Origin of the sequence: Schaalia sp. JY-X169 (assembly GCF_014069575.1) — a bacterium.
GTDB lineage: Bacteria > Actinomycetota > Actinomycetes > Actinomycetales > Actinomycetaceae > Scrofimicrobium.
In genome coordinates this window covers 1,092,022-1,207,364 of the sequence record NZ_CP059675.1, presented here as the reverse complement: position 1 = coordinate 1,207,364, position 115,343 = coordinate 1,092,022, and the positions used below count along the sequence as shown (strand labels likewise).

Below are 115,343 nucleotides of genomic sequence, written 5' to 3'. Positions count from 1 at the left end.
AGAATGCCCGTAACAAGTCCGGCGGCCAGCCCGGCAACAAACGACGAAGCAATCGCCAGAACCGGGTTCGTTCCACTGAGGATTAGTGTCGCCGATACGGCAGCTCCGGTTGCGAAGCTGCCGTCGACCGTCAGGTCGGGAAACTCAAGGACTCGGAAGGTGAGGTAGACGCCGAGAGCCATAATGGCATATATCAGGCCCAACTCAACAGCGGTTATCACTGGCTTCAGCCACCTCTCAAATTGACGCCCAGCTTGCTGGCGTCTATTCGGTTATGTTCGCGGGATCTGCTTCTTCAACAATATTCACCGGAATCTCCACACCCATACGCTGTGCTGCCCCCAGGTTGAGGTATAGAGCCGGCTCCGCCGAGGTCGCGACTGCAATCTCTTCAGGGCTCTTCCCATCCTTGAGAATCTGCACAGCCATCTGACCTGTCTGGTAGCCCAGTTGGTAGTAGTCGAGGCCGTATGTGGCAATCGCGCCACGCGCTACAGTGTCGCCCTCGGCACCAAAGACGGGGATCTTCTTGGCTTCGCCAACCTGCAACACGGTTTCAAAAGACGTGACAACTACGTTGTCAGTGGGCACATAGATCGCGTCAACATCGCCAAGAGATTCGGTAGCCTGCAGCACATCCTGGGAGCTCATGGCTGGTGCCTCCACTATCTCCAGTCCCAGTTCACCGGCTGCTTCCTTGGCCCAGCCAACCTGGACAAGAGAGTTGGCCTCCCCCGGGGAATAGACAACTCCAACTGTCTTCACTCCGGGAACGATCTCTTCGATGAGCTCCAGCTGCTCCTTCACGGGGTTGGCATCAGAGGTCCCGGTAACGTTGCCCCCTGGAGCTTCCCAGCTATCCACCAAGCCTGCGTCGACAGGGTCAGTCACTGCGGTGAACAAGACCGGTGTGTCTGTGATAGCCTGCGCGGCTGCCTGAGCCGTGGGTGTTGCAATGGCGAGGACGAGGTCGACATTCGAAGACTTGAATGATCCTGCAATCGAGGCCGCCGTTGATTGGTCACCGTTCGCATTCTGCTCATCGAACGTCACGTTGAGCCCCGATTCCTCGAGTGCTGCTTTGAACCCGTCCGCTGCTGCTGTGAGAGAAGGGTGATCCATCAGTTGGCTGATGCCGATCACGTACGTCGTGTCATCGGCCGCCTCGTTCCCGGCCTCACCAGTAGATTCGCCGGATTCGGGCGCGGCCGAGTTGGTGCTACACGCACCCAGTGCAAGCATGCCTGCGATACCTAAGACCGCTAGCGAAGAGAGCTTTTTCAAAATCCTACCTCCAGGTCACCTGAATCGAACTTGGCTGCGGCCTAGCGGCTACAACGACGCGGAACAACTTAGCGATCATAAGGGTCTCATCGCCGCCGCCCTCGGGACCGTCCAGTGAGTGAACTACCCTGGAGCTTACGAAGGGAGCCGACATGACAGACCTTGCACTAACACACGCCCAGGACAAGATGGCTGCGGCGGGCGTTGCGCCGGGCGCAATCAGAGTATTTTCCCACTACTTCCAGCAGCTGCAATCCGGCGATCTGGGATTGATCAGCGAAGAGGAGATTGAGCCGTTTCTAGACCCAGTTGTGGCAAACACTCTCGACTTCACGGCGGACGCGCAACGTGATGCCATGCGTAAGACCGCGTTGCTACGTCTCAATGGGGGCCTGGGAACCTCAATGGGGTTAGAGCGAGCCAAGACGCTGATTCCGGTCCGTGATGGGAAGAACTTCCTGGAGATCATTGCCTGCCAGACCCGGCACGCAAGACGCAGGTACTCGGCGACGCTACCGCTTATCTTCATGAACTCCTACAGGACGAATACGGATACCTTGGAATGCCTGTCCCAGTTCACAGATCTCCCGGTGGAAGGTCTGCCACTGAGTTTTCTCCAGAGCAAAGAACCCCGCCTCGATGCCGAGAGTTTGCTACCCATCAGCGTGCCGGAGAGTCCCGATGACGAGTGGTGTCCTCCGGGCCACGGTGATCTCTTCGTCTCGCTGGAATCGTCCGGCATCCTCGACCTCCTAATCAACCAGGGGTTCGAGTTCGCACAGGTCTCAAACGGTGACAACCTAGGAGCGCTCCCGGATGGCAACATTGCGGCGTGGTTCGCATCGACGGCAGCAACATTCGCAATGGAGGTGTGCACGAGGACGTCCAATGATCGCAAGGGCGGTCATCTAGCGCGACGGCGGGGAGACGGCGCACTTATCCTCCGCGAGTCCGCCCAGACCGCCGACGGAGATCGGGCGGCGTTCGAAGATATCGACCTGCACCCATATTTCAACACGAACACCCTGTGGCTCAATCTGCCCCGCCTCCGGGATGCCCTCACCAGTCGCGACTCGATCCTCGGTCTCCCCCTGATAAGAAACATCAAGAACGTTGACCAGGGCGAGGATGAAACGCTGACGGTGGTACAGCTTGAAACAGCGATGGGCTCAGCAATAGAAGTGTTCGAGGACGCGCAAGCAATTCTTGTTCCCCGCAGCCGCTTCCTCCCAGTCAAGACAACCAATGAGCTCCTTCTGCTCCGTTCGAACCTCTATGAGATGGGGGACGACTGCGGTCTTGAATTGACTACGGAAACCACGCCACGAGTCGATTTGGAAGCCACCTACTACGCACATCTTGACCAGTACGAGAGTCGCATTCCGAAATCTCCGTCAATGCGCCGCGCAACTTCTTTGAGGGTCGAGGGCGACTGGTACTTTGTGCCCGGGTCCACTGTTGAAGGTGATGTTCTGCTCGGTAAAGAGGGCGGCATCTACCAATAGATTCAACCACCCTCACGTTTGGTCATTAGGATTGGTTGCAGACCGCATCCGCACGGAGTAGAAGAAGGAACTTGATGGCCACGGCTTCGAAAATCGGTTCAGATCGCCCTGTAACAACCGCAATCATTCTTGCAGCCGGGGGTGACGACGAATCACGGGAGTTGCTCCATGCGGAGCTCTCTGACTCGACGGTGGCCGCTCTGGCTGTGCAGAATCTTCGCCAAGTTCTCCCCGCTGAGAGAATCATTGTTGTCATCGCTCCCGAAGATCAGAGGATTCGCGAGGCCCTTGGAGAAGACCTTACCTATGTGGTCCAAGAAGAACCTTTGGGAACAGGCAACGCAGTCGCAGCCGCGCGGGGCGTGATTCCTGACGACACCGAGCAGCTCCTAGTTACCTACGCGGACACTCCACTTCTTCGTCCCGCATCCCTGCGGGGGCTTCTCAACCGGCACAACCTGAAAAAAGCAGGTTTCTCACTGCTCACAGCACGAATGGATCAGCCTCTCCCCTACGGCCGCATTGAGCGTGACTCCGACGGCAGAATCACTGCCATTGTTGAACCAGAGGACTTGACGTCAAAAGACGCGGGAATTGCGGAGGTCAATGTCGGGTCATACGTAGCAGCGCCGGATGTACTCCTTGAGAAGATTGACGACCTTGCCAGCCGTGGGGAGCATCGCCTCACCGAAGTTGCGCGTAGCTTCCTGGGTTCAGACCACGGGGTCGTTTCGTACCGCATCTATGACACCGACGAAGTACAGGGCATCAACACCGAGGAAGGTTTGGCGCAGGCCGCAGATATTGTCCTCAAACGCCTTTTTGTGCCCAAGAAGGACACGGATACCACCATCAAGTTTGGCACTGGTGGATGGCGAGCCATCATTGGTGAGGGATACACGCTTGGCAACCTGCGCAGATTGTGTCAGGCCATAGCTAATGAAGCCACGCGCCAGGGTATTGACCACATGGGTGTCGTTATCGGCGGGGACCGCAGGTTCCTCTCTCGGGAGTCAGCCGAAGCCGCGGCAGAGGTTTTCGCCGGCAACAATATCCCGGTTCGACTGCTGCCAGACGACGTACCAACCCCGCTGGTAACCTTCGCAGCGCCATACACTGAGTCCGCTTACGGCGTGATGATCACGTCCTCGCACAACCCGCCGAACTGGAACGGAGTGAAAGTTTTCCGCGCTGATGGTTCGCTTCCATTGGATGCCGAGACCGACCGCTACCAGGATGAGGCGAACTCGTTACGCGTTGAGGATGTTGTCACGCTCGACCTCGACCTTGCGAGAGCCGCGGGAGTTATCGATGAGACCCCTCTGACCGACCCCTATATTGACGCAATCGAGCAGATCATTGACTGGGAGCTGCTGCGTGGATCAGACCTTCGGGTTGCAGTTGATCCAATGTACGGCACCAGCCAATTGACTCTGGGGACCATTCTTTCCGATATGCGCGTCCAGGCAGAGTTCATTCACGCGGCCCACAACCCTCTCTTCGGCGGTATAGCACCGGCCCCTGATTCCGAACGTCTCGATACCCTGAAGAAGATGATCAGGTCCGGGGGTGGAAAGTACGACCTCGGTATGGCTACCGATGGGGACTCCGACAGGATTGGCATCGTTGATGAGAATGGCGAGTACGTCACCTCAAATGAGCTGTTGCTTCTGATCTACTGGTACCTGCACGAGTACAAGGGTGAGAAAGGCGGGGTTGTCCGCAACGTAGCAACCACGCACCTACTGGACCGCCTAGCCGACCACTTCGGAGAAGAACACCGGGAATGCAAGGTCGGGTTCAAGCACGTCACTGCTGGTATGCAAGAAATCGACGCTGTTTTGGGCGGTGAGTCCTCAGGTGGACTCACCGTGCGGGGCTGGATCCTCGGCAAGGACGGCATTTTCGCCTGTGCATTGGTCGCCGAAATTCTGGCGCGCACCGGCAAGAGCATGTCGGAATTACTTGAGATGATCTATGGGATCACGGGGCGCCTTTACTCGATGGAAGAGAGCATCCCAGCAACGCCTGAGATGCGTCTAGAGGTTCCTCGTCGGCTTGAGTCTGAACCACTGACTCACATCGGTGAATACAAGATTGTGGATATTGTCCACACCGATGGAACGAAGATTCTCTTGGAAAACGACAACTGGGCTCTGCTCCGGTTCTCTGGTACGGAACCGGTGTTGCGCCTGTTTGTAGAAGCGGATACCCGGGTGAAAGCCGAGGAGCTGCTGAGTTGGCTACGGGGGTTTGTCACCGCGTAGGCACGGGGGTGGTTTGTGAAGTGTTGGGTTAGTAAGAAGTGAGAATAATTCCGTAATAGATAATAAGGGAGACGGGTTCAATGGCGAACACACGTATAGAAGTGGACCTACTTGGTCCAAAAGAAGTACCCGAGAATGCATACTGGGGTGTGCACACGCAACGCGCTGTGGAAAATTTCCCCATCAGCGGGCGCGTGGTAGGTGACTACCCGGGTTTCATGAAGGGCATGGCCGAAGTCAAGAAGGCTGAAGCTCTGGCCAACAGGGAGGCTCGTGTCATCCCCAAGAAGGTTGCTAAAGCAATCACCGCGGCCTGCGACATGATCATGTATGAGCAGGTCGCTAGGGATCAGTTCCCAGTTGACCTGTTCCAAGGTGGCGCCGGAACCTCTGTCAACATGAATGCAAATGAGGTGATAGCCAACCTGGCACTAGAGACCTTGGGGCTACCGAAAGGCAGCTACGACGTAATCAATCCCAATGACCACGTCAACAAGTCTCAGTCGACCAATGATGCATATCCAACAGGACTTCGGCTGGCTATCTACCATATGGTTCACGATCTAAGTATCGAGTTAGGAGAGCTCTCTGACGCCCTGGATCGCAAGGGCGATGAGTTCGCTCGGGTCATCAAAATGGGGCGAACGCAGCTTCAAGATGCTGTGCCAATGTCTCTTGGCCAGGAGTTCCACGGTTTTGCTGCCACCATTAGGGCAGAGACCGACTACCTGACCAGCCAGGCCGAACTAATGCTGACGGTTAATCTAGGGGCGACGGCCATTGGTACCGGCGTCAACACGCCGCCAGAGTTCCAGAGCATAGTGGTCGACAAGCTCGCAGAGGTGACAGGGTTGCCGATCAAAGGTTCCACCAACTTAATCGCAGCCACATCAGATACCGGAGATTATGTCTCAGTCCACTCTGCCTTGAAGAGGACGGCAAGCAAGATCTCCATGGTTTGCAACGATCTTCGCCTTCTCTCTTCGGGTCCTAGGGCCGGTCTCAATGAGATCAATCTTCCTGAAATGCAGGCAGGGTCATCTATCATGCCCGCAAAGGTTAATCCGGTGATTCCCGAGGTCATGAACCAGATCTGCTTCAAGGTTTTCGGAAACGACGTTGCAGTAACCTTTGCATCAGAGGCCGGGCAGTTGGAGCTGAATGTGATGGAACCGGTCATTGCTCAGTGTCTGTTCGAGTCGACTGAGTTGCTGCAGACAGGATCCGCCGTACTTCGCACCAAGTGCATCGATGGGATCACTGCCAACGAAGAGGTTTGCAAGAGTTACGTAGACAACTCAATCGGCATTGTTACTTACCTCAACGACATCATTGGCCATCACAATGGCGATGAGATCGGTAGAGAGTGCGCCCTCACCGGGAAGACGGTACGCGAGGTTGTCCTCGAACGCGGACTCATGACGCCTGAGGAGCTCGACGAAGTGCTGTCTATCGATAACCTCTTGAAGCCGCAGTATTTCGGCGAATACTTTCACGGCGACGACTAACGATCTAACGAAACTCGAAAGGATCAACAATGATCTGGGTACAGTTTGCAGTGGTTCTAATCTTCATCTTCCTGGGTGCCAGGATGGGGAGCATTGGGATTGGTTTCGCGGGTGGCGCGGGCGTAATCGTCCTCGGCCTGCTCGGTTTGGAAGTGGATCCGATGACGGGGATCCCCTGGGATGTCATCGGTATCATCATGTCCGTTATCTCAGCCATCGCCGCAATGCAGGTTGCAGGTGGGCTGGACTATCTGGTCAAGGTCACAGAGAAGGTTCTGCGCAGTAATCCGAAGCGCATCACCTACTACGCACCAATCGTCACCTTCTTCATGACGGTGTTTACGGGAACCGGTCACGTCACATATTCGGCTATCCCTGTTATTGTCGAGGTCGCAAAAGAATCGAACACGAGGCCGTCCCGCCCCTTGTCGATTGCAGTTGTGGCCTCACAGGTGGCCATCGTGGCTTCCCCAATCTCAGCAGCAGTGGTGTTGATGGCAACTGAGATGGAACAGTTCGGTGTCGAGTACATGCAGATTCTCGCGATCATGATCCCCGTTACGTTTGTCGGGGTGCTGGTCGGGGCGTTTGTGGCCTCAAAGATGGGCAAAGACCTTGTCGACGATCCGGTCTACCAGGAGCGTTTGGCTCAGGGGCTGATTCAACGACGCGACCTCAAAGAGATTGAGATCAAGCCTCACGCCACCCGCGCCCTGTGGATCTTTGGCATTGGGGTACTGGTGGTTATGGCTTACGCCATGGCAGTTTCTGACTCCATTGCTCTGATTGAGAACCCAACGGTTCCTCGCAACGCGGCAATCATGATCATCATGCTTGCGGTGGCAATGCTTATCGGCCTCACCTGCAAGATCAGCGTTGATGAAGTGTCATCCCAGTCCACATTCAAGGGCGGCATGAGCGCCGCCATTTGTGTTCTTGGTGTCGCTTGGCTCGGGAACACCTTCGTCAACGGTCACTTGGAAGAGATCGCATCTGTCGGTGGCAGCGTCATCGAGTCGGCGCCATGGCTGTTGGCAGTGGTTCTCTTCTTCGCGTCAGCGCTGCTGTACTCACAGGGTGCGACGACCGCGGCCATGATGCCTGTCGCATCAGCCATCGGCGTTGCGCCCGCTGTAATGGTGGCATCGTTCCCGGCAGTTACGGGCCTGTTCGTTCTTCCCACCTACCCGACTGTGGTTGCCGCGGTGGAAATGGACGACACTGGCTCAACCAGGATTGGCAAGTTCGTGTTCAACCACCCCTTCTTCATCCCGGGTGTGGTCACAGTCGCTGTTGCAGTTGTGCTCGGTTTCGGCTTAGCACCGCTCGTGACGGGAGGTTTCTAGTCCCGGCGGCTATCCAAGAGGCGATCTAGTACCTGATACACGCCCAGTTCCTCATTCGACGCGGTGAGGAACTGGGCTTGGTCCTTAATCTCTTGGTCCGCATTGGCCACGGCGTAACTGTGCTCGACGGCAGCTAGCATTTCTAAGTCGTTGAGGGTGTCACCGAAAGCCATAAGGTGGTGGCGACCAAGGCCGAGATGCTCTGAAAGTACCCCGATGGCGCTGCCCTTCGACACCCCGGTGTTCATGATGTCCACCCACGGAGGTCCTCCCAGCGTCACCGTGAAACTATCTCCGAACGTTGGCTGGAAGTAGGTGTCAAGCGCACCTCGCGCGTCCTCGTGCGGAAAGTATGCCGAGTATTTGACGATCTCCTCTTCGATACCACCGAAGTCCGTCACGAAGACAAGATTCTTGTAATAGACGCGAAACTGATCAGCCAGAGGACGGGCAGCTACGGGTAGGTATGCGGCATTCATTCCACAGAGTGTTGGGTACCCGTCTGTCGAAGTAAGAGTGCCCTCAACCATTGACAAGTACTGCTCGGGAGAAATCACGCTCTGGTGCAGGATCTTTCCTCCCGATTCCACAACCGCACCGTTGTCACTAATGAATGCCAAGTCCATGTCGGGCCAGTCGAACATCTCTTTCAGAGTTGCAAGTGGGCGTCCGCTTGCAGGAACGAAGACAATCCCCTGTCCATTCAACCGTTGAACGTAATCTCGAAGGTCCGGCGGCATCTTCCCGCCCTCCAACAAAAGGGTGCGATCGAGGTCGGAGGCAACCAGCAAAATGTCATCCATGCCACGACTCTACAGGTCGCAATGGCTCTTGGGCCCGATCATCTTGGAGTACCGGGCGGTAATGTAGCACTCAGAATTGTGGGCTCAAACCTAGGCGGAAGGACAACGCCCGGATCCCCGCGTCGCGGAAGACTTCAGTAGGAATCTCACCGGACTCCACCGCGGAGACGATTGCATCTATGAGACTCTGCGCGTAGGTAGTGGCGGTCGGGCCGTCCTCGCCCCCAATCGATAAAACCAAAGTAGCCCCTGCCTTGATAGCACCGACTGCGTTGGCACCGGGATCAGCGAATGTCTCTTCCCCGGAGTTGGTGAGCATCGACATGTCATCCGTGATGATGACCCCGTCAAATCCGAGGTCGTCACGCAAGATTTCATACCATTTTGCCTGCAGGCTGGTCGGGCCTTGCGCAATCCAAGGGCAGGAAATGTGGCTCATCATCACCAGCGAAGTGCCAGAATTGATCCCTGCCTCAAAGGTAACGGCTGCCGTCTCAGCCCACTCTTCCTGAGTTATCTGCCCGCAGTCGGGAATGATTTGGTGAGAATCACCTGGGGTGAGGCCATGTCCCGGAAAATGCTTGATCGTTGAGTGAACCGTTCCCCCTCCCCCTTCTCTCTCCCCCTCCACGGCCGCTTGCACGGCTGCCGCTGCCGAGGACGGAGTAGTACCCAGCACCCGGTCATAAATGAAAGATGCTGAATCATCCGTGTAGTCGGCGACGATCCCGAAGTTCACATTCACTCCCAGCTGCGACAGATATTGACCGCGCTCTCGGAAGGCCTCCTCAACCGCAGCCGGATCGCCGTCACGCAGGTCCCCGGCCCCCACACTCGCGTCCCCCGCGAGGCGTTTGACAAGGCCGCCTTCCTGGTCGATCGAAATCACCAGCGGCGGTAGCCCTGCGGATTCTGCCGCCGCCTGCCATTGCATTGTCTGCTCTACAAGGGCGTCCTCGGGATCAGGAACGTTGTCACCCATCAAGATCAACCCTGCAGGAGCAACTGTTTCGATGAAGCTCTGCGTCGCCTGAGCATCGGATCCCGGATAGTGAAGAACAAGCAACGATGCAGCTTGAGCGCGCGTATCCCATGACTGCCACAGCTCTTCTGCTTCTGCTGCGGCCAACTGTTGCGGCGTCGGTGGCTCATCCATCTCTTCTTGCTCGTGGGCCGACTGTGCCACGTTTGCGGTGTCCCCCGCTCCACCGGCGTCGGGCGCGGCATCTGGCGACGTGCACGCGGTCAGTAGCAGTGCAACGGCAAAAGGAAGTGTCAAAGATAGGCGTGTGTTCACGGTTCCAAGTATGCACCGAAGTCAGTCGCTCACACGCGAAAGGAGCACTGTTCCGTCCGGAGTACTGATCGAGGCCTCTGAAGCAGAACACATGTAGCGCGCTTCGGAGTAGTCAACTGGTTCGGGGGGAATGACCATTTCCATACCCGCTGCACTCAACGCCATAACTGAACCCATGTTGTGCTCATGAATCGTCACCCGATCGTCGTTAACCGTGAAAGTGCCCTCATCGACTCCATTGCGGGTAATCACCGACTCTCCGCCCTCGACCACCATGGTTATCCTCCAGCCGCTGTACTCGGTCGTCACTGAGCCGTCCGCCGCAAAAGTAAGGTGCACCTCCCCGGTAACCGAGGTCGGCTCATCACCAAACTCCCGAAAACTCGCCAGGAAGAACTCGTTGTCAGCAAGCCAAGTCCCATTCAAACAAGCACGGGGATCTGTCGGTTCAGCGACCACGACTTCCTCGCCCTCGTCGCTCTCTTCAACAATCTCCGTCGCCTGTTCTGCACGCGGCACGCTCGAGGCCGCATCCGACTGCTAGCCTTAGGGTGTTGCGGAACACCCAGACAGGGTGATGCCAAGCATCAAAGTGCTGGCAAACGCCAAGTAGCAAGTTGCGGTCTTTCTCATTGTCCTATCTCCTCTGTTTCAGTCGAAGTCATACCGATCTGCACAAATCAACTCCCCGTCGTCGTAGTCGATAACGACCGCCTCACCGTCGACAAGTAGTGCTTCCAAGGCTAAACATGGAGTTTGACTGGTGGGATCTTCCACAGACCCATCCATGCGGACGCGGAGGGTCTCCCCCGACCACTCCGCTTTTGCGTTGGCTTTGGAGAATGTGCTTTCGATGACCTGCAGGACCACATCATCCGAGGTCCCGAACACTCTTTCATCCTTACCTTCTGGACCTGCAAGAGCATCGTTGAGCACGTCCAGTGTCTCCTGTGAGGCGTCTTCGGAGGAACCGCATAGGTGCTCTTCTTGAGCTGGGAGAGATTCGTTCCCTTGATATTGAGCTTCTTGAGGATCGCGTGGATGCTGCGGGCCTGCACGGCGTCCCCTATACGAACCCCGCACTCTGGTTCCGTTGTCTGCGACTGATTCTTGACGGAGATGTGACGCTTGCAGAACAACACGCGCAGGCAATGTACGAGCAGTCTCCCCAGGAGGGTACGGTCGCTCAGGCGCTGTACACAAGTCAGTTGGGGCTCATTCGATGGATGCAGGGTCGCGTAGATGAACTTGAGGAAGGCTTCTTAGCCTCACGACGCAACTACCCCGACCAGCCCCTTTGAAGCGGTCCAGGTTTTGTTCCGCTGTTTATGCTAGGGCTTTTGCTCTGGCATTGGTGTTATGGTGGTTTGCTTCGTATTCGGTTGGGGTCAGGTAATCTAAGGCTTCGTGGAGACGGTCGTGATTCCACCAGTGAACCCATTTCAGCGTCTCGAATTCGACCTCGGTTACGGAGGGCCAGGGCCGGCGGGCGTGGATGAGTTCGGCTTCGTAAAGGCCATTGACGGTCTCGGCCAGCGCATTGTCATAGGAATCTCCGCGTGACCCAACCGATGGGGTAATGCCGGCTTCTTCCATACGCTCGGAATAACGAATCGACACGTATTGAGATCCGCGATCTGAATGATGTACTAAACCAGTTAGGGCCTGTTTTTTGCACTGTTCAGTGCGTGTTCCAACGCCTCCAAAGGCAGGTCTTCGGTTCGCATCGTCGAGCGGGTGGACCATCCCACGATCTTGCGGGAGAACACGTCGGTGACAAAGGCGGTGTAACAAAACCCGGACGTAGTTCTCACATACGTGTAGGGTCGGTCAGCAGCGCCCTGCCAGTCTTTGAACTGGTGGGTTTCTGCTGGCCGCCCTCCGAACCGGACGTGCCCATTCCTGAGCATCCGGCTCTCCATGTGGTCACGCCGGAGCAGTCGTCCATGGTGTGGGGATGCGGGTTCCTCGATACCTGTAGCGGGCCACTGTGACCTGCTGGCAACGGAAGAACTCGATTCCTTGGTCGCGGATCTGCCAGCCGGGCAGATGACGACGTACCAGGGTGCGCATATTCAGTTTCGGGTGTCGCTTCTTCAACCAACCGACGATCCGCCAGAAGGCGAAATGATCGATATAGCTGAAGAGGTGTTTCACGACGCCGTGCTGAAAATATGTGCACCAGCCCCGCAGCGCCGGGTTCAACCGGCGCAGCAGGTCTGCGAGCGTTCGATGAGATGCCCGGCGGGTAAGCAATCGCACTTTGTCCTTGATCGAAGCCAAAGACTTCCGTGAAGGATAGGTGTAGATCGCTGTCTTCCCGCCATGACCTCTGATCCGGCGGCGCTGGATGTGCCACCCGAGGAAGTCGAACCCGGTGTCTATGTGCGTGACCGTCGTCTTCTCGACCGAGAGGCGTAAACCCATCGGCGCGAGCACGTCGGCGACTTCGTCCCAAAGCGCTTCGGCATCAGCTTGGGTGCCGCGGACGAGAACGACGAAGTCGTCCGCATAACGGACCATCTTCATCGTCGCGCCCCCAGCGCGTTGATGCTTCGTGCGCGACCATTGCGGTCCGAGCGCGTCCCACTTGCGTTGGAAGTGCTCGTCCACTACGGACAGGGCGATATTCGCCAGCAACGGCGACAGAATCCCGCCTTGCGGGGTGCCGGTGAAGGTGTCCCTGTTCACGCCGTCCTCACTGAGGACACCCGCTTTCAGAAAACCGCGGATCAGACGCAACACGCGCTTGTCGGTGATGCGACTGCGGACACGCTGCATGAGCGCGTCGTGGTCGATCTCGTCGAAACACGCGGTGATGTCCGCTTCGAATACCTGCACGTAACCACGTGAGGCATAGAAGTGGATCTCCGCGATCGCGTCCTGCGCCCGACGGCGCGGCCGGAACCCATACGAGGACGGCATGAAATCCGCCTCGAAGATCGGTTCCAGCACCAGTTTCAGTGAGGCCTGAACGATCCGGTCCGTCATCGTCGGAATCCCCAAGCTACGGACCTTGCCGTTCGCTTTCGGGATCGACTTCTGACGCACCCGTTCCGGGACGAACTCGCCGTTCTTGACACTTTCGCGCAGACCGGTGAGCATCCCCGCCACTCGGTCCGGGGTGACAGATCGCGGTGCGATCCCATCGACGCCGGCAGTGCGGCCTCCCTTGTTGCCCGACACCCGATTCCACGCCGCGGCGAGGAATGCGGGGTCATAGACCAGATTGAACACATCATCGAAACGACGAGCAGGATCGCCCGTCGCCCATCGGTGCAGTTTCGTCTGCATAGTCAGTACCCGCGCCCACGCCTCCGATGTGTCGGCAGGCCACGGAACACTCGTATTCACAAGCGTTTCTCCCTTTCTGTTTCCATCTACTGCGATCACACTGGACCCCTTCGCCATGTGACCGGCTTTCCCGGTCTCGGACTACTACGGGTCCTCCGCCCCACCCCGGCCCGATCAGCAGGCCGCGCGCTCAGCCGGACGCCGCGCCGCTGGCTGCGGCGGTCCTCCGGCGGAACCGAGATGGTTCCCACGTTCACTTCCGAACCCTTCGACGGGATCGGCACCCAGTTATGCCCCAGCATCCTCGCCACGGCTACGCCGCAGGCATTCACCGTGGCCTCCCGACCGGCGACATCACCCAGTCCAGGAGTTCCCCTCACCGCCGAAGCGACGAGGGTGCGCGATGCAACCCGACCCGAATCCGCCAGGTTAGAATCGGTGGTCTTGTATTGAGGGGCTTTCAGCCACTGGTTCCTATTCGTATGCCTCTCCGTCTCGCTAGCCGAGCCCGCACCATCTGGCAGTACTGATACGACTCGTCGTTGTCGAGGACTGCTCCACCCACCACGCTCACGCCAGCACGGCAGATCGTCCTCCAGCTATCACACGCCTGCTGCGACAGACGTCGAGCGGTGTCCTTTCACCACCGCAAGGTTCAAAAGCACCTCGTGGCGCTCAATGTCTGCCACCCATAGCTGGTTAGGAGCAGTGGCATCAAAGTTACGGTCCACTAGATCAGGGCGTTCATCAACAGTCCTAGAAGGGCAGGTGGTTACGGGTTTGCGGCCCCTGCGGATTCCGTGAAGGCCAGCCTTGCACATAAGACGCCCGGTTTGTTCACGCCCGATCATCCAACCCTGCCGGCGTAAGGCATGCCACATTTTGCGTTTGCCGTAAACCCCGTAATTATTGGCGTGAACCTCACGCAACACGGGTAACAACTGGCGATCACGTACTTCCCTGTGACAGACAGGACGCGTTTTAGCAGCCCTGTAGCCTCTGGAAGTGAGGAACCCGCTCTCTGTCGCACCTAAAGTGCGGCAGATCGGCACGGGCCCCGAAACGATGCTTGTACATGTCGATATACGCGATCATCTCACCGCGGGGCGGTCGAGCTCGGCTGCAAAAAACGCTGACGCAGTTTTCAAGATTTCATTAGCTCTTCTCAGTTCCGCGATTTCCCGCTTTAACCTGCGAACTTCAGCAGATTCCTCAGTCTAAACACCAGGGCGCCTGCCGGCATCAACATGTTCTTGATTGATCCATCTGCGCAGTGTCTCATTAGCGATCTCAAGGCGAGGCGCCGTCTCTTTGATCACTGCTGACTGCGACAGTGACCGATCATTTTCTAGCCGATCCAAAACCATACGAACCGCACGATCCCGAAACGACTTGTCATACTTTACTGGCATTGCTCCATCCTCTCAAAAAAGACGGAACTAAACCTGGACCGCTTCACACACCAAAAGAGCCCCAGATGGTCCAAGTCAGGTCTGCCGGTGCTCGGATGTGGTGGTGGAGCGCGGTGGTCGGCTCTGTGTCTAGCGTTTCCCGCGTGCGGTGCGGAGCCCGTTGAGGATCACCAGGACCTCGGCGATCTCGTGCACGAGGACCACGGCGGCGAGTCCGAGGATGCCGAAGAGGGCGAGCGGGAGCAGTGCGGTGATGATCAGCAGCGAGAGGATGATGTTCTGGTTGATGATGCGCCTGCCGCGGCGGGCGTGGGCGAACGCGCGTGGGAGCAACCGCAAGTCGTGGCCGGTGAAGGCGACGTCGGCGGATTCGATCGCGACGTCCGAGCCGGTCGCTCCCATGGCGATCCCGATGTCCGCGGCGGCCAGGGCCGGGGCGTCGTTGATGCCGTCGCCGATCATCGCGACCGAGCCGGTCCTGCCGAGTTCGGAGATCGCGGCGGATTTGTCCTCGGGGCGCAGCTCGGCGCGCACGTCCTCGATCCCGGCCTGCGCGGTCAGCGCGTGGGCGGTGCGGGTGTTGTCGCCGGTGAGCATGGTCACCCCGACGCCCTGAGCTGTGAGGGTGCGCACGACCTCGGGGACCTCGGGGCGCAGCTCGTCGCGAACCCCGATCGCGGCGACCGGCACGCCGTCGCGGTGCACGACAACGACCGTCATGCCTTGCTCCTCCAGGTCCGAGACCTGGTCGCGGAGCGTCCCGGGGTCGAGCCAGCGAGGGCTGCCGACGGTGATCTTCGTGCCGTTGAGATGGCCTTCGATGCCGTGCCCGGCCTGCTCGGTTACGTCCTCGGCCGCGGGTGCTTCTGGTGCTGCGGCGGTGATCGCTGCGGCCAGCGGGTGGGTGCTGTGCTGTTCCAGGGCCGCCGCCCAGTGAAGTGCCTGTGCTTCCGTCACGCCGTCCGCTGTGAGCACGGCCGTGACTGTCGGTTCGTTGCGGGTGAGCGTGCCGGTCTTGTCCACGGCGATGTGGTGGATGGTGCCGAAGCGTTCGAAGACGGCGCCGGATTTGATGATCACGCCGAACCGGCTGGCCGAGCCGATCGCGGCGACGACCGTGAGCGGCACGGAGATCGCCAGCGCGCATGGCGACGCGGCGACGAGCACGACGAGGGCGCGGGTGATCCACAGTTCCGGATCGCCGAGCAGCGAGCCGATGAGTGCGACGAGGGCGGCGAGCACGAGCACGCCGGGCACCAGCGGGCGGGCGATCCGGTCCGCGAGACGGGCGCGGTCGCCTTTCTCTGCCTGCGCCTGCTCGACGAGCTCGACGATCGTGGTGAGAGAGTTGTCGGTGCCTGCCGCGGTCGTCTCGATCTCCAAGGCTCCGGCGGCGTTGATCGCCCCGGCCGACACCGTGTCGCCGGGCTCGACTTCGACCGGGATCGACTCTCCGGTGATCGCCGAGGTGTCCAGGCTGGAGCGCCCGGACCGGACGATCCCGTCGGTCGCGATCCGTTCACCGGGGCGGACGAGCATGAGTTGCCCGACGGTGAGGTCTTTCGCCGGGATCTCGACCGAGGCGCCGTTACTGCGGACGGTCGCGGTCTCCGGGACGAGTTTGAGTAGCGCCCGCAGTCCGCCGCGGGCACGGTCCATCGCCTTGTCCTCCAGTGCCTCGGCGATCGAGTAGAGGAACGCCAGCGCGGCGGCCTCCTCGACGTAGCCGAGGATCACCGCGCCGACGGCGCTGATCGTCATCAGCAGGCCGATGCCGAGCTTGCGCTTCGTGACGAGGTTCCGGATCGCGCCGGGCGTGAACGTCGATGCGCCCAGCAGCAGGCCGATCCAGAACGCCACCACAGCCGCGATCTCTGCCCCGGCCCACTCCAGGACCAGTCCGGTGCCGAACGCGACGCCGGAGAAGACGGGCACCATGATCCCGCGGTCTCGCCACCACGGGCGCTCTACTTCCTCGGTTTCCGGGGTGGTGGTCGGCTCGTCGCAGCCGCACGCGGCGCTCACGCGCCCGCCCCGAAGCATCCCGGCACGGTGCAGGCCGAGTCCAGGCACGGGGCGCTCTCATCGACGGCCAACGTCACGTCGATGAGCGCTGTCAGCGCCGCGGTCAGGTGCGGGTCCGCGATCTCGTAGCGCGTCTGCCGGCCCTCGGGCTCGGCGACCACGATGCCGCAGTCGCGCAGACACGTCAGATGGTTCGAGACGTTCGAACGGGTCAGTTCCAGCCCGCGTGAGAGCACCGCCGGGTAGCTCGGGCCGTCCAGCAGGGTCATCAGGATCCGGGAGCGCGTCGGGTCCGCCATCGCCCGGCCGAGCCGGTTCATGACGTCGAGACGCGAAGTAATAGTCAGCATGCACTGACTATACAGTGGATGCTGACTCGTTGTCGATCTCTCCCGTGTGTGTCGGGGCGCGTTCGCCTGGGGTGGGTGGTTCGAGGATCGTGGCCGAGTAGCGCAGCGCGGTCTCGATGCCGATGCCGAAGAGGTCGCAGACGCGTCTGACGTCACCGCCGGTCTGTTCGACCTCGTAGAGAATCCGGTCGGTGCGCAGCGCCTGGGCAGTGACACCGGCTTTCCTCCAGGGGAAGTTCCGGCTGGGCGGTGAGAGACGGGGCGCGGTCTGGATGGTGACGAGCAGGTAGGGATTCTTCGTTTCCGACCAGCGTTTGGCTCGGTGGTCGAGCCAGGCAGTGAGGCGGACGCGGACCGGCTTCGCGAGCGGGATGGACCGGCCATCGGGCATCCGCAGTCGCCCGTCGATGATGTCGGTGAGCTGGACGTGCTGGACCTGCTGTATGGTCAGGGCGTGGAAGGCGATGAGTGAGACGGCCAGCGCGATCGCGGGGTCGGGGTTGGTGAGGGCGTCGCGGATCGCGGTGGGTTCCATCGGCAGCGGCATGTTGCGGTTGGGGCCGCGCAGCGGGATCGCTTTCGTCGGGTCGAGGAAGACCAGTTTGCGGCCGCGCAGGATCGTGAACAGGGTGCGGAAGCCGAGCATCATGGTGTGACGGCGCGAGGGATCGTCGGGGAGCATGGCGAGGATGTCCTCGGTGCTGATGCCGACGAGGCTGGTGCGCCCGTCTTCGACCCAGCGGGTGATCGCGGGGAGGATGCCATACATCTGACCCTTGACCGTCATCGTGTCGCGGGGCTGGCGGCGCGGCGGGGTCTTGGAGCCGTCGACCATGATGTCGCGCCAGAGCTCAAGCTGCGATCGCATCGGCTCGGGAAGGGCCTGGGTCTTGCGTGCGAAGAGCTTGGTGAAGGACGGCACCCTATCGTCGATGAGGAGACCTGCGTCTTCGAGGACTTCGATGGTGGAGCGGATGTTGCCATCGTCGTCGTAGGAGCGCATCGCGAGGATGTCGGAGGCGCGGAAGCGCAGATTCGCGCCGGGGAACACGAGCTGCAGGACTTTCAGGGTGCGCCGGACCTGGTTGGTCTGTCGCTTGCTTCATGCGTACTCGCCGGCTCGGGCGTAGAGGAAGTGATCAGTGCGGGAGGTGATGTCGCGCAGCCGGATCTCGTTGGAGCACTGCCGGAGCAGCTCGGGGTCAGGGTCAATGTGGAACAACACCGGCTGGTAGCTGGCCGCCACTGGCGGTGGCGTGTTGATGACGCGGATCGCTTCGCTGACACTCATCGCCATCGGCAGGTGGAGTTCCGCGGGCCTACGAGAGTCGTTCATTGAGGCGAGGAAGAGCTGCTGGCCGTAGGTGCGGGCCGCGTCGAGGTCGAGCGGCTGTCCGGGCGTCTAGTGGTAGCGGGCGGTTTCCAGGCACAACCGGCAGTAGCCTTGCTCGCCAAGGGTGACCTGCCGGTGACAGGAGACGCATTCGCCCTGCGGGTAGTGCGTAAACCACCAACGGCACTTCCAGCAGCGCCAGTTGCGCCCACGGTAGACGCCCCAGGCAAGGCAGTCGCGGCAGGAGCCGACGTAGCCGGGGCTGCCCGGGTGACAGTTGGCGCAGAGCCCCTGGGTGTAATACTCGCTCGAACCGCACTTGCTGCAGGGCGGCGGGGTGAACGGGCCACCGGGGATGCAGTCGTAGCAGAAGTCGATGCGGGGTGTGAGCCACGCGGCCGGCTTGACCCCGCAGCCCGTGCAGGGCAGCGGCGGACTCAGAGGCCCGTTCGGGCCGCGTGCGGGGCTCATAACGGCGGGGCGGGCCGGTCGTGCTTCGGACCGAACCGGGGCGCGATGAGATTCGTGCTCCCGTTGGCTTCTTCCGACCGCCGGGCGCCGGGTTTGCGTGCTTGGACTTTCTCGGGCTCAGGCACGAGGAGATCGGTCGGTGAGCAGTCGAGGACATGGCAGATGACGTCGAGGTCGTCCAGGCGGATCGTGGTCGGGGTCCCCGTCCACAGCCCGGACATCTTGCCGACGCTGATCTCCAGCCCGGCGTCGGAGAGCATCCGCCGCAGCTCCGCCGACTTCCAGATGCCGCGCTCGGCGGCCTGGACTCGCAGATTCCATTTCATTGCGTCACTGCATCCTTTCTAATCGGTGTTCCAGCCGCTGGTTCGCCTGCATCCACGAATCCTCGACGTGCTCGCCGGAGACGTGGATGTACTGCGTCGTGGTCGACAGCCACTGGTGGCCCAGCAGTTCCTGCAGGGCCTTCAAATCCATGCCCGCCAGATACAGCGACGACGCGCAATAGTGCCGGAGCACATGCGGCGTCATCCGACCATCGGCCCAGGCCGGCAGGAACCGTTCGGTCGCTTGCCGCAGACCTCGTCGGAGCACGTCGTCGCTGGCACGCCAGGAACGGCCGAGCTCGTGGTCGAACCGTTCGGACGGGATCATCGGGGCGTCCGGGTTGTCCCAATCAGGGCCGAAGCGGTGTCGCACATCGCCGAGCCACCAGTCGATGAGCTTGTCCGCGCCGTTGATCGCGGGCACCAGCCGTTGCTTCGACCCGCGTCCGCGAGAGCCTTTCCCGAACCGGACATGCACTTTGCCCAGCGCCCCAAGATCAGGTCGCCAATCTCGGAGGTCGAGCTTCGTGCTCTCGGTGATGCGCACCCCGATGCGTCGCCACAGCGACGCGGCGAAGTAGTTCCTCGCGGCGGGCAGATAGCGCCGCTCGTCTTGGAGAGAGGCGGCCCACCCGCCGAAGAGTCGATCGATCTCCGCATCCGATGGCGGCACTCTCACCTTGCCCAGCGAGGCGCCGGACTGCCGGTTGTACTCGTCGACGGGCTGCTCGATCACCCACTCGGTCAGCGCGTTGATGTCGCCCTGGTAGCGGGCGATGGCGAAGTCGTAGAACAGCGCAATTGCTCCGGCTTTGCCCGCTCGGGTCGTGACGGCAAGCCCTGCCCGGCGCAGCCCGGCCAGGAAAGCGTCCGCGTCGGAGGGCTTCGCCTGCCAGAGCGGAGCATCGAGATGGCGGCGGAACTCGAAGACGACCGTTCTGGACTGCGCGATGTAGCCGTCGCTGAGTCCCGCTGCGGCCATCGCGAGGGCGTACTGGTCGATGATCTCCTGCTCGAAGTCCGCAGCATCTTCCTCGGACCGCCAGCCCCTGGCAGTCCCGATACTTCGCACCACGGCGAGCTTCATCGCCCCGCAGCTTCACGAATCGTGACCATACATCAAGAATACCGCAGAACCCTCAGGAATCATGATTATCCATCAGGATTCCTGAACGTGGTCGAGGCCAGCTTGGAGGCTGGGGAGACGCACCTAAGCGGCATGAAGATCAGTCTGGAAGATGCGGGTCTAGAGACAAGCAATCCAAGCAGAACGCGAAGCTAGTTCGCGATTATCTGACTGGACATCAAAAACTCTGACGCGACACGCCGGGACTCATTCAAGAGAAAAAACTTCTTGTACCTACCAAGCCTGTGGATAACTCTCATCAAAGCCCGTGATCCTTGAACACTTTCTCCCCAGCCAGCAGGAATTTTCCGTTGATTGCAGGCGGAAAACTACACCGGTGTAACTACACCACATTGTTTTGTGGGAGCGAGCGATAAAATTAAAACTGGAACGCCAAACCCCCAGCGCAAATCGCGTTGAAAACGGGAAAGGCATCCGGGGGTCGCGTGATCAGATTGAAGCCCTAATCACTTTGACTCTACCGGAGGTTTTGACGATTCATTGCCAATGATTCTGACAAACATCCGGAGATGCCGGTGTTCCAGAAAGAAAAAACAATGGCATCGAAGCCTGTATTTCGGCCTGGGCAAGAGGCTCCACGTTCCGGACAGTGGGAACAGATTGGCCCACGCGGAGGCCGCACCGGCAACGAGCGGACAGTAACCCGCGGCGAGCCGCTCCCGCCGACGCCCCGCCCCGGGATGGGGTACATCCTTGTAGATCCAACCAAGCACGGCGGTCGTAGCAAGTAGTGTCTGAAGCTTGGGGGGTCCCACCTCACGTCGGGATCCCCCCAAGTGGGCCTTCTGCAGAGACTGGGTCAAAATTTCTCGGGCCTGAGTAGAGCACCTCTGAGGCATGAGCACTCAGAGTTATGATCTCCAGAACGCACAGCCTCCGCTAGTAAATCTCCCACTGGCGGTCATCACCGTTGGGGAAATGGGCGCGGTCAGCGCCACCCTTGACGGCATCGAGGCCCCACCTCCAATTCATGCCGAACGTTGGAGCCGAGCACAGTTCGGAGAGCTACTGGACGCACTCACTCAACAGCGCAGTCGCACGCTACGTCTTGAGGTGCGGGAAAGTTACGGAAGCGTTTTCACTGAGATCATTCATGCGAGGCGCGGCACCCCTGAGACAGCCGACGTGGCGGCACCGTCTGCACCAGAACCAGATTCTCGTCGGGCCCGGCGAGGCAAACCTCCCCGACTCATCGAAATCACTGGTGGCGGATTCATTCAGGGCGAGGACGTTCTTGTCGCGATTCCAGTGAGCACCGCAGAAGGTGACGATTCTGGAGTCGCACGAGCCGTGATCGACCTCGACCAGCTCACAAGCCAAGTGCGCAAAGTAGCACTCATTGGGTATGTGTCAGGTCGCATCGTGACTGAGCGGCTTCCATGAGTATCCAAGGGCGGCAGTCTGGTTCATTCGGAGACGAGATGACCAACATCCTGATCGCGGTGCTCATTGGGATCCTCGGACTCACTCTCGTGCTCCGCGCCTCCGGATCAGTCGCAGCATTTCTCACACGCGTGAGTCAACCCAGTGAGGGTATTGCGGGAGGCGTTGGGGTCCTGTTTGATCCGACGCACCCGGGCCGGGCGCTCGGCAGCGACACATTGAATCCGTTTGTGTACTGGTTGATTGTGGGCGTGATGCTCGCGGTTCTCGTCCTAGTACTCATGTGGGCCTGGACTCGTTGGAGACGGCACTCACGCAAGGTCGATACGGATCCGCGAAGGCTCCCTGGGACAGCCACCGCATACGAGGTGCAGGCCACCGCATCGTCCCGCGCGCTACTGCGCAGAGCAGCTACTCTCCGGCCATCGCTCGAGCGGCCGGAGCCTTCTGACGTTGGATACCGACTCGGGCAGTCCCGTGGGAAGGGCGTCTGGGCGAGCGTCGAAGATTCGATTCTGCTTATCGGTCCGCCTCGCTCAGGCAAGGGCCTACACATCGTGATTCCGGCGATCCTCGACGCACCAGGCGCGGTCGTGACGACCTCCACCCGTCCCGACAATCTGACTGCGACGCTTCGGGCTCGAATGCGAGTCGGCCCCGTGATGGTGTTCGACCCGCAACATCTGGCTGAAGGCGTACCCGCAGGATTGCGCTGGTCTCCGATTCGTGGGTGCGAGGATCCACTGACGGCAATGATTCGCGCAGCCGGGCTCGCCGCTGCCGACGCTGTCGCAATCTTGAATGCTTCACCGCGGGCGGCAACTGGTTGGTCCGAGGGCCTGGAAGCAATGATCGAGACCGATCCGCGCACCAGAGATTCGATCTGGCAGGGCGTCTCACTGGCTCTCGCCGCTCTCGCCGATCCTCGCGTGCTCGATGCGGTGAGTCCCGGCCCAGATGAAGCCTTCGACCCTGAAGCTTTCATCCGTGAGAAGGGCACCCTCTATTTGCTAGCAACCGGTGCGGGCGCAGGGAACAGTGCTGCGCTCGTTGCCGCGTTCGTTGAGGACCTCGTTGAAACCGCCCGCCGAATGGCAGCACGATCTCCCGGTGCGCGACTTGATCCGCCGTTGCTGCTCGCGCTCGACGAGATCGGAAACCTTGCACCTCTGCCATCGCTTCCCACGCTCATGGCGGAGGGCGGCGGTACTGGAATCACGACGATGCCTGTGCTGCAATCACTCGCTCAGGCCCGAGACAAATGGAGCGAGGATCAAGCCGCAGCAATCTGGGATTCGAGCATCGCGAAGATCATTCTCGGTGGCGCATCGAACTCGCGCGACTTGCAAGACCTCTCGACCTTGATCGGTGAACGCGACGAGTTCACCGATTCTGTCACGCTCGGTGACTACGGTTCACGAAGCAGTCAGCGATCAGTGCGCCGGGTGCCGATCATGCCGCCCGACCGCATCCGCACCATGCCATTCGGCACAGGAGTCCTACTGCTGCGCTCAGCTCCACCGATCATCGTCGACCTACTGCCCCGGCCGAAGCGCTCTGACGCAGCCTCTCTCAAACGCGAACGCAGTGAGATCGAAACACTGCTCGAAAACCGACCCATCAGCGAGTGACGAGCTACCGAGCTGGTTGCGCCTACGCACCTTCCTGATACGAGCGGCTGACGTGGCCGCTCCCAACCAGGCAGGAGGACGGTCCCATGACCATCCGCACACAGCAGTCGATCTCAGGTTTCATCGCCAGCGACCCTCAACTCACTCAGACGGACCGCGGCGACGCACGGTTCTACGCCCGCTTCGGCCAAGAGAACTTTCGCCGCGAAGACGATGGCACGTTTACGAAGCTCGAAACAACCTTCCACAACCTAGTGATGTATCGCGCCACCGCAGAGCGCGCGTACGAGCGCTTCTCGAAGGGCGACAGCTTCGTCGCCGAAGGCTACTTGCACGAGTACAGCTACGAGCGCGACGGCCAAGCCACAGACGGCGTGGAGTTTGTCGCCAAAAAGATCGGTCATGACACTGCTCGCACCCAGTACAGCGTGGAACGAAGCCAGCGCGCCACAGATCACGATGTACCGGCACGCGGTCAGAGCCGTGCGTTCGAATCCCCTCAGAAGCGACCGAGCACTGACGCTCCGACACTCGGTCGCTGAAACGGCAGGAGCGCAACGATGACTGACAACAATCGCACTGACGAAGTACTCGACGATTTGCCCGAACCAAGTTTCAGGCCTGAAGACGAGACAGCACCGCCGCGCCCGATCAACTGGAATCTACTCACCTCCCACGACCTTGAGCAAGAGCTGCTCGCACTCAACCGGCGGGTGAACTGGCTCAGGTTGGAATATGGGCTTCCGGCGTCAGAAGTGCCGCCGCTCTGGCACCGCCACCCAGAGCTTCTCTGGGAGCTGTCGGCGCTGCACCTACACTGGCTCAGCGCTTACGATGCGGAACAAGACGGCTCAGCCCCGTTCGGCTGGCATCGAGACTTCACAGATGCTCGCAACCGACTTCGTGACTGGGTTGCCGCTAGCGGCACTCGACGAGACCGCGATCGACCCACCAGACAGACACCCTGGCCAGGCGAAGAACACAATCAGGAGGTCGTAGAACAGGTCATCCAAGACCGCGAAGCAGCTGAAGACGCGTTCTACGCCAACATCGACTTCGCAACTGGGGAAATCGATTCCGGTGCCTGAGTGCATGACATCGCATCAGAAGTGTTCAGTGTTCGGCCAGCCATCGCAACCTCAGATCTTCGATTGTGCTGAGGGCCGCGCTGTGTTCGCGGGTATCCGTGCTCGCCGAGAGGTCGGCGGCAATAACCGCTAAACGAGGGGTGTAGACAGAACCTGTTTCATACTTCCTTCCCGAAGACGCGGTCGAGCATATCGGCGGTCGCCGGATTCACCATCTCGTTGCGGCGAATGTAGTGCTGCACCGTGATCGCCGGGTCCGTGTGCCCGAGTAGCTCGGCAGCAAGGTCGACACCAGCCTCATTGCTGATTGCGGTGGCAACCGTGCGACGAAACATGTGCGGTGTGACGCCCTCGATGCCCGCGAGGTCGAGCACGTGCCGAAGCTGCCTACGCACGTTGTTCGTTGTCAGCGGGCCACCGTCACGATTGCAGAACAACAGTGCATCCAGCGAGGCATCATCACGGCGGGCGAGCCTGAGCCGCACAGCCTCGGCAGCGAACGCGGGGAGTGCGACGGTGCGTCTGGACTTCGCGGTCTTGGGATGATCCTGCCGCTGGGTCGGTTCGCCACGGTGCGCGACGATGGTGCCGCTAATGCGAATCGATGGCGGGGCGCTCACGATGTCGATATCGCGGCGACGGATCGCGAGCACCTCACCGATGCGGGCCGACGTGCCGAGCATCACCTCGACGATCGCGCCGAGCTGCCCGTCCGGTTTCGGTCCGGAGGGTGAGAGCCCGGTCTCCCAGAACGCGATCGCGGTGCGGATGGCGTTTACCTCGGCGGGGGTGAGCGCGTTCGGTGTCGTCGGGGGTTTCCGGAGCCGTGAGACGTGATCCATCGGGTTGCGCGGTAGCACCTCGTGCCGCACCGCGAACCCGAGCGCGAGCCGCAATGCCACCCGGGCCTGCTTGGCACGGTTGTAGCTTTGCTTCGCAAGCTGCTTCAAGAAGTGGTCGCAGCGGGCGACACCGATTTCGCGCAGCGTGAGGTCTTTGAACGCGGGCAGTACGAGCGTACGCATGTTCCGTTCGTACAGCCGTCGGGTGGTGGTCGAGAGCCGGTCTTCAAGATCAAGATCTTCAAGCCAGTACGCCACCAGGTCAGGGAATGGACTATCGGCAGTCAGCCCGATGCCTGCGGGCTGGTAGAGCGTGCGCTCGGCAAGCTTCGCCTTCAACCTTTGTTCGGCGGCTCGCTTCGTGTCGCCGGTGGCTTGCACGAGCCGCGACTTTCCATCCCAGTCCCGATACCTCGCGCGGGCGGTGACGCGACCGTTCGACGCGGTCTGGTACCCGATCGTGCCGAACGTGCCGATGGTGAGGCGTGGGCGGCTCATCGTGTCACCTCCCGTCGAGTGGGGAGGCCTTGGCGCCGTCGCGTTGCTGCTCGATCCAGACACGCACGTCGGAGACGGCAAACTTCAGGTGTTTGCCGAAGCGGTACGCGGGCGGGCCGAGGCCGCGGGTGCGCCAGTCGTAGATCGTCGAAACGGGGATGCCCAAATACGTGGCCAGCTCGCCGACATCGATCAGTGGCTCCAGGCCCCGCGGGGTGGGTTGCGCTTCGGTGTCCATGACGAACAGGTGCACGGCGCACATCGCAGCTGACCGTACACAACCGGGGCGGTCGGGACCCTACCGGGCGACTGCCGCCCGAATGCCCCCTCGGCGTGTCAAAAAGATGGGTTTGTGATGACCAGATCAAATCTCACCTACGAAAAAATCGCGGAAACCCTTGAGTTTCCGCGATTTTTTGGTCGGGCTGACAGGATTTGAACCTGCGACCCCTTGACCCCCAGTCAAGTGCGCTACCAAGCTGCGCCACAGCCCGTTTCTTTCAACCACCCGATCTTACGGCAGGGCTACCGGCTGCCACAAATCGCACGCGCAGTTGCGAAGGAGCGATAGGTCATAGATGGCGTCCCCGTGATGGATCACGGGCCTAGTCGGTGATCCATCGCAGGAAAGTCCAGCCACTGACGCCCTCGGAATCCACCTGGCGCACCGCAATCGTGTGCCCCGAGATCTGTGGCGGGACAACCACGTCCTCACTGGGCAATTGGAACACGACATCGCTGCCAATCTGCCATACGAATCCGTCACTTGCGCCCTCGTCACTCACGTTCCCAATGGCATCCGAGGTCGCCTGCGATAAGTCGGCGCCTGCACCCCACGCCACCATGTCGCCGGAAACAGACAGGTTAGGAACCGCAACTTCCGACTTCGCGAGCCCAGCCACCCGCCCGGTCTCCATGTCCCAAGCAACCAGCCAAGCAGGTGGCCCATCGGAAGAAGACTGCTCCTCTCCGCGCACCACGGACATCTTTGTGAGTGCAACAACTAGATACCGTTGCGAAGCCTCAAGGTCACTGATTACCCAATCGTTTGCTGGTCCAAACCCCAATAGAGGTGAGATGACAGAGGCATTGCGCCACACGACCAAATCCGGAGCTTTAGATTCGTGCACCTGCTTGCCTGCGGCAACTTCTAACAGGTTCGAATAGTTAAATGATTCCAGGCCGGCAAGCGGGTCCCACTGGCCAGATTGAGCAGCGTTGTCGGTGCCGAGCCCAGAGCCGCTTTGGTTCTGTTCCAGGTCACCACTGAGTGTTCCGTCGTGAAGTGAGTCGATGTCGCTACTAGGGGCCGCAGCCCAGAACATCCCACTATCGATCACGGGGTCGGCTATCACTTGCGCAGATGGACCAACAAAAACGACGTCGCCGGGCGAATCCAACGGGACTCGAAAGACCGCCACCCCGTAGTCAGGACTTGATTCTCCGCTCACTTGGATCTCATGGAACCGCACTCCGGGCGTGGCGGCATCATAAACATTCTGTGGAATGGCGACCTCAAAGTATGCGTAGCCACCATTGACCTTGGGAGGCTCCAATCCGGGTACCATGCGCGCTGAGATTCCAGTGAAGCCAAGTGTCATAGATTCCGCTGTTGCCAACTCAGAAACCTGCCCCGTCTCAACGTTCCATCCGACGAGAGCCCATTGCTTCCCGCCGGTACCCACGGCAACCCAAACCACAACCTGTCCCCAAGATGACGCACCTGTTGCATTCAGTGATTGAAATGGAGCGTCGCCAGACAGGGTAGATCCGTCGCCCACGTTGGGAACCTCCTGCAGCGCAGTGAACTTGCCCTCTGTCCCGATCAAGCCAACGGTTTCGCGGGAAACCTGCGGGGAAGTGCCAGTGCCGAATGCGACTCCCCCGTCAATCAGTGTCAACACCTGGGCGTCCGTCTTCCCGCGAGTGGAGCCCAGGACGTGGAACTGTCGACCCTCTTTCGCCCTCGTCGGGCGATCTGCACCACCGATGACAAGGTCGTCTGGAATGCTCCCTTCGGAGACCCAGACGTCAAATGGCACATCAGCAATCGTCTTGGGGGCAAGGGGCAGTTCCGCGGCGCGCATGTCGTCGTAGTCGTCCCGATCAGACTGCTGTGATTGGGCGTCCTGAACGCCGTTGTCGTCGCCATGCAACGTGGCGTTACCTGTTGACGGGGAAACCGCGCACCCTCCCAAACACAGAGTGCTCACGCACACCATGGCAAGGAAGGTGCGTCCCGGCTTAGGCACGGCCGTGCACCCGGTCTTGTATCCAAACGCTCACTTGCAACAGTACGTCCTCGACGACCTCGTCAACGGACTTGCTCGACGAGTCAATAGTGATCACCCCCGGCGCAGCCTCTAGGAACGAAGACACTTTGGAGTCAGTCTTGTCGCGCCCACTCACCAGTTCACGTGTCTTCTCAAGTAGGTCGTCGGTTACGTGCCCGTAGGTTTCGAGGACGCGCCTGCGCAGCCGCGCCTCCGGGTCTGCAAGGAGGAGGATCCTTACATCTGCATCCGGGCAGACAACCGTAGTCACATCCCGACCTTCAGCAATCATTCCTCGGCCGTCTGCGCGAGCCTTATACATCTCTTCCCGTTGCGCGATAGCCATCCACTGCCGCACCGGAATATAGCCGGCAACCACCGACACGTTTGCCGCAACTTCCACAGAGCGCAAAGTATCCGTAACATCCCGCCCGCCAACGAGGAACTTTGGGTGCGCCACTGTACCGACCGATTCAAAGTCCAAATGGTCCGCTTCACGCAACACGGCAGAAGGGTTGTCCAAATCCACACCCGCAGCCATGCACTTCCAGGTCAAAGCCCTGTACATGGCCCCCGTTTCCAAGAATGCGAGGCCGAGCTCGGCGGCAACACGTTTGGAAACGGTGGATTTTCCTGACCCAGAGGGCCCATCGATCCCTATCAGAAGACCCTGTCCTGCAACAGCATTGCGCAACTGAAATGTCTCTTCGGTTCTGGTTGGCCCCAAAGAATCCTCAGTGCTGCGACTCCCCTGACTAGACATCCCCGCCCTCTTTCTGCCCGTTGCCAACACCATTAAGAACTAGCGCAAGCTCTTACTTGCAATACGCCAACCCCGAGCTTCCAACTCCACCTGTGTCTCTTCAACAACACCCGGTTCAATCATCAGTCGAGCCAAGCCGACGGGCTGTCCCGCGGAGTGTTCCAAGACCAAGTCCTCTATATTCACGCCTATTGAACCAAGTTCTGAGAACAATCGCCCCAACTCCCCTGGCTCATCCGGAACCAAGACCTCGACGTAGCCCCACCGCCTCGAAGAGTCACCGTGTTTACCAGGAATACGTTCAACGCCTTGATTGCCTGCGGTCATGACCTTCGCTATTGCCCCCGCGACACCCGGGGGGATAGCTCCGTCAGCCTGGACTCCCCCAGCCTGCAACCCGGAGATCAGTCCCACGAGGTCGTCACGGAGGTCAACGAGGATATCCGCCACCCTGTCGGCATTTCCCGCGATGATCGCCGTCCACAGACCCGGGTCGGAAGCAGCGATGCGCGTCGTGTCTCGCAACCCCTGCCCCGCCAGTCCGAGGGCGTCCGAAGACGCGGTTGCAAGGCGGGCGGCCAAAAGGCTAGACACCAGCTGGGGCACGTGGGACACGAGTGCTACGGCCTCGTCGTGCTCCACCGGACCAAGTTCCATGGGAACAGCTCCCACATCCACGGCTAGGTTACGAACTGTGGTGACCGCAGCTGGGGACGAGTGCTCAGTAGGAACGATGACCCAGGGTCGGCCGATGAACAGATCGCCGTCCGCATGGCTGGCACCTGAACGAGCACGTCCTGCCATCGGATGCGAACCGACGTAGCGCGCCAGGTCCGACCCGTTGAGCCCCAGATACTCTGTGGCAGCTGCTTCGCCCTCGTCCGCAGGATCGGTCGAGAACGCAAACACGTCCCCAACGACCGCTTCCTTTACGGAGGCAACGTCTGTAACAACTGCCCGCGGGAATGCCTTGAGGCAGGTCGCGACGATCCCTCCCGAGACGTCCGGAGGAGATGCGACAACCACCAGACCCGATCCGTCAGACACGTCTGCAAACGACTGAAATCCTCTGCTGAGCGGAGTGCCAGCTCCCATATCACCAGCAAGAGCAAGAGAGGTGGGTGACGCGTCCCAGAGGTAAACGGCCACACCACTTCCACGTAGAGCCAGGGCAATTGAAGTCCCAATCAACCCTGTTCCAATGATCAGCACAGGTCCGGCGGTTACGACCTCCGCCCTCTGGATGAGTGCCATTACAGCTGAACGGAATCGTACAGGCGGCGCAGCTCATCACCCTTGATACGGCGCATTCCGCGGGGCTGAAGTCGGTCCAAATGAATCGGCCCAAAGCCGATACGCACCAGTTCCCGCACGGGGAAACCAACAGCATCCATCATGCGGCGTACAACGCGGTTGCGACCTTCGTGGAGGGTAATTTCCACGGCCGAAATGTCGCCGAGGACGTCGCGAACACGGAACTTGTCGGCCTTGACCGGACCGTCCTCGAGCTCCACACCCCGAAGAAGTGTCCGCCTCACAAACGGCTTGACCTCCCCGTGGACTCTAGCCACATACGTCTTCTCGATTCCATAGGAAGGGTGCGTCAGGCGGTTGGCAAGCTCCCCATCATTGGTCAGCAGGAGGAGGCCCGATGTGTCCACATCCAGACGCCCAACGTGGTAAAGCCTTTCTGGATAGTCGGCCAGCAGGTCCGATAGGCAGGGACGCCCATCCGGATCATCCATAGTGGAAACCATGCCGACCGGCTTGTTGAGGGCCAAAACAATGTGGGCCTTCTCATCAATCTCAACCCGCTCCCCGTCCACCCGCACAACCTGCTTAGCGGGGTCTACGCGGGTACCGAGCTTGCGCACAACCTTTCCGTCGACACTGACTCTGCCCTGCAGAATCATGTCTTCTGCAGCCCTACGTGAAGCTAGACCGGCTTGAGAGATGATCTTTTGAAGTCGGATGCCATCCTCTTTGTGAGGGTCATTCGCCATGATTAGTGCCCCGTTCCGCGACTCCCGTCGCTTGTCGTTGTCTCTATGGTAGTTCGGCAAGCAGGTAATCGATATTCTCTGGTCCAGGCATGAAGGGTCCGAGGGGGACGAGGTCGTCCAGAGACGACATTCCCATGTACTCCAGGAAGCTCGACGTGGTGCGGAAGAGGTGAGCCCCGCTTGGGCTGGTACCGTCCTCGGCGATCAGGTCGCGAGCAGCGAGAGTTCGTAGCACGCTATCGACATTAACCCCACGGATACGTGCGATTTGACCGCGGGTTACCGGCTGCCGATAGGCAATGATGGCCAGTGTTTCCATTGCTGCCCGCGTCAGACTGGTGGACTCTGCTCCCGCGACAAACTGGCTGACCCAAGACGCCCACTTAGAACGCGAATAGAGCCGCCACTCCCCCTCGATTTCCCTTAGCTCAAAACCGCGCTCACGGCTTCCATCTCTTCCGTCATAGTCGGCGGCGAGCCCCCGTAGAGCCTCCTCAACCTGCTCCACAGGCATCTGGGTGGCGGCTGCAAGGTCCATAGGCGAAACGGGTACCAGAGCAACCATGAGGATAGCTTCGAGCGCCCCCCTGAGGTCGACACCCTCAAGGGAGAGAGAGTCCCCACCTCTTCCCGCTGTGTCGGCCACCGCGACATCTTCCCTGTCAATGCTCACAGCATCTTCCTTATCGCCGCTCACTGTGGGACCCCCTCGCTATCTCAACTTCGCCATTTTGCAGGGACGCCACCAACGCTGCGCCCGGGGTTGGCGGAACCCACTCAATCCGTAAGGTGGCCATGGGATCATCTTGGTGAAAGGCCAAGTTGCCCTGGCGGTACAACTGCAACAGAGCGAGGAACCTGGTCACCACCACTGCCGAGTTGGAAGCGTCTTGAACTAAGTCCGCAAAACTCGCGACAGAGCCTTCTTCAAGTCTTGCTCTTACGATTTCAAGTTGCTCATCGAACGAGGCCGCAGGTCGACCCACATGCTGAGCTTCATCCGGACGTGGCTTCTCAGCAAGTGCATTTGCTGCCAAAGACGCAAAGAACTCTGGTGATGCCGTCCACCGCAGCTCCGGCAAAAGTGACGCGTACGGTTCTTGAAGTGGCACTGAACGAGCCACCGTGCCCGCATGCTTGTCCCACTGTTTCACCAAGACCTCCGCTGCTTGCTGGAGGGCGCGGTACTGCAGGAGGCGGGCAAAAAGAAGATCTCGCGCCTCCAAGTCCTCGTCAAGAATGTCGTCCTCGACCGCGTTCTTAGGAAGCAACGCCGCGGCCTTCATATGGAGCAGTGTCGCTGCTACCACCAGAAAATCCGTTGCAGAAGAGAGGTCGGGCTGCTTACGAATGTAGGCCAAGAACTCGTCTGTAACCGCTGCCAACGCAATCTGCGTCAGATCCATTTGTCTGCGGGCAATCAGGCGCAACAGCAGATCGAACGGGCCCGTGAAATTCTCTAACGAAACATCAAACTCTCGCAACGACGGTGGACCATACGTCGATTCTGTTTCGAGCGGCTCGGAATCCCCGTTGTCGTCACCCCAAAGCTTCTGTGCCACGACTCTATGGTGCGTCGCCGCGGGCAATTACTTCCCGAGCAAGACGACGATACGCCTTCGAACCGGGGTGAGAGGGCGCAAATGACAGGATTGGTTCGGTAGCAACCGAGGCATCGGGGAACTTTACTGTCCGGCGAATCTCCGTCTCAAACACCAGGTCGCCAAACGCCTCGTTCAAACGTTCTAGGACCTCACGGGAGTGGAGCGTGCGCGGATCTACCATGGTTGGAAGAATGCCATCAATCTTCAGGCGTGGATTGATGCGGTCACGAACCGTCTCAATGGTTTCAACTAGCAGCGCTACCCCACGAAGGGCAAAGAACTCGGTCGCCACTGGGATCATCACGCCGTGCGCAGCGGTCAGTGCATTCACTGCCAGCAAACCCAAAGAAGGCTGGCAGTCAACGATGATTACGTCGTACTCGTCCTCGACACTGCGGAGCACACGGGTCAGAGCAGACTCCCGAGCGACCTCGTTCACCAACTGGAGTTCGGCTGCTGACAGGTCAATGTTGGCTGGGAGAACATCAACGTTCGGGACGGAAGTCTTGCAGATCGCATCACGCGTTGACAGGCGCGGGTTCAAAATGAGGTTGTAGATGGTGACATCCATGTCCAGGGCGTTAATCCCCATGCCCACCGTTGCTGCACCCTGTGGATCGAAATCAACCAGGAGCACCTTACGTCCGTACTCTCCCAAAGCCGCGGCCAGATTGATGCTGGTGGTCGTCTTTCCGACCCCGCCCTTTTGGTTGCACATTGCGATGATCCGTGCTGGGCCATGCTCAAACAGCGGTTCTGGCGTCGGAAAATCGTCTTCTTCTTCGACGCCCACTAGGGCCAACTGGAAATCCTCGCTCACAAGCCCAACTTTAGCGCCTCCAAGCAACTTCTGGGTCCTACGCGCGCGGATGGGTCGAACGGAAAACTTCCGTAAGCAAGGTCGGCGACATCTTCGTGTAGATCTGCGTCGTTGAAACACTGGCATGACCCAGAAGTTCCTGCACCTCACGCACCGAAGCACCGCCCTCCAGCAGGTGGGTTGCGAACGAGTGGCGCAAAGTGTGGGGCGAAATATCCTGGGTAATGCCGGCCGCCACCGCGGCATTCTGGATAATCTCCCACGCAGACTGCCGGGATAGCGCCCGCCCTCGCAAATTCAGAAAGAGCGCCGACGTCCCCGGTCCTTTCTGTGCCAATGCGGGACGGCCTCGAACAAGATATGCTTCCACGGCCGATACCGCGTACCCACCCAGAGGCACGAGGCGTTCCTTCCTTCCCTTGCCCCACAGTCTCACGACTGAAACCGCGTCTGCATCGTCCCCTTTGTCGAGGTCGAGGTCGTCCACGGCCAGCGAGATTGCTTCTGACACTCGGGCGCCAGTGCCATACAAGAGTTCTAAGAGCGCTCGGTCTCGCAGAGCGCGCGGCCCATCCCCTTTTCCAGCCGCATCCAACAGCGCTGTTACCTGGTGCACGGTGAGTGCCTTTGGAAGCGAGTCCGGTCCGTGGGGTGCCTGCACGTCAGCAGCGGGGTTTGCGGCGATGAGCTGCTCTTTGATAGCCCACTTGTAGAAAGATCGAACCGCTGAAAGAGCCCGGGCAATCGATGAGGGAGCTAGGCCCGAACCTCCGTCCTCACCTTCCGCGAGTGCCTTGGCAAAGGCTTCAACATTCTCGCGGGATGCATCAAGTACCTTCACCGGAGCGATCACCTCAATAAATCGCTTGAGGTCACGACGATAGTTACTGACCGTGTGGGGCGATGCCCCCTTCACAACAGTCATGTCATCAAGAAACCACTGCAGCTCATCATGGCTGGGATTTGCTACCTGTGGACTCACAGCTTGATTCTGTCATGCCCATACAGTCTGACACACCAAGCTAAGCTGGGTTGTGTTTGATGACTGAATCAAAGATGTATTCAACTACTCGAAGAAGGTGGTGTCACTGTGACGCTGAACTGGGACGAACGTGATGATAGGGCTGTGAAGCTGGCCAAAGCACTGGCTGGAGATGCCGTAGAGAATGCGGGTTCCGGACACCCGGGTACCCCAATCTCCCTCGCGGCAGCCGCTTACCTGATCTATCAGCGTCACCTTCGGTTTGATCCCCGTGATGCCCAGTGGGTTGGCCGCGACAGGTTCGTTCTTTCCGCGGGCCACGCCTCTCTCCTGCAGTACATCCAGCTGTACTATGCGGGAGTCGGCCTCGAAATGGAAGATCTGCAGGGCTTCCGCCACTTCGGTTCCAAGACCCCCGGTCACCCGGAACTGGGGCACACAGAAGGCATCGAGGTCACAACGGGCCCGCTGGGGTCAGGTTTTGCTGCCGCTGTGGGTATGGCGATGGCCGCCCGCCGCGAACACGGAATGTTCGATCCCAACACCGAACTCGGTAAGTCACCGTTCGATCACAACGTATACGTCATCGTTGGTGACGGGTGCCTCCAAGAGGGAATCGCGTCCGAGGCCGCATCGCTTGCGGGAACCCAGGAGCTTGGCAACCTCGTGGTGATCTATGACGATAACCGAATCAGCATCGAAGACGACACGTCAATTTCCTTTAATGAGGATGTCTTGGGGCGTTTTGAGGCCTACGGATGGCACACGCAGAAAGTGGCTTGGCGTCGGGACGGGGCGGAGTATGTCGAGGACGTCCATGGCCTGGATGAGGCTATCAACAATGCTCTTGCCGAAGACGCGAAGCCATCCCTAATCGCCTTGTCGACAATCATTGGGTGGCCGACCCCTGGCAAGCAGGACACCGGGGGAATCCACGGCTCCAAGTTGGGCGGCGAAGCTCTCACAGGTCTCAAGGAGGCGCTGGGGCTGGACCCAAGCGAGATGTTCCAGATGGACGAAGACATCATTGCCTACACCCGAGAGAATGCGCTCTCCCGCGCGGATGCAGCGATGCGGGAATGGGATGAGGCATTCCGCGTGTGGGCTGAAGGTAACCACGACAAGGTTGAACTGTTCAATCGGATCCGCTCCGGTGAACTACCGGCTGGCTTTGATGAGGCCTTCCCAGAATTTGAGGCCGGGACGGAAGTAGCTACGCGTGCGGCATCCGGCACGACGATCAATGCCATTGCGAAGATCATGCCTGAACTCTGGGGTGGATCAGCAGACCTGGCAGGATCGAACAACACTTTGATTGCGGGCGAACCTTCCTTCATTCCAGAGCGTCGCTCCTCAAAGGCATTCACCGGCAACGTGTTCGGACGGAACCTGCACTTCGGCGTTCGGGAGCACGCCATGGGCGGGGTCATGAACGGAATCGCAGCGGATGGACTCACCCGCGTCTATGGCGGAACCTTCTTCGTCTTTGCAGACTACATGCGCGGTGCGGTGCGGCTAGCCGCGCTCATGAACCTGCCCGTTACATACGTGTGGACACATGACTCCATCGGTGTTGGTGAGGACGGACCGACACATCAGCCGGTTGAGCACCTTGCCGCATACCGCGCAATTCCGAACCTGGCAATTGTGCGCCCAGCAGATGCGAATGAGACCGCGCAGGCTTGGAAGGGAGTCCTAGAGCGTCGCTCCCCCGCCGCCCTTATACTTTCCCGCCAGAACCTACCCGTCGTTCCCCGTGGTGGAGACAACGGAGTGGCTGAAGCCTCGGGGGTTCTTCGAGGTGCATACACTCTGGTTGATACAGAAAGTCGACCGGATGTCATCCTCATGGCATCCGGATCTGAAGTGTCGATTGCCCTTGAAGCCAGCGAGATTCTTGGTAGCGAAGGCATTGGCGCCCGCGTGGTTTCAGTGCCGTGCATGGAGTGGTTTGCGGACCAGGATGAGGACTACAGGGAGTCGGTCTTCCCCTCAGATGTTGCAGCGAGGGTTTCTGTGGAGGCAGGGATCGCGATGCCGTGGGCGAAGCTGGTTGGCCCGAATGGCCGTAGCGTTTCAATCGAGTCGTTTGGCGCTCCGGGCGCGGGAGACACCTTGTTTGAGCACTTTGGCCTAACGCCCGCGGCAGTGGTTGCGGCTGCGAAGGAGTCGGTCGCAGCCGTCAAGTAGGCGCAATTTGGTGGCTGTTCCTTCGAGGGGCTGTCGGCTCTTCCCTCAGGGGCAGCCACCGAATGCGCATCATCTCAAGCACTTCCCCACCGCACCTTCTCCGGCGCACCGCCGGCCGCACACCCTGCCCATCTCCGGGCGCGCACCTTCCGGCTCACCGCTGGGCACCCCCGACCACACACCGTCCCAAGCATTTCCGGGCTCGCACCTTCCGGCACATCTGAGATCGCGACCCCTCCCAAGCCCGCTCTCGTGAAATGTATACGTTGGGACGAAAAATGCGTCTGGGGTACATACCCCAGACGCACATTAGCCCCCAACATATACATTTGGAGGACGCGTCACTAAGGTTGCCGCTGTCAGCTTTGGTCGCCGGGGCCACGGCGCTATGGTTGCCGGTATCGCCTAAGGTTGCCGCGGACACATAAGGTTGCCTGCGTTTCATTCAGAATACGGCAACCTTAGGCGATACCGGCAACCATAGGGGGTCCGCTAATTCGGCTAGGGCTTGAATGATCGTGCTTGACGACCGGCCGACGCTATCAGCAACCGGGCGGCGCATTCGGCGACGGCGCCGCGACATATTCTGCTCCGAAGGCTTTGCTCGGAGTATCTTGCTTGGAATGCTCGGCTTGGAATGGTCCGCTTGGAGCAGTCCCATCTCCCCCGCAATGATCCCTAGGCGTAGAAGCGGACCAACAGGCCGTAGGCGATGATCGCAACGACCCAAACACACAGAACAGCTACCGTGATCCGGTTGAGGTTCTTTTCAGCGACGCCAGATGAGCCAGCAGTCGAAGAAATGCCACCCCCGAACATGTCGGAAAGCCCACCCCCGCGCCCCTTATGCATAAGTACCGTCAGAATGAGCAACAAGCTCGAAATGACGATTAGGACAACCATGGTGATTTGGACTACCTGCACGATCCCCACCCATCGGAGTTAGAAGATGTTCTCAGCTCGGCACGCCTTGCAAGCGCCGAGACAACTACCGACCCACTCTACCGGGAAATCCGCCGTCATATGAACACCGTGGTCGTGGACATCGACACGGTCGCCAAAGTCAACACCAACCCAAGCCAACGTCGCCGAAGTCAACACCAACCCAAGCCAACGTCGCCAAAGTCAACACCAACCCAAGCCAACGTCGCCGAAGTCAGCATAGGTCGCCGTCGTTTCTGAGAATTATCGGCGACCTATGCTGACTTCGGCGACCCACGGCGGGAATAGCACCATAGCGACCCACGGCGGGAATAGCACCACGGCGGGAATAGCACCACAGCATCCCACCGCTGGAACTGCGCCGAACCGTCGAGAACACATGCAGCGCCTTGCCCCAAAAAACAAGGGTGGCGGCCACCCCCCTTGCGAGAGCCGTACCGCCACCCTTGTCGTGGTCTAGAACTGCGTCCTAGTTGAGGAAGTCAGCAATCTTCGCGAACTCATCCGCATCCAACGAAGCGCCGCCAACAAGGGCGCCATCAACGTTTGGCTGTGACATCAGTTCCTTGATCGAGGATGACTTTACGGAACCACCGTAGAGAATGCGGATCGCATCCGCGGTCTCTTCGTTGTACATGGCCTTGAGCAGATCACGGATCGCCTTGCAAACCTCTTCGGCGTCTGCCGGAGTCGCGACCTCACCGGTCCCAATTGCCCACACGGGTTCGTAGGCGATGACAATCTTGGCAGCATCGTCAGCCGTGTAGCCTGCGAGGGCGCCTTCAATCTGGCTGACAACATGATCAACATGCTGGCCGGACTTGCGAACTTCAAGCACCTCACCGCAGCAGATGATCGGAATCATGTCGTGGGCTAGAACAGCCTTGCTCTTCTGCCCCACCAGATCATCTGTCTCCTGGTGGTACTCGCGACGTTCCGAGTGGCCAACAACCACGTACGAAACACCCAGCTTCTGCAGCATGGTCGCCGAGATCTCACCCGTGTAAGCGCCGCTCTCATAGACTGCAACATCCTGGGCGCCCAGCTTGATTTCCAGGTTATCCGCATCAATCACGGTCTGAACTGAACGCAGATCCGTGTATGGCGGAATAACGACGACGTCGGTCTGTGCGTAATCGAAACGACGATCATCAAGTTCGGTAGCCAACTTTTCGACGAGGGCGACTGCCTGAACATGATCCATGTTCATCTTCCAGTTGCCCGCGATTAGGGGAATACGTGCCATTTTCAGTCCTCCAGAACTGCGATACCGGGGAGCGTTTTCCCCTCTAGGAGTTCAAGCGAAGCGCCACCACCGGTGGAGATATGCGAGAACTTGTTTTCATCGAAACCAAGGATACGAACCGCAGCAGCGGAGTCGCCACCACCAACAACCGTGAACGCCTCCGTCTCTTCAAGCGCGCCCGCAACACCCTTTGTGCCACCGGCAAACGCCTCAAATTCGAAGACTCCCATGGGGCCGTTCCATGCCACCGTCTTGGCCTTGAGGATGTGGTCGGCAAACAGTGCCGCTGATTCCGGACCAATGTCCAAGCCCATTTGGTCGGCTGGGATCGCGGAAACAGGAACCACTGTCGCAGGTGCGTCGGCTGCAAACTCTGGCGCAACAACAACATCTACGGGCAGGACAATATCCACGCCGTTCTCTTTTGCCGTAGCAAGGTAACCCTTGACAGTGTCAATCTGATCGGCTTCGAGCAGGGACTTGCCCACCTCATAGCCTTCGGCCTTGAGGAAAGTGAAGGCCATGCCGCCACCGATGAGAAGCGCATCAGCCTTCGTGAGGAGGTTTGCGATGACACCGAGCTTGTCAGAGACCTTCGACCCACCAAGGATCACAACGTAGGGACGAGCAGGATTGTCGGTTGCTTTAGACAGAGAGTCAATCTCTTTGAACACCAACTCACCGGCTGCCGAAGGCAACAGTTCGGCGATGTCATACACGGACGCCTGCTTGCGGTGAACAACACCGAAACCATCCGAAACAAATGCGTCAGCCAAGGCTGCGTATTCTGCGGCCAACTCGTGACGTTCCGCGTCAACCTTAGAGGTTTCGCGCGCATCAAAACGGACATTCTCAAGCAGAGCTACCTGGCCCGGTTCAAGAGTTGCGGCAACTGCCTTCGCCGAGTCTCCAGTCACGTCCTCCGCGAGGATGACCGGCTGATCCAAAAGCTCCGAGAGTCGGGTCGCCACAGGCGCCAGCGAGTAGTCGGGGTTTACCTTGCCGCCGGGTCGTCCCAGGTGGGCTGCGACGATGACTGCCGCACCAGCGTCAAGTAGACGTTTGATTGTTGGAAGTGCGGCGCGGATTCGACCGTCATCGGTGATTACGCCGTCCTTGAGCGGAACGTTGAAGTCGGAACGGACGAGGACGGTCTTGCCGCTCAAGTCCCCCAGGGAATCAATGGTCCTCAGCACTGAGTGCCTCCTATTGAAAGTCTTAGTTTGGTTTTCTAGAGCCGAACACGAAGTGCCCGCGCATGCCTAGCGCATGCGCGGGCACTCCATGAATGAACCCGTTGCTTAGAGGCGGTCGCCCACGTAAGCGGTGAGGTCGACGAGGCGGTTCGAGTAGCCCCACTCATTGTCGTACCAGGAAACAACCTTGACTTCGTTGTCGATGACCTTGGTCAGGCCCGAGTCGAAGATCGAGGAGGCAGGATCGCCCTCGATGTCCTTGGACACCAGCGGCTCTTCGGAGTAAACCAAGATGCCCTTGAGCTCATCGGTCTCTGAAGCTGCCTTGACTGCTGCGTTGACTTCGTCAACGGTTACAGGCTTGGCAGAAACGAAGGACAGGTCGGTAACAGAGCCTGTGGGCACTGGAACACGCAGGGCGTAACCATCCATCTTGCCCGCCAGTTCCGGCAGAACCAGGGCGACAGCCTTGGCAGCACCGGTCGAGGTGGGAACGATGTTCAGCGCAGCTGCACGTGCACGACGCAGGTCCGAGTGAGGGGCGTCAAGCAGGCGCTGGTCGCCCGTGTAAGCGTGGATCGTGGTCATGAGGCCCCGCTCGATGCCGAAGGCATCGTTGAGTACCTTGGCCAACGGAGCCAGGCAGTTAGTGGTGCAGGACGCGTTGGAGATGATGTTGTCGGTCTCCGGGTTGTAATCCTTCTCATTCACACCCATGACGAACGTGCCGTCAACGTTCTTGCCGGGTGCGGAGATGATGACCTTCTTGGCGCCACCTTCAATGTGTGCCTTGGCCTTCTCTGCATCGGTGAAGAAGCCTGTGGACTCGATGACGATGTCAACATCGTTGTCGCCCCACGGGATGTTCTTAGGATCACGCTCTGCGTAAACCTTGATTGCGTGGTCGTCAACAACGATCGAATCATCGGTGTGTGAGACGGCTGCATCAAAGTTGCCCAGCACGGAGTCGTGCTTGAGCAAGTGTGCCAAGGTCTTGGGGTCAGTAAGGTCGTTTACCGCTACGACCTCGATGTCCGCACCCTGAACCTTGATTGCGCGGTAGAAGTTGCGTCCAATACGGCCAAAGCCGTTAATGCCAACGCGAATGGTCACTATGTCCTCCTGATGTGCCCGAAGACACCTCGGTTATACCTTCTGCCCACACGCCTAACGTATGGGACCACATTCAGCAGTGGTCAAGCACCTCTCAGCTTACTATTCCCCGCGGCGAAGCGCACACACCCTCGGACATTTACTCGTCAAGCATTTCCGGGGTAATGACTGCCTCGGTGGTTGGGATGCCACGTTCCTCTGCAACCTTGTCAGCAAGGGCGAGGAGGCGCCTAATACGCCCCGCAACTGCGTCTTTGGTCAGTGGTGGTTCCGCGTGCTGCCCTAGCTCTTCCAACGAAGCCTGCTTGTTCGCTACGCGCAATTCCCCCGCTTCCCGGAGGTGTTCTGGGACTTCGTCCCCAAGAATATCGAAGGCCCGCTGCACGCGCATGCTCGCAGCGACTGCAGCTCGTGCAGACCTACGCAGGTTTGCGTCATCGAAGTTGGCGAGCCGGTTGGCACTTCCCCGAGCTTCACGCTTCTCGCGTTGCTCCTGCCAAAGTGCAAACGTCTCCGGGACGTCAAGGACCTCCAACAGAGCGGCAACGGCTTCGGAGTCACGAATTGTCACACGATCTGCGCCGCGCACCTGACGAGTTCTCGCTGCGGAACCAAGACGTCTGGCACATCCGGCGAGGGCGAGGGCCGACTCAGGTCCGGGACACGTCACTTCTAACGCCCCGGAGCGGCCCGGCTCCACCAGCGAGCCCCGAGCCATTATGGCCCCACGCCATGCTGCTGCCGCCTCTTGGGGGCCTGCGCCGACAATGTCTGTTGGAAGCCCGCGGACGGGACGCCCTGCTCGATCAATCAGCCCCGTCACTCGCGCCAACTCATCGGCATCCTTCACAACGCGGATCACGTAGCGGTTGCCTTTTCGAAGTGCGCCACCCGTAACCATGATGACTTGCGATTCAGCCCTATACAGGCTCTGCAAGAATGCCCGTAATCTGGCTGCCACCTGCTCTGAGTCGACCTCCGCCTCGATGAGTACGCGTCCTCCGACAACGTGCAGCCCGCCGGCAAAACGTAGAAGTACGGCACATTCCGCACGCGCTGCGGAAACCGAGGCTGGTTTGTGCCGCGCCAACTCCGTCTTGAGCTCAGATGTCAGGGACAATCCGTCCTCCTTATTTCACCAAAGTCAGATGAGTTCTTGCTTGTGCTGAACCGGCCCTTCTGAGCTGCTGAGTGGCTGGCTGGCTCGCCTAGTCTAGCCAGGCTTCGGTAGTTCCGACTTCCCCCAGGAACCCGTCGAATGCATCACGTAGCGCGGATGCTAGGCGTAGCGGGTCATGTACGGCCCCGTCAGTGCCGGACCTCACCTGACGGAGGAGGACGCGTGCCCCCAGAGATGCACTTGCTTCCATCAGGTCGTCGATATCTTCAACCGTTGTTGGATCAGCGATCACAACGTCGATCTTCAAGTCCGGTGAAACCTTACTGATCTCCCGTACCAGGTCGGCCGATGACAGATGTGCGGTCTCCCCCGACTGGGGTGTCAGATTCAAAATGAGAGCCCGATGCGCTGGAGTCATGACAATTGCTTGATGAAGACGGTCCAGTAGTAGATGCGGAATCACAGATGTAAACCATGAGCCCGGCCCTAGAATCACCCATTCCGCATCCGCAACGGCTTCGAGAGTTTGGGGAGGTACCTGCGCATCTGCTGGTTCAACAGTCAGGTCCACCAGGTCAGCGCCCGCGACTGCCACGGTCGTCTGCCCGGAGATCCTTTTTGTGTGATCGCCCTCGCGAACGGTTGCTTCAATCCGCAGCGGGACGGAACTCATCGGCAGGACGCGACCGTGCGAGTCAAGAAGTCGCCCTATCCAGTCCAACCCGACAACAGGATCCTCGAACATTTGCCACAGTCCGACGATTAGAAGGTTGCCGAGGGCGTGGTCGTCAAGTGGACCGTCCGTGTCCAAACGGAGTTGCATGAGGTCGCGCCATGTAAGCGACCACTCAGAGTTGTCGCACAGACTCACCAGTGCCATTCGCAGATCACCGGGCGGCAACACCGGGGTTTCCTGGCGGATACGCCCCGAAGACCCCCCGTCATCAGCAACCGTGACAACCGCCGAAATTTGGTGGGTAATGTGGCGCAGTGCCCGCAGGGTCGCGGACAGGCCGTGGCCTCCACCGAAGGCAACCACCTTCGGACCCATTTCTACGTTGAGAAGCTTGGCCGCCTCCATGTGCGGGGACCCCCACACATCATCGGGCAAGAACGCCTTGGGACGCTGCATTCACTTTCTCCCCATGTCACGGTGCATGATCTGGGTTGGAACACCCCGTTCACGCAGGTTTTCTGCTATGTATTCACTAATTGCCACCGAGCGGTGACGACCACCTGTGCAACCGATTGCGACCGTCACGAATGGCTTGAGTTCGCGCTTGTAGCCTTCCAGAGTAGATGCAATCAACTCCGCGTAGGTGTCGGCGAGGTGGCGTACCCCAGGCTGGTCCAGTACATAGTCGGATACCGGCTGGTCCCGCCCTGTTAGCGACCTCAGTTCGTCAACCCAGTAGGGGTTTTGTAGGAAGCGCACATCCAACACCTGGTCGGCATCGAGAGGCAGGCCATTCTTGAAGCCAAACGACATCAGGGAAACCCGCGTGTCCTGATCTCCCTCATCTGCCACAACATTGCGCATGTAGCGCGCCAAGTCGTGAACAGAGAGGTCGGACGTGTCGATTATTTCATCCGCGCGTTCCCGAAGCGGAGCGAGAAGCTCGGATTCCGCTTTCAACCCGTCAAGTAGCGTTCCATCACCCTGGAGAGGATGAGGGCGACGGTTGGACTCATAGCGCCGAATCAGCACCTGGTCTGTGGCATCCATGTAAATAGTCCGGTAGGCAATGCCGTGGTGGCGCAGTTCGTCGAGGACGCCCTCAAGCGAAGTGAAGAACTCCCGGGAACGCACGTCCACCACCGCCGCCAACCTGTGGACGCCACCTCCATCAGGAGTGAGCATTCCAACCATCGGGAGCAGCAAAGTAGGAGGAAGGTTATCAATCACATACCAGTCAAGATCTTCGAGGGCGTTTGCCGCCCTCGACCTTCCTGCACCGGACCGCCCTGTCACAATCAGCACTTCGCTGCCACGCTGGAGTGGCGGGATCGCTTCTGCTTTTCTCTCCAAAGACGGGATTCCACCGGGCGCGGTGAGAGGATTCTTCGGATCCCTGGCCTCCGGCCGCACGTGCGCGGGAACGGAGAACTGGCTACCCGTCGCGGGTCTTTGTTGGGATGTCATTGTCCCAGTGTGCCACTTTCCTGCGCCAAGTGAGAGTGGACTGTTCGGGCAAGTGATGGCCCAAAGCCATCAACTGCTGAGATCTCCTCAATGGTGGCGCCCCGAAGCTTCTTCACCGATCCGAATGTCTTCAGCAGTACCTTCTGCCTGGCGGGCCCAAGCCCGGGAATTGCGTCCAGAATCGAGACAGTCGCCGCTTTACCGCGCTTCTTACGATGGCCCCTGATGGCGAAGCGGTGCGACTCATCACGTAGGTGTTGCAACAAATAGAGCGCCGGGGACGACCTCGGCAAAATCACCGGGTAGGGCTGATTGGGAAGCCAGACTTCCTCGAGACGCTTAGCCAACCCGATCACAGGAAGTGAAACACCCGCATCTGCGAGAGCGTTCCGTGCCGCGTTGACCTGGGGCAACCCGCCGTCGACAACAAGGAGGTCTGGCTTGTAGGCGAATCTGCGGGGTTTGCCCGTATCCGGATCGATCGCCCCGGACACCATCGCGCTTTCCTCAACCTCTTCCGTGGCACCAGCAGTGCTGACCCGAGCAAAACGTCGCTGCAACACCTCAGACATTGCGGCAGTGTCGTCTTGGGTCTGTGCCTCATCGCCGCGGATGTTGAACGTCCGGTATGCGCCCTTGCGCGGGATCCCGTCCTCGAACACCACCATTGACGCCACCCTATTGGTACCGCCGGTGTGGGAAATGTCGAAACACTCGATACGCAATGGAGCTCGCTCCAAGTCGAGGGCGTCCCTAAGTTGTTCGAGGGCGATCGCGCGCTGCGTCAGGTCACCTGTTCGGCGCGTCTTATGCAGTTTCAGTCCCTCACTGGCATTGCGCGTCACAGTTTCCATGAGTTCCCGCTTACGTCCACGCTGGGGAACTTTGATAGTCACTTTCGCGCCCCGCGCGCCCCGCAGTACTTCCTCGATACTGACCCGATCCGAGGGCGCGACGGAGACCAGAATCTGGGGCGGAATTGCGTCCACCGGGGTGTGGGCAACATCGTCTATCGACACGGGAGCGGTCCGCCCTCGGCGTGCGCTTCGCCCACCTCCCATCGGGGGGGTGCCTGCGGCTTCCCTCTGCGCCTCCGCAACTTTGGGGGCATAGACCTGCTCGAGCAGGTCCTGCATCAGCGCGGCCTCGTCCCTGTCGTCACCACGTTCCAGAACCCAACCGCGCGTCCCGCGGATCCGCCCTCCGCGTACAAAGAACGCCTGGACGGAAGCATCAAGGTCATCAACGACAAGGGAGTACATGTCGGCATCGACATCGGAGGGCAACGCCAGCGTGTTCTTCTCTTGGACCTTCACAAGTGCTTCAAGTTCGTCGCGCTTCCGTGCTGCCTTCTCGAAGTCAAGGTCGTCTGCCGCTTGCGCCATTTCGGCTCGAAGTCGCGCCATGCACTGTGCGGTCTCACCGTCCATGAACGCGCATAGCTCTTCTGCGAGAAGCCTGTGGTCCTCCGGCGATATCCGCCCCACGCACGGGGCTGAGCAGCGCCCGATGTATCCCAGAAGGCAGGGCCGATCTTGCGCCTGTGCCCGACGGAATACGCCCGGGGTACACGAGCGAACCGGAAAGGTGGGGAGAAGAAGATCAATGGTCTCGCGAATCGCCCACACCTTCGTGTATGGGCCAAAATACCGGGATTCGGCCCGATGCGCGTCCCGAGAGATCGCAACCCGGGGGAACTCCTCCCCCATCGACACCGACAGATAGGGGTAGGACTTATCGTCCTTATACATGACGTTGTAGCGTGGATCGAACTGCTTTATCCACTGGTACTCAAGGGTGAGCGCAGCAGCCTCGGTATCCACAACAGTCCACTGCACAGAGGATGCGTCCTGAACCATCCGTGCTGTGCGCGGGTGCAGAACTAGCGGATCCTGGAAATAGTTGGTGAGGCGGGCGCGAAGGTTCTTCGCCTTTCCAACGTAAATGACTCTTCCCTCGCCATCCCTGAACCTGTAGACGCCAGGTGACTTGGGGATCTCAGAGGTTTTTGGCCGCCAATAGGGGCCCGGATAGCGCTTCCTAGTGCTGTCCGAGGGCGTGCCTGGGTCCTCAAGTCCTGTCATCTCTTCGATACTGCACTCCCCACGCGTTCTGCGCAAATGTGAGACTGTTCCAACCCTGACGCCAAAGCCCCAAGCAAACTTCAAAGTTTGTAGAATACAGGTTCAGTCTTGCCAAGATACGATCGCGGAAACCGCAGCGTAGCTGTGCGCAGAAAGCGCTGAACTCGCGCGCAACAGACCGGAGGATACCTTTCATGATGTACCAACTCGACGACGGGACATGGACAAATCCGGCAGAAATTCCCGTTAGCCCAGACCTGTCGATACCTCAGTTGCTCTTCGACCGTGAAGCTCGCGGGCCACACCAGGTGATGGTGGAACGGCTAATCCGCGGTGAATGGTATGAGGTCACGGCAGAAGAGTTCATGAATCACATCCTCAAGATTGCTCGCGGTCTCTATGGTTTGGGGATCCGCCCCGGGGATCGTGTCGCAATCCTTGCTGCCACCTCTTACGAGTGGGCAGCATTCGACATGGCAATCCTCTCCCTTGGTGCCATAACAATCCCCATCTACGAATCTGACTCGGCAGCCCAGATCTCCCACATCCTTCAGGACGCGGAAGTCTCCCTGGTAGTCACCTACTCGGTTCAGCAGGCTGAGCTGGTCGAGTCGGTCGCAGATGCACGGGTCAAAGAGATCTTTGCCCTCGAACGCGGTGATGAACGCAAGATCATTCAGGCAGGGCAAGATGTTCCAGAACAAGCGGTGCGTGACATCGCATCCGCGTTGAACCTGGAGACAGTGGCCACCATCGTCTACACCTCTGGCACAACCGGACTACCCAAGGGGGTCGTCCTCACCCACGGCAATTTTGTGCGCGGTCTGATGCAGGCCTACGACATTCTGCCCGACCTGATTTCTAACCCCAAGAACCGCACGCTGCTGTTCCTTCCGGTCGCGCACGTACTTGCGCGCTTTGTCATGGTGGCGATCCTGGTCGGTGAGGGCCGGTTGGGTATGAGCCCGGATATTCGTCACCTCGTCCACGACATCCAGACCTTCAAGCCGACCTTCTTGCTGGCAGTGCCGCGCGTCCTTGAGAAGGTTTACGGGACCGCCTCGCAAACCGCTGGCAAAGGTATCAAGAAGACACTATTTGGCTGGTCCGCCAAACAGTCCCGCAAGATGTCCCAGGCAACGGCATATCCCATCGACAAGTCTTCCAAGAAGCACCCTAAGAAGAACGAGGCCGAGGGCGCCCCCGAACAAGAGAATCTCAGCGCGACAACGTACTTTTCGGAGGGTCCCGGCCTGCCCCTCAAGGTGACACACAGGGTTGCCGATGCCCTCGTCCTCCGCAAGATCCGCGCCATTCTGGGACCAAATCTGACGACAATTATCTGCGGTGGCGCCCCACTATCCCCTGAGCTTGCTGACTTCTACCGAGGTATTGGCATTACGCTCCTGCAGGGTTATGGCCTGACGGAAACAACGGGACCCGTCACCGTGCAGTTGCCCACGGACTTCCCTCCGGATTCGGTCGGCTACCTGTGGCCCGGCAACTTCTTGAAGATTGCGGACGACGGAGAACTACTTCTCTCAGGGGTATCAGTCACGCGCGGCTACCACAACCTTCCAGAAGAGACCGCCGAAGCGTTCACTGACGGATGGTTCCACTCCGGGGACCTCGGAGAAGTCGATGAGAATGGCAGGTTGCGGATTACCGGGCGGAAGAAAGAACTGATTGTTACAGCCGGAGGCAAGAATGTCTCTCCCGATGTGCTGCAGCAGTCGCTCAGTACGCACCCACTGATTAGCCAGTGCGTCATTGTCGGAGATGGGCGTCCCTACATTAGTGCGGTACTCACCCTGGACACCGAAATGCTTCCCATCTGGCTCCGCAATAAGGGTTTGAAAGTCGTCCAACCGGCGGAGGCCGCCCTGCTCCCAGAAGTCCGCGACTCCCTGGAACGTGCGCTCAAGAAAGCCAACCACGGAGTGTCTCGCGCTGAATCCATCCGGCGCTACCGGATCCTTGACACCGAGTTCTCGATCGAGAATGGCTATCTGACCCCCTCGCAGAAGCTGAAGCGCAGCCGCGTACTACGGGATTACGAAACATTCATCTCGGGGATCTATGACCTCTCAGAAAACGAGTTGGCCACAACCGGCGGGTCGCTTCCAGACAGGTCTCACTAGCGTCAGGCTTGGCTCACTTCCCCGCGGAGGCGAGGGCGTGAGCCAAGTATTCACCGGTGAAGCTCCCTTCGACTTGGGCAACTTCTTCAGGGCTGCCCTGCGCGATCACGCGCCCACCGAACTTGCCACCGCCAGGACCCATGTCGATCACCCAGTCGGCGCTCTTGATTACGTCCAGATTGTGTTCGATGACAACCACGGTATTGCCCTTGTCGACAAGGCCTTGAAGCACGAGAAGTAACTTACGAATGTCTTCAAAATGTAAGCCCGTTGTCGGTTCGTCAAGGACGTAGATGCTGCGCCCGTTGGAACGTTTATGCAGCTCTGAGGCCAGTTTGACACGTTGCGCCTCACCACCGGACAGTGTCGTTGCCGACTGCCCGAGCCGGACGTAGCCCAATCCGACCTCGACCAACGTGTTCAAGTGGCGGGCAATACGCGGGATTGCGCCGAAAAACTCAGCAGCCTCCGAGATGGGCATTTCCAGCAGGTCGGCAACCGTCTTACCACGATACGTCACCTCGAGGGTTTCCCTGTTGTACCGCTTGCCACCACACACTTCGCAGGGCACGTAAACATCGGGGAGGAAGTTCATCTCGATGCGGATGGTCCCGTCCCCCTTGCATGCCTCACAGCGTCCACCCTTGACGTTGAAGGAGAAACGCCCGGGACCGTAACCGCGGATCTTTGCCTCCTGCGTGTCCGCGAACAGCTTCCGAACGTGGTCCCACACTCCCGTGTACGTCGCCGGGTTGGAGCGCGGGGTGCGACCAATTGGCGACTGGTCCACGTGAACCACCTTGTCGAGTTGTTCAACGCCCTTCACGGATGAGTGCCGACCCGGAACAAGACGCGCGCGATTCAAACGGTTCGCAAGCGTCCGGTAGAGGATCTGGTTCACCAGAGTCGACTTGCCGGAGCCTGACACCCCCGTAACCGCGGTGAGCGTCCCCAAGGGGAATGACACCGTGACGTTGTCAAGATTGTTCTCCTTGGCGCCGCGAACCGTCAGCACCCGCTCTTTGTCCAAGGAACGCCGCTGTTGAGGAACCTCGATTTCGCGCTTTCCCGACAGGTACTGCCCCGTCAAGGATCTAGGTTCCTCAAGAAGACCGGGAACCGGGCCGGAGTAGACGATCTCCCCACCGGCTTCACCCGCCCTCGGCCCAATGTCCACCACCCAGTCGGCCGCATCCATTGTCTCTTCGTCATGCTCGACAACAATCAGAGTGTTGCCGAGGTCGCGAAGGTGCTGGAGTGTGCCAATCAGGCGTCTGTTATCGCGCTGGTGCAGCCCGATCGACGGTTCGTCGAGGACGTAGAGCACGCCAACCAGGCCGGAACCAATCTGCGTTGCCAAGCGGATTCTCTGAGCTTCACCACCTGAAAGTGTTCCTGCTGGACGGGCCAACGTCAGGTAGTCAAGGCCTACATCCACAAGAAACTTCAGCCTCGCATTGATCTCCTGCAAGATCGGCCTGGAAATTTGCTGGGCGCGCCCATCAAGTTGCAGTGCTGCCAGGAACTCCTGGGCCTCTTGGATTGAAGCAGCCGACAGTTCCGCAATGTTCTTGCCGCCCACGCGGACGGCCAACACCTCTGGGCGTAGTCTGGCGCCCCTACATGCTGGGCAAGGGACTTCGCGCAGGTACCCGGACATCTTGTCTTTGACGTAGTTCGAGTCAGACTCATCCATGCGCCGCTCAATGAACCGCAGCGCCCCCTCAAACCCCGTTGAGTAGGCGCGTTCCCTGCCCCAGCGGTTGCGATATTTAACGTGCACCTGGTAGTCGAGGCCGAAGAGGATGGCGTGGCGAACCTCCTCAGACAGGTCCTTCCACGGGGTGTTAATGTCGAAGTCCATCTGACGAGCGAGTCCTTCGAGTAGGCGCTGGTAGTACTTGGCGCTACTGCGCCACACCACGACTGCGCCCTCAGCCAAAGACAGCTCCTCATCCGGAACGATTAGATCCGGATCAACTTCTTGCTTAGCACCCAGGCCGGAGCACTCGGGACAGGAACCGTAGGGGGCATTGAAAGAAAATGTCCGCGGCTCGATTTCTTCGAGTGCCAGCGGGTGATCATTGGGGCAGGCGCGCTTCTCTGAGTAGCGCCTTTGGCGCGCCGGAGAGCCGTCTTCAACATCGACGAAGTCGATGGTTGCCAGTCCATCAGCAAGCTCCAACGCACTCTCAACCGAGTCCGTGAGGCGCCGCCGCATCCCTTCCTTAACAACCAGCCTATCGATGACAATGTCGATGTCGTGCTTGAGTTTCTTCTCTAGTCGAGGAGGGTTCTCGAGGCGAACCTGCTCGCCATCGACGATAGCGCGGACAAACCCCTTGGCCTGCAGTTCCGCGAAGAGCTCACCATACTCACCCTTACGCCCTCTGACGACTGGCGCGAGGATCTGGAAACGGGTTCCGTCCTCGTTCTCTAGGACTCTATCGACGATTTGCTCTGCAGACTGAGCCTGGATCTCCTCATCACAAACCGGGCAGTACGCGGTACCCGCACGGGCGTAGAGGAGCCGCAAATAGTCGTGCACTTCGGTGATAGTCCCAACCGTTGAACGGGGATTCTTGGAAGTTGACTTCTGGTCGATAGAAACGGCAGGCGAAAGCCCCTCAATGAAGTCGACATCAGGCTTGTCCATCTGCCCCAAGAATTGCCGCGCGTAGGACGATAGCGACTCCACATACCTTCGCTGCCCTTCCGCAAAGATCGTGTCGAACGCCAAAGAGGACTTCCCCGAACCGGAAAGACCCGTGAACACAATCATCTTGTCGCGTGGAAGTTCAAGGTCAACATTTTTCAGGTTATGTTGCCTTGCTCCGCGAACAACCAGTTCTTCACTCACTCCACAGATCCTAGCTGTATGGAACCCCGTTTAGTACAGGTGTTCGATCACAGCGAAGGCCCCGCGGAGAAACGCGGGGCAACCACTGCATTGCGTGTGCGCCCAGGTGGGCGATAATGAGCCCATGGGCTTATACGTGATCCAGTACCGCTACCCGGCCGACCTCAAGTTCCTCGTGGAGGCTTACCGCCCCAGCCACCGCACCCACATGCGGCGGTTGGAAAGCGAAGGCAAGCTCGTCTCCGCTGGCTTCCTACAGGACGCCACGTTTGATGGCGGGATGCTGATGGTCCGGGCGCAGTCCGCCCAGGAAGCACTGAGCTATCTTGAAGATGACCCGTTCCAGCAGCAGGGCCTGATGGATGAGCTCACCATTCGTGCGTGGGTGCCGACACTCGGTCCGGACGCCCCCGGGTTTTCGACCTCGTTCCCAGTTTCCTAGCCTGAGCAGATCCCACGGTTTGCCGCCAAAGTCCTAGACGGTCGCAACCATACTCTCAAGCGCGTTTGCGACCGGCCCTGGTTGTTCGACGGCGGTAAGGTGCCTCGCATCCTCCACGATCACCACTGGCAACGGCGACGCAAGATCTGTGGCCAGTTGCAGTGCCGCCGACGGAGGTGTCCCCTGGTCATCCTCACCAGTTAGCACGAGGGCGGGCGCGGACACCAAGTCAACGCCCGTGGAGAGATCCGTGTTGGCTAAAACCCTGCAGCACTGCGCATAGCCAGCGGGATCGGTCTCTAAGAAGATATCGCGGATCTTCGCCACATGTGTCCGGCCACTACCCTCATTAAATCCCGGGGTAAACCAGCGTTCCATCGTCCCGTCGACCAATCCCGACAGGCCGTTTTGCTCAACAAGATGTGCTCGGTCCAACCAGTTCTGGGCGGGTGGGAGCGCGGGACCAGAGCCGAGAATCCCCAGGCTCAAAGTGTCCTCCGGGTACTCCTCCGCGTAGGCCAGAGACACCATGCCCCCAAGGGAGAGACCGGCAATATGTGCTTCCGTGATTCCCAGGTCGATCAGTGCGCTGTTGAGAGCGGCTGCGATGTCTTGCGCGCTGGGATCATCGACGCTCAGCAGACCCGACTCACCATGGCCCGGCTGCTCCCAGAGGATCACCGGCAGCTCTTCACGCAGGAGTTGCAGGACTTGATCCCACATTTCCCGGCTGGAACCCAGAGCGTGCCCGAGGACGAGTGGGGCCTCTCCCTCCCCGAAGGTCAGATGCTCAGCTGCACGGTTCGCGGCGTAAAGTGCCAAGGGTGAAGATGGTGTCGCAAGTCGTTTCACTTCTCTGCATCCCTCCACCTGGACGTGATCACGTAACTACTGACAATCAGTATTGCCGCCACACCACCCGCAAGCAAGATTGTCCGCCAGCCATGTCCAGTCGGCGGTGCCAAAGCAAAGAAGTCCCGGACCACTGGGACCAGCATCCCTACAATAGCTCCCGAAATCATGAGGACCACAAGGGTGATCCTGCGCCAGTTCCACGGCCTTGCCAGAATGATCAGCAGGGCCATTGCGCCAATCATCAGGGAGATGGTTGCGGCGGTCTGCCCCAGTTCGGTGCCCTGCCCAAGTGTTAGGTAAGAAGTCAGCGTCGCAGCGGCAAGAATCACGCCGGTGGGGACCGCAACCAGCAGGGTGCGCCTCAAGAACCCGGGCCGGTAGCGTCGCCCGTTGGGCCCTAATGCCAAGAAGAAAGCGGGGGTCCCAATGGTGAAGGCACTGATGTATGTGAGTTGCCGCGGCAGGAACGGGTATGACCATCCAAAGATCGCAACCACAACAGCTAGGAGCATGGCATACGTGGTCTTGGAAAGGAACAGCGCCGAGACCCTCTCCATGTTGGCGATAATTCTGCGCCCCTCAGCTACCACCCCTGGCAGATCGCTGAACTTGCCGTTGACCAGAACCAGTCGCGAGACCGCTTTTGTGGCCGGTGCCGCGTTCCCCATGGCAATTCCAAGGTCAGCGTCCTTGAGTGCGAGGGCGTCATTGACCCCGTCACCAGTCATCGCAACCGTATGGCCGGCGTGTTGGAGGGCGTGGACGAGGCCGCGCTTCTGTTCCGGCGTGACGCGCCCAAAAACGTCCGTTTCAAGTGCTGCTGCCTCGAACTCGGGGGTCCCGACCTCGGAAAGGGTTCGCGCATCAAGTGCGACCAGATCTGAGCCGCCCTCGTGTTGCAAACCTAAGTCGGAGGCTATCGAGGTGACGGTCTTCGGGGCATCGCCTGAGATCACCTTGATGGTCACTCCCTGCTGCCTGAAGTAGTCCAGAGTCTCCTTGGCGTCAGGACGCACGTCCTCCTCAAGGATTGCGACGAGGGCGGGCGTGAGGTCCTGTGGGAGGACTTCCTCGACCAATGCTTCCATCGAGAAAGACAGGCACACTGACCGACACCCTGCGTCACCGGCTTGGGCGACTGCATCCTTCGCCCATGCGGTGTCCCCCGCGGCGTTTGCGAGCAGAATTTCAGGTGCGCCCATCACCCATGTCTGTGGCAGAGGCTGCGAACTAGTGCCGCCCGTCCCCTTGGGGTCCGTTCCCTCCTCGGCTTTTGCACCGTCAGTGAACTCGAGGGCGGACCATTTGCGAACAGAACTAAATGGTGTCAGGTGAGCAGAGTCTGTGAAAGGCAGGGCCCTGTCAGGAACCAGCTGCGCTACCGCTACCGCCGTCGCGTTCGCTTCGTCTGCGACCATGGCTGCAAGAATCGCGCGTGAGGCAGCATCGAAAGAGCAGTTCCCCTCGGGAAGTGTCAGTGTTTGTGCGGATCTCCCTGGGTTCGGGATGATCTCTCGACCTCGAATGTCACCGGTGGTTAACGTGCCAGTCTTGTCCAAACATAGAACGTCAACGCGAGCCAGGACCTCCACGGCCGGCAACTCCTGGATCAGAACTCCCCTCCTGGCCAGGATGGCTGCCGCCAGCCCGAAGTTCATCGAAGTAAGCAGGACCAGTCCCTGTGGAATCATTCCCACGACGCCCGCAACTGTAAAGATTATGGCGGTGCGCCACGAGTTGTCCCCGGCGCGCATTTGGGACCAGAGAAGCAGGGCAATAATCCACGGTAGAACGATCGTGATCCACTTGAGAATCCTGTTGATCGAGTCTTGAATCTCTGAATGAACCTTAGAGAATTTCCGGGCCTCTGCCGTGATCTTTTGCGCCCATGCATCCGCGCCGATCACCTCGACTAGCATCTTGCCAGTACCCGCAACAACTGCGGTGCCTGACATCATGGCATCCGCGCGGTTCTTACGCACCGAACGCGATTCACCTGTCAGGGCAGATTCGTCGATCTCTAGGCCCTTGACCTCGAGCGCCTGACCATCGGCAGGAATCTGGTCGCCTAACTTCAAGCGTATGACGTCGTGGGTCACCAGATGGGCATTATCAACTTCTACCCATGTTCCGTCACGCAGGGCCTCTGAGGTTGGCGCTTGGAGGACGGCTAGCGAATCTAAGGCCTTCTTAGAGCGGAGCTCAGAAAAAACGCCGATCGCAAGGTTGAAGACGAGGACGAAACCAAAGACTGCATCGCGCCAGTCCCCCAGCGCCAACACCGCGGCGACGCAGACGAACAGTATTCCGTTAAAAATGGTGAAGAGGTTAGAACGCAGAATTGCGCTGACGGGACGGGAGGTCGAATCATCGACTTCGTTCGACTCACCGCGGGCGCGGCGCCGGTCAACTTCATCCTGCGTTAGTCCGTCTTGAAACTGTGCCAGCTCGTCCTCGGAGAGCATTCCGAACGCGCTAGAACCATTCCCTGCACTTTTGCCTTGGCGGGGATTCTCACTTTGGTCGATCGTCGGCGTCGATGATCTACCCGGCTGTACTGTACTCAACGCTGTCCTTCCGGACTCCCCTTGGCCATGTGTCGGCTCGCAATAAGCGATGCGATAACAGTGATGGTGATCGTCCCGATGATCACACCTAGCGACACTGCAATGCCAATGTCAGGCACATTGAAGGGCTCTCCCCCGTTTATGAAGGACAAAGTGTTCTCATGCATAGCGTGAAGAATCAGTTTGACGCCGATGAATCCCAGAATGATGGCAAGGCCCCAGTGAAGGTAGACGAGGCGTCGCAGTAGACCATCGATGAGGAAGTAGAGCTGGCGTAGCCCAAGCAACGCAAACGCGTTGGCTGCGAATACTAGGTAGGGTTCGGAAGTTAGCCCGAAGATGGCTGGAATGGAGTCGAGGGCGAACATGATGTCAGCCGAACCAAGAGCCACCACAACCAGCAGGAGTGGCGTAATGAAAGTCTTGCCACCGTGGCGGTACAGGAAACGCTGACCACGGAAGCCATCGGTTACAGGAACGAACTTGCGGACAAGACGAGTCAGGCGTGTTTCGTGGTACTCCTCGTCTTCCTCTTCGCCACCTATAGTCTCAGTACCGGCTTTGATCTGGGTGTATGCAGTGTAGAGAAGCCAGACACCAAAGAGGTAGAAAACCCACGAAAAACGTTCGATGATCGCGGCGCCCACAAGGATAAACACCAGACGGAGAACCAGGGCGATGATGATCCCTGAGAGCAGGGCCTTTTGTTGGAACTGCCTTGGAACACGGAAACTGGACATGATGATGACAAACACGAAGAGGTTGTCGATCGACAAGGCCTTTTCTGTCGCCCAACCAGCTATGTATTGGCCCGCGAAAGTAGGCCCATACACCAACCAAACGAACACACCAAAGACTAAAGCGAGGGCAACATAGGCGACCGACCACCACGCGCTCTCTTTGATGGTCGGGGCATGGGGGGTGCGCACGTGGCCAACAATGTCCACCGTGATGAGCACAATGATGATGGCAGCGAGAACGATCCAGGATAGAAGATGGACTTCCAATTTTCCTCCGAGGGTTGCAGCGTCAAAACACTGAGGTCTTACCCACCTCCGGTTGCGGCCAGAGGTGTCAGCGCCGGGCCGTGCTGAAGACCTTCAGCTCCGGGCCGTGATGACGACGGTGACTTGGTGGATTACTCCCCTCAACTGGCAATGCTAACGAAGACTCCACCTCGTTTGTGAACCGTGGAAGCAAAACGAGACATGTTCCGCAGCTCCTCTAGCCAGCTGCGCGCATGCCGCACAGCTCCTTTACCCGGCCGCACGCATTCCCCGCAGCTCTTGACGCAAATCTGAAATCTCATCACGGAGCCGAGCAGCAACCTCAAAGTTCAGCTCAGCAGCCGCCCCCTTCATCTGCTTTGTGAGGTCTTCGATCAGGTCCACAAGGTCAGTTTCAGCCCGAGGATAGGAACTCTTCAGGTCGCCACCTGCCGCTCTAGACGGTTCCGATCCTTGAGAAGTCTTTCTGTAGCCCCCGGCAAGAAGTTCTTCCGTATCGATTTCTTCACGCGCCAGCATGTCGGTAACATCAGCGATTTTCTTACGAATCGGCTGGGGGTCAATCCCATGCTCTTCGTTGTAGGCAATCTGCTTGTTTCGGCGCCTCTCTGTTTCGTCCAAAGCTGCGCGCATTGAATCGGTAATGCGATCCGCATACATGTGAACTTCACCGGAGACATTTCGGGCAGCACGCCCGATTGTCTGGATTAGGGAGCGCGTCGACCGCAGGAAGCCCTCTTTGTCAGCGTCGAGGATTGCCACAAGTGAAACCTCAGGTAAGTCCAAGCCCTCACGCAGCAGGTTAATGCCCACCAGAACGTCGAATTTGCCCTGACGCAACTCCCGGAGCAGTTCGACCCTACGGAGGGTATCAACATCTGAGTGCAAGTACTCCACCCGAACCCCACGCTCGGCAAAGTAGACTGTCAGATCCTCTGCCATCTTCTTGGTGAGCGTAGTGACGAGAACGCGTTCGTTCTTCTCAACTCGCACGCGAATCTCTTCAAGAAGGTCATCAATCTGCCCCTCCGTCGGTTTGACAACAACCTTCGGGTCGACGAGGCCGGTTGGCCTGATGATCTGCTCTACCGGGTCAGGATCCTTTGCTGACTCGTACGGTCCTGGCGTCGCAGAAAGGTACACAGTCTGGCCGATTCGCTCAACAAACTCGTCCCATTTAAGGGGGCGGTTATCAATGGCTGAAGGAAGTCGGAACCCGTGTTCCACCAGGGTTCGTTTTCGTGCCACGTCGCCCTCGTACATGGCTCCGATCTGAGGCACTGTCACGTGGGACTCATCGATGATGAGGACGAAGTCATCGGGGAAAAAGTCCAACAGGGTGTGGGGTGCCGAGCCTTCTGGCCGTCCGTCAATGTGTCGGGAATAGTTCTCAATGCCCGCGCACGAGCCAATTTCCCGCATCATTTCCAAGTCATAGGTCGTTCGCATCCGCAGGCGTTGCGCTTCGAGTAGCTTGCCGCGCTTCTCAAACCATGCGACCCGCTCTTCCATTTCCTCCTCGATGGTTTTGATCGCGCGCGCCATCCGCTCATCACTAGCAACGTAGTGACTGGCAGGGAAAACATGGATGGTGTCCGTCTCCCGAATCACGTCACCGGTGAGCGGGTGCAGAACGGCAAGGTTGTCGACTTCATCCCCAAACAGTTCGATACGGATCGCAAGTTCTTCATACACAGGAATGATCTCTATCGTGTCCCCGCGAACCCGGAATGTTCCCCGCGTGAAAGCCATGTCGTTGCGCGTGTACTGCATTGCCACAAATGAGCGCAACAGATCATCACGAGAGATCGTGTCACCAACATCCAGGCGAATCATTCTCTTGACATACTCTTCTGGCGTTCCCAGCCCATAGATGCAGGACACAGAAGAAACCACCACGGTATCGCGGCGGGTCAGAAGCGAATTTGTCGCAGAGTGGCGCAGCCTTTCCACCTCCTCATTTATTGAAGAGTCCTTTTCAATGAAGGTGTCAGTCTGCGGCACGTATGCTTCAGGCTGGTAATAGTCGTAGTAGGAAACGAAGTACTCAATCGCATTGTTGGGCATTAGCGAGCGGAACTCTGACGCCAGCTGAGCTGCAAGCGTCTTGTTAGGTGCCATCACCAATGCGGGACGCTGAATCTGCTCAATCAGCCACGCAGTTGTGGCTGATTTGCCTGTTCCGGTTGCCCCCAGCAGGACGATGTCCTGCTCACCATCATTGATCCGTTTGACCATCTCTCGGATAGCTTGAGGCTGGTCGCCAGACGGCGAGTACTCCGAGATAACTTCAAACGGCGCCTGCTGGGGCAGGATCAGCTTGCTAGTGGGGGGCACTAGGCGACTCCACCACAATTTCTCCGCTGATGATTTGCTCCCGGAGCGCACCCAGTGCGTTGTTCAGTTCCTCAGGGACTCTGTCCTCAAAATCGTGCCAAGGGGCCAAGCCGACACCATCGTTAGCGAGAGTACCGATGTAATCCTGGCCGGTCCACTGGCCGCTCACGGCCTCTGCAACAGTGTCGTAAACTGCGTTGCCGACCTCTTTCAGCACTGAAGTCAACATGAGTGACGCATAGTCGGGCTCCGAGTAGTAGCCGTCAACATCGACCCAAATAATGGAGGTGCCCGGAACCTCACTTGCAGCTGCCAAAGCTCCTGTTGAGACGACACCTGCAACCGGCATCACGATGTCGGCACCCTGCTCGATGAGTTGGGCTGCAAACTGCTTACCGCGCGAAATATCTTCAAAATCGCCGGTCGCCATTCCATCCTGTTCGGACTTGTTCCAGCCAAGAAGCTCGACGTCTGCGCCGTTTACTTCGTTGTACTTGTCCACACCGTCCGCAAACCCATCAGCAAAGAGCATAGTCGGCGGCATCTTCCCACCCAAGAAGGTTCCTACCTTTCCGGAGGTAGTCATTGCTGCCGCCGCGTATCCCGCCAAGTAGGTTGCTTCAGCGGTGTTGAAAACAAGTCCCTTCACATTCTCTACTTCAGCGTCAGCAACATCATCGACGAGTGCGAAATGTACGTCCGGGTGCGAAGCAGCTGCTGTGTGAACAGCCTCACTTGCCTCCCAAGAGACGCCGAAAACGAGGTCGCATCCTTCGGATACCATGTTGCCAATCTGGGGGACATAGTCAGCGTCTGAGAAGGTCTCCGATACGGCAATCTGCACCCCGAGCTCCTTTTCAGCCCGCTTCAGACCTTCATAGCCGGACTGATTGAAAGACTTGTCATCAAGTCCGCCCACGGCGGCAACCATGCAGGCCTTAAAATCACTGGCATCTCCACTGGGGGTCGCGCCCTCGGATTGGGTGCCACCCTCAGCACCACTTTCCGTCCCAGATTCGGGAGCACTGCCGCAGGCTGTTGCCGCAAGGGCTACTGCAGCAAGGCCAGAAAGGGCTGCTGCTAAACGGGGAGTTCTCATCTTCGTCTACCTTTCGGCGGAATGTAGCAAGGTTTATGGGTAACTGCTGAGGTTGTGTCCTGCCAACCATGTGTCAAACACTCTAGACGCTAGCTCCGACATCTCCGAATGGCTCCCGTGGTTCGCAATCGAAATGTTAGCCACTTCGAGACGCTCTTCATCGCCCACCTGTGCGTCTATGCGACTCACGGCGCCCGTCCGGTCAAGACCCCGCTGCTCTAGACGAGAGATCCTCTCAGCTAGGCGAGCATGAACCATTACGACACAGTCAAACTCGTCGACCATGTTGCTTTCGACAAGCAACGGTACGTCGTAGACCACGATGGAACTCGGACTCACCTGGCTCCTGCGCTCATGCACGCGCTGCGCGATCCGCGGGTGCGTAATGCGCTCAAGGTCCTCTCGGGCCTCACGCGAAGAGAACACGACGGCGCCGAGGGCAGCTCGGTCCAAACTCCCATCGACATTGAGGACCCCTGTACCGAACCGTTCAACTATCTCCGCAAGCCCGAAGGTACCGGGCTCAACAACCTCGCGTGCAATCTCATCAGCGGAGAAGACCACCGCTCCCAGGGACTCCCAAACGGTCGCCACTGTCGACTTTCCCGAGCCAATGCCTCCGGAAAGACCAACATACAATGCCCTCCCAGTCGGTCGGCTCCAAGCTCGAAGAAGGCGCGCATTTGCGCCTCCCACTTGGAGCGTGTCGATTGATTCTTCCGATTGAACCACACCTGAACCAACGGACTGAACCACACCTAGTCCCTCTTGCTCAACCACGGCTGATCCATCTGGCTCAACCACGACTGATCCATCTGGCTGAACCGGGGTGTCATCAAGCATGGTGTGATTCTAGAGCACCAAGCGCATCTTGACTTGCGCCACTTTAGTCGTCTTGCGAGGCATAAACTTCACCCTTCTCGGATGGCCGTAGCGAGCCAGCCCAGCCACAGCGAGCCAGCCTGGCTTCTATAACAGCGTGATGTCTCACTGGCTCGAGCCCTGCTGGCTCGGCATGTCGTATCCGGCTCCGTAACGTGCCACTGACCGTCGCAGACCGGACACGCCGCCAGCACCATCACCTCAGCTGCCACAAAACGACGGTCACCAGCCGTCGCAGACGCTCCAGACACCACCCACAAACACTCCAGCCCTCTCCTTACCTGAAATGTATACGTGGGGAACCGATCTGACTCTGGGGTACGTACCCCATGCAAACATTTCGCCCCTACGTATACATTTCGAGGCAATCGGCCTGAACGTGGGCATTTCTGGCCATAATGTGGGGGCTACTGGCCAAAACGTGGGGGCTACTGGCCAAAACGTGGGGGCTACCGGCCAGGACATGAGGACTATCGGGGGCCACCGGCCGGAACGTTGGGGGCTGCCAGCCAGAACGTGGCGCACCCCTCGTCTCCTTAACAAGCAGTAGGGGCGCCACGCAATGGTGACGCCCCTACAGAAAGTCTGCGGCAGCCTTGGGCCGTCAGCTCGAAACCGTCAGTTTCTGAACTGCCGCCCAGGCCTCCCCAAAACCTAGTTTGTGCTTGTTAGCTTGTCGCGCAATGCAGCAAGTGCCTCATCAGAAGCGAGAGTGCCACCCAAATCCTCAGGTGCTGCCACGGCAACCGCGACCTCTGCATCTTCTTCAGCCGCATCCTCAACTGCGGAGGCAGCTACCTGTGCACGGTGTGCTTCCCAGCGTGCCTGTGCCTCTGCGTACTGAGCTTCCCAAGCCTCACGCTGCGCCTCGAAGCCTTCCATCCATTCCTGTGTCTCAGGATCGAAGCCCTCTGGGTACTTGTAGTTGCCATTCTCATCGTATTCCGCGGCCATGCCGTAGAGCGAAGGATCGAACTCTTCAGATTCGGGATCCATACCCTCGTTAGCCTGCTTCAGCGACAGGGAGATGCGGCGACGCTCGAGGTCAATGTCAATAACCTTGACGAACACATCGGAGCCAACCTTGACGACCTGATCCGGGACCTCAACGTGACGCTGTGCCAGCTCTGAGATGTGGACGAGGCCTTCGATGCCGTCCTCGACACGAACGAACGCGCCGAACGGAACCAGCTTGGTGACCTGACCGGGAACGACCTGGCCGATCGCGTGCTGACGGGCAAATGCCTGCCACGGATCTTCCTGCGTTGCCTTCAGGGACAGGGAAACGCGCTCGCGATCCATGTCGACCTCAAGAACCTCAACCTCAACTGGCTGACCGACCTCGACAACCTCAGCCGGGTGGTCAATGTGCTTCCAGGACAGTTCGGAAACGTGGACGAGGCCGTCTACGCCACCAAGGTCCACGAACGCACCAAAGTTGACGATCGAAGAGATGACGCCGCGGCGCACCTGACCCTTCTGGAGAGTGTTAAGGAAGTTGGAGCGAACCTCAGACTGGCTCTGCTCCAGCCACGCACGACGGGAGAGAACCACGTTGTTGCGGTTCTTATCGAGTTCGATGATCTTGGCGTCGAGCTGACGACCGATGTACGGGCCGAGCTCACGGACGCGACGCATCTCAACCAGCGACGCTGGGAGGAAGCCACGCAGACCGATATCAAGAATAAGACCGCCCTTGACGACCTCAATAACGGTACCGGAGACGACGCCGTCATCTTCCTTGACCTTCTCAATTTCGCCCCACGCACGTTCGTACTGTGCGCGCTTCTTGGAGAGGAGCAGGCGTCCTTCTTTGTCTTCCTTCTGAAGAACAAGAGCCTCAATCTGATCGCCTACCGACACGACCTCATCAGGGTCAATGTCGTGCTTGATCGAGAGTTCCCGAGCCAGGATGACACCTTCGGTCTTATAGCCAATGTCGAGTAGGACTTCGTCCCGATCGACCTTGACCACGGTGCCTTCAACGATGTCGCCATCGTCAAAGTTTTTGATCGTCGCGTCAATCGCGGCGAGAAGTTCTTCTTCAGTCCCAATGTCATTGATAGCGACGATGGGGGTGCCTGCGGCGGCTGGGGTGGAAGGATTGGTCATGTAGTTGTTTACTCCGAAACGGACGTTTTCAATTGAAATGCGGACAGAACACTGCCATGTACTTCGCCAGGGAACATGTCCCCACAATGCTGCGTCGCACATGGCACTAGGTAAGTTTATCAGCCACGCTTGCCCCCGCTAAAGCCCGCGTGATAACGGTTCGCTCACAAAATCACCCGAATTCCCGGGGTTGGTGACGTGAGCCACGCTCTCACAAGGTTCACCACGCCACCTAGTGCTCTAGCGGCACGTGAGAGTACTAGTGAGCCGCAGCCCTCCATGACCTGCCCTCTCCCACTGCCACGTCCAGGGGAACCGACATTGCGACGGCCCCACCCATTGCGTCAGTAACGAGGTTCCGAATCCGCTCGGTTTCCCCGGGCGCAATTTCCAACAGCAACTCATCGTGAACCTGCAGCACCATTCGTGACGCGAAATCACCCTCTAGCAGCGCGGCCTGAACCGCAATCATCGCAATCTTAAAGATGTCCGCAGCGCTCCCCTGGATCGGCGCATTCAACGCGGCCCTCTCTGCCATGTCGCGGACCTGCCGCACCTCAGATTCCAGCTCCGGGAAGTAGCGACGCCTCCCGAACATCGTCTGGGTGTATCCGTCGATACGTGCCTGCTCAACGACCTCACGCAAGTACTGGCCGATGCGTGCAAACCTCACGAAATAGTCTCGATGCAGGTCCTTCGCTTCTCCAACAGAGACACCGAGTTGCTTTGAGAGACCAAACGGCGACAAACCGTAGGCCAACCCGTACGAGGTCGCCTTGATGCGATTACGTAATTCTGTGTCTACCTCCTCGAGCGGAACCCCGAATACGAGCGACGCCATGGTCTTGTGAAGATCTTCCCCGGAGTTGAACGCCGCTATTAGATCCTGGTCCCCGGAAAGGTGGGCCATAATGCGCATTTCAATCTGTGAGTAGTCCACGCTCATAAGTTCTTCGAACTGCGCCCCCGCAACAAATGCTTCACGGATCCGCAGACCAGACTCAGTTCTAGCCGGGATATTCTGCAGGTTCGGGTCCGAGGACGCCAAACGCCCGGTTGCGGACGCCACCTGGCTGAAGGTCGAGTGAATCCGCCCATCGGACTGGATCTCAGAGAGGAGGCCGTCAATGGTCTGCACCAGTTTGATACGGTCCCGGTGACGAAGCAGTGCCTCTAGGAATGGATGCCCCGTCTTCACAAAGAGATCCTGCAGGGCGCCGGCATCTGTCGTGTAGCCCGTGCGGGTCTTGCGGGTCTTGGGCATTCCGAGCTCATCAAACAACACGACCTGCAGTTGCTTGGGGCTTCCCAGATTCACCTCGTGCCCGATAGCTTCATACGCGTCGGCTGTAGCACGCTCAGCCTGCTCGAAGTACTCCTTGCGCAGGACCTCGAGGACGGAGGAATCAACGGCGACCCCGGAGAACTCCATGTCGAAAAGGATCATTGACGTGGGAATCTCAATGTCGACGAGCAGGCGTAGTGCCTCGCGTTCATCCAGCAACTTCTCCAGGGGACGGTGCAACGCCAAGACTGTCACCGCATTGAGTGCGGCTGCGTTTTGGCTGGGGGTTGCGCCCTCGGAATCAATCTCCGCACCCCCGCGAGCTTCATCAACGCTGAACATTGCGCCGTCGTCCTCGGTGACTTCAGCCGCACCCAAATAGATCTGAGAAGTCTGCGGCAGACCGTAATCGCGCTGGTTGGGGTTGCAGAGGTAGGCGGCAAGTTCGGTATCGAAACAGGGTTGGGAAAGCTCCCACCCCTGCGCCGCCAATCCGTGTGCCAAGGCTTTACCGCCATGAACGATGAGGCGCGTGTGGGTACGCAGAAACTCTGCAATCGCCAGGTCAGACGAGGGCGAAAGGTCCGCCGAGTCCACAACGATCACCGTGTCAGCAGTGGCAAGGGCCAAGAGGTCCAATCGTGCATCGGTCGGAGCAAGCCGCCCCGTCCCCCACAGCGCCACGTCCCGCTCCGCCAACTCTCCGAGCACGTCCTCCAAATCAGACTCCGAAGAGATCACCACAACCTCATCGGGAAGCAATAGAGCCCCGACACCCTCCTCTTCCAGAGTAGTCTCTCCTTCAGGACCCGTAGCCGTGCCGAGGTCTCCCTCGGCCCCACCCCAAAGCGGCGCCATTGCCTTGAGGATTCGTCCTCGAAGCTGCCCGAACTCGAGAGTGTCAAACAGTGCCCCTAGACCGCCAAGGTCGGGTTCATCAACGTTGCATTGTTCGGGTGTCAAACCTAGCGACATATCGGTAACGAGGGCGTTGAGACGCCGGTTGCGCCGCACGTCCTCGACGTGCTCACGGAGAGCCTCACCCCTCTTTCCACCGACCTCAGCCGCCCTCGACAGAAGCGAATCCAACCCATCGAATTTGTTGAGCCACTGCGCTGCAGTCTTAGGCCCCACACCGGGGATACCCGGCAGATTATCCGAGGTCTCCCCCACCAGTGCAGCCAGTTCCGGGTATCGCGCCGGGGTCACCGCATACTTGGCTTCAACAGCCTCGGGTGTCATGTAGTTCAGATCTGAGGTTGACCGACCCGGATAGAGAACAGTGACCTTGTCGTTGACAAGCTGGAAGGTATCGCGGTCCCCCGAAGCGATAAGGACGTCCATCCCGCGCGCCTTGCCCTCTGTCGCCAAGGTAGCGAGCACGTCGTCCGCCTCGAAGTCGGGGACGGTGATGGTCTTGACGCCCATCTTGTCGAGGACCGCCTCGATTAGCTGCACCTGCCCCTCAAACTCGGGTGGTGAGCTGTCGCGGGTTCCCTTGTATTCCGGGTAAATCTCCGTGCGGAAGGACTCCCTGGACGCGTCAAACGCAACGGCAATCCGGTCCGGTTTCTCCGTGTCGAGGAGCTTCACCAGCATGGATAAGAAGCCGTACACCGCGTTGGTGTGCTGCCCGCCAGCCGCGGTAAAGGACTCCGCGGGTAGGGCGAAGAAGGCGCGGAACGCCATTGAGTGGCCGTCGATGACAAGAAGTTTTTCGCTCACTCCCCCAGCCTAAGGCCGCACTAGAGTAAGTTCCATGGCTGAAGAAGACAATGGGCCCGATAGAGCCGAACACGCCGAAGCAATGCAGACGTCCGCGTTGCCACCCGAAGAGGAACCACGCTCGGTGGCTAACGCCCTCGCACAAAAGCTGGGGATTGCCGCGGTGTGGGTGTCTCCTGAGAAGGCGGTTTTCACCATGCCGGTTCGCGGCAACACCCAGGTTGTCGGCTTCCTCCACGGTGGTGCGACAGCAGCGCTCTGTGAAAATGCGGCCTCAGCAGCCGCAAATGCCCGCGCGTGGAAACAGGGGAAAGTTGCGGTCGGAACCGACATCTCTGTAAGCCACCTCCGGCCGACCTCCGAAGGAAACGTCACCGCCACCGCGGAAGCTACCCTGCTGGGTCGTCGGCGCGCAGTTTACAAAGTGGCCGTTCATGATGAACGAGGACGGTTGATCGCAACCGCCCTCGTTTCCAACATGATTGTTGAAGCTACTTTCTGACTAGTCGCCGGCCACCTGATCTATGACCGCGTCCGCCACCTCACGCATCGACAGGCGACGGTCCATTGAGGTCTTCTGAATCCAGCGGAATGCCTCTGGCTCCGTCATATCCATCCGGTCAATCAGCAGGCCCTTGGCGCGATCAACACGCTTGCGAGTCTCAAACCGTTCGGTCAGGTCAGCGACATCGGCCTCAAGCGCGTCGATCTGCGCCTTGCGGGACAGCGCGATCTCCACGGCAGGAATCAAGTCCGAGGGGCCAAAAGGCTTCGTAACGTAGGCCATCGCACCGACCTCGGCTGCACGTTGCACCAGTTCCTTCTGGGAGAATGCCGTCAGCATGACGATGGCGGTGGGAATCTCCTTGAGGATTTCCTCGGCAGCCGTTATGCCCTCTACCTTGGGCATTTTCACGTCGAGGACGCAGACGTCAGGCTCCAGCTCCACAGCAAGGTCGATCGCCTCTTGACCATCAGCCGCCTCACCTACGACGTCATAACCTGCTGCGGTCAGCGTCTCAACAATGTCAAGGCGAATCAGCGTCTCATCTTCTGCGACAAGAACGCGCTTTGCAGCGGAATCAGTTTTGCTCATGGATGTCTTCCCTCTAGTCTGTTTGGCCTAATCCTACAGTCCGCGACCCCGGGGTTGGCCATAACAAGCAAGTCACAGTGCTAAATGGGAGCGCCGGCTACCCGTGCTACCGTATCCCCGCCCGGTTCGGCGCGGCAGGCCGTGTATTTGTTGGAACTCGTGAGGCACGACTCCCCCGCTCGACATCCCACCTGGAGGTCGCGTGGTGCTCACGGGACTTCCCTACACGGTGACCGATGTGGACACGGCTGCTGGCAAGGTGCCAGCCTGTTTCAAGGTGCCAGCGCTCGGCCTCAGCACGCAGCTCAGCTATGAACTCGAGCTACTCTGACACACAGAAGAGCCATAAGCGTGCATGCGCGACTCCAACTGATCGGGACAATATGGGTAAAGAACCAGCAATGCGACCCACAGACACTCCCCTTGAGGATGTGCTCAACCGCTCCACCGGTCCACGACGCGCCGAGGTCCAGGATCTGCTTGATCTGTTCCGCGAGGTGAGCGGTGAGGAACCTGTGGTTTGGGCGGGCCGAATCATCGGTTTTGGCGAGTACCTGTACACCTACCCCAGTGGTCACTCGGGAGTTGCACCCCGATTTGCCTTTGCTCCGGGACCGTCTAACCACACCGTGTACTTGGCGCAGGACTTCGAGACACGATGGCCTGATCTAGCTATGAGGCTTGGCAAACACCGGTCCAGCAAGGTTTGCCTGTATCTGACCCGGTTGTCGTCTGTAGACATGGATGCACTAAGGCAACTGATCGTGCTCTCGGATCCCGCCCCTCAGTAGGCGGTCTGTAGAGCTCGCTGCGGCCTTGGCGGCTCCTCGCAAGAGGGGTTGTAGCTGGTTGTCTCACGTCTGCAACAAGACCGACTAAAACTTGACAGAACACGCCAGTCGCAAGGTCGCCGTTGTCTGCATGGGTCGCCGATAATCCGCCCCAACAACAGCGACCCACGTTGACTTCGGCGACCTTGACCGCAAACCATGCCGACATCGGCGACCTTGACCGCAAACCATGCCGACATCAGCAGCAGACCCGAGGCGAGGGACCAAGGCAAAGGGTCAGGGACCACTCTGTGCCAACGCACGCGATGGTCCCCAGCGCCACTAAGTGGTCCCAAGCGCCAACTCAGGCGCCAGCCACACCAAGATCCGGGCTTGGACTCGAGCAAGAAGCCCCACGACAAGAAATCCCGAGCCACCGTCGGAACGATGACCGGGATATCTAAAAGTACCCCGAGTGGGATTCGAACCCACAACAAGCCGGACTAAAACATACAATCCGCTGACCTGCACAAACACGAATAAACCACGTTCTACCAGCAGATATTACCAGAACTTAGATGACATAGACTGACCAATAATGACTAAGGATGACCAACCTTAGACTGCGCCTTAGACACTTTCGCACCCACAACACATTTCCGTTGCCAGGCAGTGACACCAAGATTACGCCCAAGTCCCCTGAAGCGGCCCGGGTTTAGTTCCGTCCTTTGAGGGGATTGGAATATGCCAAAGAATTATCTGCAGTCATTTAAGGATCGTTTTGTTCGCATGGTCACGGACCGGCTTTATGAAGAGGATGGTCCGTCTCAGTGCGTCGTGATGAGAGAAGGCGTTCCCCGGCTTGGGGTCGCTACTGAAACATTGCGACGGTTGTGCATGAAGGCTCAAGTTGACGCTGGCATCAGACCTGGTGTCACCACTGTTGAGATCCAAGAACTGCCCCTTTGAAACGGGAAAACGCTGAGCTGCGAAGAGCCAACGAGATCTTCCAAACAGCGCCAGTTTTCCTGGCCGATCACTGCATCGCCGCCTCAGTTGGGAGCCGCGGAGATTCCTATGATAATGCCCTCGCGGAGACCGTGAACGGCCTTTACAAGGCTCGGCTAATCCACGCCCGTCCCGCCTGGGCATTAGCCCACGCATAACAAGCAGAACAACACCCAGGCCGAGTCGATCCTCCAGCCCACCGGGCCCAAACCTGAACCGAGTCGTGGCTAGACGCGAAGTGCGTCGTGTGGTTCTATTCGGGCGGCACGACCAGTGGCTATGAGCCCGCCCAATAGTCCAACCAAAATACCGCCGAGTACCCCTGTCGGGATTGCAAGCGGACTGATTACAGGTTGCCACGACTGCACAATCGTCACCGCCAGTATCACCAGAAGGCTGAGATACGCACCCAGTAGCCCGCCTGCTGCCCCGATGAACAAGGCTTCTGTTAGAACAAGGCTGCGTATGTGTATGCGGCGGGCACCAATGGCTCGACGAAGTCCGAACTCACCTGTTCTCTGGAGCACTGCAGTCGTCATCGCGTTCGTCAGTGATAGAACTGCGGCTAGAAGCGCCACCCCGGTGAGAACGGCGAGCATGGTCCCCATGTTGGTCTCGATTACTTCACGCATGGTGCTTGGGTCTGGCGGCGCATCAACAGTAACCAACTCTGGGGCAGATGGTATCCATGCCAACGGACCTTGTTCTGCGACTTGCTTCGCTGCCCCTGGCAGAACCCGCACTTCTGCGTTGGCGTAGCTGGGACGAGAGATTTGGGCGGCGTCCTCTTCACTTGTGATTAAGGCTTCCAGTAGACCCACCTGCAATCCAGAGTCAGTGAGAATGCCAACCACTCGTCGTGGGTGTCCGTCGACCCAAACGGTGGGTGACGCCAGCAGGGGGCCTATTTCCAAGGAAGATGCAAGTTGTGATCCGAGGACGACATCACCCGAACCCACGGCAACTAGTCTAGACAATTCTGAGTCCATCTGTGTGGATTGGGCTTCACTCTGCCCGTCACCGGATCCCGTCTCGACTCCCGCGGCGAAGAGCTCACCGCCGACAACACCAATTATGGGCGAGCCGCGCACTAGCTCCACAGATACCCCTGGCCGTGACGTCACGGGCTTCTCATCGTGCATGACGTACACCTGCGCGGATTCAACTCCGCGCAGGTCTCTCAGACGTTGTAAGGACACCTCTGCCGTGGCTTCCGCATCAACAAACGTCCCCGGCTCTAGTTCTGGGGAAGATAGTGCCACGCGTTGGTTCCGTTGTGCGTCGAAAAGGTCTGATACTTGAAAACGCGCTGTTTGTGAGAGTCCCAGGGTAGTCAGTCCTAATCCCACACCCAATGCGACGGCCATGATTAGTGCCACGGTCTTTCTCGGGAATGCCCACATCCCTCTCCAGGCGTCCAAGATCGCGTCGATGAAGCGAATCCGCGAATCACGCCCTCGTGTCATCGGGGATGTTCGCAACTTTTGCGGTGGCAGCTGAGATGCCGCAGAACCCACGTCGACTTCGGTTACTTTGCCATCTTGAACCCACAAACGCCGCTTGGCCCGGGCGGCAACCTCCTTATCGTGGGTAACGACGACCAGGGTGGATCCGCCCTCGTTGAGACGCTCTAAGGTTTCCATGACCTGCCGACCGCTGACCGTATCCAGGTTCCCGGTGGGTTCATCGGCCACTATCACCGGGGTCCCCGAGGCAATCGCCCTCGCAATTGCGACCCTCTGCCGCTCCCCACCCGACAGATTTTCGGTGCGCTTGTCCAACTTCTCACCAAGCCCCACGAACTGGAGTGCCTCGACCGCAGCATCTTCACGCTGGGACATCCGCAGGCCCCGATAGAGGCTTCCCAACGCAACGTTTTCTAAAACGGTCCTGCCTGCTAGGAGGTGGAATGACTGGAAGATAAAGGCAAACTGCGCCGAACGTACTTCTGCCCGGAAGTTATCACTCCTGCCAGCCATGTCAGTCCCACGAATCTGGTAACTACCCGTTGTTGGAATATCAAGCAATGTGATTTGATTTAAGAGAGTTGACTTACCGGACCCAGACGGACCTTCAATCGCAATGTAGTCACCTTGCTTAATGTCAAGGTCAACGGACCTTAAGGCATGCACAGGAACGTCTCCGGGATAGGATTTGGACACGCCCCGAAGTGACAAGGCAACCATTAGCGATCAACCCGGACTAAAGAGCCCTCTTCCAATCCTGCCCCTTCAATCGCGCACATTCCCTGAGTGCAACCCAGTTCCTCAACAGCAACCTGCTCGAACCCTCCACCACTTGTTTGAACCAAGACAGAGGTACGTCCATCAGAGCCAGCCGCGACTGCTCGTTGAGGAACCAACAAGGTATCTGTAATTGGCTCAGATAAGTTGAGTGTCACCAAAACTTGTTGCCCTGCCCACGCTTCAGGCAGCTGTCCACCCACCGGCTCAAACACAACGACAACGCTTGGCGCTTGGCTTGCCTGGGTCGAGTCCGCGTCTGAGGAATCCTCACCAGTTACAGGGTTGATCGCCAAGATTCTCACGGGAAAGACTTCGCCCTCACCGGTCGCCTCCGCCGTCATTCCGACGGACAAACCAGATGCGACTGATCCGGGAACCTCAGCCTCCAAGGAAATCCCTAACCCGGCCACATCAACCTTCGCGTTCTCAGTTGACAACTTAGTGCCAATCGGAGGCACCGAAACGACCTGCTTCGGGAGAGAAGGAAAAACCAGGAAGTCCGCACTTCGGATTTGAATCTCTTGCTTTGGCGGGATAGGCTGCACCAGATCAGCAGCACCCGCGACGCTAGCCGAAGCCTCCGGGGCCGTCTCCACCGTCCTCATCGACGGTTCGGAAGCAACGTTTCGATAGAGGCTGGTCACACACGCAGCCGTTGCACCACCAAATGAGCCATCCACTGCAATGTCGCACCCAAGCCCGTTAAGCGCCTCCTGCAACATCTCCATATCAGGGCCCGAGTCCCCAAGCACCAGGTTGCGGTACAGAGGAAAAGCGCCAACAATCGCGAAAATAGGCCTACCGTTGACCCATGTCACCACTGCCCCAGGGGCCAAAGAGTCACCAATCCTAGTGCCTAGGCCGGTCACAATCTCCGTTTCCGCCCCCAAGGGGATGGCGATAGCTGCGGCCTCTTCCTTCACGGCCCGCGCCATTGTCGTTGTGTTCTCTAGCAAATCCCCACGTTTGACAGCAACCACCACTGGCCCCGGCGGTGGCGGTTCCGCAGAGGCCTCCCGCTGGGCGGGTGACTGGAAGTACTGCGCCACAAACCAAGTGCCGGCGACTAGGGCGATCGCAGCTACAGCGCAGATCAGTCCGATAACGATTCGGGACGTACTTTGCGACTTAGCAGTCATGTTGGTCAAAGACTAACCTTCCCCGTTTGCAACGCCGCGGATTGTTGCCAAGAATACCTCCTGCTGCGCCTGATTGTGCGTTCGTTGTGCCTCCAGGTCCCGGTAGTTCTTGGTCAGGTAGTCCAGCTCTGCATTCCATTCTGCCTGGTACCGCGCCTCGGTCCAGCCCGAAGACGTGCGGCACTGCGCGTCGTGGGTCGCAACCGCTATCTCAGCGGCGCTTGGGTCCCCTATTTCCCAGGGCGGAACGTCCGCGTTCAACCCCCAGTCTGCAAACAGGTGAGTCACCGCGACACCCATCTCAGGTGTCGCGTCTGGAGGCAGATCCACAATACCCAGGGGTGCCATGCACTCGCGCCACAGCCCAGCGGCCTCAACTACAGCAGGGTCACTATCAGCAGCATCCACAGGAAACCCGTACTGCCTTAGTGTCGACTTAGGGTCTCCACCCAACTCAGTGATTGCCGTATCTTGACAGCCAATCCACTGCTCATACACGGCGTGGTCTCCAAGCAGAGACTGGTCTTCATCAGCAAGCCTGCGTCCCTCCCAATCCACGCGGGGATCCAAGTCCTCTCGATAGCCAAACTTCGACGCTATATCTTCGTTGAACAACCTCCTCGAGGCACCATTCGAAGTTGCGGGAAGCGGGCCAGCTGGATCAAACCGGGGAACCCGGTATGTGACACCGAGTTCCTCCACACAATCTCGTGCCTTCAAATCAACCGCATACGATTCCAGGCGAACATTCGGCGGCGCGTAAGCATCAGAAGGCAACGCCCACGACGCTATGTCCTGCTCAACCAAAACATCGACCTGACCGGGCGCAGCAGCGCCATTGGAACAGCCCGCTACGGCGGCCGCCGCCAAGCAAATAACAATCGCTACCGAGCGACGACCGCCACGAGACTTGGAAAAGTTCACAGTATTCCTAAACAAATCGTCCTGATGAAATAACATCGTTGAACCCGATGGGGCTCACAGAGGTTGCGAGATTGTTCCTACCAGAGCCTCGGGTCATGCACGTCTGCGAACCACTGTAGTTTGCTAGCTTGTACCAGCACGCGGTGCTTGTAACACCTTGATTAAAAATAGAGGTTGCCGAGTTATCAGCTGAGTACGAGCCCGTGTGAGCGAACCCATTGTAGTACCAGCCGCTGTAGTTGACGATGCTGTACTGAAACGCAACCCATCCGTTTCCGCTACCAGAAGTAGAGTAGTCCTTGTCTTTCCAAATGCACGCATAAGCAGTTGGGCAGTGGCTGGAGGCTGCATGGCTCTCGGGGGCCTGTGTCACCGATCCAAGCCCTGCCAGTAGGAAACCTGTAGCCAACACTCCGAGCATCCTGTTATTTTTTCTCACGCTGAGTCTCCTTCATATTCTTTGTGATCACGTTATGACGGCCATCGATCGGTTCGAGGATATCGGTATCCAGTGTCTTGTGTACCTACATTTGTTGGTATCCGACGCTCTATTTGCAGGAAATTCGCATGCCGTGAAATATAGAGTAATATTGATCGCCGATGTTATGCTTGACCGAGGGATCAACTTAGGCGTGTGCGTTGGATACTCCGTGAGGGAGCAAAGAGAATCGTGAACAAGAGTATTAGGGGTCTTGTTGCATTAGCTCTCTTCCTGATGGCAAACCAGAGTAGTTTTGAGCCAGCAGACCCACAACCCAACCATTCGCTCATATCTGAATCAATGGCGCCACTTGCATGGCCTTGGCACTGCGTTCTCTTCCCCAACTTGGGCGAGTGCAAGAGGTAGAGGCAACTGTGAGATCGGGATCTGAGGCACGAAGACCACCGAAAGGCGCCTGCAATGGCAAATCCAGCTGGTTCCGTTGAACCACAACGCCCCAGGACCTCTCTTGCCCAAGCGGCCATTTACGCTTCAATCGGCTTAGTTCTCTTCGCAGGCGAGTTCTCATCCTGGAGCAATGCAACCGGTGAGCGAGCTTCTATAACAACTCTCGCATGCTCTGCTGCAATGTGTGCTGCCGTGTTATTAACTGGTTGGTTCCCCTTTTCGGGGGGGCTTTTCTTTGTCACTATCAGCACCGCCATTTATCTAGTTGGGGTTCCTGTAGCCTTTCCAACACTTGGGTTATATGCGGTGGTAGCACTCTGGATATCCAAAGGTTGGCTGGCGGCCAGTGTGGTCGCCTTAGTGCTAACGGGCGCGACCGAAATCATCTTTTCGGGCACCCCAGCAGCATCAGCGGTAGCCGTCGCCACGGGTACTGCATTCGCCGTGCCGGTGGGTTTCTTACTGCGGCACTCAGCTACACGAATAATGCGCGAACGTCAGCGTTCTGAACGATATCGTGCGCAAGCAGAAGTTACTCTCGAGACCGTTTCCAAGGAACTTGCGGTCTACCTTCACAACTCCGTGATGAGAGACTTGGTGGGAATTGCGCTTCTCAGCCGCGCGGCAAATGAAGGCTCCGATGAGTACCCGAGATTTTCGCGAATCCAGGATCTCTCCTTAGACGCCATGAGTAAGGTTCGTGAGCTTGGTGACTCATTCCCCACTAGCAGAGTTGGTGATGGCAAGACACTCACTCATGTACTTGAAGAGTGCCAAGCACTTCTCGCGTCGAGACGAATCAGGCTGCATGTCGACATAGCTGCTCTCAAGCGTGCAAAACTCAGCAACGCCGCCCAGTCAACTCTAAACGTGGCACTACTAGAAGCAACCACGAACATCCTCAAGTTCGCTCCCCAAGGAACTACAGCAACTATTTTGTCGAGTATGGAGGACGGCTTGGTATCAGTTGTCATCTCAAATGACCTGGGTGATTCCACAGTTAACCCCGGCCCGCTTTCGGGAGGTCTAGGTTTGACGAGCCTCTCTGCTGAACTGTCAAGATTGGGTGGCGATCTGTACTACTGGGTTGCTGGAAAGCGTTGGGTTCTCACACTCTATCTTCCGTTGGCTGCGGACGGAGCGGACATCTTATGACCACGTCCAACGAGGGACCCAAGCCAGCTCCCGAGCGTTTGCGGCTGATTCTGGTCGATGATGACGAGGTCGTACTAGAAGCCCTTGCAGAACTGTTCGAGGGACATCCTGATTTCTCTCTAGTGAAAGCAGTTGACTCAGGAGTCGGTGCGTTGCAGGCACTCACTGACGTACAAGTCGACATGGCGCTAATAGACGTGGACATGCCGGGGCTCGATGGCATCGAAACAACCAGGCGAATCAGGAAGCTCCTCCCAGAAGTGACAGTCGTTATTTACACGAACTTCGAACATGAAGGATCGCTCGATAGAGCAATATCTGTTGGTGCCAGAGGTTTTCTCACCAAAGACATGCCTTTCGACGCCTTGACATATGGTCTGAAGCAAATTCATGCAGGCACCTTTGTCATGGGCACTCGCCCGATGGAGATCCTGGTTGACTTCTTCAGTAATCACCCAGGCAAAGCCGAGCTGGATTTCAGGCAAGGACTTGACCAACTCCCAGAACATCTGATGAACGTCCTCGACGAGCTAATTAAGGGGCATCCCAACAAGGTCATCGCAGACAGACTTGGACTTGCTGACATCACAGTAAGAGGCTATGTTTCCAATCTCTTGAGCCGCACTGGATGCAAAAACCGAGCGGAACTGGCCTCCCGCGCTGCGCGTGCGGTGTACAGACGCTAGCCCCTAACCGGCGTCAACGCCGCAGAAGAGCCCTGGCTCTTACCAGATTCCCCTTCGGCAAGCACGAAACATCTCAAATACTCACCACCAACCACTCAAAATCGCGCCCTAGGAAATCAACCAACCCACCGGGCCTAAACCTGAACCACGTCCTGGTAGAACCAAAGGGAGGCCGCTTCGCAGGGCGTGTTTCTCAAGGCTCTACTTGTGGAACAAGCAGCCAAACCTTCACACCTTCGTGAATTGGGGCTTCAACCTTAGAACACACCTTAGACTCTCCTTGGACTCTCTGTGCCAAAGGTGCGAAACCCCCTGACCTATATACGCAGGTCAGGGGGTGTTTAGAGTACCCCGAGTGGGATTCGAACCCACAACAAGCCGGGTTTGAGCCGACCGCCTCTGCCAGTTGGGCTATCGGGGCGTTGCGTTAGCGCGACTACAAGGATAGCGCATCCCTGAGGACCATCACGACCCAAAGGCCGTGATGCATAACTCGCTTCTAACGCTCAGCAGATTTACTGCAGTTGCTACTACTGGGTGTAAACGTCCAGGTGGTTGCCCACGGTCCCGCGGTCGTAGATCTTGCCAGGCCAACCGAACGGGGTGGAGTAGACCGTACCCATTGGAGCGGAACCGGCGAGGACGATGTAGCCGTCACCATCGGAGACAAAACCGCCCGCGTTGACGTGGCGACCTGGAATGCTGAGTCCACCACCAGGCAGTACGCTCTGGCTGTAGTAGGTGAACTTATAACCGCCCCAGTTGATAACGCCTTGGAACATGAGGTCACTCAAGGAGTACTGGCCAGAAGTTGATAGTGTCGTCGCAACTTCCGCGGCTGCGCTGCTGTCGCTGCTCCGATCAGACGAACGGTCCGCCGTCTCTGCTACAGGCTCGGGTTCAGGCTCAGGCGCTGGCTCCGTGGCTACAGGAACTTCAATCGCTGTCCCGCGGTGAATGACCCGGTCCACGGGCTGCTGCACGACGATGCTGCGGTGCACCGCAACCTCTGTCTCAGAGTATCCGGGGGTCGTGTAAACATGCTTGACGCCCAGCGTTCCTTCTTCAGTCACGACCTCGACATCAAGTGGGAGTTCGGGATCATCTACCACCACGGTGGAGAACGGGACCGACGTGATTAGAGAAAGTTTCGGGTACGACGACGAAGACTGACTACGATCCTGATCGGTGATCGTTGCTGCGTTTGCAACCAGTGCCAACGAGGGCGTTGCGAGTAACGACAGTGCGACTGCACCTGCGGTCATGCGACGTTTCACGGCATGCGTGGATTTGCTAGACATACAACCCTTTCAACGGTTCTGTAGCACACTAACGCAAAAGGGCTCGCCACATCATCTCTTTGTAACGAATTGGTCACGAACCTCACTAATGAGCAGGACTGCGCTACAGGTCCCTCTCCGGGTCACCAAGTAGCGTTGCAGCGAAGTTCGGCACCTCGTGTTCCAAGGACTTGGGGATGCGGCGATAGTTATCCGAGTTGCCCGGCTCCTCGGGCAAAATGACCTTTTCGTGTGGTACTTCCTCATAGGGAATCGTTGAGAGAAGGTGGTGGATCATGTTGATGCGTGCATTCTTCTTGATGTCAGACTCGACTATGTACCAGGGGGAGGTTGACGTATCCGTATGGATCAGCATGTCGTCCTTGGCCCTCGAATAGTCCTCCCAGCGGTTCACTGACTCCAGATCCATTGGTGACAGCTTCCAACGGCGCACAGGATCGTGAAGACGGGATTTGAACCTCTTCAACTGCTCCTTCTCAGAAACTGAGAACCAGTACTTGCGCAACATGATTCCATCGTTGATGAGCATGTCTTCAAAAATTGGCACCTGACGCATAAAAAGGTTGTACTGAGCCGGCGTGCAGAAGCCCATCACCCTTTCAACACCGGCACGGTTGTACCAAGACCTGTCGAAGAGGACGACTTCTCCCGCAGCTGGAAGATGAGCGACATAGCGCTGGAAGTACCATTCGGTGGCCTCCCTATCGCTGGGGGCAGGGAGTGCAGCGACGCGCACAATGCGTGGAGACAGGTACTCGGTGATCCGCTTGATCGCGCCACCCTTGCCTGCGGCATCACGCCCCTCAAAGATTACAACTACTCGCTGCCCAGTCTCTTTCACCCACTCTTGCATCTTGACAAGATCGGACTGGAGGCTGAAAAGCTCCGCTTCATACACGTCGTTGGGCAGCTTGCCGGACTTCTTCTTCTTTGCCATGAGACGTAGGTTACACGTCCTCGGCTCAACGCGTGAGGAATCCGACCACCCGGATCCCAGACAACGCACAAGAGAGGCGATGCCCATCTCTGAGCATCGCCTCAATCTGTGAGTCTAGGACGGCAAACTTGCCGAACTTGAACTATAAGCAGAGATCATTTCTGACCTGTCCCCCGGGATCGTGTGAACACGAATCGAGTTGGTGGTCTTCTCAATGCCTGGCGGCATACCCGCGACGATCACCAGTTTCTCCCCACCCTCAACAATCCGGGCTGCACGAGCCACCTGGCTGACCTTGTCGACCATTTCATCCGTGTGATAAACGGTGGGCATCTTGTAGGTCTGCACGCCCCAGGAGAGCGCCAGTTGCCTGCGGGTGGATTCCAGTGGGGTGAAAGCCAACTGGGGAATAGGGCTACGCATACGCGACATCTGACGGGCAGTGTGACCCGAGGTCGTGAACGTCACCAAGTAGCGTGCGTGAAGGGTGGCAGCCAAAGCTGCTGCACCCTGGCAAATCACACCCGACTGGTCAGCGTGGAACGCGCCGAGAGCCGCAATGCGCTCCCCGCCATTCTCTTCCGTGTTCTCAATAATCCGCGCCATTGTGCGCACTGCCTGAATCGGGAAGGCACCGATCGAAGTTTCTCCTGACAGCATCACTGCATCCGCGCCATCTAGGATTGCATTCGCACAGTCCGAGGCCTCAGCGCGCGTGGGGCGAGGATTCTTGATCATAGAATCCATCACCTGCGTGGCCACGATGACCGGCTTGGCTGCGCGCCGCGCCAGTTCAATCGCTTCCTTCTGAACCAGCGGAACCTCTTCAAGCGGCATTTCAACGCCGAGGTCACCGCGGGCAACCATGATTCCATCAAAAGCATCGACAATCTGCTCCAAATTCTCAACTGCCTGGGGCTTCTCAATCTTCGCGATCACCGGGACGATAACGCCCTCTTCGATCATTATTGCGCGAACATCATTGGCGTCTGAAGCATCCCGAACGAATGACAGAGCGATGAAGTCAGCCCCCTGCTGAAGGCCCCACCGCAAATCCTCACGGTCCTTCTCCGACAGAGCTGGCACAGAGACTGCAACACCGGGGAGGTTCAGTCCCTTGTGGTCAGAAACCATTCCGGGGACTTCAACCCGCGTCACAACGTCAGTCTCGGTAACTTCAAGCACGCGCAGACCGACATTACCGTCGTCGATCAAAAGACGATCACCGGGACTGCAGTCACCTGGCAGCTCCTTGAAAGTGGTCCCTACCAGCTCTTTATCGCCGGGAACATCCCTGGTCGTAATCGTGAAAGTATCGCCTTCGCTGAGCATCTGAGGACCCTCAGCAAAGGTCTCTAGGCGAATTTTCGGTCCCTGTAGGTCAACCAGGACTGCAACGGCACGTCCCGAGTTGTCAGCAGCCCGACGAACCCGCCGGATCACCTTCGCGTGCTCTTCGGAGGTTCCATGGCTGCGGTTGATTCGCGCCACATCCATCCCCGCATCAATCAGAGCTTGAATCTGCGACGACGACTCTGTTGCAGGGCCAAGGGTGCAGACGATCTTTGCTCTACGCATCTATTATTCTCATCCTCTAGGACTCATGTACCTATCAAAACCTATTCTCAAGCAGAGCTTACCCCGCTTCGGTGTCGAGGTCTTCCTCCACGGTCGTAACATCGCTGGCCTCTTGCAGTTCCGCGGCTCGCTTGGGGTTACGTTTCGCAACCTTCTCAATGTAGACCTCCCGTTCGGCTGCCGAGATTTCCGAGGGCGCGCCCACCTTGGCTGCAATGAAGAACAGGGCGATTCCCCCAATCAGGACAAAGATCGAAGTCCATGTATTCAATCTGAGGCCGAGGATCTCTCGCGCTGCATCCAGCCTCATCGTTTCCATAATGATTCGCCCGATAGGGTAGGCAATCAAGTACATTGCCATTGCCTGCCCGGATTTGAGCGCAAACTTGCGCCCTATGAAAACGATGAGAGCGGCCATGGAAAGATTCCACAATGCCTCATAGAGGAACGTGGGATGGAAAAGGGTTCCTTCCGCATATCCGGGAGGAAGATGATTGACGTCGATCTCCAGGCCCCATGGGAGTGTGGTTGGGGACCCGAACAACTCCTGGTTGAAGTAGTTACCAAGGCGTCCCAACGCCTGCGCCACCAACAGTGCCGGAGCTACCGCGTCAGCAAATGGGCCAATCCTCTGCCCTGCTCTACGGAGTCCAATGATGGCTCCAATCGTGCCGAAACCAATAGCGCCAAAGATGGCCAGGCCACCCTCCCAGATCCGCAGGATGGCCCACGGGTCGGCGCCAGGCCCAAAGAACCCGGTGGGAGTTGTCACCACGTGGTACAAGCGGGCACCGACAATCCCGAACGGAATCGCCCACATGACCGTGTCGAGTACGACCTCGCCCTCGCCACCCTTAGCACGGTAGCGACTCCACGTGATCCACGTAGCAAGAATCATGGCTAACACCATGAAGATGCCGTACGCCCGCAGCGGGATGGGTCCAAGCCAGATCACCCCCACAGAAGGTGAAGGTATTGATGTTGGCAGTATGGCAGCTGCTTGGTGCAGCGCTGATGCAATCACTTAGTGTTCCCGGTCCCCTCTTTTAACTCACGTGCCAGGGCGCCCGCGTCTGCGAGGGCCCTGTCCCAGTCTTCATTTCCAAGTAGTTTCACAAACGCGGAGCCGACGATAACCCCGTCGGCATACTCCGCGATTTCTCGAGCCTGTTCGCCCGTGGAGACGCCGAGACCGACACAAACCAGTGGCGCCCCGGCTTCCCGACAACGCCTTACGAGGTCGCGCGCGGCGGAATCAACTACAGAACGCTGCCCCGTCACGCCCATTGTTGATGCTGCGTAAACCCAGGAGTTTGTTGCCTGGCTTATCAGTGCCAAACGTTCATCCGACGAGGACGGAGCGGCAAGAAAGACCCTCTCCAGATCATTCTCATCCGAAGCTGCCATCCACGGTCCCGCCTCTTCCGGGGGAAGGTCAGGCGTGATCAGCCCGGCGCCCCCTGACGCAGAGAACTCCTGTGCGAACCGCTCAACACCGTACCAGTGCACCGGGTTCCAGTACGTCATCGACAATGCGGGGGCGCCGGCACCATTTATCTCCCCAACCGCCCTGAAAAGGTCCTCTAGGTGCGTGCCGTTTTCCAGCGCGCGCACCACTGCCCGCTCAATGACTGGACCATCCATTCCCGGATCGGAGTAAGGAAACCCCAACTCGAAAATGTCGACACCATTTTCCACCAGTACCTTGGCAGCCTCAATCGACTTGTCCACGGTGGGATAACCCAGGGGTAGATACGCGATCAGTGCCGCGTTGCCATTATCCAGTTCCCGGCGAATCGCCTCTGCACTGTGCTTCACTTGTCATCCCCCAGTTCCGGGGCATCGCCACGATCCACCGAACGTCCGCCCTCGGCCGAAGGGTCGACCCTATCAAATGACGGCTCACCGAAACCAAACCACTGCGCCGCCGTCTCCATGTCTTTGTCGCCACGACCCGACAGGTTCACCAGGATGATTCGTTCCTCGTCGCGTCCCCCATCGACCCTCTTGCTCTCTTCCGCCCACTGCAGGGCTCCAGCGAGGGCGTGTGCCGACTCAATGGCAGGAATGATCCCTTCCGTGCGCGACAGACGAAGGAACGCCGCCATCGCCTCCTCGTCCGAGATTGGCACGTACACGGCCCTGCCATCGAGGGCCAGGGACGCGTGTTCCGGACCGACTCCGGGGTAGTCCAAGCCGGCTGAGATCGAGTGTGACGGCTTAGTCTGCCCATCTCGTTCTTGCAACACATAGGTGCGCGCGCCGTGAAGGATACCAATTTCGCCCTCGGCTATTGAAGAGGCGTGACGCCCGGTTTCGAAGCCGTCTCCCCCGGCCTCACACCCGACCAGCACTACGTCCTCGTCCTCCACAAACGGGGTGAACATACCGATGGCGTTGGATCCGCCACCCACGCAAGCGAACACTGCGTCCGGTAGGTGTCCCGTTGCTTCAAGTATCTGCCCGCGCGCCTCATCGCCGATAACCCGCTGCAGGTCGCGAACCATCCTGGGGAATGGATCCGGCCCGGAAGCCGTGCCGAAGATGTAGTTGGTGTCTGCAACGTTGGTGACCCAGTCGCGGAACGCCTCATTGACCGCATCCTTCAGGGTTTGACTCCCCTGCGTGACGGCGATGACCTCCGCCCCCAGTACCTGCATGCGTGCGACGTTAAGCGCCTGACGCTTAGTGTCTTCGTACCCCATGTAGACGGTGCAATCCAAGCCAAGTAGTGCCGCCGCGGTGGCAGTCGCAACGCCGTGCTGGCCCGCACCCGTCTCAGCAATGACACGCGTCTTGCCGAGCCTCTTCGTGAGGAGTGCCTGTCCGAGGACGTTGTTGATCTTGTGTGATCCGGTGTGATTCAGATCTTCACGCTTCAGGAAGATTCGCGCCCCGGTTCCCTCGGCAAACGACGGGACCTCCGTCAGCAGGGAAGGCCGGTTGGCGTACTCGTTGAGAAGTTTCTCGAAGTCACCTCGAAATTGGGGATCGTTCCATGCCGAGTGCCAAGCCTTCGCGACCTCATCCACAGCCCCTTGCAGAGGCTCTGCCACAAATCGGCCACCAAACTCACCAAAGTAGCGTTCGTCGTCAGAACTCACTATGCCTCTTCCCTTGCCCCTAAAACCCGCTTCTTACGATCTGTCAGCAGGGCTGGATGCGAACCCGCGCTGACCATGTCTGAGATCTGCTCCAATGGGGAGCGGCTGGTCACCAGGGCTTCTCCGACCAGCACAGAGTCGGCGCCAGCGAGGGCGTAGTCGAGGACGTCTCTGCTGGAACGTACCCCGGATTCGGCAACCGCCACCACGCTGGCGGGAATCACGTCAATGACCTCTTCGACCGTGCGAGGGTCAACGCTGAGATCCTTGAGGTTGCGGGCATTCACCCCAATCACTTCAGCCCCCGCGTCAAGTGCTTGGAACACCTCCAGTCGCGAGTGAGTCTCAACCAGCGGCGTCATCCCCAGTGACTTGGTGCGTTCTATCAGTGACACCAGGGCAGGCATTTCGAGTGCCGCAACAATCAGGAGCACCGCGTCGGCTCCGTAGGCACGTGCTTCATGCACCTGGTAGGGCGTGACAATGAAGTCCTTGCGCAGCACCGGGATATCCACCGCGCGACGCACTGCCGCGAGGTCCGCAAGCGAGCCGCCAAAACGCAACTCTTCAGTCAGCACCGACACCATGGACGCTCCGCCGGCCTCGTAGATCTGTGCGAGGGCAGCGGGATCGGGAATGTCTGCGAGCGCGCCCTTTGACGGTGAGCGTCGCTTTATCTCAGCGATTATGGATACTGCTCCCGGGCCGTCCCGAAGTGCAGAAACAACGTCCTTCGCCTGGGGCGCTGACGCTGCCTTCTGTTTGATCTCTTCGAGTGGCGTCTTGGCCTCTCTTTCCGACGCCTTCGAAACAACGCCGGCAATGATGTCTTCAAGGATTGTCATGTCAGCCCTCCTTCTTTGTTCGATGGTAGGCGCAACTTCGGATGTTACCTATTTTCGTCCGGGCACCGAAATCGTTCCACCCGCATCGAAACATGAGGTGGTACCGGTATGGCATGTTGGCCCATCGGGTAGAACCTGGAGCAGGAGTGCGTCGCCGTCGCAGTCGATTTCAGCGCTGACGAGGTGTAGGAAGTTGCCGGAGGTTTCCCCCTTCTTCCAGTATTCCCGCCGTGATCTTGACCAGAATGTCACCGCTTTGCTGTCCAGTGTCCTCGACAGTGCCTCATCGTCCATATAGCCAACCATGAGCACGCGCCCCGACGAAGAGTCCTGAATCACCGCGCATATCAGCCCGTCAGAGTCGCGTTTCAGCCGCGCTCCCAGCGCAGGCTCCAGGCTCAACGGGTACCACCGGAAACGTCGAAGCCAGCTTCGACCAGAGCTGTCTTCACTTCCTTCACTGTCACCGATCCGAAGTGGAAGACGGAGGCCGCGAGTACAGCGTCCGCTCCGACCTGTGCTGCCGCAACGAAGTCGGCGATCTTCCCGGCACCCCCAGAAGCGATGATCCCGTTGTCAACTGCGGCTCGAACGGTTCGGAGTAGATCCAGATCGTAGCCGCTTTGTACCCCGTCTTCGGCAATGGAGTTGAGCATGATCATCCCGGCGCCGCGTGCTTCAACATTCCGCGCCCAGTCGACGGCATCGATCCCTGTCCCACGCTTGCCGCCGTGGGTTGTCACCTCAAATCGGGGAGCCTGAGCGCCCTCGTCATTTGTCCTCACATCAAGGGAGACGACGACGGCTTCTGATCCGAACTCTTCAACCAGTTCATTCACGAGGTCTGGCCGGGCAAGGGCGGAGGTGTTGACAGAGATTCGGCTCGCCCCAAGGTCAAGAACGCGCTTGGCGTCCTCCACTGAGGAAATGCCTCCACCAACAACGATAGGAACACCCACGCCCTCTGCAGCCTCGGAGACAATTTGATCCATTGTGCGCTTACCAACCGTTGAGGCGGAGACGTCCAAGAAGACGACCTCGTCGGCTCCGCTGCGGTAGTACTCTTTCGCGAGATGCACGGCGTCCCCGGCATCCCTGAGTTCCTCAAACTTAACGCCCTTGACGACGCGTCCTTCAGACATGTCGAGGCAGGGAATTACTTCAATCATCTTGGCCATGGTGGTCCCCCTTGGGGTCTATTGCCCCGCGCTTCCAGCGAGGTCATCAGTGGTCGCTTCGGTTCCTGATGCCGGCATGGCACCGAGGATATCGATAACAACGAAAAGCGTATCCGCACCTGTTGCCATCTCGGCTGGAATGGTCACGGCAAGCCTGCTACCCACCCGTTGGTCTACAAGCGCGTCTCGGATTCCTGGCATGGCGTCCTCGAGGGACACCATCGAGGGCGAACCTGTCGCCCACGTGGAAGCAACAGTTTGGCCGTCATTCCAGTTCCCAGCAAGGTATTGGGCCACGACAACATCGCCGCTCTCCACCTGTGGGCCCGTTCCTTCATTGAGAACCTGAACAACCAGGCCATCCGGGGGGTCACCGGGAGCGTGCGAAACCACGGGTCCCATGTCCGTGAAACTCACTGACAGTGGACCGGACGCATCTGCGCCCTGAGGTCCGCTGGCAATCGTGTAGAGGACATCGACAACGTCGATCTCCGTGTCCCCACCCTCCAGCGGGCGTGCAAGAAGTAGTCGAGACCCTTCGGTCGACCCGATCAGCACGCGACTCAACAGCGCACCAAGGTCGTCCTCGTTCGCGGCGCTCAGGATCAGGTTGGGGGCGCCCCCAGGGTTAATGTTCTCTCCGGTCTTACCGTCGTAGGCAGTAACTGAAACCAAGACAGGACTGTCCTCTGTGATCTCTCGACCTGCGCCGCGGAACTCTACTCGTAGTTTTGCCGACGCCACATCCACGGGTCCCGAGGTGGTAACAACGGGGGTCGAGCCTTGCCGTCCAGAGACAGCAATGGCGTCCAAAGGTCCCTCAACTGTGAGAACCGCAGGCTGAGCCAGCCGCGATAGAACGAGGCCGCCTGATACCAACGCAACAGCCACAACTACGCTGACAACTGCTATGCCGATCCCCCACCATGAGCGTGATCTGCGACCACGACGCTGTCGGCTGGCCCGTGTGGGGCGTTGAGGAATCGGTGCACTCTTCACTTCGGGCTTGTCCACAACCTTCGGCACCTCTTCAGGAACGCGCCCATTTGCAGATTCGAGCGCGCCGCCGTGATGCACGGCTCTGCGGGAAGGATATGGATTCGACATAGCTCTGTTTTAGTCCCGGCTCATCCTTGCGACAAGCTCATCAACTCTTTCATCCTGCGTGGCAAATGGATCCTGTAAGGCTACCAGCGTGCCGGTGCCTTCAAGGCGGAGATTCACCCAGTCCACACCCAGGTCCCGCCTGGAGGCTTGAGCTGCGGCTATCGCAGCTGCTCGTAAGACTGCACGGGTCGTGGCTGGCGGGGAATCAACGGCTGTGCTGACCTGCTCCTTGCTGGTCAACCGCACCATCGCGCCGCTTGCCTCTAGTCTGGGAGCCAGACCGCCACCGGTTATGTCATGGTATGCAAGCATCAGCCTTGCGATGCGTGCATCGCCTAGCTCGGCGCCTGTTCGCGCAATATACGCATCGATCAGGCGCCTCTTGATTGCGTAGTCAATCTCCGTGTCAATGCCACTCCAGTCACGCGAGTCAATCGCATTCAGGGCCCGCTCCCAGAGGTCGAGAAGGTACGAGTACAGCTCTGACACTTCCTCATTGTCCAGGGCCTTGAGCGCGCGCCGCCTGATCTCCCTCTGGATCTGCGCGGCTGACAATCGTCTGCCGTCGCTGAGCTCAATGGTCTGGCGCCCATCCAAATCAAGACTGATTCGGCGAATTGCCTCCATTGGGTCTGCAAGTGCGAGGTCAGAGAAGTCTGTTCCCATCTCCATCGCATGCAACACCACGTCCGTGCTGGCAACTTTGAGAGCAGTGGTGGGCTCAGCGATATTGGTGTCGCCGACTATGACGTGGAGGCGCCGGTACGAGGTCGAGTCTGACAGGGGTTCGTCGCGGGTGTTGATAATTGGCCGCGACCTCGTTGTTGCCCCAGAAAGTGCGTCGTGCATCTGCGCTGCGCGTGCAGACAGGGAGTAGCGGACTGTGCCGTCTTCGTCGTGGACCAGTGCGCCGCTCCCCGCAATTATCTGTCGTGTGACAAAGAACGCGATGAGGGCGTCGGCCATCTCACGGAAGTCCCGGCTTCGTCGCAAGAGGTAGTTCTCGTGGCACCCGAAGGAGTTTCCGGCCGAGTCCAAGTTGTTTGCAAAAAGGTGAACTTCACCCGCCACACCGGCCGCAGCCAACTGGCTGTTGGCTTGTGTTGCCATGTCGGCAAGGATTGTAGAACCTGCGCGCACCTGCGCCAAGAGATCCCACAGGGCGGAGCATTCCGCTGTCGCATACTCGGGGTGGGCGCCCACATCTAGGTAGAGACGCCCCCCGTTGGTGAGGAAAACATTGGTTGATCGTCCCGCTTTGACGAGGGGCTCAAAAAGGACGCGCGCCGTCTCTTCGGGACCCAGGGGAGGTGTCCCACCGACCGTGGAAGCACAGTTCAGCCCATATTCGGTCTCGATACCGAAGATACGTCGTTGCACCTACTGGCCACCCTTTTGAACAAACCCTTGAACGAACGACTCGGCATTTTGCTCAAGGACCACATCAATCTCATCAAGGATGGAATCGAGTGGGTTGACCTGGACTTGGCCCCCGAGGCCCCCGTCCTCGTCATCTTCGAAATCATCGCCGCTACCGCCATACACGTTAGTTTGTGCCATCTTCGTTCCCTTCCGCCCTCAAGCTTACGTTTGCTGTGTTTTAACTAGTCAACCGGGGAGTCGGCAACCGGTTCGACCAGCGGTGTTCGGATTAAGCGCGCGCCGTCCTCGTCCTCGGTAACAAGCGACGTCCAAGAAGCTTGGACCAGGCGCTCATCATCCCTGACTGCAGCGCCGCGCGCGGCCGCCCTCGTCCCAGACGGAGGGTTGTCCGCAGCCCACTCGACCTGGTCTTGAGTGAAGAGGCTCTCCACCATTCCGGCCCGCTGCAGTGCGCCAACTAGGGACTTGTGGGGACGTAGATCAGACCACTGCAGGTCCATTGCGATAATGCGAGCATCATCCCACTGCGCACCAAGGCGCTTCCGCTGCCGCTCAAGCAGAGCGTACTTACCAACCCACTCCACCTCGGCGGCGGCCGCAAGGAAGTCATGCTCCAAGGTATCGAGCGTCCTCCCCCACCGCTCAATCACCAGTTGATCCACCGCGCTCAGTCTGCCCTCCAACCCAGTCTGCACGAGGGCGAGGTAGCGTCGCTGCACCTGTAGCGCAGTCATGGACTCACCTGAACGGAGGTTGAGGGGGCGGCGCAGAGTTAGGTCTTGGGAAACCTCGTGGACCGCCTCCACAGGATTATCCAAGTCCAGGTTCTCCCACTCCATGGTCGTGCCGACCTCGATGGCTCGCAAAACCAGCGAAGTGCTTCCAAACCGCAGGAGGGCGGAAACATCAAACAGGTTCGCATCTCCCCCAATCACGTGGATTCGCCGCCAGTAGTGGTGGTTGGCGTGGGGTTCGTCGCGGGTGTTGAAGATCGGACGGTTGAACGTAGTCTCCAGCCCGATGTCATTCTCGACGTAGTCGGCACGCTGGGAAATCTGGAACCCCGCACGCTCAGAATGCTGGCCGATCCCCACCCGTCCGCTCCCGCAGAAGATTTGCCGCGTGGCTAGGAAAGGTATTGAGAAGCGGATCAGGTCGTCTAGGTCTGCCGTGCGTTCAACCTGGTAGTTCTCATGTGCCCCGTAGGTTGCTCCCTTGCCGTCAACGTTGTTCTTGACGAACACCAGTGGCGATTCACCGGCCTCGTCCCTAAGGCGCATGACGCGTCGGGCAATCTCATCCCCCGCCTTGTCCCACAGGACGGCGTCCAGTGCCGTCAGCGTCTCCGGAGACGAGTACTCGGGGTGTGCGTGGTCGACGTAAAAGCGCGCGCCGTTAGGAAGGACTATGGCGGAAGGAGCCAGCAGGCGCCGCTGCGCTTCGGTTGGCATCGGCAGGCTTTCCGACCCGCCGGAGGGAGCCAAATGGTAGGGGTCATCCGTCAGAAGTGATGGATCCGCATTTGCCCGGTCCAGCCTCATTCCGCGGATGTCGTTGAGGGGATCCTCGCCGCGATAGTCCCAACCAACTGCGGGAAGGGGGGCGCGATAGGCCTTGGCGTAAGTTGTTACGGCCTCCGTTGACATGACAATGGGGTTCGCGTGGGGATTACCGGGTTCGTACACCCCGTACTCAGTTTCCGTACCGATGACGCGCGGCTGCGCGCTGCTCTTGCTCATTCGTCCTCCAAACCTCCGGGGTGGAAAGTCAACCTGCGGGTTCCTAGTGGTTGCCCAGCGGGACAACAGCGGAGACTTCCCCACCACGAAGTCCAACGGTACGCGCCCACTCATCCGGACTGGTAGTTGACGCCAGTTCCAGCGATTCTCGCATCTCTTCTTCAACGCCTTTGAGGACGAGGGCGGTGGACAATCCCCCCTCACCGCTCTCAAGCGACTCTTTGATCGCCATCTTCTTGGCTCTCTCCACGGTGCCTGCAATCATCGCTCCCGAGATGAGGTCACAGGGGTAGAGGATCTCCGTCTTGCCGTCGGCTAGACGGATTTCGAAGAGGGCTTCGGCCGGATCTTTGGAGTAGAGCCGGTCGAGGGCGCGTTCGATCATGGTTGTGACAGCGGCCTGCGCCGAACCCTCCTTTGCGATCATTTCACCCGCTATGGGCAGATCCGGCGTGAGGTACTTGGTGAAGATGTCGTGTGCTTGACGGCGGTTGGGCCTGTCAATGCGGATGCGAACATCAAGCCTGCCGGGTCGCAGAACAGCTGGGTCAATCATGTCTGGCCGGTTCGACGCCCCGATCACCACCACGTTCTCCATTGCCTCAAGGCCATCCATTTCGGCTAGGAGCTGGGGAACGATCATGGTTTCCACATCTGAGGAAATACCGCTGCCACGGGTGCGGAACAGCGCCTCCATCTCATCGAAGAAGACCACCACGGGAACATCTGTGGAAGCCAGGGCACGCGCCCTCGTGAAAATGGCCCGAATGTGCCTCTCAGTCTCACCAACAAACTTGTTGAGCAGCTCTGGGCCCTTAATGGATATGAAGTATGTCTTTTGCTCATGTTCGGCGGACAGAGAAGTAGCCACCGCCTTGGCGATGAGGGTCTTACCAGATCCGGGAGGGCCGTAGAGCAGGATACCCCGCGGAGGTCGCAAATCGTAGCGGCGATACAGTTCCGGATGGGTGAAAGGCAGTTCGATCGCGTCACGGACCTGGGCGATCTGCTCATCAAGACCACCGATGTCGGAGTAAGAAACGTCGGGAACCTCTGGCGTCAGCAGATCTTCCACATCTGTGCGCACCACGCGTTCAAAAGCGAACCCAGAGCGGAGATCGCACATGACGTTGTCGCCGGTTTTCAGTGCACCGTGGCGAAGTGGCCCCGCAAGGTAAACGACGTGGTCGCCACCGTTATTTGAAGTGACGAGGGCGCGGTCGGTGCCGATGATCTCCAAGACCGAGGTGAGAGTGCCATCGCGGGGGAATCCCAGCGGCTCAGCCACGGTCATGCGTTCGTCGATGCGCAGAAGAACACCGGGACTCAGTGTGGAGAAGTCCATGTCCGGCGCTGTTGCGAGGCGCATGCGCCGGGTCCCGATCAGCGCCTCAACCTCAAGGGTGAGGGGGTGGGTCGACACAAGGATCCCGATGGTCGAGGGCGGACGGTTCAGCAGGTCAACCTGGCCCTGCAGGTCTGTGATCTGCTTGCGGGCCCGCAGGAGGGCGTCGGTGAGGTTTGCATTCTTCTCTTCCAGTCCCGCAACCTGCAGCCTCAGGCCCGGAATGGTTGGATCAACCATTATCCGCCTCCTTGTCTTCAAGCCAAACGTTTGCGCGCGCCTCTACGTCACGACGGAGCCTTCGCAGCTTCTTGGCGTTGGGAGTGCGCAGTCCCAGTGATTCATCATCCCACTGGGTCACTTCGTCCCACTCCCCTCCTTTACCTTCAGCCGCGGGTGCCGGCCTCGAGGAGAGCACATGTGAGGTCGCAGCCGGTGCAAGGCGGCGGGCAACAACCAGGAAACCGGTGTGTCCAATCATCCTGTGATCAGGGCGAACAGAGAGCCCTTCGACGTGCCACGACCGCACCATTGACTCCCAGGAATAAGGCTCAGAAAATTCCCCGCTCTTGCGCAATGCTTCAACAACCCGCGACATTTGCGGCACGGTGGCAACATAGGACAGGAACACCCCTCCAGGTTCCAGTACGCGCGCTGCCCCATCGACGAAATCCCATGGATTAAGCAGGTCCAGGAGGACACGGTCGTAGAAGTGTGGCTCAGCTTCTCCGAGGGCGACTCCGACGTCGGCCACTTCGATCTCCCACGCGGGGTGCCTACCCCCGAACCAAAGGTCAACGTTGGCTGCTGCGATAGCCGCGAACTCCTCACGTACCTCAACCGAGTGTAGGTATCCAGTCGGGCCGATAGCGCTCAACAGGGATGCTGAGAGAGCCCCTGATCCGACGCCTGACTCCAGGACTCTGGCGCCGGGAAAAATGTCTGCCATCGCGACTATTTGGGCGGCATCTTTGGGGTAGATGATCGCTGCGCCCCGAGGCATGGAGAGCGTGTAGTCCGAGAGAAGAGGACGGAGGACTTGGAATGTTTTCCCGTCCTCGACCTCAACAACCTGACCGTCAGGCTTACCCAACACCAGGTCGTGGTCGAGCGTGCCACGGTTGGTCTGGAATCTTCCGCCAGGCACCAGGGTAATGGTGTGCAACCGACCCTTGGGGTCTGTCACCTGCACCTTGTCACCGGGACGCAGTGGCCCGCGACGCCGTGCTGGGCCTAAAGACTCCGGATGGTTGCTGCCTGTGGTCATTTTCGTCCATTCAAGTACTAGGGTTCATTACCAACTCTACCCAGGGGATCTGTGTTGGCCAGATGCGTCCGCTCACTGTGTAGCCCCGAGGCATTAGAGTTGCGATATGTCACGTCCCCCCGCCCTCTCGGCGTCGCGCGCCAAGGAATACCAGCAGTGCCCTCTAAAGTTCCGTTACTCCGTGGTGGACGGCCTGCGCCAGCCGCCGACTGAAGCAACGGTCAAGGGAACGGTGGTTCACAAGGTCTTGGAGGACCTTTTCACTTTGCCAGCCGCAGAGCGCACCCCGGCCACTGCTCAAGAGATGCTTCCCACAGCGTGGGAGTACGTACTGGACAGGGACGAGGCCGCCCGGGATCTGTTTGAAGACCCGCGGGCGGCGGCACAGGGACAGGACGACACCGCAACACTTCTTGGCAACTACTTCCGGATGGAGCGCCCCGAGAACCTCGCCCCCAAAGGTCGCGAGCAGTTCGTGGACGCACGGCTGTCATCCGGCGTTCTTCTGAGAGGGATTATTGACCGCATCGATGAGGCCCCCGATGGTGCGCTGCGGGTGGTGGATTACAAGACTGGCCGCACTCCATCCCCCAGGTTCATGGAGGATGCCCTCTTCCAAATGCGTTTCTATGCGCTGCTTCTGCGCCAGGCGTGGCGAATTCCCCGACGGACCCAGTTGCTGTACCTGCGCGGTGAGGATGTTCTCACTCTGGATCCGGACCCTCGGAGCATCGACGAGTTTGAGGGGTCCGTGAACCAGCTTTGGGACCGCATCGAGGGCGATGCCCGCAGGGAACAGTTTGCACCGCGCACCTCGAAGCTGTGTGGTTGGTGCGCGTTCCAGAAGCAGTGCCCAGCGTTCGGCGGTGTGCTTGCGCCGCCACCCGCAGACGGCCTCGAGCGCCTCCTTGCGGTACGGGTGGTTGACCCGGCACAACGGCAACCTTAGGGACCCGTCCCTCAGTCGTCCAACCAGTCAACAACGCTTCCAGCAGCGATCTCTTCCAGGAGCGGAATGTTCAGATCTGCTGCAGAACCTATCCTTGAGAGCCCCTCCTGTGCGGGTAGCGGAACAATGCAGGGTATCGCAACGACGCGTGTTCCAGCAGCAAGCCCAGATCCAATACCCGACGGCGAATCCTCCAGAACCACGCACCCGGCAGGGTCAACGCCTAACAGCTGTGCCGCGCGCAAGTAGGGCTCCGGATCTGGCTTGTGATTCTCCACGTCATTGGCAGTGACCACCGCGTCGAACGTTCCCTCTGGGAGACGGCTCAGGAAAGCCTCCACCATTGGTCGGACCGAAGATGTCACCAAAGCCACCGGAACTCCCGAGGCCTTCAAGTCCGCAAATAGCTCAGAAACACCTGGCCGAAGTTCGGCCTGCCCAGAAGCTATTGCGTTGATCATGTACCGCACTAAGTACCCGAAGATCTCATCATGGGACTCTCCAGATCCTGTCACTTTGGATAGCTTCAACGTGGTGGTTTTAGCTGAACCACCCACCAGGTCCATGGAATCCTCTGCACCCCAGCTCTTGTTGAACTGACTCACGTAAGATCTCTCGGCCTCGAACCATAGGGGCTCGGTGTCAGCAACGGTGCCGTCCATGTCGAAGAGTACGGCTTGAAGGGGCGAAGTGAGTTCTGTACGCAAGAGAAACCCTAAGAGACTAGCCCAGCCAACGGCTGGAGGACGCCAACAATCAGCAGGATCGCAACAAGTGCGGCGAAGCAGAGGCGGTAAATCACGAATGGTTCGAACGACTTGGTGGTCACAAGCTTCAGGAACCAGACGATCACCAAGTAACCAACGACAAAAGCGACCAGTGTGGCGAGGATGGTGGGGCCCCAGCCAACGGCCTGTTCATCACCAAAGGCTTTGAATGCTTTGTAGAAGCCGGAGGCGAAGACCGCCGGCAATGCGAGGAGGAACGAGTAGCGGGCCGCCGCTTCACGTGTGAAACCCATGAGGCGTCCCGCGGTTATTGTCCCGCCCGAACGCGAGACACCCGGAATCAGTGCTAGTGCCTGAGCAAAACCAAACGCAACCGCCTGACCCCACGTCATCTTGTCCAGAGTGTTGACTCGTCGTCCCACACGGTCGGCCCACCCCAAGAGCAAGCCAAATGCAGCAAGCATGAACACGGTGATCCACAGGTTACGGAAAGTGGTGTCAATCCAACTCTCCAGAAGGAGTCCAAGGACGGCGATAGGCAGCGACCCAACGATGATCATCCACCCCATCCGCACATCCGGATCAGAAGACTTGATGCGACTCTCTTTACTGATGAAAGGCAACGACATCCACCATCGAGAAATGATGCGGACAATGTCCTTCCAAAAGTAGATCAACACCGCGGTCTCAGTACCAATTTGAGTGATCGCGGTGAATCCGGCACCCGGGTCACCTGCACCAATCAACTCGCCGACAACCCGCAGGTGCGCAGAAGATGAAATCGGAAGGAATTCCGTCAGACCCTGAACCAGGCCCATTATGAGCGCTTCTAGCCAATCCATTACCTCAGCCTATCCCGGACCCGCACTGCCAATACGTCCTCACAACGTACTATGGAGCACATGGAAATCCGTCGTCTTGGCCAGCGTGGGCTGGCTGTGTCCGCACTGGGATTGGGGACCCTCACCTGGGGTCGAGATACCGATGACTTCGAAGCGGCCGGAATGCTCGCCTCCTATCTGGAATCGGGAGGCACCACACTCGATGTTCCTTCCGACTGGGCCAGCCCCACCTTCGAAGGTCGGGTAAGGGCAGTGGGTGCCGCAATCTCTGGTGGCCTGCGCGAACAGCTTGTCGTGATCCTTCACTCCGGCAACCTCGCGGAACCGACCGTAGGTGCCCTCAACGCAACTTCACACCAATCCATCGGTCGCCTCGGACCCAAGGCATCAAAGCGCAATCTCCTAGCCTCACTAGACGCCGCACTCACCGACCTCGGCACCGATCATGTTGATCTCTGGGTCCTCCACGGACCACGCCAGGGTATCCCGATCGATGAAATGCGTGAGGCCGCCCAGTTTGCCCTTGCAACAGGACGTACACTCTACGTTGGGGCAGCAGACCTTAGTCAATGGGATTTGGGTGCACTAACAACCGTTGCCCCCGGGCAGGAACCCTTCTCCGCCCTCGCGGCCCCCTTCTCCCTGTTGGACTCATCACCGCGGACCACAACTATGCGGCGCGGCAGTGAAAGCGGTCTGGGGTTCATTGCCCTCAACCCCCTGGCCCAAGGCGTTCTTACCGGGAAGTATCGACACTCCACACCGCCGGACTCGAGGGCGGCCACAAGCCACCTTGCTTCACTTGTCGAGCCGTACCTGACCCAGCGTCATGCCCGCGTCGTGGAGGCGGTCGCCCGCGCAGCAGGTGGCCTTGACACAACCCCCGCCCAGATTTCATTGGCATGGATTCTGGCTCAACCCCAGGTCTCCACCGCAATTGTCGGACCCCGCAACACCAGACAACTCGATGCCATCTTGGATGAGCCTGTTCTATCGCTGCAACGCGAACTGCGCGACGTCCTCACAGAAGTGGCGATCGCGTAGAAGGGTCGGACTCAGGGACCGCCGACCCAACCGACCAGACTTGGCGAAGCTGAAATGCCTTTCGGGCTTCCTCTTCAGCGTCGAGGGCGTCCCCAACCTGAAAGTCGAGAACGTCGTCGTCAGTCTTCGTCCAAGAGGTCTGCCACAGAATCCTCCTGGTCGTCGAGGGCGTCTTCTTCATCGTCATCGTCACCATCGTCAAGGTCGTCAAGCAGCTCAATTGGTAGTTCGACGCCGTAACTAGTGAAGAGTGCGTCATCATAGGTAAACAGTGCATCCTGCAGACGCAACTCAGCATCCTCCAGGATCGCAGGTGCAACCACGTCGGCATTACGCGCCATTTCAAAGTGATGTTCCAGCGCAGCTACCAAACGACTGAGTGCTGTTCCTGCTTCATTAGCCATACGCTTTACCCTAGCCGAGATCCCGGCAGGGTAAACACCCCTTACGGAAGTCCCAGCTGGGAGCGAATGACAGAGATCATTAGGTCAGTACCCTTGATCTCTGCGGTCTCTTCGGCACCAACAATGCGTGTTGCGCCCTCGCCATCAAAAAGCTGCGAGGCACCGTGGGTTGGACCCAGTGGAAGAACCACCCAGTCGCGTTTCGGCTGGTACGTCGCCTCCGGATCTCCGCCCTCGATCTGTGAGGCAATATTCGCGATCACGACACGAGCCTGGCTACGTGCAGCATCGGCCCGTTTTGATTCGAGAATGTCCGTGATGTCGCCAAGCGCGTAAGTGTGGTCATGGCCCGCAACCTGAAGGGTAGGAAGGACACGCACGGTGCCACCCTCAGTCAGTGCGTCCTCATAATCTGTGCCGCGCAGATAGCCTGTGACCGGGGTGGCCCCATAGCACTGGAACCATACGTCGCCCGTCACGGCTTCGCCACCAGTGGTTTCGACCTCGAATCGGCCTAGAGTTCCCGCAGGGGTCGGAGGTAGGAAGGCCAGCTTCGCGCCCGTGGTCACCTTGACCCCCAGCTCCGCAACCTGGTCTTTGATCGTCTTGCGGAACTCGGGGGTGTAGCCCGGGGATGCGAGGATGTCGTCTGCGGCCTCAATGATCTCTATCTGCATGTCCGGGAAGGCTTCACGCAGCTCCCCCGCTAACTCCAAACCCACGGTTCCGCCGCCCACCAACACTGCCTTCTCAGCACTGTCCAAGCCCGCACGCAGTTCCCGCAGGCGGTGCTTGGCAATGGCGCTCTGCGCAGTGATGTGCTTAGCGGGGAAAGGATATGTTGACCCCGTAGCCAAAACGACGTAGTCCGCGGTGAGCGGCTCCTGCCCATAAATGTGAACGGTGTTGCCATCAACCCGCGAAACGTTGCCCTGCACGACGGTGCCGCGGTTAAGAAGGTATGAGTAAGGCATAAAAATCGCCTGTTCCCATACGTCATCCACCGCTGCTCGCAACGCTGCGGCATGGTGGACAAATCGATCATTGCGTTCGACAAGAATGACATCCGCGACGGGATCCAAGCCCTTGGCAACGGTGATACCGCCGTATCCGCCGCCAATCACGATTACACGAGCCATGTCGGCCCTCCCTGCAGGTTCTCTAGTTAGGTAGCTTTTCTGCACACCAGCTTACGTGGTCACACCAGCCCGCGCCGACGTGTCACGGCCGCCCCGTCAGGCATGTGGCCTCGGACCGCCACGAATGATTCCAGTGGGTCCCTGGAGTCACCGCGACTCAGTAACTCCACGCGCAACTTCTTCCCTGCACGCCGATTGAGTCCGCCGTCAGGGTTTCCGTCCTCGTCGACTTGAGACTGCTCAGCAAACCACTCTTCAAGTTCGCCAACCATCGCCTCTGCCCACATGTATGAGTAGTAGGCACCGTCATAGCCACCCGCGAAAGTGTGCGCAAAGTACGGGGTCCTGTACCGGGGAACGACGAGGTCGTGGCTCACACCGGCGTCCCCAAGAGATGCGGATTCGAATGCCTCGACTGCTTCGGGGTCGGTCGGTAGCAGTTCCGGCGACCTGTGCCAGTACTGGTCGATCAAAGCTGCCTGCACGTACTCTGCGGTGGCGTGAGCCTGCCCGAAGTGTTTGGAGGCGCTGAGCTTCGAAACGATGTCCGCAGGCAGCGACTCCCCCGTCTCGTAGTGCTTCGCAAAGTTGCCCAGAACCACTGGGTTGTACGCCCACATCTCATTCAGCTGGCTGGGCAGTTCAACGAAGTCCGACGGCACCTCTGTTCCGGCCGTGGCTTCGTAGTAGGTATTGGAGAGCAACCCGTGTAAGGCGTGTCCGAACTCGTGGAAGCAGGTTTCGACCCCGTCCCAGGTCAGCAGCGTTGGGCTGCCATCTTCAGGCTTATCAAAGTTCGCGTCATTGGTGACAATTGGCAGCAGACCGGTGCGCGCCGAACCCGCCTGCAACTCACTCATCCACGCGCCACCATTCTTACCGGGCCGCGTGTAGAAGTCCGCCATGAACAGTCCCAGTGGGCGCTCGTCCTCGTCGAAAACCTCCCAGGTGCGGACGTCCTCGCACCATCCGTGAATATCCGCACGAGGTCGGAAGGTCAGGCCATAGAGCCTGTTGGCGGCAAAGAACAGCCCGTCATTGACAACGGAGTCCAGTACGAAGTACTTGGACAACTCGTCCGAGTCGATACCGAGGACGCCCGCACGCTTCTTGTCCTCAAAGTAGAGCCAGTCCTCGGGGCCGAGGTCGAAACCGGACTCTTGGGCTAGGGCTTCGTATTCCCCCTTTTCCTCATCCATTCGCGCAACCGCGGATCGCCCCACACTGGCCAAGAGGTTGAGGGCTTCCTTCGGACCCGGAACAGTTTGGTCATCCATGGCCAACGCGGCATGGTCTGGGAAACCTAGAAGCTGCGCCCTCTGGGCCCGCACAGCAGCAAGTTCCACGATCAGTGACCGAGTGTCGAGGTCAGAATTGTCACCGAAGCCACGCCGCATCGAGTCCGCCAGGGCTCTTCCCCTGGTTTCGTGGTCAGCGAGGCTTGCAATCAGAGGGGGCTGGGAGAAGTTCATGACCGGCAGCTTCCATGCCACTTCAGAACCTTCGGCTGCTAGGGCAGCAGCCTGCACTCGTTCGGCAGGAAGACCGGCGAGTTCCTCTACGGCCGTCCCGGTCGTGAAAGTCTGGTCAAGCTGCTTCGTTATGCGTGTGTCGATCTGCGCCTGCAGGGAGGCAATCTTGGCGTTGAGGGCGCGGAGAGTCTCTTTGTCACCTTCGTCCAATGAGACACCACTGCGTTCAAAGTCCGCAACCATCCCGGCCACATGCCAGGCGGTTTCAGGGTCAAGGTCTTCCAGCTTCGCGACCGCTGCGAAGCGCTTGTAGAGTGCCTGATTCATCCAGAACCGGTCGCTGTGTGCAGAGAACCTGGGTGCGAGTTGCTCATAGAGTTCGTTCAGCTCAGTGCCGCCCAGGGACGAGAGCAGCGTGTAAAAGACCGACTCTGCCCGCCCCAGCACAGCGCCGGACGCATCCACCGCTACGACGGTGTTAATCACACTTGGAGCCTGAGGATCTGCGGCGATCGTCTCCCACTGTTGGCTTTCCTGCCTCATGCCTTCAGTCAGGGCTTCCGCAATGTCGGCAACCGTTATCGCAGCAAAATCGGGGACGCCAAACGGCAGGTCTGATGGATGGAACAGGGGGTTGGTCACGGCTACTCCTTACCAAGGATTTGGGCGATCTGGGGTTCCCGGAAGTTTGGCCCCTTGAGGATCTTGCCGTCATCACGGCGCTTCACGGACCCGTCCGGCATCAGCTTGGAAAGGTTGGATGAATGCACTTCAGCAAGCACTTTGTCGAGGTCGATTCCGGCCTCGAGCGCCATGCCGTAGACGACGTAGGTCAGGTCCGCCAGCGCATCGGCTGCGCCCACTACGTCCCGAACGCCCTCGTCCGGAAGATCACCGAACACTTCCTCAACGCGGGTTGCCGCAAGGGGCCCGTAAACGGCTTCGATCAACTCCGTAACCTCTTCCTGGATCAACGCCATGCGCATTCCCAGTCGGTCAAAGTCGAGCGAGGGCGCTCCGCCCTCGGCCACCACATTCGGCATGCCGTAGACCGCGTGGAACTCAGAGACGAGGTCGGAAGGGCGGTCTCCCGGAAGGACTTCGGCGGGGGGAACCGGGGGGAATTCTGCCATGTCAATATCTCCAACTAGTCGGTCCCAATCAGCCTTGATCAGCGCGGACTGCCACTGCCGTTCGATTGTGCCATCTGCGTGCTCAACCCGCCGGGTTCCTTCAGGAACGAAGCCAAGATTGCGAGCAATTCTGCGCGAGGCGTCGTTACCCACGCCGCAGCGGTGAATGATTCGCTGCGCGTCAAGGTTCTCAAACGCGGCACGAACAACTAGGCGACATGCTTCAGTGGTGTATCCGCGTCCCTGGGAGTCACGGTGCATCCAGAATCCTATCTCACGCGCCTCCCCGGAAATCCGCAGGTCAATGACACCCGCAAGCGCACCTTTGGCGCCGCCAGCCACCAGCGGGTAGATACCCCAGAGGGGTTGTCCACTCTCCCAGGAGTTTGCAGCGAAGTTGGTGGTGAAGTCTTCCGCTTTGTCCCACGTGTACTCACCGACTGCCCAGGGCAGCCACCTGGCGAACTCGCTGTCTTGCGCCGCGTCGTAGACACGCTCTGTGTCTTCTGGCTGGACAGGTTCCAATATGAGCCGCTGGGAACGTAGGTGCGTGATATCCGCAAGATTTCCGGTCATTCAGATTCCACTACTTTCGGTGTGCCGTCTCTGGGTCTCTACCGGCCGAGTCTAGTAGGGTACCGACCCTTGGTCGCACCGCTGCCGACGTTGTTGGGGTCGAGATCTGAGCCATCCGGCCCCTATCTCTAGCCTCGCCGACCTGCCGGGCGGTGGGCGGCAGCGTCCCGCACGGGCCCCACTGCCAAAGAACAGCGGCATCCGGTCCCAGCCCCGCCTAAGGTCGCCAATGTCGACAAAGGTCGCCGACAATTCTCCCAAACAACAGCGACCTACGCTGACATCAGCGACCTTGAGCCAGCACCCCGAGCCGGAAGGACCCCACACAACAAAAAATCCCAGGCCATCGTCGGAACGACAACCCGGGATTTCACACCGTGCGCGGAGGGGGACTTGAACTCTTGACCCCGTACGAGCAGCCACCCGCGCCTGGGGGCAGAAACCCGCATGAAATCAACGATTATCGGGGCGGTATCTGCGCCTGCGTACATCCCGATACCTGCGAAAACCTACTCGGTGCCCCATCGTTTGCCCCATGATCGGTGCGCATGTGTAGCTCGCCGCGTGTGATCACGAGCTGTCATACGGGTCGAAGTTGAACTGCGCTCAGCCCCGTCACGCTGCGAATCAACGAAGTGGGTTCTGCCGCATCAGATCAAAGATCTGCGGCACTCCACCTGCGGATAGCTATGTCGCGATACCTCGGCCTACGGATTCCTCGAAATTTCTCGCGGCCTGAGCGACAGCGATGCCCGGCCCGTCCGCACTGGCGGTCGGCGGGCCGTGACGCCGGTAGTTGCTCGGGCTTGTGCCCATGTATCGGCGGAAGCTTCTTGATGCCTGGCCGTCCTGGGGTGCCCAGCCGACGTGCTCGGAGATGATGGCGATGGATTCGTTCGTCTCGCGGATGAGGCGTGCCATCTCTAGCACGCGCAGGATCGAGAGATACGTCATCGGAGACACCCCGAAAGTGGCCCTGAAGACTCGCTGGAACTGGCTCACGGAGAGGCAGGCGTGTGCGGCGAGGTCTTCGACGCGCCACCGCTTCGCCATGTTGCCGCGCATGAGGGCGACAGCTTGCGTGGCTTCATGGCGTGCGGGTCGAAACACCCTCCATCGTGGAGGCACCATACGCGCAGCTCGTTCTCTCGAACCGCGAGACGGGCCTTCTACGGGTGCGTGCCGGGGGCGAGCTGTCACTGCTTCGAGCACGGTGAAGAGAAGGGCGTGTGCGTGGAAGTAGCCTGCGGCGTCTTGACGCGTCTTTGTGCGGGCAACCAGTTCATCGAGAGTTGGCCCCATGTCGTCAATCTCGCGCTCTCCGATGCTGATTATCTGTATCGGATCCGGGTGGAGCTTGGCGGCGAGGTCGCGGGCGGCGTCACGGTCTGGCAGTAGGTCGAGGTGGTGCCAGAACAGGTGCTCAGTGAGGTAGTCGGTGTCGATCAGAAGGGTTGTCACTTCTGCGACACCCTCGGGGATGCAGCCGGTGGACGCGAGGGGTGCAACGAGTACGATGTCGCCGGTGCGAATCGGTCGTTGTAGGTCTCCACTGGTGAGGATCACCGAGCCGTTGCGCACGATATGAATGGTGACGCAGTCGTAAGCTCGTGGGCTGATCGAGTGGCGAGAGTCAGTTGTGTGCGCGACGAACGGCCCTGAACAGAAACGCTGATGTGGGTGTAAAAGCGAAGCCATGACGCACGACCGTGCCCACCAAGTTCATCCCAGTATGTCGCGGCGGGAAAGCGCCCATACTGCGATAGCGATAAGTGCAGCGGACAGCCCCCAGAGCAGGCCGAGGCCTCCCCAGTCGAAGCCGTCCGCGAGCGGAGCGTTGCCGAATGCCCAGTGGTAAGGCGAGAGATTTGCCAGCCAGGTGAGGTCTTCGCCCGTTCCTCCGACCGCATCGAGGCCGTAGCCGAGGACGGCAACACCGGCTCCGGCTCCAATAGCCCAGGAGCGCCGCCCGGTCGCTGCGCCGACGGCGAGAGCGGCGGTTCCTGAGAGCAGTCCGAGACCCGCCCATGCGAGCGTGACAGCCAGAAGGTTCGTGGCGGACAGGCCAAGCTCAACGGGTGTGTTGAGTGTGAGGATCAGCAGGAAGGCCACCGCACCGAGGGCGAGCATCTTGACGATGAGTGCTGCGGCGCTTTCGAGCGCGTACTGTGCGCGGCCGACGGCGTGAGCGAGGGTGAGTTCGAGCCTGCCGGTTTCCTCGGTGCCCGCGATGAATGCTGCACCCCAGGAGATGCTGGCGATAACGGCGAGCACGAAACCGAGCAGACCGAAGAACGTTGCTTGCGTGTAGCCCGCTCCGCTGGCGATCTGATCAAAGCCGAGCGCGTTCACGAGTTCAGCGGGCAGGCTGTCGATCAACTTCGAGAGTTCTGGCGATTGCAGCGAGGGGAACAGCGGCAGATACATGCCGATCACGGCGGCGATGCCGAGCGACCATCCGAGTTGTCCGCGCCACCCGTCGAGCAGGTGCCGGGAGAGAATCGGCGCGGCCGGTGTGCGGACGGGGGCGAGTGCTGCGGTGGTCATTTCGTGCCGTTCGTTCGTGCGTAGAGGTCGAGGATCGACTCTTCGAGGTCGGGTTCTTCGACGGTGAGGTCGCGCACGGTGAACTGCGCGAGGGCTTTCACGACGTGATCGACATCGCCCCGGATCGTGGCGGACAGTCTCACCAACTCGCCCGTGCTGGTCACTTCGGCGTCAATGTCTTGTAGCGTCGGCGAGGCGGATAGTGCTGTGCGTACGGTCTCGGCGGTGGTGTCCGCGAGCACGGCGCGCAGACGGGTGACGCTGGACAGCCTCAGCGACGACACGTCGCCGTGGGCGATGATCTTGCCGCCTGCGAGGACTGCGACATCATCGGCGGTGTGCTGGATCTCCGGCAGAATGTGCGAACTGAGCAGTACCGACTGGCCCGCCTCGCGGGCCTCGCGCACCATCGCAAGAAACTCGCGTTGCACCAAGGGGTCGAGACCGCTGGTCGGCTCGTCAAGAATCAGCAGTTCAGGCCGGTGCATGAATGCTTGGATCAGGCCCAGCTTCTGCCGGTTGCCTTTCGACAGCGCACGCACCGGGCGGCTGAGGTCAAGGCCCAAGCGTTCGGCCAGCGTCTCGATCCTGCCCGGCTCGACCGGGCCGCTTATCTGCGCCAGATGGCGCAAGAGCGTTCCGCCTTGAATACGTTCGGCCAACTTCAGCTCGCCGGGAAGGTAACCGATCCGGCGACGCAACGCGATACCGGAGCGCCGTGGCACGGAGCCAAGCACCTTCAACTCGCCAGCAGTGGGGCGAATGATATCCACGAGCATCCGCAGCGTGGTCGTCTTGCCCGCACCGTTCGGCCCGATCAGCCCGAACACCGAACCCTGCTCGACCCGCAGGCCGATCCCATCGACGGCGAGATGCTTGCCGTACTTCTTCTGTAACCCGCGCGCCTCGATAACGGCCGTCATTTCTCATCCTTCCCCTCGTCCGATGCGGCATCCTGCTGCCCAGCGAGAGCGCTTCGAGCCGCCGCAAGAAGCCCCGTGTCGGCGTAGAGGCCGTCGGTGAAGATTTCGAGAGTCGGGAGGGTGAGTCGCGCCGCACCCTCAGCAGAGAACGGGTCAGCGCCCAGCACCTGCGCGAAGCGGTCACGCACGAGGAACTGCGCAAGCCCGAACACCGTGACCAGCATCGCGGTCGCGTCAGGATCAGAGGCAGGCTTGATCGACCCCGACTCACGCCCCTCGGCCAGGTTCTGCCGAGTGCTCGCCACCAACCGGGCGAACAGCTCGTCACCGGCCTTGCCCGGTTCGATGAGCAGGCGAGCGATGTAGTTGAACATCGGCCCCGCGCTCGTCGCCTCTGCCAGAAGCGCCTGCACCAGGTTCGGGGAAGGAGCCTCCGCAGAGGAGAAACGCTCATCGAGCAGTTTGGCGATCACATGCTCGTCGCACACGCGCCGCAGCTCGTCCTTCGACCCGTAGTGATGAATCACCAGTCCAGGACTCACCCCTGCGGCCTCAGCGATTGCCTTCACGCTCGTCTTGTCGAAGCCCCGCTCCGCGAACAACTCGATCGCCACGTCTCGAAGACGAGCGCGCCCGGTCAGATCAGAAGACTCAGATACTGAATGCACATATAGCAGACTAAATGCTCATTCAGTCACGGTCAAGACCTCACGATGCTTACCCAGCACGACCCTCATGTTTCAGTGCTCGCAAATCAGTTCATACCGACGCCCCAACCGTGTTCGCTATCAGCCCTTTTCTTCTGAATGGGCGTATGCTACCGTGGTGGATACACAGATTACCGTATTAGAAATATTGGTGGTGAGTGTAATGCATGGTGGCGTGATCCCGTTCCGGGGAACCGGAGCAGACGCGCGCTGCTATGTCGAAGCAGACCGCTCCCGCGCTGACGACTACTATCTCGGCGAGGGAACCACGGTCGCGGAGTTCGCCGTGATCGACGGCGCTGGCAACGTCACGACGGCGCTTGGCCTTGATCCGGGGGCGTATGCGGGTTGGGTGGACTGGATGAACCCGGTCACGGGCGAGTCGATGGGGACACCGCGCCTGCCGGGAGAAGGCCGTCAAGGGTCGCCCCGGTTCATGGAGATGGTCGTGACCTCTCCGAAGTCGCTGTCTATCGCTGCCGCGCTCCACCCGGAAGTCTCCGATGCTCTCGATCAGGCGCAGCAGGCCGCGCTTTCCGAGATTCGACGCTGGCTCGCGCAGCACTCGGTCACCCGTGTTGGCCCGCGCGGGCGTCAGGAGGTAGTGCCTATTGAGCACATGCAGGTCGTTGGCATCACGCACCGAACCTCGCGTGCCGGTGATCCGCACCGGCATATTCATATGCAGGTCGGTACGAGGGTGTGGGCGGCCGGGAAGTGGCGCGCATTGGACACGGGAGCGATGTTCAAGCAGCAGGGCGCGATTCGCGCTCTGGGCATGGGAGTGATAGCCGCGCACCCGCAGCTTGCCGCCGTTCTGGATCGTCACGGCCTCACCCTCGACGCCGTGAGGGGGGAGGTCGCCGAGTTGCAGCAGTTCAACGGCGTGATGAGCAAACGCGGAGCACAGGTCGGCAAGCATCTTGACCGCATGACGGCCGAATGGGAGGCCGCTCATCCCGGCGAGACGATGGGGCCGGTCGTCGCATCGCGGCTGAGAGCGCAAGCGTGGGCGTACGAGCGGCCCGCGAAGAAGCCGACCACACTCCGCGAAGAAGCCGCGTGGCTCGCGGAGTTGCGCGCCGCCGGATACGACCCCCAGGCCCTGCAACGCCCCGCAACTCCTGCGCCGGTGGGCCTCGATGACCTCAGCGTGCAGGAGGTCGCCTCCCGCGCGTTGGATCGTTGCGCCGCAGGCGCATCGGCATGGACGACTCACACGGTGCAAGAGCACGCAACCCGGATCATGACCGAATACGGAGTACGCGCCGCACCCGATCAGATACGCGACTTCGTCACCGTTGCGACCCGGCTCGCGTTGGAGGACTGCTTCTCGATCCTCCCACCCGACGCACCACGCCCGGAGCATGTGGCGCATCTGACAAGCGTGCGCGTCCTGCACGCCGAAACCCAGCTCCGCGACCTCCTCACCGCCCAGGTGCCCGAACAGGAGCCGGAGCACCCCGACGTGCGCCGCCTCGCAGAAGCGGCGGGACTCGACGGCGGACAGACCGAGGCTGCGGGAGCGGTCGCTTCGATCGATCCGCTGGTGATTGTGGAAGGAGCAGCGGGCAGTGGGAAGACGACCATGCTGCGCACCGCCATAGACGTTGCAGCCCAGCACGGCAGAGCATCGCGAGTGGTCGCGCCGACATTGCGCGCCGCGCAGGTCGCGCACGATGAACTCGGCGTGCCCGCAACCAGTGTTGCGGCGCTCGTGCACGCGCACGGGTGGCGTTGGAACGAGGATGGCGTATGGACGCGCCTCGCGCCGGGCGACACAGACCCCGAAAGCGGACGCACCTACATAGGAGTGCCCGAGGCGTCGCGGCTTGCGCGGGGTGAGCGGGTGATCGTGGACGAAGCCGGAATGCTCGACCAAGACACCGCAATCGCCCTCCTAACCGTCACCACCGAAGCAGGCGCGACCGTCGCGCTCATCGGGGATCGCGCGCAGCTCGCCGCCGTCGGGCGCGGCGGGGTACTCGATATGGCTGCGCAGCTCCGGGGCCGCACCGTCGACATGGCGGAAGTGCACCGTTTCACCGATCCCGCCTATGCCGAGGTCACGGTGCGGATGCGCGACGGGAGCAACCCCGGCGAGGTCTTCGACCGACTCACCGCGCTCGGCCTCGTGCGCCTCCACCCAAGCGACGAGGACGTGCGCGAGCACATCGCCGCACAGCAGCGGAAGGGAGAAGCCGTCACAGTCACCTCCAACGACGAAGCCCGCACGGTGAACGCGCGTAAGCGTGAGGAACGAGTGGCGCGTGGCGAGGTCGACGACCACCGCACCGCGACCGGCAGTGACGGCCTGCCCATCGGTGCCGGGGACGTGATCCAAACGCGCAAGAACAACACCAGCATCGGCGTCGCGAACCGGCAGAACTGGATCGTGCAACGAGTCGATGAGGACGGGGCATTGCGTGTGCGCGAGGCCGGAAGCGGGAGAAAGCGACAGCGCACCCTGCGCATCCCGGCCGACTATGTGGCCGAGCATGCGCACCTGTCGTATGCGGCGACCGCCTACGGGGTTCAGGGCGCGACTGTCACGGGATCGCACACGCTTCTTACTGATGCGACCAGTGCCGCGAGTGTGTATGTCGGCATGACGCGCGGCCGTGAGCAGAACCTGTTGCACGTCGTCGCCGAGAGCCAGGAGCAGGCGCGGGAGCAGTTCGTCGCGGCGATGGAACGCGACCGCGCCGACCGGGGCCTCACCGACGCAACCCAGCGTGCGGAGGAAGCTGTGCGGGGGCTTGTTGAGGATGGGCCGGTGCGTCTTGTGCAGACGGAGCGGGCACGCCTCACGCAGCTCATCGAGCGCGCGGATCAAGACACGGCACTGTTCGAGGACGCCACCGCCCGGCTCGTGGCACAGAAGCAGGCGCAGCACGTCGAAGCCGGGGAGCACGCCGAACTGGTCGCCCAGGCGAAGGAGCTTGCAGAGCACACGCGCCGCACGGTCACCGCCGAAGTGGAAAAGCAGGCGCGGGCGGACGGGCAAGAACTCGTAGAAGCTCGCGCCCATCTTCACACTGCCCGCAATGAAGCGAGGGAGGCGCGGTTCGGGCGCAAGCGCACCGCCGCCCGGAACATCAACGCCGCCAAGGAATCGGTCGAGAAGATCGAGCAGCACGTCACCCAGACATGGGGAACCGCACCGTCTCTCTTGCGTCCCCTTGCCGAGTGGGCGCAGACGATCGCGACGGAACATGCCGATGCCCATCCGGAGGTGCGGGCGGCTGAACAGGCCATCAGCGATGCGGAGGCCGGGAAGCAGCAGACGGCCCAGCGGCAGGCCGTCGAGCGGGATCGCCTCACCGTCGAGGTGTACGGGGCGGAGCAGGCACGGCAGATGCGGGGCACCTTCCGCATCCCCAACCCCAGAGCCGACGCCGAACACGCCAGGAAGCGCGCAGCCGAAGCAAGGGACATCATCGCGGAGCTGGACGCACGTCCCGTCACCGAGGCCGCCGAATGGCTCACCCACCGACGCGAGCAGCAACGGGCCGAACGCGAGGCCCTGCAAGCCCGGCAGGAAGCCCTCACACGCCGCAACGCGGGGCCGACGAGGACCGGCCCTGATCACCAGCGAGGACGGCCTGGACTCAGCCTGTGACCAGAGCGGTCATGCCGGGGTCGCCTGGGAACTGATCAGTAGCCGAGAGGCTTTGGGTGGCCAGGGCAGCCAGTTACCGTCGGCGCTGACTGCGGCGACCGCATCGAGCGTGGCGCGGGCAGTCTTGAGCAGTTCGGCTGGTACGTCTTCGGCCCGCGACTGGCCGCCCCGCTGATGTCCTCCATCGAGAGCCCGAAGACGGTGGGAGACGGTCTGGCCCATGCCTTTCACGAAGCCGTGGCCGCGATCGTAGCTCCATTTCGCACGTCGTGGTTCGCTTACCTCTTCGGTGAATCCGCCGCCCACGATCGCGAACACCTGCCATTCGAGTTCGTCCGCAACATCGTCCCATCGCTCATCGCAAGCCTTGCAGCCGCACGAGGGATAGAACTCCCTGAAAAGCGCTCCGGCGTGCAGTCTCACGGCTGGATAGTTCGTCAGCACAAACACAAGTGGGGCACACGCCTGCTCTCGCGGCGTGAGGCGCACGGCGCGCACGGTCTCCTCGACGGTCGGCGCGTGCAGCAGGCCGTCTGTGACGTGGCGTCCTTCTTCGACATCGACCTCGTAGTTCGAGACGAGATAGTCGATGAGCGCTGCCGCGACCGTATGCAACGGAGCGAAGCGCTCCGGGTGCTCGTCCACCGAATAGCTATCCTCGGGCGGGGTTCCCCCACGGCTCGCCCAGCGGTTGCCGTACTCGATGACGTTGCCGTCATCATCTCGGAACTCGACCGATTCGATCTGCGGTCTCGTGTACTCACTCATGCGGACTCCCGCCCCCGTTCTTCCTTCGCCCGCGAGATGGGCGGCGGCATCCCGTCGCTACGCGGACGCACTGTAACGCTGGCGTGCGGCCTCACCGCTCGTACCGATTGCCTCACCGACTTCCCGCCACGACAGCCGCTGCTCACGGGCAGCGCGCACCGCGTCCGCGAGTTCGCGCTCCGCGGAGTCGCGTCGCCAGGCAGCGAGCTTGACCGCCATGACAGGCGGGATCGGGGCGTCTTGGTCGCCGGGCTGGGGTTCGTAGTTCTCGAACGCGTCCGCGAACTCGTCGGCGCGGGCCTTGATGTCTTCGATAGAGCGTGGAGCCATGATGTTCACCTCAGATACTTGGGTCGAGCCGGACGCATCGCGTGCGCGATAGCGATCACACCGTGCCATTCGATGACCCCGACCTCGACCAGGACGCCGGTCTCGTCGGGACCAATGAACATGGTCATCGCATCGTCTTGTACGAAGTGCCGGACAGGGAAACGGAGCGCATGGAGCATCGCCGCATCCGAGACACCGTGCCGGTGAGCACTGTCCAGGATGATCGGTTCCGGCTCCATGTCACAAGTTTACTTGCCACAAGGTAACTTGCCAAGCCTTCGACAGGGAAAGCCCCAAAGTGAAGTCGGGAACGTCTTGTGCGGGTGTGCCGATTCGGCACCACCGGTGGATCGCTACGAATCGCCACCCTCGGTGGCGGGGTCTGCGAACAGGCGGAGGAACTTTTCGCGTGGAATCACGACGCGACGGCCGAGTTTGACGGAGGGGATGGTGCCATCCTCGATGCCAACCGTGATGGTGCGGGGATCGACGCCGAGGGCTTGGGCGGCTTCCTGGCGGGTGATGACGAGGCTGCGCCGACGTCGGAGGTCGTCGATGTCAAGGGTGCTCTGACGCATGTTCACACCATCCGTTCTTTGCCGCGCGCGAGGAGGGTGCATTCAACGGTAGAAGCCTACGCTTGCGTTGTCAAGTACCGCGCTGTATGTTCGTTCTATGGAAACAGAACGCGTGAGGGGCAATCCTCCGGGAATCACGAACACACACGTTGCCGCGAACATCCGCGCCGCACGCCAAGCGATCGGGATGGACTTGCGCACGATGTCTGACGCGCTCGGCGCTGCGGGGCGGAAGTTGTCGCCGTCGGGGATCAGCAAGTTGGAGAACGGGGATCGGCGTGTGGACGTGGACGACCTCACCGTGATCGCCTACTTGCTGCGCACCAGCCCGGCCGCTCTCCTGACACCCCCGGACGAGCAGACGACCCTGACGGGAGTGCCGGAGTCGTTCCTGCCCGAGGAGGTCGAGAAGTGGGCGCGCGGGGAACTCACCCTCACTAGTGACGGATTGCTGGCGTATTGGCAGCAGGAGTGGGTGGTGTGCCTGAACCGCATCCAGTACTTCGAGAGTGCGCTGCAACACGGCAGCCCGAGCCAGGCCAGTCACGATGACTACACCCAGCGCCTCGCGGACTTGAAGGAACGCCAGCGGCTCATTCGCGAGCGGGGCGTGCAGATCGACCCGACTGGGCGCGTGTTCGACGCCGCCGACTACGCGGGCCGCTTCGAGCCCACCGAGTAACCGGACACCACGGAGAGGAGCCGGAATCATGGGATCACGCACAACGCTGTCAGAGCACACGGACGGTGGCCCTGACGTGTCGCAGAAGGCGCAGGCGCGTCGCCCGCGCACCCGGCGTCGTGGGCGCGGGTCGATCCAGTCGTACCAGACCGCTGCGGGGAAGCGATGGAGGTATCAGATCTGGGTGCCCATCGACCCCGAGCAGCCCGACCTCGGGGACAAGAAGTTCAGCCGGGGCGGGTTCGCGACCGCCGCCGATGCGGACGCCGCGTTGCAGGACGCCCTCAAGCAGCGCGACCAGCAGGAGAAGTTCGGAGGGAAGGTGCCCACCCTCAGCGTCTACGCCGACGCCTGGGTGGAAGGACTCAAGCTCGCGGACTCCACCATCGCCGGGTACAAGAAGATCATCCGCAACCACCTCCGCCCCCAGCTCGGGCACTACCCGCTCGACAAGCTCACCCCCACCCGGATCGCCCGCCACTACCGCGACCTCGAACAACACGGGCGCAAGGACGAGCAGGACAAGGGCGGGCCACTGTCGGCCAACACCGTCCACAAAGCCCACGTCGTGCTCGGCGCGATCCTCGACGCCGCGATCGAGGACGGCCACATCGCCACCAACCCCGCGAAACGGAAAGCAGCGAAAGCACCGACCACGAGCCAAATGCGCGCGGAGAAGCCCGAGCTGGTCACCTGGACAGCGGATCAGCTCGCCGCGTTCCTCGCTTGGGATCGCGACGAAAAGCAGGACGAACTGTTCGCGCTGTGGTGGGTGATCGCGAACACCGGGATGCGACGCAGCGAAGCCCTCGCGCTGAAGTGGAGCGACCTGAATACCACGACCTCACAGATCAGCATCCGCCGTGCGATCAACACCGAGGACTGGACGAAGACGAAGACCACCAAGACCGGAAACGCCCGCGTCATCGACATCGACACCACGACCCTCAGGGTGCTCGCCTCCTACAAGGTCGCCCGCGCCGAGCTGTCCTTCGGGCTGGCGAAGGCCGATGCTTACATCTTCGGAGACGACGACGGGCAACCGCGCTCGCCCGACGCGATGACGAGCCGCTGGGATCGCCGCCTCAAGTGGGCGGGCAAGGTGAAGAAGTTCGAGCACCTGCCCCGCGTCACCCTCAAAGGGCTGCGGCACACGCACGCGACGATCCTCATGGAACTGGGTGTGCCGCCCAAGGTCGTGCAGGAACGCCTCGGGCACTCCACCATCACCACGACGATGAACATCTACAGCCACGTCACCCCGACGATGCAGAAGAACGCCGTCGAACAGTTCGCAGGCCGCCTCGCCGGAGCCTGAACCCCGTGATGGGGCGAACCGGCGGCGCTTGCCCCATATCTCGCCCCATGACAGCGAAGTAGCCCCTCACCTGGATCATAAAATCCCTGGTGAGGGGCTACTTTTGTCCCGTGCGCGGAGGGGGACTTGAACCCCCACCCTCTAATACGAGGACTAGCACCTCAAGCTAGCGCGTCTACCTATTCCGCCACCCGCGCGGTGTGGTTACCGAAGCAACCTTTGCTCTTTTGGAGCGCCTCTAAGCTAGCACGTCGCCAGCCCGATTGACGAACCAAAGCCCCCCATTTCGGAGGTGGTATGAATCACCGCGCCCAAGATTGGCGCAACCACTCGGATTTCAGCAGGGAGTGCTGCCACTGGACTTCCACCACAACGCTCGTTTCACCCGCTGTTGCTAATGCGTTTCCCGACGGGGCGGGCGTGTCTCCCGACGAGGCCGTAGCATCCTCCCCCGACCTAGCGACTGGTTTGCGGCGGACGCCCTCGGGCACAAATCCGAGTCTGCGTGCCACGTTTCGTGAACGAGTGTTCCCCACGCGGGCGTAGTGCATGACACGCAAAGCTCCAAGAGATGAAAAGACATGATTTAGCGCCAGATGGTTGGCGGTGATCATCAGGCCGCGACCGCGCACCTCCGGCCTCATCCAGTATCCGATCTCCCATTCGCCCTGGCCGCGGTCACGCAGGTCCAACACACCGATCAGCGAGTCAGGGTCCGCTTCAAAGCAGAGCGCCCAGATTGGCTGCCCCGACTCCCAGTTGCTGCTTGCAAAGTCGGTGACGAACTCCTCCGCACGCTCAAGCGTGTATCCGCCACGCAACCAGGGCAACCACCGCGCGAACAGTGGGTCTGAACACGCCTCAACAATGCGGGGCAGATCTTTGGCGCCCAGGGGGCGAAGAATCAGACCGTCTCCGCGCAGCTCTCTCTCAGGTTTCATCGCAGACATTTTCTCAAGTCTGCAGGGTGGTCGCGTATCCGTCTCGCAGACCCGTATCACCAGGTGGTCGGCTCTGAAAGACTATCCACAGCGCCGCATAATATGCATTTGGTCCTGGGAGCAGCCGAGCCTTTTGTAATCGGTTCGCAACCGAGATCGGGATTGTCGGTCAGCCACGATCGAGACAGTCCGTTAACCAAGACCGGGATAGTCAGCCAATCAAGATAGGGGCCGCTTTGAAACTCACTGCAGCCGTCGCCGGCGCTTCAGGATACGCCGGGGGTGAAGTGTTACGCCTGCTCGCGGGCCATCCAGGTCTCCACGCCACCACCCTGAGCGCGCACTCCAACGCCGGTGAGAATGTCGGCGCGATCCAACCCCACCTGCGGTCATACGCGGGCGAGACCTTTGCCGATACCACCGCAGAGAACCTGGCCGGGCACGACGTTGTCTTCCTCGCCCTGCCCCACGGTAAATCGGGGGCACTGGCTGACGAGATCGCCGCCCTGTCCCCCGACACCCTCCTGGTTGATTGCGGAGCCGACCACAGGCTGCATTCCGAGGACGCCTGGGCGGCCTTCTACGGCGGCCCCTTCAACAAGCCCTGGACCTACGGGGTCCCAGAACTGCTTGTGGGGGGCGCCAAGCAGAGGGAAGCCCTGCGTTCCACGAAGCGGATTGCGGCTCCCGGCTGCAATGCGTCCACCGTGTCCCTGGCACTGGCCCCCGGAGTTGCCAGCGGGCTCATCGACCCCGGCGACATTGTAGCGACGCTTGCGGTCGGCCCCTCTGGTGCGGGGAAGGCACTGCGAACCAACCTCTTGGCTGCCGAGATCCTTGGCTCCGCCAGTCCCTACGCTGTGGGTGGGACCCACCGCCACATCCCCGAAATCGAGCAGGCACTGAGTGAGACAAGCGAGCACGCACCCCGCGTTCGATTGTCGTTCACGCCCGTCCTCGTCCCCATGTCCCGCGGCATCCTTGCCACCTGCACGGCGCCAGTCCGCGAGGGGGTGTCCGAGGACGACCTGCGAGCAGCCTGGGACCTGGCCTACGGAGAAGAAGATTTTGTCCAAGTCCTGCCGCCCGGACAGTTCCCAGCCACCGGCTCCACCGTGGGGGCCAACACCCTGCTCCTCAGCGTGACGCTAGACAAACGAGCGGGACGCGTTGTCGTTGTTGCAGCGCTGGACAACCTGGCAAAGGGCACGGCAGGCGCCGCAATCCAGTCCACAAACATCGCCCTGGGCCTGCCCGAGGGCGCCGGTCTGACAACGAATGGAGTAGCGCCGTGAGCGTAACAACACCAGCCGGTTTTCGCGCCGCAGGCATGGCCGCCGGCTTGAAGGCTTCGGGAGGTCCCGACCTGGCGATCGTCATCAATGACGGCCCCACTCGAACTGGCGCCGCCGTGTTCACCTCGAACCGTGCACAGGCCAACCCGATCCGCTGGTCCCGTCAGGCTCTGACCCATTCTGATGGAGAGGTCAGGGCAATTGTGTTGAACTCCGGTGGCGCCAACTGCTTCACGGGTCAGTTTGGATACGAAACATCGGCACTGACCGCAAGCGAAACCGCAGTGCTGCTGGGAACCGAAGCCGCGACCATTCAAGTTTGCTCCACGGGCTTGATCGGCGAGGGCGGGGAGGCTTTCCGCACCGCTATCTTGACGGCACTCCCCCTCTTGGTTGAGGCCGCTTCTCCCGAGGGCGGGTTGGCTGCCGCGAACGCAATCCTCACGACTGATACCCACGCCAAGACGACCTCGTACACAAGCCCCCAGGGGTGGTCAATCGGAGGGATGGCTAAGGGTGCGGGAATGCTGGCGCCGGGCTTGGCCACAATGCTCGTTGTCCTCACCACCGACGCTGCCCTGACGGCTGGCGAATGTGATCACGCGTTGCGCGCCGCCACGGCAGTCACCTTTGATCGCCTTGACTCCGACGGCGCGATGTCCACCAATGATCAGGTCACCCTGCTCGCCTCGGGGGCTTCCGGAGTGACACCGAAAGAGGGCGACTTCGAGGCCGCTCTTGCGGATGTCTGCTCCGACCTCGCACTTCAACTGCTTGGGGATGCCGAGGGCGCCTCCCACAACATCGCCATCACCGTGAGTGGGGCAGCCAGCGTTGCGGATGCGGTCGAGGTCGGGCGCAGCATCGCTCGCAACAACCTCTTTAAGACTGCCATCTTTGGTAATGATCCCAACTGGGGGCGCGTCTTGGCTGCAATTGGCACCACCAGGGCAGCGTTCGACCCCGACAACGTTGATGTCACCATCAATGGGGTGCGGGTGTGCTCGAAGGGGGGACCGGACCGGCCGCGCGGCCTCGTCGATCTGACACCGCGGGAAGTGAGCCTCGACATTAACCTGTTCACCGGTGGGGAGTCCGCGACGATCTGGACTAATGACCTCACCCACGACTACGTCCACGAGAACAGCGCGTATTCCTCATGAACTCAGTTACCTACCATTTTCAGGCCCCTGAGGAGGCCCGCAGGTTCGCCAATACTCTGGTGCAGGCTCTGCCGTGGATGAAGGAGCACAGCGGGAAGATTGTTGTCATCAAATTTGGTGGCAACGCGATGATCAGCGAGGAGTTGCAGAAGGCGTTCGCGGAAGACATCGCCTTCTTGCGTTACGTGGGGGTCAAGCCCGTCGTGGTGCATGGTGGGGGTCCGCAGATCTCGCAGATGCTGGATCGCTTGGGCATTGAGTCTGAGTTCCGCGCTGGCTACCGTGTCACCAGTCTCGAAGCGATGAATGTCGTACGGATGGTTCTGCAGGGCCAGGTCAATCCGGAGTTGGTTTCCCTGATAAACAGCCACGGCCCCATGGCTATGGGTTTCAGCGGCGAGGACGCAGCTATCTTCACAGCTCAGAAGATGTCTGCCCAAGTTGACGGCGAGGTTGTCGACCTGGGTCAGGTTGGCGAGGTTGTCGCGGTTGACCCCGGCCCCGTCCTCGACCAGTTGCAGGCGGGGCGTGTTCCTGTCATCTCTTCGATTGCCCCCGACCAGGATCAACCGGGTAGTGCACTTAATGTCAACGCCGACTTGGCGGCGGCTGCACTCGCGGTGGGTCTGGGAGCAGAGAAGCTGGTTCTTCTCACCGACGTCGCGGGCCTGTACGCAGACTGGCCGAATCGCGATTCGTTGGTTGCGTCGATCCAGGCTTCCGAGCTGTCGGCCATGTTGGCGTCGCTCGAGTCGGGGATGATCCCTAAGATGCAGGCGTGCCTGGAAGCGGTCCGTGGAGGGGTCCCCACCGCCACGGTGATCGATGGGCGCGTCGCCCATTCCGTCCTCGTCGAACTCTTCACGGATCGGGGTATCGGAACG

103 protein-coding genes, 3 tRNA genes and 1 pseudogene (2 of these 107 only partly in view) are annotated in these 115,343 nt (G+C 59.7%); 26 read left to right on the top strand and 81 right to left on the bottom strand.

From position 1 onward, the window contains the following. Both H2O65_RS05270 and H2O65_RS05265 read right to left on the bottom strand, forming a co-directional pair. A protein-coding gene (locus tag H2O65_RS05270; RefSeq protein WP_182140716.1) for an ABC transporter permease crosses the window boundary here: on the bottom strand, positions 1-221 show its start. Its footprint begins 724 nt before the window's first position; only the first 221 of its 945 coding nucleotides appear in the window; it begins with the start codon at positions 219-221; its stop codon lies off the left edge, out of view. A 43-nt stretch (positions 222-264) separates the two neighbouring features. Further along, a complete protein-coding gene (locus H2O65_RS05265; RefSeq protein ID WP_220458708.1) occupies positions 265-1,284 on the bottom strand; it encodes an ABC transporter substrate-binding protein in 1,020 nt (339 codons plus the stop codon). A gap of 152 nt (positions 1,285-1,436) precedes the next feature. Between H2O65_RS05265 and H2O65_RS05260 the strand changes: the two genes are divergently transcribed. From H2O65_RS05260 to H2O65_RS05245, 4 genes are all read left to right on the top strand, one after another. After that, positions 1,437-2,789, top strand: a complete 1,353-nt coding sequence (locus tag H2O65_RS05260; protein WP_182140715.1) for a UTP--glucose-1-phosphate uridylyltransferase — start codon at positions 1,437-1,439, stop codon at positions 2,787-2,789. 74 nt (positions 2,790-2,863) lie between these two features. After that, on the top strand, positions 2,864-5,056 hold the full coding sequence (locus H2O65_RS05255; RefSeq protein ID WP_220458707.1) for a sugar phosphate nucleotidyltransferase: 2,193 nt from the start codon (positions 2,864-2,866) through the stop codon (positions 5,054-5,056). 80 nt (positions 5,057-5,136) lie between these two features. Then, on the top strand, positions 5,137-6,564 hold the full coding sequence (aspA, locus tag H2O65_RS05250; protein ID WP_182140714.1) for an aspartate ammonia-lyase: 1,428 nt from the start codon (positions 5,137-5,139) through the stop codon (positions 6,562-6,564). 29 nt (positions 6,565-6,593) lie between these two features. Beyond that, positions 6,594-7,910, top strand: coding sequence for an anaerobic C4-dicarboxylate transporter (locus tag H2O65_RS05245; RefSeq protein WP_182140713.1), 1,317 nt, complete (start codon positions 6,594-6,596; stop codon positions 7,908-7,910). Here the strand turns inward: H2O65_RS05245 and H2O65_RS05240 are convergent. The 4 genes from H2O65_RS05240 to H2O65_RS05225 form a co-directional block, all read right to left on the bottom strand. Next, a complete protein-coding gene (locus tag H2O65_RS05240; RefSeq protein ID WP_182140712.1) occupies positions 7,907-8,713 on the bottom strand; it encodes an HAD family hydrolase in 807 nt (268 codons plus the stop codon). The two genes, H2O65_RS05245 and H2O65_RS05240, sit on opposite strands and share 4 nt — an antisense overlap. Positions 8,714-8,783: 70 nt before the next feature. Next, the gene (locus tag H2O65_RS05235) at positions 8,784-10,010 is read right to left on the bottom strand and encodes a glycoside hydrolase family 3 N-terminal domain-containing protein (RefSeq protein ID WP_182140711.1); all 1,227 of its coding nucleotides are present in this window, start codon (positions 10,008-10,010) and stop codon (positions 8,784-8,786) included. A gap of 21 nt (positions 10,011-10,031) precedes the next feature. Then, entirely contained in the window at positions 10,032-10,529 is a 498-nt protein-coding gene (locus H2O65_RS05230; protein WP_182140710.1) for a hypothetical protein, read from the bottom strand. 132 nt (positions 10,530-10,661) lie between these two features. Next, positions 10,662-10,946, bottom strand: a complete 285-nt coding sequence (locus H2O65_RS05225; protein WP_182140709.1) for a hypothetical protein — start codon at positions 10,944-10,946, stop codon at positions 10,662-10,664. A 14-nt stretch (positions 10,947-10,960) separates the two neighbouring features. Between H2O65_RS05225 and H2O65_RS05220 the strand changes: the two genes are divergently transcribed. Then, positions 10,961-11,311 carry a hypothetical protein gene (locus H2O65_RS05220; protein WP_182140708.1) on the top strand — a complete coding sequence of 117 codons (351 nt, stop codon included), beginning with the start codon at positions 10,961-10,963 and terminating at the stop codon, positions 11,309-11,311. A 25-nt stretch (positions 11,312-11,336) separates the two neighbouring features. On the opposite strand, the pseudogene H2O65_RS05215 reads toward H2O65_RS05220, so the two are convergent. From H2O65_RS05215 to H2O65_RS05170, 10 genes and pseudogenes are all read right to left on the bottom strand, one after another. After that, positions 11,337-11,845, bottom strand: a pseudogene (locus H2O65_RS05215) (IS3 family transposase); the annotation flags it as partial. A 91-nt stretch (positions 11,846-11,936) separates the two neighbouring features. Beyond that, complete coding sequence (gene ltrA, locus H2O65_RS05210; RefSeq protein WP_220458706.1) at positions 11,937-13,403, bottom strand: group II intron reverse transcriptase/maturase; 1,467 nt, start codon at positions 13,401-13,403, stop codon at positions 11,937-11,939. Between the two features lie 503 nt (positions 13,404-13,906). Continuing rightward, positions 13,907-14,356 carry an IS3 family transposase gene (locus H2O65_RS05205; protein WP_259349458.1) on the bottom strand — a complete coding sequence of 150 codons (450 nt, stop codon included), beginning with the start codon at positions 14,354-14,356 and terminating at the stop codon, positions 13,907-13,909. 165 nt (positions 14,357-14,521) lie between these two features. Then, entirely contained in the window at positions 14,522-14,716 is a 195-nt protein-coding gene (locus tag H2O65_RS05200; RefSeq protein WP_182140706.1) for a hypothetical protein, read from the bottom strand. Positions 14,717-14,845: 129 nt separating this feature from the next. Beyond that, complete coding sequence (locus H2O65_RS05195; protein ID WP_182142573.1) at positions 14,846-16,741, bottom strand: cation-translocating P-type ATPase; 1,896 nt, start codon at positions 16,739-16,741, stop codon at positions 14,846-14,848. Then, on the bottom strand, positions 16,738-17,091 hold the full coding sequence (locus tag H2O65_RS05190; protein ID WP_142113285.1) for a helix-turn-helix transcriptional regulator: 354 nt from the start codon (positions 17,089-17,091) through the stop codon (positions 16,738-16,740). Before H2O65_RS05190 ends, H2O65_RS05195 begins: the two co-directional genes overlap by 4 nt. A gap of 7 nt (positions 17,092-17,098) precedes the next feature. Next, positions 17,099-18,142 carry a hypothetical protein gene (locus H2O65_RS05185; protein ID WP_182142572.1) on the bottom strand — a complete coding sequence of 348 codons (1,044 nt, stop codon included), beginning with the start codon at positions 18,140-18,142 and terminating at the stop codon, positions 17,099-17,101. A gap of 51 nt (positions 18,143-18,193) precedes the next feature. Further along, positions 18,194-18,427 carry a hypothetical protein gene (locus H2O65_RS05180; protein ID WP_182142571.1) on the bottom strand — a complete coding sequence of 78 codons (234 nt, stop codon included), beginning with the start codon at positions 18,425-18,427 and terminating at the stop codon, positions 18,194-18,196. Positions 18,428-18,891: 464 nt separating this feature from the next. Continuing rightward, complete coding sequence (locus H2O65_RS05175; protein WP_087137855.1) at positions 18,892-19,221, bottom strand: helix-turn-helix transcriptional regulator; 330 nt, start codon at positions 19,219-19,221, stop codon at positions 18,892-18,894. A gap of 4 nt (positions 19,222-19,225) precedes the next feature. Continuing rightward, positions 19,226-20,308 carry a tyrosine-type recombinase/integrase gene (locus tag H2O65_RS05170; protein WP_182142570.1) on the bottom strand — a complete coding sequence of 361 codons (1,083 nt, stop codon included), beginning with the start codon at positions 20,306-20,308 and terminating at the stop codon, positions 19,226-19,228. 569 nt (positions 20,309-20,877) lie between these two features. On the opposite strand from H2O65_RS05170, the gene H2O65_RS10680 reads away from it, so the two are divergent. From H2O65_RS10680 to H2O65_RS05145, 5 genes are all read left to right on the top strand, one after another. Further along, a complete protein-coding gene (locus tag H2O65_RS10680; RefSeq protein WP_398397212.1) occupies positions 20,878-21,099 on the top strand; it encodes a YjzC family protein in 222 nt (73 codons plus the stop codon). A 106-nt stretch (positions 21,100-21,205) separates the two neighbouring features. Further along, entirely contained in the window at positions 21,206-21,751 is a 546-nt protein-coding gene (locus H2O65_RS05160; protein WP_182142568.1) for a hypothetical protein, read from the top strand. Continuing rightward, the gene (locus H2O65_RS05155; protein WP_182142567.1) at positions 21,748-23,382 is read left to right on the top strand and encodes a type IV secretory system conjugative DNA transfer family protein; all 1,635 of its coding nucleotides are present in this window, start codon (positions 21,748-21,750) and stop codon (positions 23,380-23,382) included. Before H2O65_RS05160 ends, H2O65_RS05155 begins: the two co-directional genes overlap by 4 nt. Positions 23,383-23,468: 86 nt before the next feature. After that, complete coding sequence (locus H2O65_RS05150) at positions 23,469-23,924, top strand: single-stranded DNA-binding protein (RefSeq protein WP_182142566.1); 456 nt, start codon at positions 23,469-23,471, stop codon at positions 23,922-23,924. Positions 23,925-23,942: 18 nt separating this feature from the next. Then, entirely contained in the window at positions 23,943-24,470 is a 528-nt protein-coding gene (locus tag H2O65_RS05145; protein ID WP_182142565.1) for a hypothetical protein, read from the top strand. 158 nt (positions 24,471-24,628) lie between these two features. Here the strand turns inward: H2O65_RS05145 and H2O65_RS05140 are convergent, their stop codons facing one another. From H2O65_RS05140 to H2O65_RS05090, 11 genes are all read right to left on the bottom strand, one after another. Then, positions 24,629-25,810 (bottom strand): tyrosine-type recombinase/integrase, encoded by a 1,182-nt coding sequence (locus H2O65_RS05140; protein ID WP_182142564.1) that lies wholly within the window; start codon positions 25,808-25,810, stop codon positions 24,629-24,631. 4 nt (positions 25,811-25,814) lie between these two features. Continuing rightward, positions 25,815-26,063 carry a helix-turn-helix domain-containing protein gene (locus H2O65_RS05135; RefSeq protein ID WP_220458801.1) on the bottom strand — a complete coding sequence of 83 codons (249 nt, stop codon included), beginning with the start codon at positions 26,061-26,063 and terminating at the stop codon, positions 25,815-25,817. Between the two features lie 164 nt (positions 26,064-26,227). After that, positions 26,228-26,304: transfer RNA gene (locus tag H2O65_RS05130), tRNA-Pro, on the bottom strand. Between the two features lie 111 nt (positions 26,305-26,415). Then, positions 26,416-28,023, bottom strand: coding sequence for a hypothetical protein (locus H2O65_RS05125; protein WP_182142562.1), 1,608 nt, complete (start codon positions 28,021-28,023; stop codon positions 26,416-26,418). Between the two features lie 31 nt (positions 28,024-28,054). Then, entirely contained in the window at positions 28,055-28,846 is a 792-nt protein-coding gene (cmk, locus tag H2O65_RS05120; RefSeq protein ID WP_182142561.1) for a (d)CMP kinase, read from the bottom strand. A gap of 39 nt (positions 28,847-28,885) precedes the next feature. Continuing rightward, positions 28,886-30,100: a prephenate dehydrogenase gene (locus tag H2O65_RS05115; protein ID WP_182142560.1), complete on the bottom strand. Its 1,215-nt coding sequence runs from the start codon at positions 30,098-30,100 to the stop codon at positions 28,886-28,888. Continuing rightward, entirely contained in the window at positions 30,100-30,849 is a 750-nt protein-coding gene (locus H2O65_RS05110; RefSeq protein ID WP_182142559.1) for a pseudouridine synthase, read from the bottom strand. The genes H2O65_RS05115 and H2O65_RS05110 overlap by 1 nt, the downstream gene beginning before the upstream one ends. Before the next feature lie 43 nt (positions 30,850-30,892). Beyond that, the gene (scpB, locus tag H2O65_RS05105; RefSeq protein ID WP_259349591.1) at positions 30,893-31,522 is read right to left on the bottom strand and encodes an SMC-Scp complex subunit ScpB; all 630 of its coding nucleotides are present in this window, start codon (positions 31,520-31,522) and stop codon (positions 30,893-30,895) included. 10 nt (positions 31,523-31,532) lie between these two features. Next, on the bottom strand, positions 31,533-32,411 hold the full coding sequence (locus H2O65_RS05100) for a ScpA family protein (RefSeq protein ID WP_182142558.1): 879 nt from the start codon (positions 32,409-32,411) through the stop codon (positions 31,533-31,535). A gap of 4 nt (positions 32,412-32,415) precedes the next feature. After that, positions 32,416-33,273: a ParA family protein gene (locus H2O65_RS05095; RefSeq protein ID WP_259349590.1), complete on the bottom strand. Its 858-nt coding sequence runs from the start codon at positions 33,271-33,273 to the stop codon at positions 32,416-32,418. A gap of 37 nt (positions 33,274-33,310) precedes the next feature. After that, the gene (locus tag H2O65_RS05090; protein ID WP_259349589.1) at positions 33,311-34,255 is read right to left on the bottom strand and encodes a site-specific tyrosine recombinase XerD; all 945 of its coding nucleotides are present in this window, start codon (positions 34,253-34,255) and stop codon (positions 33,311-33,313) included. Between the two features lie 108 nt (positions 34,256-34,363). Between H2O65_RS05090 and tkt the strand changes: the two genes are divergently transcribed. Then, entirely contained in the window at positions 34,364-36,445 is a 2,082-nt protein-coding gene (gene tkt, locus H2O65_RS05085; protein WP_182142556.1) for a transketolase, read from the top strand. A 678-nt stretch (positions 36,446-37,123) separates the two neighbouring features. On the opposite strand, the gene secG is transcribed toward tkt, so the two are convergent. The 8 genes from secG to uvrC all read right to left on the bottom strand — a co-directional run bounded on the left by secG (position 37,124) and on the right by uvrC (position 46,289). Beyond that, complete coding sequence (gene secG / locus H2O65_RS05080) at positions 37,124-37,348, bottom strand: preprotein translocase subunit SecG (protein ID WP_220458812.1); 225 nt, start codon at positions 37,346-37,348, stop codon at positions 37,124-37,126. 508 nt (positions 37,349-37,856) lie between these two features. Further along, positions 37,857-38,633, bottom strand: coding sequence for a triose-phosphate isomerase (gene tpiA, locus H2O65_RS05075; protein WP_182142554.1), 777 nt, complete (start codon positions 38,631-38,633; stop codon positions 37,857-37,859). A gap of 2 nt (positions 38,634-38,635) precedes the next feature. Next, positions 38,636-39,826: a phosphoglycerate kinase gene (locus H2O65_RS05070; RefSeq protein WP_182142670.1), complete on the bottom strand. Its 1,191-nt coding sequence runs from the start codon at positions 39,824-39,826 to the stop codon at positions 38,636-38,638. Between the two features lie 108 nt (positions 39,827-39,934). After that, entirely contained in the window at positions 39,935-40,942 is a 1,008-nt protein-coding gene (gene gap, locus H2O65_RS05065; RefSeq protein ID WP_182142553.1) for a type I glyceraldehyde-3-phosphate dehydrogenase, read from the bottom strand. Between the two features lie 139 nt (positions 40,943-41,081). Next, the gene (whiA, locus tag H2O65_RS05060; protein ID WP_182142552.1) at positions 41,082-42,062 is read right to left on the bottom strand and encodes a DNA-binding protein WhiA; all 981 of its coding nucleotides are present in this window, start codon (positions 42,060-42,062) and stop codon (positions 41,082-41,084) included. An 88-nt stretch (positions 42,063-42,150) separates the two neighbouring features. Next, positions 42,151-43,143, bottom strand: coding sequence for a uridine diphosphate-N-acetylglucosamine-binding protein YvcK (gene yvcK, locus H2O65_RS05055; RefSeq protein WP_182142669.1), 993 nt, complete (start codon positions 43,141-43,143; stop codon positions 42,151-42,153). Positions 43,144-43,194: 51 nt separating this feature from the next. Next, the gene (gene rapZ / locus H2O65_RS05050; RefSeq protein WP_182142551.1) at positions 43,195-44,205 is read right to left on the bottom strand and encodes an RNase adapter RapZ; all 1,011 of its coding nucleotides are present in this window, start codon (positions 44,203-44,205) and stop codon (positions 43,195-43,197) included. Continuing rightward, positions 44,202-46,289, bottom strand: a complete 2,088-nt coding sequence (gene uvrC / locus H2O65_RS05045) for an excinuclease ABC subunit UvrC (RefSeq protein WP_182142550.1) — start codon at positions 46,287-46,289, stop codon at positions 44,202-44,204. The genes rapZ and uvrC overlap by 4 nt, the downstream gene beginning before the upstream one ends. A 197-nt stretch (positions 46,290-46,486) precedes the next feature. Here uvrC and H2O65_RS05040 point away from each other — a divergent pair, with 197 nt between their 5' ends. Continuing rightward, complete coding sequence (locus H2O65_RS05040) at positions 46,487-48,430, top strand: long-chain fatty acid--CoA ligase (protein ID WP_182142668.1); 1,944 nt, start codon at positions 46,487-46,489, stop codon at positions 48,428-48,430. A gap of 13 nt (positions 48,431-48,443) precedes the next feature. Here the strand turns inward: H2O65_RS05040 and uvrA are convergent, their stop codons facing one another. After that, positions 48,444-51,290, bottom strand: coding sequence for an excinuclease ABC subunit UvrA (uvrA, locus tag H2O65_RS05035; protein WP_182142549.1), 2,847 nt, complete (start codon positions 51,288-51,290; stop codon positions 48,444-48,446). 124 nt (positions 51,291-51,414) lie between these two features. On the opposite strand from uvrA, the gene H2O65_RS05030 reads away from it, so the two are divergent. Continuing rightward, positions 51,415-51,732, top strand: coding sequence for a YciI family protein (locus H2O65_RS05030; protein ID WP_182142548.1), 318 nt, complete (start codon positions 51,415-51,417; stop codon positions 51,730-51,732). A 33-nt stretch (positions 51,733-51,765) separates the two neighbouring features. Here the strand turns inward: H2O65_RS05030 and H2O65_RS05025 are convergent, their stop codons facing one another. From H2O65_RS05025 to polA, 8 genes are all read right to left on the bottom strand, one after another. Continuing rightward, positions 51,766-52,584, bottom strand: coding sequence for an alpha/beta fold hydrolase (locus H2O65_RS05025; protein ID WP_182142547.1), 819 nt, complete (start codon positions 52,582-52,584; stop codon positions 51,766-51,768). Beyond that, positions 52,581-55,154, bottom strand: a complete 2,574-nt coding sequence (locus tag H2O65_RS05020; RefSeq protein WP_259349588.1) for a cation-translocating P-type ATPase — start codon at positions 55,152-55,154, stop codon at positions 52,581-52,583. The genes H2O65_RS05025 and H2O65_RS05020 overlap by 4 nt, the downstream gene beginning before the upstream one ends. Further along, on the bottom strand, positions 55,151-56,161 hold the full coding sequence (locus H2O65_RS05015) for a TerC/Alx family metal homeostasis membrane protein (protein ID WP_182142546.1): 1,011 nt from the start codon (positions 56,159-56,161) through the stop codon (positions 55,151-55,153). The genes H2O65_RS05020 and H2O65_RS05015 overlap by 4 nt, the downstream gene beginning before the upstream one ends. 249 nt (positions 56,162-56,410) lie before the next feature. Further along, on the bottom strand, positions 56,411-58,498 hold the full coding sequence (gene uvrB, locus H2O65_RS05010; RefSeq protein ID WP_259349587.1) for an excinuclease ABC subunit UvrB: 2,088 nt from the start codon (positions 58,496-58,498) through the stop codon (positions 56,411-56,413). After that, positions 58,485-59,597 (bottom strand): BMP family protein, encoded by a 1,113-nt coding sequence (locus tag H2O65_RS05005; RefSeq protein WP_182142545.1) that lies wholly within the window; start codon positions 59,595-59,597, stop codon positions 58,485-58,487. The genes uvrB and H2O65_RS05005 overlap by 14 nt, the downstream gene beginning before the upstream one ends. A gap of 33 nt (positions 59,598-59,630) precedes the next feature. Continuing rightward, entirely contained in the window at positions 59,631-60,440 is an 810-nt protein-coding gene (gene coaE, locus H2O65_RS05000) for a dephospho-CoA kinase (RefSeq protein ID WP_182142544.1), read from the bottom strand. Positions 60,441-61,133: 693 nt separating this feature from the next. Beyond that, entirely contained in the window at positions 61,134-62,591 is a 1,458-nt protein-coding gene (gene rpsA, locus H2O65_RS04995; RefSeq protein ID WP_182142543.1) for a 30S ribosomal protein S1, read from the bottom strand. A 259-nt stretch (positions 62,592-62,850) separates the two neighbouring features. Further along, complete coding sequence (gene polA / locus H2O65_RS04990) at positions 62,851-65,601, bottom strand: DNA polymerase I (protein ID WP_182142542.1); 2,751 nt, start codon at positions 65,599-65,601, stop codon at positions 62,851-62,853. Positions 65,602-65,635: 34 nt separating this feature from the next. Here polA and H2O65_RS04985 point away from each other — a divergent pair, with 34 nt between their 5' ends. Beyond that, on the top strand, positions 65,636-66,103 hold the full coding sequence (locus H2O65_RS04985; protein ID WP_182142541.1) for a PaaI family thioesterase: 468 nt from the start codon (positions 65,636-65,638) through the stop codon (positions 66,101-66,103). On the opposite strand, the gene H2O65_RS04980 is transcribed toward H2O65_RS04985, so the two are convergent. Then, the gene (locus H2O65_RS04980; RefSeq protein ID WP_182142540.1) at positions 66,104-66,697 is read right to left on the bottom strand and encodes an ANTAR domain-containing response regulator; all 594 of its coding nucleotides are present in this window, start codon (positions 66,695-66,697) and stop codon (positions 66,104-66,106) included. A gap of 401 nt (positions 66,698-67,098) precedes the next feature. Between H2O65_RS04980 and H2O65_RS04975 the strand changes: the two genes are divergently transcribed. Both H2O65_RS04975 and H2O65_RS10675 read left to right on the top strand, forming a co-directional pair. Continuing rightward, positions 67,099-67,488 carry a DUF1801 domain-containing protein gene (locus tag H2O65_RS04975; RefSeq protein ID WP_182142539.1) on the top strand — a complete coding sequence of 130 codons (390 nt, stop codon included), beginning with the start codon at positions 67,099-67,101 and terminating at the stop codon, positions 67,486-67,488. Positions 67,489-68,211: 723 nt separating this feature from the next. Next, positions 68,212-68,436 carry a hypothetical protein gene (locus tag H2O65_RS10675; protein WP_182142538.1) on the top strand — a complete coding sequence of 75 codons (225 nt, stop codon included), beginning with the start codon at positions 68,212-68,214 and terminating at the stop codon, positions 68,434-68,436. A gap of 266 nt (positions 68,437-68,702) precedes the next feature. On the opposite strand, the gene H2O65_RS04965 is transcribed toward H2O65_RS10675, so the two are convergent. From H2O65_RS04965 to H2O65_RS10670, 4 genes are read right to left on the bottom strand one after another with little or no spacing between them, the layout of a single operon-like run. Further along, positions 68,703-70,607 carry an ATP-binding cassette domain-containing protein gene (locus H2O65_RS04965; RefSeq protein ID WP_182142537.1) on the bottom strand — a complete coding sequence of 635 codons (1,905 nt, stop codon included), beginning with the start codon at positions 70,605-70,607 and terminating at the stop codon, positions 68,703-68,705. 53 nt (positions 70,608-70,660) lie between these two features. Further along, positions 70,661-71,869 carry a hypothetical protein gene (locus H2O65_RS04960; RefSeq protein WP_182142536.1) on the bottom strand — a complete coding sequence of 403 codons (1,209 nt, stop codon included), beginning with the start codon at positions 71,867-71,869 and terminating at the stop codon, positions 70,661-70,663. Positions 71,870-71,872: 3 nt separating this feature from the next. Beyond that, positions 71,873-72,784, bottom strand: a complete 912-nt coding sequence (locus H2O65_RS04955; RefSeq protein ID WP_182142535.1) for a hypothetical protein — start codon at positions 72,782-72,784, stop codon at positions 71,873-71,875. 7 nt (positions 72,785-72,791) lie between these two features. Continuing rightward, positions 72,792-73,205 carry a peptidase inhibitor family I36 protein gene (locus H2O65_RS10670; protein ID WP_398397256.1) on the bottom strand — a complete coding sequence of 138 codons (414 nt, stop codon included), beginning with the start codon at positions 73,203-73,205 and terminating at the stop codon, positions 72,792-72,794. A 954-nt stretch (positions 73,206-74,159) separates the two neighbouring features. Here H2O65_RS10670 and H2O65_RS04945 point away from each other — a divergent pair. Both H2O65_RS04945 and H2O65_RS04940 read left to right on the top strand, forming a co-directional pair. Then, on the top strand, positions 74,160-74,828 hold the full coding sequence (locus H2O65_RS04945; protein WP_182142533.1) for a hypothetical protein: 669 nt from the start codon (positions 74,160-74,162) through the stop codon (positions 74,826-74,828). Next, complete coding sequence (locus tag H2O65_RS04940) at positions 74,825-75,514, top strand: response regulator transcription factor (RefSeq protein ID WP_182142532.1); 690 nt, start codon at positions 74,825-74,827, stop codon at positions 75,512-75,514. The genes H2O65_RS04945 and H2O65_RS04940 overlap by 4 nt, the downstream gene beginning before the upstream one ends. A 347-nt stretch (positions 75,515-75,861) precedes the next feature. Here the strand turns inward: H2O65_RS04940 and H2O65_RS04935 are convergent. From H2O65_RS04935 to H2O65_RS04860, 16 genes are all read right to left on the bottom strand, one after another. Further along, a tRNA-Leu gene (locus H2O65_RS04935) sits at positions 75,862-75,935 on the bottom strand. Positions 75,936-76,044: 109 nt separating this feature from the next. Next, positions 76,045-76,815, bottom strand: a complete 771-nt coding sequence (locus tag H2O65_RS04930; protein WP_182142531.1) for a G5 domain-containing protein — start codon at positions 76,813-76,815, stop codon at positions 76,045-76,047. 103 nt (positions 76,816-76,918) lie between these two features. Beyond that, a complete protein-coding gene (ppk2, locus tag H2O65_RS04925; RefSeq protein WP_182142530.1) occupies positions 76,919-77,752 on the bottom strand; it encodes a polyphosphate kinase 2 in 834 nt (277 codons plus the stop codon). A gap of 114 nt (positions 77,753-77,866) precedes the next feature. After that, complete coding sequence (pyk, locus tag H2O65_RS04920; protein WP_182142529.1) at positions 77,867-79,330, bottom strand: pyruvate kinase; 1,464 nt, start codon at positions 79,328-79,330, stop codon at positions 77,867-77,869. A 58-nt stretch (positions 79,331-79,388) separates the two neighbouring features. Further along, positions 79,389-80,354: a prolipoprotein diacylglyceryl transferase gene (lgt, locus tag H2O65_RS04915; protein ID WP_259349586.1), complete on the bottom strand. Its 966-nt coding sequence runs from the start codon at positions 80,352-80,354 to the stop codon at positions 79,389-79,391. Next, entirely contained in the window at positions 80,351-81,148 is a 798-nt protein-coding gene (gene trpA, locus H2O65_RS04910; RefSeq protein ID WP_182142528.1) for a tryptophan synthase subunit alpha, read from the bottom strand. The genes lgt and trpA overlap by 4 nt, the downstream gene beginning before the upstream one ends. Further along, a complete protein-coding gene (gene trpB, locus H2O65_RS04905; RefSeq protein WP_398397175.1) occupies positions 81,145-82,434 on the bottom strand; it encodes a tryptophan synthase subunit beta in 1,290 nt (429 codons plus the stop codon). The genes trpA and trpB overlap by 4 nt, the downstream gene beginning before the upstream one ends. Next, positions 82,434-83,279: an indole-3-glycerol phosphate synthase TrpC gene (gene trpC, locus H2O65_RS04900; protein ID WP_182142527.1), complete on the bottom strand. Its 846-nt coding sequence runs from the start codon at positions 83,277-83,279 to the stop codon at positions 82,434-82,436. The genes trpB and trpC overlap by 1 nt, the downstream gene beginning before the upstream one ends. A 48-nt stretch (positions 83,280-83,327) precedes the next feature. Continuing rightward, entirely contained in the window at positions 83,328-83,681 is a 354-nt protein-coding gene (gene hisI, locus H2O65_RS04895; RefSeq protein ID WP_182142526.1) for a phosphoribosyl-AMP cyclohydrolase, read from the bottom strand. Beyond that, positions 83,678-84,457, bottom strand: a complete 780-nt coding sequence (gene hisF, locus H2O65_RS04890; RefSeq protein ID WP_182142525.1) for an imidazole glycerol phosphate synthase subunit HisF — start codon at positions 84,455-84,457, stop codon at positions 83,678-83,680. The genes hisI and hisF overlap by 4 nt, the downstream gene beginning before the upstream one ends. 18 nt (positions 84,458-84,475) lie before the next feature. Beyond that, positions 84,476-85,564 carry an FKBP-type peptidyl-prolyl cis-trans isomerase gene (locus H2O65_RS04885; RefSeq protein ID WP_182142524.1) on the bottom strand — a complete coding sequence of 363 codons (1,089 nt, stop codon included), beginning with the start codon at positions 85,562-85,564 and terminating at the stop codon, positions 84,476-84,478. A 9-nt stretch (positions 85,565-85,573) separates the two neighbouring features. Further along, positions 85,574-86,944: a Pup--protein ligase gene (pafA, locus tag H2O65_RS04880; RefSeq protein ID WP_182142523.1), complete on the bottom strand. Its 1,371-nt coding sequence runs from the start codon at positions 86,942-86,944 to the stop codon at positions 85,574-85,576. After that, positions 86,945-87,124 carry a ubiquitin-like protein Pup gene (locus H2O65_RS04875; protein WP_182142522.1) on the bottom strand — a complete coding sequence of 60 codons (180 nt, stop codon included), beginning with the start codon at positions 87,122-87,124 and terminating at the stop codon, positions 86,945-86,947. A gap of 44 nt (positions 87,125-87,168) precedes the next feature. Further along, the gene (gene dop / locus H2O65_RS04870; protein WP_182142521.1) at positions 87,169-88,686 is read right to left on the bottom strand and encodes a depupylase/deamidase Dop; all 1,518 of its coding nucleotides are present in this window, start codon (positions 88,684-88,686) and stop codon (positions 87,169-87,171) included. A 43-nt stretch (positions 88,687-88,729) separates the two neighbouring features. Continuing rightward, the gene (arc, locus tag H2O65_RS04865; RefSeq protein ID WP_182142520.1) at positions 88,730-90,271 is read right to left on the bottom strand and encodes a proteasome ATPase; all 1,542 of its coding nucleotides are present in this window, start codon (positions 90,269-90,271) and stop codon (positions 88,730-88,732) included. After that, positions 90,264-91,298: a tRNA (adenine-N1)-methyltransferase gene (locus H2O65_RS04860; protein WP_182142519.1), complete on the bottom strand. Its 1,035-nt coding sequence runs from the start codon at positions 91,296-91,298 to the stop codon at positions 90,264-90,266. The genes arc and H2O65_RS04860 overlap by 8 nt, the downstream gene beginning before the upstream one ends. Before the next feature lie 106 nt (positions 91,299-91,404). On the opposite strand from H2O65_RS04860, the gene H2O65_RS04855 reads away from it, so the two are divergent. Further along, positions 91,405-92,247: a PD-(D/E)XK nuclease family protein gene (locus tag H2O65_RS04855; RefSeq protein ID WP_182142518.1), complete on the top strand. Its 843-nt coding sequence runs from the start codon at positions 91,405-91,407 to the stop codon at positions 92,245-92,247. Positions 92,248-92,258: 11 nt separating this feature from the next. On the opposite strand, the gene H2O65_RS04850 is transcribed toward H2O65_RS04855, so the two are convergent. After that, positions 92,259-92,954 carry an HAD family phosphatase gene (locus H2O65_RS04850; protein WP_182142517.1) on the bottom strand — a complete coding sequence of 232 codons (696 nt, stop codon included), beginning with the start codon at positions 92,952-92,954 and terminating at the stop codon, positions 92,259-92,261. A gap of 8 nt (positions 92,955-92,962) precedes the next feature. Beyond that, positions 92,963-93,817 carry an undecaprenyl-diphosphate phosphatase gene (locus tag H2O65_RS04845; protein WP_182142516.1) on the bottom strand — a complete coding sequence of 285 codons (855 nt, stop codon included), beginning with the start codon at positions 93,815-93,817 and terminating at the stop codon, positions 92,963-92,965. A gap of 60 nt (positions 93,818-93,877) precedes the next feature. Between H2O65_RS04845 and H2O65_RS04840 the strand changes: the two genes are divergently transcribed. Further along, positions 93,878-94,861, top strand: coding sequence for an aldo/keto reductase (locus H2O65_RS04840; RefSeq protein WP_182142515.1), 984 nt, complete (start codon positions 93,878-93,880; stop codon positions 94,859-94,861). 119 nt (positions 94,862-94,980) lie between these two features. Here H2O65_RS04840 and H2O65_RS04835 read toward each other — a convergent pair whose 3' ends face one another. The 8 genes from H2O65_RS04835 to H2O65_RS10370 all read right to left on the bottom strand — a co-directional run bounded on the left by H2O65_RS04835 (position 94,981) and on the right by H2O65_RS10370 (position 103,723). Further along, complete coding sequence (locus H2O65_RS04835) at positions 94,981-95,265, bottom strand: DNA primase (RefSeq protein ID WP_182142514.1); 285 nt, start codon at positions 95,263-95,265, stop codon at positions 94,981-94,983. Positions 95,266-95,306: 41 nt separating this feature from the next. Next, positions 95,307-96,404: an FAD-dependent oxidoreductase gene (locus tag H2O65_RS04830; protein WP_182142513.1), complete on the bottom strand. Its 1,098-nt coding sequence runs from the start codon at positions 96,402-96,404 to the stop codon at positions 95,307-95,309. Positions 96,405-96,463: 59 nt separating this feature from the next. Next, positions 96,464-98,518 (bottom strand): M3 family metallopeptidase, encoded by a 2,055-nt coding sequence (locus H2O65_RS04825; protein ID WP_182142512.1) that lies wholly within the window; start codon positions 98,516-98,518, stop codon positions 96,464-96,466. 2 nt (positions 98,519-98,520) lie between these two features. Next, on the bottom strand, positions 98,521-99,585 hold the full coding sequence (locus H2O65_RS04820) for a bifunctional GNAT family N-acetyltransferase/nucleoside triphosphate pyrophosphohydrolase family protein (RefSeq protein ID WP_182142511.1): 1,065 nt from the start codon (positions 99,583-99,585) through the stop codon (positions 98,521-98,523). Positions 99,586-100,272: 687 nt separating this feature from the next. Continuing rightward, entirely contained in the window at positions 100,273-101,166 is an 894-nt protein-coding gene (locus H2O65_RS04815; protein WP_182142510.1) for an AraC family transcriptional regulator, read from the bottom strand. A gap of 141 nt (positions 101,167-101,307) precedes the next feature. Next, positions 101,308-102,132: an ABC transporter permease subunit gene (locus tag H2O65_RS04810; RefSeq protein ID WP_182142509.1), complete on the bottom strand. Its 825-nt coding sequence runs from the start codon at positions 102,130-102,132 to the stop codon at positions 101,308-101,310. After that, entirely contained in the window at positions 102,129-103,055 is a 927-nt protein-coding gene (locus tag H2O65_RS04805) for an ABC transporter ATP-binding protein (RefSeq protein WP_182142508.1), read from the bottom strand. The genes H2O65_RS04810 and H2O65_RS04805 overlap by 4 nt, the downstream gene beginning before the upstream one ends. Then, entirely contained in the window at positions 103,052-103,723 is a 672-nt protein-coding gene (locus tag H2O65_RS10370; protein WP_220458799.1) for a TetR/AcrR family transcriptional regulator, read from the bottom strand. The genes H2O65_RS04805 and H2O65_RS10370 overlap by 4 nt, the downstream gene beginning before the upstream one ends. Before the next feature lie 157 nt (positions 103,724-103,880). On the opposite strand from H2O65_RS10370, the gene mobF reads away from it, so the two are divergent. Continuing rightward, entirely contained in the window at positions 103,881-107,384 is a 3,504-nt protein-coding gene (gene mobF, locus H2O65_RS04795) for a MobF family relaxase (RefSeq protein ID WP_220458798.1), read from the top strand. Between the two features lie 9 nt (positions 107,385-107,393). On the opposite strand, the gene H2O65_RS04790 is transcribed toward mobF, so the two are convergent. The 4 genes from H2O65_RS04790 to H2O65_RS04775 form a co-directional block, all read right to left on the bottom strand. After that, entirely contained in the window at positions 107,394-108,152 is a 759-nt protein-coding gene (locus H2O65_RS04790) for a DUF6226 family protein (protein WP_182142507.1), read from the bottom strand. A gap of 57 nt (positions 108,153-108,209) precedes the next feature. Further along, on the bottom strand, positions 108,210-108,482 hold the full coding sequence (locus H2O65_RS04785) for a hypothetical protein (RefSeq protein ID WP_182142506.1): 273 nt from the start codon (positions 108,480-108,482) through the stop codon (positions 108,210-108,212). Between the two features lie 5 nt (positions 108,483-108,487). Continuing rightward, a complete protein-coding gene (locus tag H2O65_RS04780) occupies positions 108,488-108,721 on the bottom strand; it encodes a hypothetical protein (protein ID WP_182142505.1) in 234 nt (77 codons plus the stop codon). A gap of 114 nt (positions 108,722-108,835) precedes the next feature. Further along, positions 108,836-109,060: a helix-turn-helix domain-containing protein gene (locus tag H2O65_RS04775; RefSeq protein ID WP_182142504.1), complete on the bottom strand. Its 225-nt coding sequence runs from the start codon at positions 109,058-109,060 to the stop codon at positions 108,836-108,838. 112 nt (positions 109,061-109,172) lie between these two features. Between H2O65_RS04775 and H2O65_RS04770 the strand changes: the two genes are divergently transcribed. Beyond that, the gene (locus H2O65_RS04770) at positions 109,173-109,742 is read left to right on the top strand and encodes a helix-turn-helix domain-containing protein (protein WP_182142503.1); all 570 of its coding nucleotides are present in this window, start codon (positions 109,173-109,175) and stop codon (positions 109,740-109,742) included. A 28-nt stretch (positions 109,743-109,770) separates the two neighbouring features. Continuing rightward, a complete protein-coding gene (locus tag H2O65_RS04765) occupies positions 109,771-111,060 on the top strand; it encodes a tyrosine-type recombinase/integrase (RefSeq protein WP_182142502.1) in 1,290 nt (429 codons plus the stop codon). Between the two features lie 111 nt (positions 111,061-111,171). Here the strand turns inward: H2O65_RS04765 and H2O65_RS04760 are convergent. Together H2O65_RS04760 and H2O65_RS04755 are read right to left on the bottom strand one after the other, a co-directional pair. After that, positions 111,172-111,257: transfer RNA gene (locus tag H2O65_RS04760), tRNA-Leu, on the bottom strand. Positions 111,258-111,362: 105 nt separating this feature from the next. Further along, positions 111,363-112,001, bottom strand: coding sequence for a GNAT family N-acetyltransferase (locus H2O65_RS04755; RefSeq protein ID WP_182142501.1), 639 nt, complete (start codon positions 111,999-112,001; stop codon positions 111,363-111,365). A 236-nt stretch (positions 112,002-112,237) separates the two neighbouring features. Here H2O65_RS04755 and argC point away from each other — a divergent pair, with 236 nt between their 5' ends. The 3 genes in view from argC to argB are tightly spaced (each overlapping or abutting the next) and all read left to right on the top strand, a layout consistent with a single transcriptional unit that may run on beyond the window. Continuing rightward, complete coding sequence (gene argC / locus H2O65_RS04750; protein WP_182142500.1) at positions 112,238-113,296, top strand: N-acetyl-gamma-glutamyl-phosphate reductase; 1,059 nt, start codon at positions 112,238-112,240, stop codon at positions 113,294-113,296. Further along, complete coding sequence (argJ, locus tag H2O65_RS04745; protein ID WP_182142499.1) at positions 113,293-114,459, top strand: bifunctional glutamate N-acetyltransferase/amino-acid acetyltransferase ArgJ; 1,167 nt, start codon at positions 113,293-113,295, stop codon at positions 114,457-114,459. The genes argC and argJ overlap by 4 nt, the downstream gene beginning before the upstream one ends. Next, a protein-coding gene (gene argB / locus H2O65_RS04740) for an acetylglutamate kinase (RefSeq protein WP_182142498.1) crosses the window boundary here: on the top strand, positions 114,456-115,343 show its 5' portion. 24 nt of this gene lie beyond the right edge of the window; 888 of the gene's 912 nt are visible here — the first part of the coding sequence; the start codon lies at positions 114,456-114,458; the stop codon falls past the right edge of the window. Before argJ ends, argB begins: the two co-directional genes overlap by 4 nt.

Bases quoted from the DNA above. Each gene is read 5' to 3' on its own strand.
- H2O65_RS05260 (WP_182140715.1), top strand. From the start codon at position 1,437: ATGACAGACCTTGCACTAACACACGCCCAGGACAAGATGGCTGCGGCG.
- H2O65_RS05255 (WP_220458707.1), top strand. From the start codon at position 2,864: ATGGCCACGGCTTCGAAAATCGGTTCAGATCGCCCTGTAACAACCGCA.
- aspA (WP_182140714.1), top strand. From the start codon at position 5,137: ATGGCGAACACACGTATAGAAGTGGACCTACTTGGTCCAAAAGAAGTA.
- H2O65_RS05245 (WP_182140713.1), top strand. From the start codon at position 6,594: ATGATCTGGGTACAGTTTGCAGTGGTTCTAATCTTCATCTTCCTGGGT.
- H2O65_RS05240 (WP_182140712.1), bottom strand. From the start codon at position 8,713: ATGGATGACATTTTGCTGGTTGCCTCCGACCTCGATCGCACCCTTTTG.
- H2O65_RS05200 (WP_182140706.1), bottom strand. From the start codon at position 14,716: ATGCCAGTAAAGTATGACAAGTCGTTTCGGGATCGTGCGGTTCGTATG.
- H2O65_RS05190 (WP_142113285.1), bottom strand. From the start codon at position 17,091: ATGCTGACTATTACTTCGCGTCTCGACGTCATGAACCGGCTCGGCCGG.
- H2O65_RS05180 (WP_182142571.1), bottom strand. From the start codon at position 18,427: ATGAACGACTCTCGTAGGCCCGCGGAACTCCACCTGCCGATGGCGATG.
- H2O65_RS05175 (WP_087137855.1), bottom strand. From the start codon at position 19,221: ATGAAATGGAATCTGCGAGTCCAGGCCGCCGAGCGCGGCATCTGGAAG.
- H2O65_RS05170 (WP_182142570.1), bottom strand. From the start codon at position 20,308: ATGAAGCTCGCCGTGGTGCGAAGTATCGGGACTGCCAGGGGCTGGCGG.
- H2O65_RS10680 (WP_398397212.1), top strand. From the start codon at position 20,878: ATGCCGGTGTTCCAGAAAGAAAAAACAATGGCATCGAAGCCTGTATTT.
- H2O65_RS05160 (WP_182142568.1), top strand. From the start codon at position 21,206: ATGAGCACTCAGAGTTATGATCTCCAGAACGCACAGCCTCCGCTAGTA.
- H2O65_RS05155 (WP_182142567.1), top strand. From the start codon at position 21,748: ATGAGTATCCAAGGGCGGCAGTCTGGTTCATTCGGAGACGAGATGACC.
- H2O65_RS05150 (WP_182142566.1), top strand. From the start codon at position 23,469: ATGACCATCCGCACACAGCAGTCGATCTCAGGTTTCATCGCCAGCGAC.
- H2O65_RS05145 (WP_182142565.1), top strand. From the start codon at position 23,943: ATGACTGACAACAATCGCACTGACGAAGTACTCGACGATTTGCCCGAA.
- H2O65_RS05140 (WP_182142564.1), bottom strand. From the start codon at position 25,810: ATGAGCCGCCCACGCCTCACCATCGGCACGTTCGGCACGATCGGGTAC.
- cmk (WP_182142561.1), bottom strand. From the start codon at position 28,846: ATGTCTAGTCAGGGGAGTCGCAGCACTGAGGATTCTTTGGGGCCAACC.
- H2O65_RS05115 (WP_182142560.1), bottom strand. From the start codon at position 30,100: ATGGCACTCATCCAGAGGGCGGAGGTCGTAACCGCCGGACCTGTGCTG.
- H2O65_RS05110 (WP_182142559.1), bottom strand. From the start codon at position 30,849: ATGGCGAATGACCCTCACAAAGAGGATGGCATCCGACTTCAAAAGATC.
- secG (WP_220458812.1), bottom strand. From the start codon at position 37,348: ATGGTTGTCCTAATCGTCATTTCGAGCTTGTTGCTCATTCTGACGGTA.
- tpiA (WP_182142554.1), bottom strand. From the start codon at position 38,633: ATGGCACGTATTCCCCTAATCGCGGGCAACTGGAAGATGAACATGGAT.
- yvcK (WP_182142669.1), bottom strand. From the start codon at position 43,143: ATGGAGGCGGCCAAGCTTCTCAACGTAGAAATGGGTCCGAAGGTGGTT.
- rapZ (WP_182142551.1), bottom strand. From the start codon at position 44,205: ATGACATCCCAACAAAGACCCGCGACGGGTAGCCAGTTCTCCGTTCCC.
- uvrC (WP_182142550.1), bottom strand. From the start codon at position 46,289: ATGACAGGACTTGAGGACCCAGGCACGCCCTCGGACAGCACTAGGAAG.
- H2O65_RS05040 (WP_182142668.1), top strand. From the start codon at position 46,487: ATGTACCAACTCGACGACGGGACATGGACAAATCCGGCAGAAATTCCC.
- H2O65_RS05030 (WP_182142548.1), top strand. From the start codon at position 51,415: ATGGGCTTATACGTGATCCAGTACCGCTACCCGGCCGACCTCAAGTTC.
- H2O65_RS05005 (WP_182142545.1), bottom strand. From the start codon at position 59,597: ATGAGAACTCCCCGTTTAGCAGCAGCCCTTTCTGGCCTTGCTGCAGTA.
- coaE (WP_182142544.1), bottom strand. From the start codon at position 60,440: ATGCTTGATGACACCCCGGTTCAGCCAGATGGATCAGTCGTGGTTGAG.
- rpsA (WP_182142543.1), bottom strand. From the start codon at position 62,591: ATGACCAATCCTTCCACCCCAGCCGCCGCAGGCACCCCCATCGTCGCT.
- H2O65_RS04985 (WP_182142541.1), top strand. From the start codon at position 65,636: ATGGCTGAAGAAGACAATGGGCCCGATAGAGCCGAACACGCCGAAGCA.
- H2O65_RS04980 (WP_182142540.1), bottom strand. From the start codon at position 66,697: ATGAGCAAAACTGATTCCGCTGCAAAGCGCGTTCTTGTCGCAGAAGAT.
- H2O65_RS04975 (WP_182142539.1), top strand. From the start codon at position 67,099: ATGCGACCCACAGACACTCCCCTTGAGGATGTGCTCAACCGCTCCACC.
- H2O65_RS10675 (WP_182142538.1), top strand. From the start codon at position 68,212: ATGCCAAAGAATTATCTGCAGTCATTTAAGGATCGTTTTGTTCGCATG.
- H2O65_RS10670 (WP_398397256.1), bottom strand. From the start codon at position 73,205: ATGCTCGGAGTGTTGGCTACAGGTTTCCTACTGGCAGGGCTTGGATCG.
- H2O65_RS04945 (WP_182142533.1), top strand. From the start codon at position 74,160: ATGCGCGAACGTCAGCGTTCTGAACGATATCGTGCGCAAGCAGAAGTT.
- H2O65_RS04940 (WP_182142532.1), top strand. From the start codon at position 74,825: ATGACCACGTCCAACGAGGGACCCAAGCCAGCTCCCGAGCGTTTGCGG.
- H2O65_RS04930 (WP_182142531.1), bottom strand. From the start codon at position 76,815: ATGTCTAGCAAATCCACGCATGCCGTGAAACGTCGCATGACCGCAGGT.
- ppk2 (WP_182142530.1), bottom strand. From the start codon at position 77,752: ATGGCAAAGAAGAAGAAGTCCGGCAAGCTGCCCAACGACGTGTATGAA.
- pyk (WP_182142529.1), bottom strand. From the start codon at position 79,330: ATGCGTAGAGCAAAGATCGTCTGCACCCTTGGCCCTGCAACAGAGTCG.
- trpC (WP_182142527.1), bottom strand. From the start codon at position 83,279: ATGACAATCCTTGAAGACATCATTGCCGGCGTTGTTTCGAAGGCGTCG.
- hisF (WP_182142525.1), bottom strand. From the start codon at position 84,457: ATGGCCAAGATGATTGAAGTAATTCCCTGCCTCGACATGTCTGAAGGA.
- H2O65_RS04885 (WP_182142524.1), bottom strand. From the start codon at position 85,564: ATGTCGAATCCATATCCTTCCCGCAGAGCCGTGCATCACGGCGGCGCG.
- H2O65_RS04875 (WP_182142522.1), bottom strand. From the start codon at position 87,124: ATGGCACAAACTAACGTGTATGGCGGTAGCGGCGATGATTTCGAAGAT.
- dop (WP_182142521.1), bottom strand. From the start codon at position 88,686: ATGAGCAAGAGCAGCGCGCAGCCGCGCGTCATCGGTACGGAAACTGAG.
- arc (WP_182142520.1), bottom strand. From the start codon at position 90,271: ATGGTTGATCCAACCATTCCGGGCCTGAGGCTGCAGGTTGCGGGACTG.
- H2O65_RS04860 (WP_182142519.1), bottom strand. From the start codon at position 91,298: ATGACCACAGGCAGCAACCATCCGGAGTCTTTAGGCCCAGCACGGCGT.
- H2O65_RS04855 (WP_182142518.1), top strand. From the start codon at position 91,405: ATGTCACGTCCCCCCGCCCTCTCGGCGTCGCGCGCCAAGGAATACCAG.
- H2O65_RS04845 (WP_182142516.1), bottom strand. From the start codon at position 93,817: ATGGATTGGCTAGAAGCGCTCATAATGGGCCTGGTTCAGGGTCTGACG.
- H2O65_RS04840 (WP_182142515.1), top strand. From the start codon at position 93,878: ATGGAAATCCGTCGTCTTGGCCAGCGTGGGCTGGCTGTGTCCGCACTG.
- H2O65_RS04835 (WP_182142514.1), bottom strand. From the start codon at position 95,265: ATGGCTAATGAAGCAGGAACAGCACTCAGTCGTTTGGTAGCTGCGCTG.
- H2O65_RS04830 (WP_182142513.1), bottom strand. From the start codon at position 96,404: ATGGCTCGTGTAATCGTGATTGGCGGCGGATACGGCGGTATCACCGTT.
- H2O65_RS04820 (WP_182142511.1), bottom strand. From the start codon at position 99,585: ATGACCGGAAATCTTGCGGATATCACGCACCTACGTTCCCAGCGGCTC.
- H2O65_RS04810 (WP_182142509.1), bottom strand. From the start codon at position 102,132: ATGACCACCGCAGCACTCGCCCCCGTCCGCACACCGGCCGCGCCGATT.
- H2O65_RS04805 (WP_182142508.1), bottom strand. From the start codon at position 103,055: ATGACGGCCGTTATCGAGGCGCGCGGGTTACAGAAGAAGTACGGCAAG.
- H2O65_RS04790 (WP_182142507.1), bottom strand. From the start codon at position 108,152: ATGAGTGAGTACACGAGACCGCAGATCGAATCGGTCGAGTTCCGAGAT.
- H2O65_RS04785 (WP_182142506.1), bottom strand. From the start codon at position 108,482: ATGGCTCCACGCTCTATCGAAGACATCAAGGCCCGCGCCGACGAGTTC.
- H2O65_RS04780 (WP_182142505.1), bottom strand. From the start codon at position 108,721: ATGGAGCCGGAACCGATCATCCTGGACAGTGCTCACCGGCACGGTGTC.
- H2O65_RS04775 (WP_182142504.1), bottom strand. From the start codon at position 109,060: ATGCGTCAGAGCACCCTTGACATCGACGACCTCCGACGTCGGCGCAGC.
- H2O65_RS04765 (WP_182142502.1), top strand. From the start codon at position 109,771: ATGGGATCACGCACAACGCTGTCAGAGCACACGGACGGTGGCCCTGAC.
- H2O65_RS04755 (WP_182142501.1), bottom strand. From the start codon at position 112,001: ATGAAACCTGAGAGAGAGCTGCGCGGAGACGGTCTGATTCTTCGCCCC.